We start from the raw sequence: 115,343 nt of genomic DNA, 5'->3' as shown, positions 1-115,343 counted from the left end.
TGCCGCCGTCACAGCGGCGACGATTGCAGGAATAACGGTCTGTAGTCGTCCAGTCATTGAACCTTGCCGTCGAACTAGCCGGTCCCTTCGCTTACATGATCAAGCAGTGCCAGCAAACCTTTGAGGATATCTGTCGGGGACGGCGGGCAGCCGGAAATATGCAAGTCGACGGGCACGACTTGCGAAACCCCGCCGACCACGGCGTAGCTCCCGGCAAAGCAGGCGCCGTCGCGCGCGCAGTCGCCCAGCGCAACGACCCATTTGGGATCTGGCATGGCATTATATGTCCGTTCGAGGGCTTCCGCCATGTTCTTCGTCACGGGGCCGGTGACCATGAGCACGTCGGCGTGACGAGGCGAGGCCACGAAACGCATGCCAAATCGTTCGATATCGTAAAAGGCGTTGTTCAGAGCGTGCATTTCAAGTTCGCACCCATTGCAGGATCCGGCATCGACAGCGCGGATCGCCAGACTGCGGCCGAGCCTGCGGCGCGCTTTGCTGTCCACTGCAGCCGCGAGCTCCTCGGCTGCCGCATCGGCACTGATGGGCGCAGGTTCCGTCAAAGGCGGTCGGATCAGGCTTTCGAACAGGAGCTTGCGCATAGCTTATTGCCCTTACAGATCGTGCCCCGAATACGAGCAGTTGAATGATTTGTTGCAGAGCGGAAAGTCGGCGACGATATTGTCTTTGATGACAGCCTCCAGCAGTGGCCACTGAAACCAGGATGGATCGCGCAGATGGCAGCGTTCGATTTCGCCCGCGGGCGTCAGCCGTAGCCACGCCAGGACGTCACCGCGGAATCCTTCGACAAGAGCCATACCTTCCCGAAATTCGTCGACGGGCGAAACGTCCGAAAGAATTAGCCCCCCCGGCAGGCGGTCGAGAATTTGTTCGATGAGCGACAGGCTCTGCTCGACTTCGCGAATGCGAATCCAGATCCGGGCGTTTACGTCGCCGTCGCTGAGCAGCGGCACGTCGAACGTCAGTTCGTCATAGGGCGGATAGGCAAGGTCATGCCGGGCATCGAAACCACGCCCGGCTGCTCGCCCGATATAACCGCCTGCACCATATTGACCTGCAAGCCCATTACCCAGCGTGCCAGTGCCGACCGTTCGGTCTTGAAGCGAGGCCGTATCGTCGTAGAGGTCCACGAGAGCGGGGAATTTCCGGCAAAGCTCGGCATGCAGAGCCCGCAAACCAGTCTTTCCGTTGTCGTCGAGATCGACGGCAACGCCGCCAGGCACGATACGGTCGCGCATCAGCCGATGCCCGAAAGCAGCGTCAGCGGCACGCAGCACCTGCTCTCGAAGCACGCCGCAATGGGCGAGCATCAGTGCAAAGGCCGCGTCGTTGCAGATGGCGCCTATGTCCCCGAGATGATTGGCGAGCCGCTCCAGTTCGGCCATCAGCGCGCGTAGCCAAATGGCGCGCGGCGGCACCTCGACCCCAAGGGCCGCTTCCGCGGCCCGCGAAAAGGCATAGGCATAGGCAACGCAGCTGTCGCCCGATGTCCGCCCGGCAAGCCGCATTCCATGTGCCAGATCGGCCCCCATCATCAAGGCTTCGATCCCCTTGTGGACATAGCCGAGCCGCTCCTCGAGGCGAACGACCGTCTCGCCATTGGCTGTGAAGCGAAAATGCCCGGGCTCAATAATGCCGGCATGCACCGGCCCGACTGGAATCTGGTGCAGGTTCTCTCCGTCGGCAGGCAAAAAGGCGTAGGGGAGTTCTGCGACAGGCGCATCGCGCTTTCCCAGCGGGAACCGAATATCCCAACGGCCATGGTCGATCCAGGGCCTGTTATCCGGGAGGCCCTCCGGCTCCAATCCCGTGAGGTCGCGTATCGTTCGTTCCAGGCGTAGTGCTGGCGGATGGTATCGCGCGACGGAGGGATAACCGCTCCGCAGTTCCTCCAGGCTGAGGACCGCGGTCGTACCAGCTTGTTCGTCGAGCAGCGCCAGGTGCACGGCGTTTCGTTCGCCCCAGAGGCCGAGCATCGTCAATTGTCCTTCCGACAATCTCGACGCAGCCGAGACCCAGGTGGAAGAATCGACGACGGCACGCGGCCAGGGCCCGTGATGCGAAACGAGGCGGCTATTTCCTATGAGATCATCCAACATCGACATAGTCCGGCCTCGCATCATCGAAGAAGATTGGCGATATGCTGAAACCAAGCAACCATCGGGGGTGGCAGGTAGATTCCGGCGCCGAGCACGAGCGCCAGATGCAGGAACATCGGCAAGTAAGACGCCTCGGCCGGGGCAAGGCTGCCGCGTGGTTGACCAAAGATGGCCCCCGTCAATCGCAGCAATAGAGCTCCGAACGCGACCAGCAGCCCAAATACCAGCGGGATGGCGAGCAACGGCTGCTTTGCGAAGGTCGAACTGACGATGAGGAACTCACTCATGAAGATGCCGGCCGGCGGCAGGCCGGCAATGGCGATTACGCCGGCCAGCAAGCCCCAGCCGAGTCCCGGATGGGTCTCGGTGAGGCCGCGAATGGCGGAAAGCCTCTGCGTCCCCTTGATCTGGGCGATATGACCGACGGCGAAGAAGATCGCCGATTTGGTCAGCGAATGCATGACCATATGCAGCAGGCCGGCAAAATTGGCGAGCGAGCCGCCGAGCCCGAAGGCAAAGACGATGATGCCCATATGTTCTATGGAGGAGTAGGCGAACAGACGTTTGATATCGCGCCGGCGGTAGAGCATGAAGGCGGCGAAGATCAGCGAGATGAGCCCCATCGTCATCATAAGCGGCCCGGGGCTGATCGCCTCCGGAGTGGCGGCAAGCAATATCTTGAAACGCAGCACGGCATAGAGCGCAACATTGAGCAGCAGGCCTGAAAGTACCGCCGAGATCGGTGTCGGCCCCTCGGCATGAGCGTCAGGCAGCCAGGCATGGAGCGGCGCCAGTCCGACCTTGGTGCCGTAGCCGAGCAGCAGGAAGATGAAAGCGAGGTTGAGAAGAGCCGGATCGAAGCCGGTGGCGTGCTCTACCAGTGTCGTCCAGACCATGGCGTCGTAGCCGGTGCCGACAACGGTCTGCGCGGCGAGGTATACGAGGATGGTGCCGAACAGCGCAAAGGCGATACCGACGCTTCCAAGGATGAAATATTTCCAGGCGGCTTCCAATGCCTCATGAGTGCGATAGATGCCGACCATCAGCACGGTGGTCAGCGTCGCAAGTTCCACCGCCACCCACATCAGGCCGATATTGTTCGAGACGAATGCGAGATTCATACCAAACATCATGATCTGGTACATCGCATGGTAGAATCGCAAGTTGGCGGGCGTCAGGCGGCCGATCTCGAGTTCGTGGGCGATGTAACCGGCACTGAAGACGCTGGTGGTGAAACCGACGAAAGCATTTAGGACGATAAAAATGATATTAAGATCGTCCACGAGCAGATATCGGCCCGGCGGCAGCCGAGCGCTGAAAAAGAGCAAAAACGCCGCAAGCAGCGTCAAAAGGCTCGCGACTATGTTCAGCCGTGCCGTCATGCGGTAACCGGGCAGGAGCGCCAGAAGGGCCGCGGCCGCGATCGGAACGACCAGGACGGCGGTGACCGCGTCGAAGCCGAGGACGGAGGAGAAGAAAGCGTTCATTTCCGCCGTCTCCCCTTGAAGTCGTCGAGCGCCCGCACGTCTACCGTGTCGAAACGCTCGCGGATGCGGAACAGGAAGACGCCGATGACGATGAAGGCGATCAGGATCGAGAAGGCGACGCTGATCTCCACCACCAGCGGCATGCCCTTGGCGCCCGTCGCCGCCAATACCAACCCGTTTTCCAGCGACATGAAGCCGACGACCTGGCTGACGGCATTGCGGCGCGTGACCATGATCAGCAATCCCAGCAGCAGGACCGACAGGGCGAAGGCAAGATCTTCCCGAGCGATCGGATCAGCCGACGGTGTCACGCGCAGCATGACCACCGTGGCCAGAGCCACCAATCCCAGGCCGGCGAGCATGGTGGGACCGATGCCGACAACGGTCTCGATCTCGCGATGGATGCCAAGCTGGCGGATCATGCGATGCAGCACGACAGGAATGATGATCGCCTTGAAAATAAGAGCGATCGCCGCCGTCACGAAGAGATGCGGCGCGTCTTGGATGAAGGCTTGCCAGGCAACCGACAACGTCAGCACCAGCGAATGCAGCGCAAAGACGTTCAGCAGCGCATAGAGACGGTCCTGATAGAGCATCATCATGCTGACGAGGACCAGACCGCCGGCAAGCATGTGAGCGATATCGAAGACGGAACCGGTCATCAGAGCCCCCTCGACACGAAACGCAGCAATGCAGCAAGCAGACCGAGCATCAGCGCTGCACCGAGGAATTCCGGCACACGGAAGACGCGCATCTTGGCAGTCGCGGTTTCGAAGAGTGCAAGCAGGGCGCCGCCCGCCGCAAGCTTGACGAGATAGGCGAGCAATCCCGTCAGATAGGCAAGCGGCCCGGCCCCGAAGGCCACAAGCTTCCAGGGAATGAAAAGGCAGGCGATCAACGAAATGTAGAGCAGCAGCTTGAGCGATGCCGCGAGCTCGATCATGGCAAGGTGCCGCCCGGAATATTCGAGCACCATGGCTTCGTGCACCATAGTCAATTCCAGATGGGTCGCGGGGTTGTCGACCGGGATGCGGGCGTTTTCAGCGATTGCAACCATGATAAGTGCAAAGAGAGCTATCGCCAGCGAGACGCGCAGCCCCACCTGCGGCGAAGTCATGAAGGCAGCGATGGTGGAAAGCTGGGTTGAGCCGGCGACCAGGGCAAGCGTGAAGATGATGAGCAGCATCGACGGCTCGGCGAGCGTCGCAATCATCATCTCGCGGCTCGAGCCGATGCCGCCGAAGCTTGTGCCCACATCCATGCCGGCGAGCGACAGGAAGAAGCGCGCGCTGCCAAGCAGCGCGATGATGGCAATCAGATCCGCGGTCCAGCTGAAGACGAGGCCAGTGGCGAAGGTCGGGATGAGGGCGGCAGCTACCCATGTGGCGGCAAAGATCAGGTAAGGTGCTGTTCTGAACAGCCAGGATGCGTTTTCCGCAATCACCGCCTCCTTGCGTAGAAGCCGGATAAGATCGCGATAGGGTTGGACCAAGGATGGACCCCGACGGCGCAGCATCCGCGCCTTGAACATGCGCACGAGGCCTGTCAGCAGTGGTGCCAGCAGCACCACAAGCGCCATCTGAAGGGCTTGGATGAAAAGGGCGGATATCATGACCATAGCGCCAGTACCAGAAGCAGAAGGACAAGCGTGAGGAAGACCAGGCTCAGGTATCGCCGGATCGTCAGGAACTGCAGATAATTGAGTTTTTCGGCGGCAAAGCCGATGGCGCCGACGATCGGCAGATAGACGCCTTCCCAGATATGATCATGCATTTCCAGCGTGAACCGCGCCGGCCTGATATCACCGGGTGGTGGTATGGTGACCCGATCGCGTGCGCGAAAGATCAGCGTGCCGAAGACGCGCCGGATAGGCTGAGCGAAACTGCTGGCGGTATATTGCGTTGCCGGGTTGTTTATCGGAAAGCCGCAATCCCAGGCCGGCGCCCGGCGGATGCGTCGCGAGCCAAAGCGGTGAACCAGATAGGCCGTGAACGACGCTGAAAACAGGATGAAGAGGAAAACGAGCAAGCCGTTATAGGAACTGTGGGCTTCGGCGATCGGCACGATCGACAGCCATGGAATGTCTGTCTGTACCGACATCCGCTGGCCGATCAGCGAGAGCGTCAGCGGAGCGAGTGCGTCAATGACGATCCCGGGCAGGACACCGGCCGCGAGGCAGAGGAAAGCCAGCACCGACATGGCCGAAAGCGAGAAAGCATCGACCTCCGTTGCCCGTTCCGCCAACCCGGTACGGGGTCGACCGAGAAATGTCACGCCAAAGACCTTGACGAAACAGGCCGCTGCAAGGGCTGCGGTAAGGGCGAGCAGACCGCCCACAGCCGGTACAAGAAGCTTCAATCCCCACTGGGGCAGGGCAGGGCTCTGCAGGACGGCCTGGAATGTCAGCCACTCGGAAACGAAACCATTGAAGGGAGGAAGAGCCGAGATTGCGATGCAGCCTGCGAGAAACACCACGGCCGTTGCCGGCATGCGATGGATGAGCCCACCGAGTTTTTCCATGTCCCGTTCTCCCGTTGCCGTCAGCACAGCACCGGCGCCAAAGAAAAGCAGGCTCTTGAAGAATGAGTGATTGAGGACATGGAACAGCGCGGCCGTCAGCGCCAAGGCTGCCGGCAGCCCCATGCCGTTCGCCTTGAATGCAAGCGCCAGACCGAGGCTGATGAAGATGACGCCAATATTTTCAATGGTGCTGTAGGCGAGCAGGCGCTTGAGATCGCCTTCCATCAATGCGTGAAGGATGCCGAGAACTGCAGTGATGCCGCCGATGGCCAGAACGGCGACGCCGAACCACCAGGCCGGCGTGCCGAGCAGATCGAAGATCACGCGGATGAAGCCGTAAACCGCGACTTTGGTCATGACGCCGCTCATGAGCGCAGAAACATGGCTCGGGGCGGCCGGATGCGCTCGCGGCAGCCAGACATGCAGGGGCGCCAGTCCAGCCTTTGATCCGGCGCCGACCAGCAGCAAGACGAGAACCAGACCTGAGGTCAGTGACGTGTGTTCGGCGGCACGCATGGAGGCAAAGCTGTAGTTGCCATCCGGTCCCGCAAGCAGGCCGAAGGCGAGCAAAAGGGTAAGCGTGCCGAAGCTGGCCATCACGATGTAGAGATAGCCCGCTTTTCGGTTGTCGGTATCGCGATGATGGGCGATCACAAGCGCCCAGGAGGCGAGCGACATAAACTCCCAGGACATCAGGAAAGTGAAGGCGTCGTCCGCGAGGGTCACGAGGTTCATGCCGGCGACAAAGGCCGGAAAGAACGGTAGCACTCGGTGCGGCGCATGTTCATGACGGCCGTAGCCGAGGGCATACAGGCTCGAAAGCATGCCACCGAAATTGATGACCGTCAGAAAGAAGGAAGATAGCGGGTCCAGACGGAAATGACTGCCAATCCACGGCAGGCCGATGGGAAGCACGAGCGTGGATGCGGCGTCGGGCGAAGCCGCCGTGGCGAGTGCGTCGACCGCAATGGCAAAGGCGATTGCCGACAGACCGAAGCTCAAACCATAGATGAGCGTCGTTGCTTGTTTCGAACGAGCGATGAAGACGGCAAAGGTTGCGGTTGCAAGCAGGAACACCGAGCATAACAGGAGCGCGGATAGGGCGATCATGAGCGAGGTCCCGTTCCTCGCCCGGACATACCAGGCACCCCACTCTCCGACCGCTTGGGCTTCAGCCTGACGCCTCGCCCTCCGTCCTGGCTGACGGCGCCCTCGCTGATCACCTCTATACCGGCCTCGCTTAAAGCCGCTAGCAGTCGCATCAGGGAATCGACGTTGCCACGCACGACATCGGCGCTTGCCTCCATGCGTTGGATTGTCGGAACGGATATACCCGCCAATTCGGCGAGCTGGCGCTGATCTATACCAAGAAGGGCTCTGGCGGCCCGCATCTGAGCGGCTGTGATCATGGCGGAACCATCACTTATGCTTCATAAGCTCTGATGTTAGAAATTTAGCGCATGCTTACTGATGTTTCAAATCACAATTGTGATGCGGCATCTTCACACAAAGCCGAAAGCTCAGTTATGAGAGCGCCACATCGAGTGGTGAGACGAACCGTCATCATTTCGGACATGTTGGCCTCCGTAGAAACCGTTACGACCCAATCCAGCAACAACGAGAGAAGGAAGGGCCAACTCTTCCTTCAACCCGTGCAGTGACAGATGCGGCGTCTGGTTGATCCGCTCCGCGATAAACGCCCGGTACGGCTCCAGAACACGCTTGCGCTGACCACCCATCTTCCCGGGCGCGACAGATCCGCTCGATCGATAACGCTGAGACCACTTCAACGCTGCAGACACCGTAATACCTAACCGTGCCGCCACCGACCGGCAGCTCTCGCCGGCCTCGATTGCATCAACAACACGCTTGCGGAGATCGTTTGAAAGAGGTCGAGTCATCCGATACTGGCCTCCACTTCAGCCGGCATCTTGGATCACAAAACAACCAAGAATAGAATCCTTTCCGATTCAGCTAAAAGCGGAAACGTTTTAGTCAGTCGTGTGTGCAATGCGTCAAAATAAAAATCGATTTAAGCAGTCTCTTGAGCGACAAAAACCAGCATATCTGCGCCCCGCTGCACTAGACAAGTCTATTCCGGTTTGATCGTTTTCGTCTGCCAATCAGTAACTCCGTGGACCATCGACGGGGAATTTAGGTCAGAGGAGCCGGTTACGCCGGAAGTTCAGCGATGATGAAATTTGGATCTCCCAGGGAAACTACCCCTGGTGAGCTGAGGGTAGCTTTGACGCCCGAGAGCGCTCGAGAGCTTCAGAAGCTCGGATATGCGTGCTTCGTTGAAGCGGGTGCGGGCTTGGCGGCTGGCTTCACCGATGATCGCTATCGTGCGGCTGGCGTCGCGGTTTTCGACAAAGTGGAGGATCTTTACGCTGAGGTCGACGTGATCGCCAAGGTGCGGCCGCCGGAAGCCTTCGAGGTGGAGCGCCTGCGCGATGGTCAAACATTGATCTCCTTCTTTTATCCTGCGCAGAACAAGGAACTTCTGGACCAGGTGAAGAATTCTGGAGCAAATGTCATTGCCATGGACATGGTGCCCCGGATCTCACGGGCGCAGAAGATGGACGCGTTGTCGTCCATGGCCAACATCGCCGGCTATCGCGCGGTCATCGAAGCCGGCAACAATTTCGGACGTTTCTTCACCGGCCAGGTGACGGCTGCTGGCAAAGTGCCGCCGGCCAAGGTTCTCATCATCGGTGCAGGTGTCGCCGGTCTTGCGGCCGTCGGCACGGCGACATCGCTTGGCGCCATTACCTATGCCTTTGACGTGCGTCCGGAAGTGGCCGAGCAGATCGAGTCTATGGGCGCCAAGTTCGTGTATCTCGACTTCAAAGATAACAGTCAGGATGGGGCTGCGACCGGTGGATATGCAGCACCGTCTTCTCCCGAATTCCGTGAAAAGCAATTGGAGAAGTTTCGGGAACTTGCCCCCGAAATCGATGTCGTCATAACGACGGCGCTCATTCCTGGGCGTGATGCGCCCAAACTCTGGTTGGCCGACATGGTAGCGATGATGAAGCCCGGCTCGGTCATCGTCGATCTGGCCGCAGAGCGCGGTGGCAATTGCGATCTCACGGTCGCAGGCCAGCGTGTCGTGTCCGACAACGGCGTTGTCGTCATCGGTTACACTGACTTTCCCAGCCGGATGGCGACGCAGGCCTCGGCGCTCTACTCGACCAATATCCGTCACATGATGGCGGATCTGACGCCAGGCAAGGACGGCCGAATCGTCCACAACATGGAAGACGACGTCATCCGCGGCGCGACCGTGATCTATCAGGGTGAGATCACATATCCGCCGCCACCGCCCAAGGTGCAGGCGATTGCAGCCCAGAAACCCAAAGAGAAGATGAAAGAGCAGACACCGGAGGAAAAGCGAGCAGCCGAGGCTGTCGCATTCAAGGCGCAGACCCGAAACCAGGGCTTGCTGCTAGCTGGTGGCACGGCGCTAATGCTGCTGATCGGCGCCTTTGCCCCGCCGAGCTTCATGAACCACTTCGTCGTCTTCGCTCTCGCCTGCTTCATCGGCTTCCAGGTGATCTGGAACGTCTCTCATTCACTACACACGCCGCTCATGGCGGTGACGAATGCTGTTTCCGGGATCGTCATTCTTGGCGCTCTTCTGCAGATCGGCTCCGGCAACTGGCTCGTCGTGATCCTGGCGGCGCTCTCCGTCCTGGTCGCGACGATCAACATCGTCGGTGGGTTCCTGGTGACAAGGCGCATGCTTGCCATGTTCCAGAAGTCTTGAGCGGGTAGGGGAGATCAATATGACGATCGGTATCGTTTCGGCCGCTTATATCGCTGCGGCAGTACTATTCATTCTGTCCCTTGGCGGACTTTCCGGCCAGGAGCGCGCCAAACGCGCCGTCTGGTACGGCATTGCCGGCATGGCGCTTGCCGTCATCGCCACGGTCTTTGGTCCAGGCGTTGGCAACTGGTTCATCATTACCTTCATGATCGCCGGCGGCGCCGTGCTCGGTTATTACGTGGCAAGCCGCGTGCAGATGACGGAAATGCCACAGCTCGTCGCAGCGCTGCATTCCTTCGTCGGCCTTGCGGCCGTCTTTATCGGGCTCAATGCCCACATCGAAGCCTGGCGGGTGTCAGGCATGGACGAGGCGGCTCGTGCGGGGCTCACGGGCTTTGCAGGCATTCTCGCCCATAAGACGTCGGTTGAGCTCGCGATCATGAAGGTTGAGGTCTTCCTCGGCGTATTCATCGGCGCGGTTACCTTCACTGGTTCGGTCGTGGCCTTCGGCAAGCTCGCTGGCAAGGTGGACGGCAAGGCCAGAAAGCTCCCGGGCGGGCACGCCCTCAACGCGGCAGCTGCGATCCTGTCGCTCATCCTCCTGTTCATGTACGCCAATGGTGCCGGCGTTTGGACACTGATCCTGATGACGCTTGCCGCCTTCTTCATCGGCTATCATCTGATCATGGGCATTGGTGGCGCCGACATGCCGGTCGTCGTGTCGATGCTCAACTCCTATTCCGGCTGGGCGGCGGCGGCGATCGGCTTTACCCTCGGCAACGACCTGCTGATCGTCACGGGCGCGCTTGTGGGATCCTCGGGCGCGATCCTGTCCTACATCATGTGCAAGGCGATGAACCGGTCGTTCATCTCGGTCATCCTCGGCGGCTTCGGCACGACGACCGGTCCGCAGATGGAAATCATCGGTGAGCAGATCGCCATCGACGCGGAGGGCGTTGCCGCGGCCTTGAACGATGCCGACAGCGTCGTCATCGTACCGGGTTACGGCATGGCGGTGGCCCAAGCCCAGCAGCCCGTCGCCGAACTCACCCGCAAGCTGCGCGCCGCGGGCAAGGACGTGCGGTTCGCCATTCATCCGGTCGCCGGCCGCCTGCCGGGCCACATGAACGTGCTGCTCGCCGAGGCCAAGGTGCCCTACGACATCGTGCTCGAAATGGATGAGATCAATGAGGACTTCCACGAGACGGATGTCGTCATCGTCATCGGCTCCAACGACATCGTCAACCCAGCGGCCCAGGAAGATCCGAACTCGCCGATCGCTGGCATGCCTGTCCTTGAGGTATGGAAGGCCAAACGGGTCTTCGTCTCCAAGCGTGGGCAGGGTACGGGATACTCGGGTATCGAAAACCCGCTCTTCTATAAGGACAATACCCGCATGTTCTATGGCGATGCGAAAAAGTCGGTTTCCGATTTGCTGCATAGAGTGATTTGATTGTGACTGTCGAGCGCGGGTGATGCTAAGCCCCGTGCTCGGCAGGCTGACGCACTGGATTTGTTTGTTATTGGCAAAGAGCTGGCCTGCATGGCCGGCAAATCAGGCCAGATCAATTTCGTAGAGCATTACCACCGGGACCAGCCTAAAGATTTCTTCGCGGGCGAGGGTCACGTCACGGTTCACCCCGGCGAGGACTGCCAATCGCCGCGGAAGGTTGCCCCCGTCTTGCGGTCTAGCCCGAGAGGGCACTCCAACGCCGGCTCAGTTCCTAGCGTAAATCAGCAGCCTGGTCCTAGATTGGCCTGCCGGTTCGGGATCTGATGGCGTGGTGTGGCAACCTTGGTGTTGACCACGGATAGAAGTATGACCCTGGTGACGAGATTTTGGTGCTGAGGGACTTGGCGGGCAAAGGCCTATTACAGAAGCACGGTCGAAAGAGCGCAGTTCGCGAGCGGCTTTCGCCACATACGGGCCGGCCTAGTTTTGCGCCGCCAATGACAATAATCTTGTGAAAAAGACAATACTAGCGCACAATTTGTAAATGCACCTGAAGTGCGGAGCTACCTCAAATCCGGCCGTCTCGCGCCGAGAGACAGCTCGCGGGGGAGGGTTGCGTCGATGGATCAGGGGTTCTTTCTTCTGTTCGCTACGGTGTCCGTGATCGCGGCCCTGACGGTGATCCTGGCGCGGAATCCGGTTCACAGCGCATTGGCGCTGATGGCGTGTTTCCTACAGATCTCGGCAATCTTCGTCCTGCTGGAGGCACCGTTGCTCGCGGTCGTCCAGATCTTCGTCTATGTCGGCGCGATCATGGTGCTGTTCCTCTTCGTGATCATGATGATCGATGTGCGCGAAGCGGTGTCGCAGCGCTTCTTGCGGGGCGGCAATCTGCCGGCTCTCGTGCTGCTCGTCCTGCTTGGGGTCGAGATGCTCGCACTGGTGTTCCGGAGCGACCACTTTTCGCTCACCGAGCCCGTAGCGATGCGTGGTGGCGATGAGATTAGGCAGCTCAGCACGACACTTTTTGCCGACTATCTTCTGCCGTTTGAGGCTGCCTCCGTGATCCTGCTGGCCGCTCTGGTCGGCGCCATCGTGCTGGCGCGGAAGGAGCCCGGGTGATGGTCCCGCTCTGGTGGTATATTTTGCTCGGAGTGGCCCTGTTCGTAATCGGAGCGGCGGGCGTGCTGCTCAGGCGCAATATCCTGGTCGTGCTGATGTCGTTGGAGCTGCTGCTCAACTCGGTCAACATTAATTTCATCGCTTTCGGGCGTTACCACGATGATTTCCGCGGGCAGATCTTCGCGATCTTCGTCATCGCAATCACCGCAGCGGAAGTTGCCGTCGCCCTCGGCATTTTGGTCGCCCTTGTGAGGAACAAATCCACCCTCAAGGTCGACGACGTGACAATGATGAAAGGATAGCGGCTTGGACCCGGTGACATCGATCCGGCCACTGCTTGCCGTCGCCGTCCCAGGCCTGGCGGCCTTAGCAATTCTGCTTCTGAACAACCGTGAGAAACTCCGCGATGCCGTCTCGCCACTGGCCGCAGTCGCCCTGTTCGCGATCGTCGCCTCGATGGCACCCACGGTGCTTTCGGGCGAGACCGTCGACTTGCGCCTGTTCGAGATCCTGCCGGGGGTCGACTTCGCTTTCCGGGCCGATGCGCTCGGCATGGTATTCGCCACCGTCTCGTCGATGCTGTGGATCGTGGCTGCGATCTATTCCATCGGCTACATGCGGCACCTGAACGAACATGCGCAGACCCGGTTCTTTGCCTGCTTCGCCACCAGCCTGGCGGCCGCCGTCGGGGGTGCCTTCGCCGCCAATCTTTTCACGCTGGTCATATTCTACGAAGCGCTCAGTCTCGTTACCTATCCGCTCGTCTACCACCACGAGGACGAAGTGGGATGGACGGGCGCTCGCAAGTACCTCGTCTATTTGATGGGAGCGTCGAAAAGCCTGCTGCTCGCTGCGCTGGCGCTGACCTACCAGATCGCGGGATCGCTCGATTTTAGACAGGGGGGGCTTTTGGCGGGCGTCGGTGCTTCGGCGGGGCTGCTGACGGTCGTCTATTTCTGCTATCTCTTCGGCTTCGCCAAGGCGGCGGTGATGCCGATACACGCCTGGCTGCCCGCCGCGATGGTGGCGCCGACGCCGGTCAGCGCGCTCTTGCATGCCGTGGCCGTGGTCAAGATGGGCGTGTTTTGCTTGCTGCGGGTCGTCTTCCATGTCTTCGGCATCAAGCTGGTCGGGGAGCTAGGCCTTGGCATCGCCACGGCCTATCTGGTGTCGTTCACGATCCTGATGGCATCGGTCTATGCGCTGACGCGGGACGACCTCAAGGCAAGGCTCGCCTATTCGACGGTCAGCCAGCTCTCCTACATCGTGCTTGGCGCGGTTCTGCTGTCGCCGGTCGCGATGGTCGGTGGCATTATTCACATCGCTGCGCACGCATTCTCCAAAATCACACTCTTTTTCTGCGCCGGGTCGATCTATTGCGCGTCTGGCAAGCGAAACATCAGCGACATGGCCGGTATCGGCCGCAGGCTGCCCTGGACGATGGGGGCATTTTTCGTCGCTTCGCTGAGCATGATCGGGGTGCCGCCCACCGCGGGCTTCATCAGCAAGTGGTATCTGACGTTGGGCTCCGTGGAGGCGGGGCAGATCGCTTTTCTTGTCGTGCTCCTGGCGAGCTCGATCCTGAACGCCGCCTATTTCCTGCCGGTCAGCTATGCCGCCTTTTTCGGGACGGAGGCGCAGGAAAGCCCGGCGACGGTCCGTGAAATTCCGATGGTCACGATCCCGCTCGTCGCGACCGCCATCCTGTCGGTGCTGATGGGCATCTTCCCCGGCTATTTCCTCACCCTGGCGAACGGAGTGATCAGATGATCAAGCGTGTCATCCACTTCTTTGGTGACGAAGACTATGCGAGGCGCCGACGCCGACTGTTCTATCTGGTGCTCGTTCTGATCGTCGCGGCTGACTTTCTGGTCTTTCGCGAACACGCCGAATACCTCTGGGACCGCCTGCCTGGCTGGTCCGCCGTCTACGGCCTCGGTTCCTGCATGCTGCTCATCTTCGTTTCCAAGTTTCTCGGCCATCGGGTCGGGCTGATGCGGCGCGAGGATTATTATGACTGACTTCATCCATCCGGCCCTGCTCTTCATTCTCGGCGCTCTGCCGATCCCTTTCCTCAGCGGGTCGATCCGCAAGGCCTATCTGCTGCTGATTCCAACCCTGGCGATCCTTGCCGTGCTCACGATGGAGCCGGGCAGCTATGGCGCGGCGCGGTTCATCGGGCAGGAAATCCTGATCGCGAAGGTCGACAAGCTGAGCATCGTCTTTGCCACCGTTTTCACCATCATGGCGCTGATCGGCATGGTCTATGCGCTGCACTTGACGGACGCTGGCCAGCACATGGCGGCCTTCATCTACGTCGGAGGCGCACTCGGCGTGGTGTTCGCCGGTGACTACCTGACCCTCTACATGTTCTGGGAAGCCATGGCATTCGCGTCTGCCTACCTGGTCTTCGCGCAGCGCGGCGGACCGGCGATCCGGGCAGGGTTCCGCTATCTCATGGTCCACATCACCGGCGGCGTCGTTCTGCTCGGCGGCATCATTCTCCACGGGCTCGCCACCGGTTCGCTGCTCTTTGGTCCGATGGAGCGGGGCTCGATCGATGGCGGAATGGGTGTAGGCGCCTATCTGATCCTCGCCGGATTCATCCTCAACGCGGCGGTGCCGCCGCTCAACGCCTGGCTGACCGATGCCTATCCGGAGGCGACCGTCACCGGGGCGGTATTCATGAGCGCCTTTACCACCAAGACCGCCGTCTACGTCCTGGCGCGGGCGTTTCCAGGCACCGAGCTTCTGGTTTGGCTCGGCACCGCGATGGCGCTTTACGGTGTCATCTACGCGGTGCTGGAGAATGACTGCCGACGGCTCCTGGCCTATCATATCGTCAGCCAGGTGGGCTATATGGTGGCGGGCATCGGCATCGGCACCGAGATGGCGGTCAACGGAGCCGCGAGCCATGCCTTCGCGCATATTCTCTATAAAGCCCTGCTCTTCATGGGGGCGGGCGCGGTGATCCATGTCACCGGGCGGCGCAAGCTCACCGAGCTTGGCGGGCTCTACAAGACCATGCCGCTGACCGTGGCGCTCTACATGGTCGGCGCTTTCGCGATCTCGGCATTTCCGTTCTTCTCGGGCTTTGTCACCAAATCGATGGTGATATCAGCTGCTGGAGAGGATCATCGGGCGCTGGTGGTGCTGGCGCTGACGATGGCGTCGTCCGGGACATTCCTGCACACCGGACTCAAGCTCCCGTATTACATGTTTTTCGGCACGGATCGGAAACTCGAGGCGCGGGAGCCACCGCGCAACATGCTGGTTGCGATGGCCATGGCGGCGGTGCTCTGCATTGCGATCGGAGTGTTCCCCCAGCCGCTCTATGCGCTTCTGCCCTATCCGGTCGATTTCGAACCCTATACAGGCCTCCATGTCACGGAGAGCCTCGGTCTGCTGATGTTCACCGCCCTGGGATTCGTGCTGTTCCTCAAGGCGCTCGACCCCGAGAACACAATCAGCCTCGATACCGACTGGTTCTATCGCAAGGGCGCGCGATACTTTATGTGGCTCGCCGAAAAACCGCTGGCGCGCTACGAGAAGGCGGTGAGCGACGTGTCCGAGACCGTGGCGCTGCCCTTCCTGCATGGCGCGGCGCGGGCGGGACTGCGGATCGATCTCACCGGCGTCGACGCCGTCGTGAACGGCGTTGCCCGCTCGATCTTGCGTGGCGGTTCGAGGCTACGGCGGCTCCAGACCGGCATCGTCACCCATTACGCGCTCGCCATGATCGTCGGTGTGACCGCAGCCATCGTCGTCTTCGCCGTGGCATGGCGGTAGGGGGAGGCCATGGGGTTTCCGCTCCTTAGCTTCATCATATTCACGCCTGCCGCAGGGGCCGCGGCTCTGATGTTTCTGCGCGGCGACTACGCGGTACGGTGGACGGCGCTCTGCGTCACCGTCCTCGACCTCGCTCTTTGCATCGCCATGCTGGCCAGCTTTGACACCACCAGCCACGCGATGCAGTTCACCGAGACGCGCCCATGGGTTCCCGCTCTCGGGATCACTTACGCGCTTGGCATCGATGGAATAAGCGTGCTCTTCGTATTCCTGACCGCGCTGTTGGGCTGGATCTGCGTGCTCGCCTCCTGGGTCGCGATCGACCGCAAGATAAAGGAGTTCATGGTCAGTCTGCTGGTCATGCAAGCGCTGATGCTGGGGGTGTTCTGCGCGCTCGACCTGTTCTTATTCTACGTCTTCTGGGAGGCGATGCTGATCCCGATGTACCTGATCATCGGCGTCTGGGGTGGCGACGGACGGGTCTATGCCGCGCTCAAGTTCTTCCTTTACACGCTGGCAGGCAGCCTCCTGTTCCTGATCGGCGTCATCGTGCTTTATTTCCACGGCGGCAAGACCTTCGACATCCTCGCGCTCACAGCACAGGATTTGCCATTCCGGGTCCAGTCCTGGCTGTTCTTCGCCTTCCTGATCGCCTTCGCGGTCAAGGTGCCGATGGTCCCGGTCCACACTTGGCTGCCGGACGCCCATGTGCAGGCGCCGACGGCAGGCAGCATCATCCTCGCGGGAGTGCTCCTGAAGATGGGCGCCTACGGATTCTTGCGGTTTTCCCTATCGATGCTGCCGGCGGCGTCGCTGTATTATTCCCCCCTGATGTTGGCGCTTTCGGCGCTTGCGATCGTCTATGGCGGCTTGCTTGCGCTGGCGCAGGACGATCTGAAGAAGCTGGTGGCCTATTCCAGCATCAGCCACATGGGCTTCGTGACGCTCGGAATTTTTGCGCTGAACCTCCGCGGGCTCGAGGGCGGCATCCTGCAAATGTTCAATCATGGCGTAACGACGGGCGCGTTGTTCCTCTTCGTCGGCCTGATCTACGAGCGGACCCATACTCGCAGCATCGCGGATTATGGCGGGCTGATGAAGCTGGCGCCGGTCTATACTGCGTTTCTCGCGCTGTTCACCCTGTCCTCGATGGCGCTGCCGGGAACGAATTCATTCGTGGGCGAATTGCTGGTGCTGTCTGGTGGGTTTGCGGCCAATCTGGCCGCCGGCACAGCCGCCGTTCTGGGCGCATTGCTGGGGGCCGCATATTTGCTTGGCATGTATGGGAAAGTTGCGCTCGGTCCGCCTAGCGTCGGCGTCCGATTCAAGGGGCGCGACGTGAATGCCCGCGAGATGGCCGCAATTTTGCCGCTGGCCGTCTTCGTACTTTGGATCGGGCTCTATCCGAAACCCTTCCTCAACATCATCGATGTTTCGGTGCAGCATCTGCTGGCGCAGGTGCATGGCAGGGGGAGCGGCCAATGACCGCCGCCGCGCTTGTTCAGTCGATCCTAGCGAGTGTGCCCGAGATCGTGGTGGTCACTGGGGCCTGCATTCTGCTGATTCTGGGACAGTTTGTGCGCAGGGAGCAGGAATATTTGCTTGTCTGGGCCTCCGTCGCGGTTGTGCTGATTGCCGCTCTCGGTACACTCATGCTGGCAAGCGAGGTGCGGCCTGCCTATGCCGGTATGTTCATCGCCGACCGCTTTGCGGTCTTCTTCAAGTTCGTGTTCTACCTAGCTACCATTCTGACATTCTTCCTTTCACGAAAATATGCCGATGTCGAAGGGATCGGCAGCAGCGAATACTATGTTCTGCTGCTCTTTGCGCTTTCGGGAATGATGATCATGGCGTCGGCGACCGATCTCCTGTCGATCTATGTGGGACTCGAACTGATGGTGCTTTGCACCTATGTGCTGACCGGTTTCCTGCGCCAGCAGCGTCGGTCGAACGAGGCAGCGCTGAAATACGTGATCCTCGGCTCGGTTTCGACGGGGATTTTCCTTTACGGCGTTTCTCTGGTCTATGGGCTCACCGGTACGACGCAACTGGACGGGATGGCTGCGGCGGTGACCGGCGATCCACTCGATCCCGGATTGCTGCTGGCGGTGGTTTTCATCGTCGCGGGGCTGGTTTTCAAAGTCGGTGCGGTGCCGTTCCATATGTGGGTGCCGGACGTTTATGAGGGCGCGCCGACGACGATCACCGCTTTCATGTCGGTAGGTCCCAAGGCGGCGGGGTTCGCGGTAATCCTGCGGGTGTTCCTCAACCCTCTGGTCGCAGCCTCGGACGTTTGGATCGTCGTTGCAGTCATTGCCGTGGCGACGATGGCGCTCGGCAGTTTCGTGGCGCTGGTACAAGATAACTTCAAACGCCTCCTGGCCTATTCCAGCATAGCCCATGCCGGGTTCGCCATTTTCGGCGTGGTGGCCGGTGGCCCGGACGGCATCGCCAGCGTGATGCTCTACCTGCTGATCTACTCCTTCATGAATCTCGGCATTTTCGGCACAATCATCATGATGCGGAATGCCGATTTTTCGGGCGAGGCCATAGAAGACTATGCGGGTTTGGCCAAGTCGCATCCCGGGCTGGCGCTTCTGATGCTGCTCTATCTGTTCTCGCTGGCTGGTATTCCGCCGACTGCCGGGTTCTTCGCCAAGTTCTACGTGCTGGTCGCGCTCGTCGAGCGAGGTTTCGTCGTGCTGGCGGTGATCGCAGTGCTGCTGAGCGTCGTTGCTGCCTACTTTTACATCCGCATCGTCATGGTGATCTATATGCGCGAGCCAGGGAGGACCTTTGCCCCGGCGCTGACGCCCTTGGTGCGCGCCACGCTCGCCTTTACCGCCGCCGGCACCATCGGTATCGGCCTATTTCCGTCGTGGTTTCTGAGGCTTGCCCAACATTCGGTATTTGGCGGCTGATCGATTGGATTTGCAATGATCCGCCCGACGGAATAAACTGACGCTTCAAGAAAGGATTGCCCAAGCGCTTGCCGGGGCGACCGCGCTACCGGTCCCAAACGAGGTCGGTGCCGTCCGAGGAAAGCCCCCAGTTGGGTGACCGGTGCAGTGCGATATGGCTGCGATGGAATTCTTGCCGGTTCTTTTCATGATCGCCGGAGTTGTTCTGGTGGCGGGGGCGACGCTTTTCGTCTCCTCGTTGCTGCGCCCGTCCAATCCTTATGCCGCCAAGAACATGCCGTATGAATGCGGCATGGACGCGGCCGGCGAGGCCGCCGGGGGCCGCTTGAGGGTGCAGTTCTTTATGCTTGCGATCCTGCTGGTCGTCTTCGATGTCGAGACGATGTTCCTCTTTCCCTGGGCCGTCGTCCTGAAAGAAATCGGGCTGGTCGGCTATGTCGAGATGTTCGTCTTCATGTTGCTGCTTCTCGTGGGCTTCGCCTACGCATGGCTGAAGGGAGCGCTGGAATGGGAGGCGTAAACAACGCGATCCGCGATAGCGTGCTGTTCACCACGGCCGATAGCATTATCGGCTGGAGCCGGAGATCGGCGCTGTGGCCCGAGACCTTCGGAATTGCCTGCTGCGCCATCGAGATGATCTCTGCGGGGTGCGCCCGCTATGATCTCGACCGGTTTGGCGTGGTGTTCCGACCATCGCCCCGCCAGTCCGACGTGATGATCATCGCCGGCACCGTGACCCGGAAATTCGCGCCCGTCGTGCGTCGGCTTTATGACCAGATGCCGGAACCGCGCTGGGTGATCGCCATGGGCACCTGTGCTATTTCGGGCGGGGTCTACAACACCTATGCCGTGGTGCAGGGGGCGGAAACCTTCGTGCCGGTAGACGTGCATGTGCCCGGCTGCCCGCCGCGGCCCGAGGCGCTGATGCATGGCTTCCTCCTGCTTCAAGAGAAGATCAAGAGATCGCGCGCGCTGGCCGGGACGCCTCTTGATCGGGTTGTAGCGTCATGAGTGTGGAGCCGCTTCTCAATCGCGCTCTGATCATAGAGCGTTTCGGGGGAGCAATTGAGGACCTCGGCGTCGCGCACGGTATTCATGCCTTTGCTGTTCCACCTGCGGCGATCGTCGAATTCTGTCGGTTTCTGAAAGAACATCCGGAACTGCGGTTCAATTTTCTTTCGGACATCTGCGGGGTTGATCATTACCCCGAAACGCCGCGGTTCGAGGCGGTTTACCATCTCTATTCGCTACCTAACAGGTGGCGAGTACGCATCAAATGCCGGCTCGGCGATCCGCCGCAGGTTCCCTCGGTCACGGGCGTATGGCGCACCGCCAACTGGCATGAGCGCGAGGCCTGGGACATGTATGGCATCAGGTTCGAGGGGCATCCCGATCTGCGCCGCATCTACATGTGGGAGGGTTTCGCGGGCTTTCCCCAGCGCAAGGATTTCCCCCTGCGTGGCTACAAGGATCAGCTGAATCCCTTCGGTGCCGAAGGTCCGCCGCCAACCCAACCCGATCTCGCCACCAGGGATATTCCGTAAGGGAGGCCGCTCTACGCCGGAAAGTTGAGATGACCGAAGTCACCGAGCTCAGCAGGCCAGAAGGCGAAGCGCTCAACACCAGGGAAGTGCTTCTCAACCTCGGCCCGCAGCACCCCAGTACGCACGGGGTTCTTCGGCTCGTCCTCGAACTGGATGGCGAGTACGTCAAGCGCGTCGACCCGCATATCGGCTACCTCCACCGCGGCACCGAAAAACTGGCGGAGAGCTTCACCTATACGCAGATTTTCCCGCTGACCGACCGGCTCGACTATCTCTGCCCGCCTTCGAACAACCTGGCCTTCGCGCTGGCGGTGGAGAAGCTCCTCGGCATAGAAGCACCGCTGCGGGCGCAATATATTCGTGTGATGATGGCCGAGCTGGCACGGATCTCCGGTCATCTCCTGATCACCGGCGCGCTGCCGATGGACCTTGGCGCCATGACCGCGTTGCTCTATGTCATGCGCGAGCGCGAAATGATCATGGATCTGTTGGAGATGATCAGCGGTGCGCGCATGCACACCTCATTCTGCAGGGTTGGCGGGGTGCGCGAAGACCTGCCTGATGGTTTCCTTCCCAAGATCAGGGAGTTCTGCGACATCCTCCCGAACCGGATTCGCGACTATGAGCGATTGCTCGACGATAATCGCGTATTTCTCAAGCGCACAAAGGGAGTCGGCCTGATCTCCGCCGAGGACGCTATCGATCTCGGCCTGAGCGGTCCGAACTTGCGTGCTTGCGGCGTCGACTGGGACATCCGTCGCGACGAACCCTATGAAATTTATGATCGGCTCGATTTCAACGTCATCACCCGCACAGAGGGCGATTGCTACGCACGCTGGCAGTGCCGGGTCGACGAGATGCGCGAAAGCATCCGGATTATCGAACAATGCATCGACCAGATGCCCGAGGGGCCGTTCCAGATCGACATGCCGACAATCGCCTTCCCCTTGGACAAGGATCGGGTGCACTGCTCGATGGAGGCGCTGATCCAGCATTTCGACTTGTCGGCTTACGGCTTCAAAGTGCCGAAGGGCGAGGTCTATTCGGCGATCGAGGCGCCAAAAGGCGAACTTGGCTTCTACATCATCAGCGACGGGTCGCCAAAGCCGTTCCGCATGAAGGTGCGGGCACCGTCGTTCGTCAACCTTCAGGCGCTCTTCGGGGTCACCAAAGCCCGCTACCTGGCGGACATGATCGCCGTGCTCGGCAGCCTCGACCCGGTGATGGCGGAGGTGGACAAGTAGCAGGGGATTTGAACGCGATGACCATGCGCGAAAAGATCGAAGAGGCGGCAGTGCGCTATCCCGACCGGCGCTCGGCGATCATGCCCGCGCTTCTGATCGCGCAGAGGGAACATGGTCATCTGCCCGGCCCGGTGCTGGAAGAGGTTGCCGACATTCTTGGAGTGGCGCGGATCTGGGTCTACGAACTGGCGACCTTCTACACCCATTTTCATACCGAGCCGGTAGGGATGTTCCACCTGCAGCTTTGCGACAACGTCTCCTGCATGCTGCGCCGATCCGAGGATTTGCTGCGGCATATGGAAGACGTCCTCGGGATCAAGAAGGGCGGCACGACGCCGGATGGGCTGTTCACGCTTTCGACTGTCGAGTGCCTCGGCGCCTGCGAGATGGCTCCGGTGATGCAAGTCGGCGACGATTACTATGGCGACCTCGATGTCGCGCGGATAAACGCACTCTTGGACGGCCTGCGAGCGAAGGCGGGACGAGTAGCGAGCGTTGATCACGACGCTACGCGACCGCCGGGAGAGTAACGCGATGTTCGAGCCAGTTCTTCTCAAAAATGTCGGCATGTCGGACAGTCATTTGCTGTCAAGCTATGAGACCGGCGGCGGCTACCAGGCGCTGGCGAAGGTGCTGCGCGAGTACGCGCCCGACGAGGTCGTCGACCTTGTCAAACGATCCAACCTGCGCGGTCGCGGCGGTGCCGGATTCCCTACGGGCATGAAATGGAGCTTCGTGCCGAAGCGCGGCGACAAGCCGAAATATCTGTGCTGCAACGCCGATGAGGGCGAGCCGGGCACCTTCAAGGACCGGATCATCATGGAGCGCGATCCGCACCAGCTCATCGACGGGCTGGCGATCAGTGCCTACGCGATCGGGGCCGAGACCGCCTATGTCTACATCCGCGGAGAATATGTGACAGCGATCCGTCATCTGGAGCAGGCGATCGCAGAGGCTCACGAAAAGGGTTATCTGGGAACGAGCATTCTGGGCTCGGATTTCAATTTCACCATCCATATCCACTGCGGCGCTGGCGCCTATATCTGCGGCGAGGAGACTGCGATGCTCGAATCGCTCGAAGGCAAGCGGGCGCAGCCGCGGTTGAAGCCACCCTTTCCGGCGGTGGCCGGGCTCTACGCCAGCCCTACCGTGATCAACAATGTCGAGACGCTCGCTTGCGTGCCGCATATCGTCATGCGGGGGCCGGATTGGTTTCGCGGCATCGGCCCGGATAAGAGCCCCGGCCCGAAGCTCTACTGCGTCAGCGGGCAGGTCCGCAAACCCGGCCTCTACGAGTTGCCGATGGGAATACCGCTGCGCGAACTGGTCGAGACCCACGCAGGGGGCGCGCTGCCGGGACGCAGGATCAAGGCGGTGATCCCGGGCGGCGTCTCAGCGCCGGTAATTCCGGAACATGGGCTGGGGGTGGGAATGGATTTCGACTCGCTGGCTGCCGCCGGCTCGATGCTCGGTTCGGCTGGCGTGGTCGTGATCGACGACTCAACCTGCATGGTCAAGGTCGCCACCCGGATCATCGAGTTCTTCCACCATGAATCCTGTGGCAAGTGCACGCCATGCCGGGAAGGATTGAACTGGGTCGTGAAGGTCCTGCGCCGGATTGAGGCCGGCGACGGCGCGCCCGGCGATCTGGAGCAGTTGGAGATGCTCTGCAGAGGCATTTTCGGCAATACGTTTTGTGCCTTGGGGGACGGTGCCGCGATGGGATTGCGGGCCGCGCTGGCGCATTTCCGCGAGGAGTTCGTCGCTCATATCGAGGAGCGGAGGTGCCCGTTTCACTAAGGGGGTGTGCGGGAGAAGACTGCGAGGACGTATGGTTAGCATTACGATCGATGGACAGACGTTGGAAGTTGAGGCTGGCTCGACAGTACTGCAGGCCGCTCAGCGTTTGGGCATTGATATCCCCACCTTCTGCTATCTGAAGCGCCTGCCGGCGCTGGCATCCTGCCGTATGTGTCTGGTGGAGATCGAAGGGCAGCGGCGGCTGCAGCCGTCCTGCGCCACTGCGGTCATCGACGGTATGGTGGTGCGGACCAACACGCCGCTGATCGAGGAAACGCGCTCTTCCATGCTCGACATGCTGCTCGCCAACCATCCGCTCGATTGCCCGATCTGCGACAAAGGCGGCGAATGCGAGCTTCAGGACATGGTGATGGCCTACGGGCCCCGCAAAAGCCGGTTTCGCGATGACAAACGTGTGTTCCACTCCGAGGATATCCGCCTCAGCCCGGTCATCATCATGAACGTCAACCGCTGCATCCAGTGCCAGCGCTGCGTCCGGATGTGCGAGGAGGTCGTCGGCGCGGTCGCCCTGGGTACTGTCGAAAAGGGCATGGATACCGCCGTCACCGGCTTCGAAGGCAGTCTCGCGAGTTGCGACCAATGCGGCAATTGCGTTGAGGTCTGCCCGGTCGGTGCGCTGATGAGCTTCCCCTATCGCTACAAGGCGCGGCCCTGGGACCTGGTCGAGACCGACACGGTCTGCCCGCATTGTGGCACCGGTTGCCAGCTGACGGTGGGCACGCGCAAGGGTGAGTTCATGCGGGTACGCTCGAAATGGGACGAAGGGGTCAACCGCGAAACGCTTTGCGTACGGGGGCGCTTTGGCCTCGATTTCATCTCGAGCCGGGACCGGATCAGGCGGCCGATGATCCGTCGCGACGGCGCCCTGGTTCCGGTTTCCTGGGACGAAGCGGGGGACTATCTGTGCCGGCGGCTGTCGGCTGTCGAAAGCAAGGCTGCCGGCGGGCTGGCCTCGCCGCGCCTGCCCAACGAGGTGCTTTATCAGTTCCAGAAGCTGATGCGGACCGTGTTCCGGACCAACAACATCGACTGCTCGACACGCTGGTCCACGCCCTTTGATATACTCGGTCCGTTGGTGGCAAGCTTCTACAACCGCGCGCCGCTCGACGAAGTGATCGGCAACGACTGCGTCCTCATCGTTGGCGGCAACGTCACGGAGGAGAACCCGGTCACCGAATACCTATTGCGGGACGGCGCACGACGGCGGCAGACCGCATTGCTCATGCTCTCGGCACGGCCCTCCCGTCTGGACGCAGATGCCCGGACGGTCGTTCGCGTTCCCCCGGGCGGAGAAGCGGCTTGCCTTGCGGCGGTGGTGGGCGGGCTTGTGGCGGCCGCCGGCCAGACCTTGCCGGGCGACGCTTTAGCGCACTTCGGCACGACAATCGCCAGGCCGGCGGCGAGCAACGGCAGTGATGGGCCGGATCGTCTGGCCGCCGCACTCGGGGAAGGTCGCAGCGTCACGGTGCTTGTCAGCGTCGACCTCCTGAGATCACCGGAAGCGCGCGCCACGCTGCAGCAGCTCAACAACCTGCTGCTGGTTCTCCGCCTGCTCGGCAAGGACCCTGCAATGCAGTTCCTCTTCGACCGCGCCAACCAGATGGGCGCGTGGGACATGGGGGTTCTGCCGGCGGCTCTGCCTGGGTTGCGGGCGATCCATGATGACGCGGTGCGCACGGCTCTTGCACGGAATTGGGGCGCCGAAATCCCTTCGGAACCCGGCGCGGGTCTCGACGCCATGCTGGAGCTCTGCGTCAGTGGGCGGATGGGCGCACTCTACATCGCCGGAGCCGACCCCCTGATCGCCTATCCCGACAGGGATTTCGTGACGCGGGCACTTGACGCCACCGATCTCCTGATTGTTCAGGACGCCTTCCTCACGGATACGGCGGGCATGGCAGAGGTCGTCCTGCCGGCGGCAGGCTACGGCGAGGAATCCGGCACCTTCACCAACAACGAAGGCCGGACCCAGAGGGTTCGCAAATTCCGCGAACCTGCGTTCGAGGCGAAAGGCAATTTGGCGATCTTCGACTTCGTCGCGGCGCTCCGCAACCAGGCGCTGCGGCCGTCCACGCAAGGCGAAATTTTCGACGAGATTGCCCGGCTGGTTCCCGCCTACCATGCGTTGACGCCGGAAGCGCTTGCCGTCGACGGCGCATTCACCAAAGCGGCCCCGACACCGCCGGGCGGCGAGCTCTTCGCGCCACCGCCTGCCCCGAAAGCAGTTGACCGGCTCGTATTGGTCACCGGCAACTGCCTGTTCCACAACGGATATCTTTCCGAACGCTCGGAGATTCTGAACACGGTCGCGGATGACCCCTATGTCGAGATGAGCGCAGAGGATGCCGCGAAACTTGGCCTTGCGGATCGCGATCAGGTGGTCGTGCGATCCGCTCAGGGCGAATTGACTGCGAAGCTTAAAGTCAACAAACGTTTTCCCGGGGGCCTTGTTTTTGTTCCTGAAAACTACAGAGCCCTGCGTCTCAACAGACTGATGCGGCGGGGCGAATACCCGTGTCCGGTAGAGGTTCATCAAGCCACGGCCGCCGCCCGCCTCACCGGCTCTGCGCCAAGCCCTGATGATCACGGCGAAGGCATGGCCGGTCGCTTGCCCTGACCCATCCTATTGGACTAGATCGTTTCCGCCTTCCTTTGAATAGCGGAAACGATCTATCCTCTTGTTTTCTTACGCATTCCGGACGGAAAACCGCTGCGCACTTTCCCTGGAAATGCTCTAGTGATACCTGGTCCCGCAGATGTAATCCTGCAGATCCTGCTCCGTGCGCTGCGCTTCGTCGAGCCTGTGTTTTACCACATCGCCGATGCTGACCACGCCGATGACGTCGTTCCCATCCATGACCAGCACATGCCGCGTACGCCGCTGGGTCATGATCCCCATCGCTACGGGGAGCAAATCCCGGGCCGAACAGGTCGCCACGTTGCGGTTCATGATATCCGCGGCTCGCATCATCGTCGCCTCGGCCCCGTATTCCGCCACTGCATTGCAGCAATCCCGTTCCGACAGCGTACCCACATATTTGCCACTCGGTCGGCTGACGACGACGAAGCCGATATTGTTATCGCGAAACAACTTCAAGACTTCCACCATCGTTTGATCGGGAGCGACTGCGATGACACCGACGCCCTTGTTCTTCATGATTTCGCCGACAAGCATCTGAGTCTCCTGTCTGCGCGCTTCGGCTTGACGGATTGCGCGCCTTCACGTTCGCCGAATATTCCGCCACCAATTGTACCCCTGCGGCTCGCTCGTCTCGACCAGAACGGCCTTTTCAGTGTTCAGGCGAGCAGCGACTACGCCGCCGCCCGTTGCCGCCTTGCCTGGCTTGGCGAGCAGGTCGTCGCGCCCGATCACCAAGTCACGCGAAGAAAAACTCGAGAATTCATATTGTTGCCCAAGCGCTATTGCGTCCGCGGGGCAAGCGTCCTCGCACAATCCGCAGAACAGGCACCGGGCCGTGTCGATCTCGAATTTGGCCGGGTGCCGGTTACCCTTCTCATCCTCGTAGGGGACGACTTCGATGCAGTCGCAGGGACAGATTCGCGCGCAGAGTTCGCAGGCCACGCATTTGATCTCGCCTTCGTCGTCGCGCTTCAGGAAGTGGTGCCCACGGTAACGGGAGTAGGGCAGCCATTTCTCCTTGTCGGGATATTGCATGGTCACAGATCTGGAGAACAGGTAGCCGGAGGTCAGAGCCAAGGCTCTCGCCAGATCGGCGAAGAACGCCCAGCCAATCCACGTTCCAACTCTGTCCTGCGCGCGCGACATAGCCGCCTCGCTAGGGAGCCGCTGCGGCCCCCAAAAATACACCGGTTATAATTATGTTCGCGATCGATAGAGGAAGCAAGACTTTCCATCCGATCGCCATCAGTTGGTCGTAGCGATAGCGGGGGAAAGTGAAGCGGAACCACATGAACAAATAAACGAAGAACGCGACCTTGAGCAGGAACCAGAGGAGAGGCGGCAGCGGGATCAGTATGCCGTTCCAGCCGCCGAAGAACAGGATCACCACCAGCACCGATACCAGCAACACGATGGCATATTCGCTGACCATGAAAAACGCAAAGCGGATACCGCTGTATTCGGTATGAAACCCGGCCCCCAGATCGCCTTCCGCTTCAGCCAGGTCGAAGGGAATGCGCTGCGCTTCGGCCAGTCCGGCGACGAAGAACACGAAGAAGCCGACCGGTTGGTAGACGACGTTCCAGAGATCGGCTTGGGCCTTCACGATGTCGAGCAGGCTCATGGATTGCGCCAACACGACCACGCCGATGACCGCGAACCCCATCGGGATTTCGTAGCTGATCATCTGCGCACAGGTCCTGAGGCTACCCAGGACGGCGTATTTGCTGTTGGCGGCCCAGCCACCGAAGATGACGCCATAGACCTCGATCCCGATCACCGCGAAGACGAAAAGGAGCGCCACGTTCATGTTGGAGACGTAAAGCGTGATCTCCGCGCCGAGAACCGAGACAGTTTCGCCAAAGGGGATCGCGACGAACACCACAAAGGGCGGGACGAGCGCCAGAATTGGCGCCAGTTTGAACAGGAAGCGGTCGGCCTCGGCCGGGATGTGGTCCTCTTTGGTTAAGAGCTTGATTCCGTCTGCCATCGGCTGCAGCAGCCCGTGCCATCCCACGCGCATAGGTCCCAACCGCTGCTGCATGTGCCCGGCGATCTTTCGTTCCAGCCAGGTCAGCGGCAAGGGCAGCAGCAGGAGGATCGCAATCAGAAACGCGACCTTGAAGACGATCAGGCCAAGCGCGACGATGAGTTCCATGATCCGCGGCTACTTGTTCACGGGTTGAAACGCGACCGGACTTCGGCTCCGGCTACGCATTGTAGCACTTTGCGCACCCGTCAGGCTACAGGGTACAACGGCGGCGGCCCTCGGACAGTGCCATTACAATTATGCCGACGCGGGCTATTGTACGGTTTGCCAGTCAACCGGGCTTCTCCTCAATTTGTGTGGTTCATCCACCGTTAGCAGCTCTCGCCATGGGCGGGCATGCAAACGAAATGGTCGCCCGGCCCAGGGGGAAGAGCCTGGGCGTCAGGCTAACCGATGATGACGATTGGGTTGTTTCCGCTATCGGACCGGCAACCGGTATTTTCCCCGGTTGCGGACAACAAAGCCGAAGTCGACACGGCGCGTACGGCCGCAGCCTTCTGGAATTGCCGGCTCAAGGTAAGGCGCGACGATCAAGGGGGCAATCCATGGAAGGGCCGGTCCCGATCTGCTGAGAGCTCGGATGCTGACGCCGCGCCACATAAATTCAGGAAGAACCAGAATTCCAGCCACATGCCGCATGTCGAGGAGAAGGAACTCTGCTTGAAGACGGTGTCCAAATTCCTGAAATGGCACGATTGATCGGGCCATTGGCGTCAAGCGGTCTGGCCCGAGGAATGTCCGGATAAACTCTGTTCGTTGGCTGAATGCTTAACGCTTGCCGATCGACGGGCTGAACACCATGAGGCTCAGAATCTCGAAGAGCACCTGGGCCCCGGCATGTGCGGTGTTGGTCGTTGCGTCATATTGCGGCGCAACCTCGACGACATCGCCGCCCACCAGATTTATGCCCTTCAGCCCGCGTATCAGTTCAAGGACTTCGCGTGTCGTCAATCCGCCGACCTCCGGCGTCCCCGTGCCGGGCGCAAAGCTCGGATCAAGGCTGTCGATGTCGAAGGAGAGATAGGTCGGGCCGTCGCCGACGATGGATTTGGCCTTGGCGATGACGGCTTCTATCCCCATTCCACCGAGGTCCTCGGCGTGGATCACCGTCATTCCCGACTTATAGGAGAATTCCCATAAGTATTCCGCCGAACCGCGGATGCCGATCTGGATTGTCCTTGTCGGATCGAGCACGCCGTCGAGGACGGCATTACGGAACGGTCCGCCGTGGTGAAACTTCGTCTGATCGAAGGCACCGCTGGTGTCGCAGTGAGCATCGATATGGATGAGACTGACCGGCTGGTTCCGGCCGACAGCCTTCAAAATCGGGTGGCTGATGGAGTGGTCACCCCCGACCGAGAGCGGTGCAACGCCGGCATCGACGATCTGGCCGATACGCTTCTCGATGTCGTCGTGACTGAGCTCCAGCCGGTAACGGCTCTGGAACGGCACGTCGCCAATGTCGGCGACCCGAAGATCGAAGACCGGCGCCGTTCCCAGAACGTGGTTGTAAGGGCCGATTCTTTCGATGGCGCGAAGGGCGCGTGGTCCGAAACGGGAGCCTGGGCGATTGGTAACGCCGAGATCCATCGGAATTCCCGTTATCGCGACCTGGAGATTGCCGAAGTCCGGCTCGTCGGCTGCGACCTGCATGTAGGGCGCGCTGAGGAAAGTCGGCACGCCGGCATAGGGCGCCAGCCTCGTGCCGCTCTTGGAGATGATCTTCTCCGCGACTTTGCGAAACTTCTCGTCGAATATCTCGCCGCCATTGGCGTCTGAAAATTCTGCGCGCAGCTGTTCGAGCCGCATCTTGTCCCACACCATGCGCATGCGTCTCCACTTGAGGTTCGTCTCCCCCAACAAAGAGATTGAGAAAGCCATTGGTATCGTTGTAGCAATCGGTATCAAAGAGAAATCGATATGACCGCTGCAAAATCCAATTCGCTCGTTGCCCGCCTCTCCCCTCCGCCCATCCCTTCCGTCGTTGCCTGGGGCCGCGAATACAAAGGGCAGAAGGGGCCGCTCATCGATCTGTCGCAGGCCGTGCCCGGCTACCCCGCGCATCCGGAGATGCTGCGTCTTCTTGGCGAGACGGCCGCACAACAGGCGATGACGGGATACGGGCCGATCGAGGGCGAGCCCTTGCTGCGACAGGCCTATGCCGCCCATGTTGCCGAGCTTTATGGCGCCGACATATCCGCCGGCAATATCCATATTACGGCGGGCTGCAATCAGGCGTTCATGTGCACGGCGATCGCGCTTGCCGGCGCGGGCGATACTGTAGCGCTCACCAATCCCTTCTATTTCAATCATGACACGACGCTGTCGATGCTGGGGATCGGCCGGCGACTGGTCGATTGCGATCCCGCTGCCGGCTTTCTCCCCGATCTCAGTTCGGCCGCGGCCGCACTTGCAGCCGGCGCGAAGATGCTCGCCGTCGTTACGCCCAACAATCCCACCGGAGCAGTCTATCCGCCTGGCCTGCTTCACGAGCTTTTCATGCTGTGCCGAAAATACGGCGCCTGGTTGGTCGTTGACGAAACCTATCGCGATTTCCTGGCCGAAGGTTACGGCCGGCCGCACGCTCTCCTTTCGGAGCCGGGCTGGGAGGATACGCTCGTTCTTCTCTACAGCTTTTCGAAATCCTTCTGCATCCCCGGTCATCGACTGGGTGCAATCACGGCAGGTCCCAGGCTCATCGCCGAGATTGCGAAGGTCATGGACAATATGCAGATCTGTGCACCACGTTCGGCTCAGATCGCGGTTGCATCGGCGCTGCCGGTGCTGGCTGATTGGCGGGCCGGTAACCGACTGGAGATCGCTCGCCGCGCCGATGCTTTGAGACGGGCTTTTTCCGGGCTGGCGGGCTGGGAGATCGCAGCGATCGGCGCTTATTTTGCCTTTGTCCGCCATCCTCTGGCGGGTCGATCGTCGTCCGAGGTTGCCGAAGAGCTTGCCAGGGAGCGCGGAGTGGTCTGCATACCCGGGGCATATTTCGGGGAAGGGCAGGAGCGCTACCTTAGATTTGCCTTTGCCAATGTCGATGTTGCTTCGATCGGGCTATTGCCGGAGCGGCTCCGCTAGGCGGCGGTCATCAACAGCCGCCGGAAGGTCATGATAGCCGCCTCGCCAGTATAGAAGCGGCCCGATGTTCTGCCGGATTTCCATTGCACAGATATGCCCGATCAGAATGGCATGGGAGTGATGGTGGAATGCGGTTTCGAGCTTGCAGTCGAGGACCGTAAGGGCATTTTCAAGCGCAGCTGCGCCTGTCTTAAGGCGGTTCCATCGCGCACCATCGTAGCGATCAGCGCCCTTGCGTCCGCCAATACCGGCGAAGGATTGCGCCACATGCTGCTGGTCGGCCGCGAGCACGTTGACGCAGAAACAGCCATACCGCTGCAGCGCCGGCCAGGAGGAAGAGGCCCTGTTGACACTGACGATGACGGAAGGCCGCTCCGCCGAAAATGAGGAAACCGACGTTGCGGTGAAGCCGGTGCGGTCTTGTCCGTCACCGACCGTAATCACGCTGACCGCACCGGCCAGATGACGCATCGATAGCCTGAACTCCGTGTCGCTGATCAGAGCCTCGTCACCCATCGGACTGGTCCTCACGTCTTGGCAAAGCGGTTTGCAGGCGTTGAAATGCCGAGGTTTTCGCGCAGGGTTTTGCCCTCGTATTCCTCGCGGAACAGTCCGCGGCGGCGAAGTTCCGGCAGGACGAGCCGCACGAAGTCGTCGAGGCTGGACGGGAGGGTCGGAAACATCAGGATAAAACCGTCGGCCGCGCGCGTCTCAAACCACTCCTCCATGTAGTCGGCGATCTGCGCCGGCGTGCCTGTTATGCCATTCCCGGTGTGCTTCTCTGCATAGTGCCGGATAAGCTCACCGACGGTATGGCCACTCTTGACGAAATCGACCAGCTCATCGAACAGCGCGCGCGATCCCTTTGGCGCCGCCGGCAGCCGATCCATCGGAAAGGGCTCGTCGAGCGCCACGCCGCGCAGGTCCGCCTCCAGGAATTCGGAGAGCATCAGCCGCCCGACATCCGGATGCATCTTGTCGATCAGATAGTCGACTTTTGCCCTTGCCTCGGCCTCGGTTTCACCGACGTTGACAACGATGCCCGGCATGATTTTCAGATCATCCCTATCGCGGCCATAGGCCGCCATCCGGCTTTTGACATTGTCGTAGAAGGATCGGTTTCGCTCGATGTTCGACGCGAGGCTGAAGACGATCTCGGCCGTGCGAGCCGCCATGTCCATTCCGGGTTCGGAACCGCCCGCCTGGGCGATGACGGGACGGCCCTGCGGCGTTCGGGCGATGTTCAGCGGACCGCGAACCTGAAAGTGCTTGCCTTTGTGATTGAGCGTGTGATGCCTGTCCTTGTCATAGTAGACGCCGGTTTCACGGTCGAGAAGGAGCGCGCCTTCCTCGAAGCTGTCCCAAAGGCCGAACACGACGTCGACGAACTCGTTGCCGCGCTCGTAGCGCAGCGCATGCGGATCAAGCCCCTCGCGATTGAAATTATAGCCGGTCTCGTCATGGTCGGAGGTGACGACATTCCAGCAGGCGCGGCCCTTGCTCAGATGGTCGATCGACGAAAACAGACGCGCGACATTGTATGGCTCATAATAGCTTGTCGAGACCGTTGCCACGAGACCGAGATCGTTGGTCGTGACCGCCAGTGCCGAAAGCAATGAGAGGGGCTCGAAGCGGTTCATCTTGGTCGGAATGCGGGCAAGCGCATTCGGATCGCCGACGGCGGCGGCTGGAGAATCGGCCATGAACATGAAATCGAATTTCGCGGCTTCGGATCGTTTGGCGACATCGAGCAGATGAGCGAAGTCGTTGGCGCCGTTGACATCGCTTGCCGGATGCAGCCAGGAGGCCGGATGAAAGCCGAACGTATAGACGAAAGTTCCGAGTTTCATCTTGTCGATCCGTGCCATCGAACTCTCCCATTATGTCGGTTACGCCGTCCCTTTGGAGGCGAATGGGCAAATTATCGCCAGGCGCAAAATTTCATCAATATCGTGCAGCTGGGTTCCATTTTAGTTTTTCTAAAATGTTGATCTGGGTGCTGACATCAGAGCCTGCTGGCGGGAAATAGCGAGGAGCCAATCGCGGAACTGGCGCCCATGAGGTTTTTCCAACGCGGCCCGGTCCCAGGCGAGAAAGTAGCTTTCGCGCAAGGCAATGCGTATGTCGACGGGAATGACCAGCGTTTGTGCCTCGAGCTCGTCAGCAATCATCGACATCTGTGCGAGAACGACGCCGCGTTTGTTGACGGCCGCGTCAATCGCGCTGCTCGACAGGGTGAAGGAGAGGCCGGCGGCGGTCTCCACGAGCGTGGCCCCGGTCTTCGCGGCGAATTCAAGCCAGCTCGGATAGGGCGTGAAATGCCGCTCCCATTCGACATGCAGGAGTGGATATTCAAGAAGCTGCGCGGCAGAGGGTGCCTTGCCCTTGATCAATGCCGGCGAGCAGGCGGGAACCACCCAGTCGCGGAACAGCTCAGCATAATGTTCATGCTGCAGCACATCCGACCCGTAGCTGATGCGGAAATCGATGTCATCGAAGCCCATGCGCGGCTCCTTGTCGCGACCGACGATCCTCACATGCGCGTTTGGATGAAGGGCCTGCCAGTCGAAGATCCGACGGCCGATCCATTTGTTGACAACGGAAGACAGAGCACTGAGGACCAGGGCATTCTCGTTGCGTGCCCGCTCCAGGATCTGTTCCGCAGCCGCGAATTGCTCGAATCCTTTTGATATTTCCTGATGATAGAGCCGCCCCCATTGGGTGAGCTCCACCGAGCGACCATTGCGCTCGAGCAAGGTGACACCGAGAAAGCTCTCGATCTTGCGGATCTGCTGGCTGATCGCGCCGGGCGAAACCTTCAGTTCCAGGGCCGCAGCGCTCACGCTGCCACAACGGCCGACGGCTTCGAAGGCCTGCAGGCCCTTGAGCGGAGCTGCCCTGTTAGTCCGTTTCTCGTTCAAGAAGCACTCCCCCGCGACGGTTGATCGATGACGCCTCTCTCATTCGGGTGGAAGTCGCCGGCGAACTGGAAACGATCGCCGGGATGGATGAATTCGACATAGGTGACCGTGCGTCGGTCCTGCCATGTCTGGCGAATGAGTGTCAGACAGGCCTCGCCGCGCTCGGTTTCGAGCAGGCGCGCCGTGGTGGCATCGGCCGAGACGGCGCGAATGACATGCCGGGCCTTCGACCAGGGCACCATGTCCAGCAGCCATTTGCCGGGCGGAACCGAAGCGAAACTCTCAGCCCTTGCGGACGGCACTACGTCGAGCATGATGATACGCCGCTCCAGCGCGTTCGCCTTGCCGTCGACCGCATGCAGGCAATGAAGCCGCAGGATTTCCGCTCCCACGGCTTCGCCGAGCCGCGTCGCGGTGGTAGAGTCCAGCATCTCGATTTTCCGCATCAGGATTTTGTGACTGTGCTCATGTCCTGCCAACTCGGCTTCCGTGGAAATGTCCTGAATATCCATTACCTTACGGTCGATCTGTCGCGAGGCGACGAAGGAACCAAGCTTGCGACGACGTATGATCATGCCACGTTCAGCCAGGACGGAAAGCGCCTTGTTCACGGTCATCCGAGAGCATTGATATTCTTTCAGCAGCTCGTGTTCGACGGGTATCCGATGACCGGGCGGCCAGATGCCGCTGATGATCCTGCTTTCGATATCCTTGAGAATTCTCTGATGAATTGGGACCAACGCTCACCTTGCTCCGGCAATGGATTCAGTGTCCGTGAAAGCCTGTTCTGTCGGATCTATCGACATCACGCGGCATAAAACTTGCCTCTGTTGAGTTTTGTATTTGACAGTGTAGGCCAGCCTGTATCTATTTGTATAGACAAAAGCTGATCATAGAAATCTGCTTGACGGGGCAATGCTTGGGGAACCTGGACCTTCCAACGGAAGGACACAAAACTGGAGAGAAAAACATGAGGAAGAATTCGCTTCTGAAGGGGCTGGTTGGCGCGGCACTTTTGTTTGGCGCAACAATTTCTGCCCATGCGGCTGATACGCTTGCGGCCGTGAAGGCTGCGGGCACCCTGAAGGTCGGCACCGAGACGGCGTTTGCCCCGTTCGATTTTATCGATGCCGGGAAACATGTCGGCTTGAACGTCGATCTCTTCGATGAGATCGGCAAGGAGCTGGGCGTGAAGATCGAATGGGTCACCTTGCCGTGGGACGGCGTTTTCCCGGCACTTGAAGCCGGGAAATTCGACGTCGTTGCCGGGCCGGCGACGATCACCAAGAAGCGCATGGAGCGCTATCGCTTCACACCGCCCTTGGCCGAAGCAACCATCGCGATCCTGAAGAAGGCTGGTGACAAGACGATCAGCAAGCCGGAGGACATCGCCGGCAAGAAGATCGGCGTTGGCAAGGCGACCGCCCAGCTCGATCAGCTCAAGGAGTTTTCTGAAACCCTGCCCGCCAAGGCCGATATCCGCGAATATCCGGCCTTTACGGAATCCTATGCGGATCTCGCGGCCGGCCGTATCGCCGGCGTCGCCAACTCGCTGCCGAATATTGCTTTTGTCGCCAAGCAGCGTGAAGGCACGTTTGAAGTCGTGCTGCCGCCCTTCGGCAAGAAATCCTACTTCGGCTTTATCGGCCTGAAGGATGCCGATCACGCGCCACTGATGGACGCTATCGACGCCGCGATGCTGAAGATCAAAGCCGACGGCCGCATGGCGACGCTGCAGAAGAAATGGTTTGGCGCGAGCTTCGATACGCCGGACGCCGTCAAGGATCCGGCATTCTGAGCAGTGCTCGGAAATCGCCCATGCCCGCGCTGTTGTCGGGCATGGGCGAAGAACGAGATCGCAGCTTCCTGGTCACCAAGCGGGCGAAAACTCAACAATGTCCATCGAGCTCTTTGGGTTGCTTCTGCAGGCATCCATCTACACAGTGACGATCAGCGTTGTGTCGATCCTCATCGGCTTTGCGATTGCGATCCTTGTTTCGGGAATGTTGCTGTCGGGGCGTAGCATTTTCGTGCGACCTGCCCAGATTTTCATCAGCTTTTTTCGTGGCGTGCCGCTTTTGGTGCAATTGCTGCTGATCTACAACCTGCTTCCAGCCGTCGGCATCAATGTGCCGAGCATCGTGGCGGCGATCATTGGTCTGTCACTCTGTACGGCTGCCTATCAGGCCGAGAACCTGCGTGGCGGCTTTGCCAGCGTGCCGCACGGTCTGGTGGAGTCGGCGGAGATGGTTGGCCTGACGCCGCGTCAGATTTTCCGCCGCATCAAGGTTCCGATCGCCCTACGCCTCACCTTTCCAGCACTGGTCAACGAGGCGATCCTCATTTTGAAGGCATCGTCGCTGGTCTCCGTCGTCGGCATCGTCGAACTGACCCGCATGGCGCAGGATCTTGCCGGCAGCACCTTTCTGCCGCTGCAGATCTTCGCATCCGCCGGCCTCATCTATCTCGTGATCAACTGGTTGGTGGCGCTTGCCGGCGGCCTGATCGAAAACAGATTGCCCGGGGTGCCGCGATGACCTTCGACATCAATGTCCTAATCGGGCAGTGGCCCGCCATCGTCAGCGGCGCCGGGGTGACGATCATGATCTGGATCCTCGGCACCATCGCTGCGGCCGTCATAGGCTTCCTGATGGCGGTTGCCCGGCAATATGGCGGCATGGTGGTCGACAAGATGCTGGGTGCCATCGTGGCCGTACTGCGCGGCACGCCGTTTCTCATCCAGATCTTTCTCGTCTACTATGGTGGCCCTTTCGTCGGCCTCGAGCTCGATCCCCTGCCTGCCGGTCTGATCGGCATTTCGATCTATGGCGCGGCCTATTTCAGCGAAATCTTCCGTTCCGGATTTCAGGCCGTGCCGAAGGGCCATATCGAGGCTGGCGAATGCGTCGGCTTGACGCGGGGGCAGATCATCAGGCGCATTCTCTTGCCTGAGATGACGATGCTGGTGTTGCCACCCTCCGTGAACATGGTGGTCATCCTGATGAAGGAGACCGCGGTTCTCTCCATCATCACCGTTCCGGAGCTGACGGCGACGCTGAGTGCGATCGGATCGCAGCAATATGCCTTCGTCGAAGCGCTTTCGGCGCTAGCGCTCTTCTACTGGGGGCTCGTCGAAGTCACCGGCTGGCTTGGCAACCTTGCCGAAACGAAACTTTCCAGATTCAGGTTTTTCAACGCATGAGCGTCCCCGCAATAGCAGTCAGGAATCTCGTCAAGACGTTCGGAGAGACCACGGTTCTTCATGGCATCGATCTTGCCATCGAGCCGGGGCAGGTCTCGTGTCTCATCGGTCCATCCGGCTCCGGCAAGAGCACGCTTTTGCGATGCATGGCTTTTCTCGAAGAGGCAACGCGCGGGACGATCTCAATTAACGGCGAGGTACTTGGTTTTGCCGAGGACTCTGAAGGACGTCGCGAACGCATTTCGGCGGCTACCAATCGCTCGATCCGCGCCCAGATCGGCATGGTGTTCCAGCAGTTCAATCTCTGGCCGCATATGACTGCGCTCGGCAATGTCAGCGAGGCGTTGAAGATGGTTCATAAGATGAGCCGAAAGCAGGCCGAAGATGCGGCTATGGTGCAACTCGTCAAGGTGGGGCTCGAGGCGAGAGCAGGGCATTATCCTTCGCAGCTTTCCGGCGGACAGCAGCAACGCGTGGCGATCGCCCGCGCCCTGGCGTTGAAGCCGAAGATCATGCTGTTCGACGAGCCGACCTCATCGCTTGATCCGGAACTGACGGGCGAAGTCCTGAACGTCATGCGCGATCTGGCGGCCGAGGGTATGACAATGGTTGTTGTCTCGCATGAGATAGGCTTCGCTGCGACCGTCGGCCAGCAGATTATCTTTCTCGATCACGGCAAAGTGCTGTTCAGCGGACCACCGCAAGAGGTCTTCAAGAAGCCGAGAAATCCACGTCTGGAGCAGTTCCTCGATACCTATCTCGATCGTGGCGCCTCTATGCTGTTTTGACGTCTGGAGTATCCCGCGGCACGCTTGAGATGGAATTTTGCGCTCGATTACGGAGCTACAGCTCTGCGGAAAATAAATTTCGCTGATTGTACTTGCAGAAATTCCATACCTGCGGCCCTCCGTCCAATTCATTCGGGAAGCGGGTCCTGGGAGTTTTTCAACAATATCGGCCTGTTGCAGACAAGTTGGATGCGCAACGCGGCGACACCCGGAAGTCCCTCGACCAACCGTTCTTCATTCCCGGCAAACCCACGCTCCACTTCGCGAGCCGTCCTCCTCCTCTGTCCCGATTTTCTATCGGCTCTGACCTGACACCATCTGCATGATGAGGGTGATGCGGCGAGACCGGAAAGCGGGTCTTATTCTGCCGTGGCGTTCAAGCTCGGCCAAGCCGTGAAGTGCCGCCCAGAAAGTCTCGGTAGCGGTATCTCCATCCTGGAAGAACGGCGCGATCACCGTCGCCATGGCTGCGAAGCCCTCGCGGAGCTGTGCTGGCGTGTCGGACCTGGCGAAGCGGAGAGCGGTGGGAAGGATGAACATCGCCTCGTACATTGCCGGCCGGGCGAAAGCGAAATCGAGATAGGCAGTTGCGACGCCCTCCACTAACTCCCCTGGCGTGGACGATGGCCGGATCGCGGCGCGGAGTATGCCGGCCAATTCGCCGAAGCCTTCTAGCGCGACCGCTCCGACGATTTCATCGCGATTTTGGAAATGCGAATAGAGAACCGGCTGACTGTATTCTATCTCGTCGGCGAGACGCCGGATCGTCACCGAAGCCCAGCCGTCACGTTCTGCAATCGTCCTCGCAGCGACAACGATCCTGCGGCGACGTTCGTCCTTTTCCCGGATCTTGCGTTCGCTGATACCCACGCTGTTCCTTTATCTTCATTCGCACGATTTTTCCGGTGCCGATGCTATCAAGAAGAACGTCAGTTGACAAACTAGCAGTGCTAGAATAAATGATATCGCTATAAAACTTGTCGCGATCTAGCTCCCAGAGAAGAGGATATCCATGAATCTTCCAGTTCAAATTTTTACGGGCGCAACGGTGCTCGATACCGTCCTCGTCTGGCCGTCCGCAGCGGCGTTTCTCATTGGCGCTATCGTCAACGCGAGTGGCCATCAAAAAATCCGGGCGGGCTTCGTGCGGCTCGGATTTCCCTTCTGGTGGTGCTGGGTCACGGCCGCTCTTGAACTCCTAACCGCAGTGCTGTTGGTCACAGCCGGTATCCGATACATCGGGGTTGCGTTGGGCACCTGCATCATGCTCACCGCGATCGCGGCTATTGTCCGTATCCGGAATTATCGGGAGCTCCCATCGCCTGTGGTGTTTCTGCTGCTGCTGGCACTGGCCAGTGTCAGCGGCCACGCCTGAGCACCTCGCCGCAAAAATAGTTCATCACTCTGAGAACCCGCGCGGAACTGGCCGGACAAAGCTCTCCATTGCCAAAGCCTTGGGTGCCACCCGAACCCCAGCCATCAACCCATTCTTAAAGAGGACGCCAAACGGAGCGAACTCGCCCTCGGACAGCGCAAAGCAACGGCCCGAAGGAGGCCAAAATCACCATGTCAAATCGCAAAGCAATTACAGTCGTCGTCTATCATTCCGGCTACGGTCACACCCAGCGAATGGCGGAAGCCGTTGCTGAAGGTGCGGGCGGTCCGCTCTATGCCATTGACGCTAACGGCAATCTTTCAGATGACGGATGGGCCGCGTTGGACGCTGCTGACGCCATCATATTCGGATCGCCAACCTATATGGGCGGTCCGAGCTGGCAGTTTAAGAAGTTCGCGGATACTTCCTCGAAAGCCTGGTTCACCAACAAATGGCAGGACAAGGTTTTCGGAGGATTCACCAACAGCGCCAGTTTTAACGGCGACAAGCTCAACACCCTCGAAGACTTCGTTCTTCTGGCGGGACAGCACGGCGGTTTGTGGGTCAGCCTGGGGATGAAGCCAGCGAATGTGAAGGCGTCGAAGCGGGACGATGCAAACAGGATGGGATCGTACATCGCGCCAATGGCGCAGTCCGATGCCGACGCGGCCCCGAGCGAAATGTCGGTCGGTGACCTTGAAACCGCCCGCGTTTACGGCGAGCGCGTAGCAAGGGTCGCACAGCGGCTCGCATCGGCCCAGGCAGCCTGATGCAATGCTCTAGGCGAGCATAGGAGCGACCTGCAGCGTCTTTCTATCGTCGTCCATGTCCCTAGATCGCGGCTGTCGTGCAGCAAGTCTCGGCGATCGCCTTATCGACCAGGCAACGCAACAGCCATATTATCGTGCACTCATGACGATGACAGACGATCTTCCAGCATCGCTTCCCGAAGCGCAACTGCATCCGGGGCATGCCGGTGGAGACGTTCATCAGTACGGAAGACGGGGTATTTTTCAGTTACTTGATGCAGCCTATCCTGGATTCGATGCGTCATGCGTTCGTCGAAGATTAGTACGGCTGGATATCCTCTTGCTTGCCACCCTGATCCGCCGAGCGGCGCAGCATAAGGGGCTGTGCGGTTCCTGTATGGTCGCTCTTGGGACGGCCGTCCCTGAACGGAATAACCGCCTGGCGCCTGAAAGGTCGGCCCACCGCTCGTTTGAAGTGAGAAATAATAGCGGAGCAGCCGGCATAACTACATGTTGGTGGTTCTGATCTATTCAAGAGCTGCCCTATGTTGCATTTACCGGCGACGCTTGTCGGTTCAGCGAGTTGGTGAGCTTGCTTTGCCACGCCGCGGTTAACTGCCATTCGGCAGCTCCTTCTTCGCTCAGCGGCCGTGAATAGACGTAGCCTTGCACCAGCGTAGCTCCCAACTCCTTAAGGGCCGCAAGCTCTTCGGGTGTTTCAACCCCTTCAACCACGCATTCCAGTTCCATGTCCCGGCTGAGAGTGAGAAGAGATTTCACTATTTTGTAGCTGGCGGGCTTTTTGTGCAAGTCTGTGACGAAGCTGCGGTCGATCTTGATTTTGGTCAGAGGAAGAGCATGGAGCCGCGTCAAGCTGGAATAGCCGGTGCCAAAATCGTCGAGCGAAATGCCGCAACCGAGAAGTCGTAGCATCTCGACGGACCGTTTGATCTGCTCGGAATCATGCGTAAAGGCCGTTTCGGTGATTTCAAGATCAAGACGCCTCGCGTCAAAGCGGCTGCCTTCGATGATGCCGATTAACGACAGCACCCCTTCGCAGGAGTTGAGATCGTGGGCTGACAGGTTGAACGACAGGCGCAAGGGTTCTTCCCACTCCGATGCGAAAGCAAGCGCTTTTTTCAGCAGAGGACGCGTGAGCGAACTGACGATGCCGGCCCGTTCAGCAATGGAGAAGAATTGCGCGGGCGAGACACGCCCGAGAACCGGGCTGTGCCAGCGGGCTAAGGCCTCGAAGCCAACCGTTTGCTCATTGCCTATGTTCACAATCGGCTGAAACATGACCGAAAGTTCGTCTTCCAAATTGGCCTGCTTGAGCAGATGCTCAATGCGCGCCTCGATGTTGATCTGCTTTTCGTGTTCAGCGTCAAATAGAACCGCGCCCCCGCGACGTGTTTTCTTGGCGTGGTAGAGGGCGTAATCCGCCCTGTCGAAAAGCTGCTCCAGGGTGGAGGCGAGGTTCGGAAAGACTGCTATTCCCATCGATGCCGATACCTGCACCGTTCCTTCCGGCAAATGATAGGGCGCCCCCAGCCGTTCGGAAATTGCATTCGCGTTTGCGACGAGCTGAGCATCTTCCGGCGCGAGCGGAGCGACAATTGCAAACTCGTCACCACCCAATCGAAACGCCCGGCTGGCTTTCAAGCTGGTCGTGAGGCGCTCGCTGACGTCGATCAGCAGCCTGTCCCCTACTGAATGTCCATAAAGGTCGTTGACCGGCTTAAAGCCATCGAGATCAATGACGCCCAAGGCCAGCCGCGTATTCTCGGCTTTGGCCCTTTTGAATTCGGTTTCCAGATGCGTAAAAAACGCGCGACGGTTGGGTAGTTCCGTCAGGCTGTCGACATTTGCAAGCAAGAGGTTCTCATTGCTGAGAGCTTCCGTGCGCTGTTGTGAAATAACCATGCGCTCGAAATTGCGGTAGTTTGTCAGGAGAATCGACATCATGCCGGCGCAGACCAGCGCCACATTGACGGCGATAGCAACAAAGGTCGGTTGCCTTGATGCCATGAAAAATACGACGAATGCTCCATTGACGATCACAGTGACTATGAATGCCGCCGAGCGAACATACATCAGGCAGAAGATGCAGGAGATGACCGTAATCGCCATATAAAAGGCAACGTGAGATTGGGCATATGCATCGCCATAAGGCACCAGCAAAAATGACCAGACTGTGAATGCAATGGGAATGCCGATTGCCAAACGATTGGTGCGGACGAGTGCGGCGTGTGCCACCTCCGGCATCGGATCGACATTGCGTGTTCTCCACCAGAATGTGATCCTAAGCATGCAGCCGAGCGTGAAAAAAGCGGGAACACCGACAGTGAGCCAAATCGGTGCCGATTGCATATGGGTAATAGAAAGCGCCCATGTACTCGAAATCAGGATTAAATACATCATCGGCATCTGCCGCGTGAAAGCGCGGTACTGAGCCTTCAGCAGATCCGGATTATCGGACCGAATGGACATGAAATGCTGCAATTTTTGTTTAGCGTCCAGTATTTTCATTGCGCGGCTCATAGAGTAACGGCGCTATTCATAGCATAGACGTTATTACACTATTTGAAATACACACGGTTAACCAACAAACAATTGCTTCAACCATCAGGTGCATGTCTTGCTATTCTCAGTCGGAACAAGGGCAGATGTTCGATTGGGTCAAGCGAGGCAATGGAATTCGTTCGATGAGGAACGCCCGGGCGTGAAGCTCGGTCCGCTCGTTCCGCTCGCCGACGGCAGTGATGCAGGCCGGTAAAAGCTCGGAGCATCGGCCGCAAACGATCCGCTGTGTGCGCTGCCGAAAGGCTGGCTCTGAAGATTGAGCACCTCCAGTCCATGTGCGGCGGCGCCGAAGCTTCATCCCCGGCGCCGGGCATTTCGTGGGCGATGTCAGGCCGATTGTTCGATCACCAGCACGCCATAGCCGCTAAGTTCGGTCGTGCCTGAAACCGCCTTGTCGGTCAGCAGATCGATACCTGCAGGCAGAGAGACAGTCTTCGGCTCATGCTCTGTATTGAGAACGAACAGCAGCTTCCTGCCTTCCCCCTCGCGTAGCGAGACTTCGACACCTGCCGGTAAGTCCTGCACCAGGGGCGCGACCGCCTTGTCGCCAATCAGCATGTTGCGGATGACTTCTGCAAGCGGCTCGGTCAGATAGGTGCCTAGATAATAGACTTGGCCGTTGCCATGCCGGCGCCGCGTCAGCATGGGAGAGCCGTCCAGAAAGCGGTCGGACCACTGGCCAATCGTCTCAGTGTCCGCGGTCGTTTCCAGCTTCTCGTAAAGGTGTCCGGCTTCCAGCTGACGGTTTCCGATCGTATAGGCGTATTTGCGTGAGGCCGACGTTGCTGCCGGACGTGGCGACGGTTGGTGGTTGCCGATGCCACCCTCGCGGAAGCCGGCGAACAGGCCGTCCGCGCCAGAGGCAGAGACGGGGCCGAATTCGTAGACGCGCACGCCGGAAAGTGTCGAAAGTGCGGTGCCCGGCGCCTGAGTGCGGATGATGTGATTGTTGTCGTCGCGGGTTCCTGTCATGGCCGAGAGGATAAGCGTGCCGCCATCGGCGACGAATTTCTCGACCGCTGCCGACCACTCCTCCTTCCACATGACCCAGTGGGGAACATAGAGGGCCTTGACGCGTGAAAGATCGTCTTCCGGATGGATGAAGCCGCAGGCGATGCCGGCCCGGTAGCAGGCGCGGTGCAGATGGGCGGCATCCTGCATCGGGCTCGGCAGGCCGATCGCGTAGGTCTTGTAAGCTTCCTGATTGTCGAAATCCGCTCCGGCGATGGCAATATCCATACGAACCGTCGTGCCGAGCAGCTTGTCCTCGATCTTGCGGATGTCTAAGGCGAATTGCCTGGCTTCATCGTAGCGCCGGCGTGGAACGTCATCGTGGTCGATAATGCCGTTCCAGTAGATCTCAGCGCCGAAATGCGCCGGCCGCCAGCGGAAGAACATCAAGCCGTCAGCGCCGCGCGAGACCGAGGTCATCGCCATGCGGCGCATCTCGCCAGGTTCGGGAACGGATGAGGAAAAGCCCGGCTGGCTGCCGAGGCCCGACGCCTGTTCAGGAACGATGAAATTGCCGGAATAGGCGCGGCACTGATCGAGATGGAAGGCTTGGGTGATCGCATGACCGCCACCGCGGCGCATCTCGTCATAGAGGAAGGGATAGATGTCGAAGCCGATGAAATCGAGGTCCTGGCCGAACTGGCCGCGGAAATCGATATCAGCAAGGTTGCCGAGATTATGGAAGATGAACCATGCCGGATTGGTTGCTCGCAGGATCTCCACTTGGTCGTGCTGGAAGAGAGCTGTCGCGAAGGCGAGGAAGCGATGATAGTCCTGCACGTGACCGGGGCTCGAGAAGGACGGATTCATCGGCTGCGGGAAGACGATCTGCTCGAAGGTCTGGTACGCCGTTGCCCAGAAGTCGCCGCCCCAGGCAAAATTCAGCGCGTCGATCGTGCCGTATTTTGCACGGCAGAACTTCTGGAACTCGATGAGTGCCGAGGGCGAGTAGCTTTCGGAGGTGGTCGTGTTCAGCTCGTTGTCCGTCTGCCAGCCGATCACGTGCGGATTGTCCCGGTAATGCTCGGCCATGGCGCGGGTGATGCGCTGGCTGTGCCGGCGCAATACCGGGCTCGTCGTGTCGCAATGCTGGCGCGATCCATGGCTCGCCTGCCTGCCATTGGCATCGACGCGCAGGACTTCGGGGTATTTTGCCGTCAGCCAGCGCGGCGGCGTTGCCGTCGGCGTGCAAAGGATGGTCTTGATGCCGCGCCCGGCAAGGCCGGCGATCGCCTTGTCGAAGAGCGAGAAATCGAAATGATCCTCATGCGGCTCGATGATGTGCCACGCGAATTCCGCCATGCGAACGGCGTTGAAACCCGCGGCTGCCATGCGTTCGGCATCGCGTTCCCAATAGTTCTCATCGACATGTTCGGGATAATGCGGCACGCCGACCATGAAGCCGTCGAGATTGAGCGTCCGCCAGACCGACAGCGGCTTTCTTTCCAAAACTTTCATGAGGTCACAAGCTTTCTTTACAGGGAGGCAATGATGGGCTTCGGCCGGCTGATGGTTCTGCCATCCGGGCCGAAGAGATAGAGGGAGGATGTGGAGGCGGACAGCTTGATCTGCTCGCCGGCCGAAAACCCGGTTGCATTGCCGAGCTGAACGGTGAAGTTGCGCGTGCCGCTTTCCGAACCGATCGTGGCGAGCGGGCCTGCGTCGACGTAGAGAATGGTCTCGCGACCAAGCTGCTCGACCAGTCGAACCTTGCCATCCAAGGAGATAGCGACGTCCTCGGCAGAGGAGTCTAATTTCAGCGATTCCGGCCGGATTCCGAGGGTGAGGCTCGCTTCGGCCTTTAGATCACCGACATCGGCCACGGGAACGCGGACCGTCGTGCCGCCACCTTCGAGCGCGACTTCAGCGATACCATCGCGAAGGGAAACGAGCTTTGCATTGACGAAATTGATCCGCGGCGCACCGAGAAAGCCGGCGACGAATTGGTTTGCCGGATTGTGATAGAGATGAAGCGGTGCGCCTTCCTGCTCGATGATCCCCTTGTTGAACACGACGATGCGGCTTGCCATGGTCATCGCCTCGACCTGATCGTGCGTCACATAGATCATCGTCGATCCGAGCTGCTGGTGCAGGGTCGAAAGTTCCACGCGCATCTGCGTGCGCAGCGCGGCATCGAGATTGGAGAGCGGCTCGTCAAAGAGAAAGACTTCCGGCGAGCGGGTAATCGCACGGCCGATGGCGACGCGCTGACGCTGGCCGCCCGAAAGCTGCTTCGGGCGCTTGTCGAGTTGGTCGGATATTCTGAGGATGTCTGCCGCGCGCCTGACGGCAGCCTCGATCTCGGCCTGCGGGCGCTTGGCCATCTTCAGGCCGAAGCCCATATTCTCGGCAACGGTCATGTGCGGATAAAGCGCATAGGACTGGAAGACCATGGCGATGCCGCGATCGCCCGGCTCCTCGCGCGTCACGTTGCGGCCGTTGATCCAGATCTCGCCGGAGCTGATGGTCTCAAGCCCGGCAATCGTCTTCAGCGTGGTGGACTTGCCGCAGCCGGACGGGCCGACCATGACGATGAACTCGCCCTTGTCGACGGAGAGGTTCACCGAGCGCAGGGCATGGTAGCCGCCATAATGTTTGTCGATATCAATCAGCTGTACATGGCTCATGAATGGTACTCCAAATCGTCTCAATCGGTGGGAACGCGTCAGCCCTTGACGGCGCCCATGGTCAGGCCCGCGATGAAATGCTTCTGCATCAGGAAGAACATCAGGACCGGAGGGATGGCGACGAACAAGGTTGCTGCCGCCACGATGTTCCAGGCCGACGTCCATTCGCCTCGAAGATTGTTCAGGCCCGCCGTTACCGGTTTCACGACGTCGCTCTGGGTGAGCACGATCGCCCAGAAATAATCGTTCCAGACGAAGGTGAAGATCAGGATCGCGAGTGCTGCGAGCGCCGGCCGCATCAGCGGTATGACGACATGGCGCATCGTCTGAAAGGGCGATGCCCCTTCGGCGCGCGCCGCCTGGAACAATTCGTCGGGCAGAGCCGCGATGAAATTGCGCATGAACAGGGTCGCGAAACCGGTCTGGAAGGCGACATGGAAGATGATCAAGGCGAAATAGGTGTCGTAAAGGCCGACTGACACCATGAGGTCGCGAACCGGGATCATCATGATCTGCGCAGGCAGGAAGTTGCCGCCGACGAAGAGCGAGAAGAGCAGGGCATTGCCGCGGAAATTATAACGCGCGAGCACGTAGCCGGTCAGCGTCGAGAAAACGAGAACCAGCAATACAGAAGGCAAGGTGATGATGAGGCTGTTGATGAAATAGCCCCACATGTTCGTCTGCTGGAAGACGGACTGGAAGTTCTCGACGAGATTGAAGTGCCCGGGCCAGGTCCAGTATTTGCCGGCCATGATTTCATCGGCCGTCTTGGACGCGGTCAGCATGACCGCAAAAAGCGGCAGCAGCCACAATAGGAGGATCAGGCCGACGAAGCCGGCATAGAGGACGCGAAGCGCGGGCTTCTCTTCGGGAATGGGGCGAGGATACATCAGCGTGTCTCCCGTTCCATGCGCACCATGACGCGCAGATACCAGGTGATGAAAACGATCATGATTGCAAAGAGGACGGTGGCGATGGCCGCGCCATAGCCAAAGCGATAAGAGAAGATCGACTGTTCGTACATCTGATAGGCCAGCACCTCCGAGGAGCCGAACGGGCCGCCCGATGTCATCACCGCGATCATGTCGAAGGATCGCAAGGCGCCGACGACGGTTACGGCAAGGGCAATGAAACCCACCTGGCGCAATTGCGGCAGGACGACATGCCAGAGCATGTTCCAGCCGCGCGCGCCATCGACACGTCCGGCGCCGATGATGTCGGAGCTCAGATTGTTGAGGCCGGCGAGAAAGAGCACCATGCAGAATGCGATCTGCGGCCAGAGCGCAGCAGCGACCACGGCGAAGGTGACGAAATGCTCGTCGGCAAGCAGAGCCGGTGCCGTTGCCCCGAAAAGACCGAAGATGAGAGCAAGGAGCCCGTAATTCGGGTCATAGACCCAGCCGAACACGACGCCGACCGTGACTGTGGCGAGCACCAGCGGGATGAAGAAGAGCGACTTCAAGATCCGCATGCCGGCAAGCTGCTGGTTGACGAGCAGCGCCAGTGCCAGTCCGAGCGGCGGTGCCGCCATAAACATGACAAGCCAAATGATGTTGTTCTTCAGCGAGACGTAGAATTGCGGATCGGCGAAAAGCTCAAAGTAGTTCGCCAGCCCGACCCAGCTCTTCTGGCCGACCCCATCCCAATCGAAAAACGATATCCAGACCGATTCCACCGAGGAAGCGATGATGATCGTTCCGAACAGGATACATCCCGGCACAATGAAGAGGACAGGCGTCAGCCAGTTCCTGTGCTTTTTCCACATGGCTCAGACTTCTTGGTTCGATAACTCGATGCGCCTTGAGAGGCGCATTTTGAAGGTGGGCGCGGCGGAGCTGCGGGCCGCAAGACCCGCGACCCGCCGCGGCCTGGTCCGGGAGGACTATTTGAAAATGCGAGCGCGGGTCTTTTCGAGCCGCGCCAGGATCTGGTCGCGCCGCTCGGGCTTGATCGTGAATTCCTGGAAGCCCTTCATGCCGTCCTGCGCCATGTCCGGATCGGTGTCGCGGTCATAATATTGCGACGTTCCCTTCACAGTCTTGAGCGATTCCACCGCGACATTGACCATCGGGTCCTTGCTCGGCGGGCAATCATTGCGTGGCGGAATGGCGCCTTCGGCTTCGAGGAATGCGCCGAGATTGTCCGGCTGGTAGAAATAGGCGAGAAAGTCGCGCGCGCCTTGCCGGTTTTTCGCCTTGGCCGGGATATGCACCGAGTTGACGGAGAAATCCTCATAGCGTTCGATGCCGGGGACGATTTCCGGGAAGGGGGCGTAGGCGAGCTGCTCATGGTCGCTCGCCGGGAAGGCGGACTTGATGAAGCCTCCAAGGTCCATCATCGCCGCCTTCTTCTGCGCCAGAGCGGCGCCGGCCTGCTCCCAGCCGAAGGACGGCCCGCTTGCGGAGAAGAAATTGGCCTTGATGAGCTCTTCCCATTTGTCGAAGACCGGCTTCAGCATCGGGTCGGTATAGGGGATCTTGCCTTCCATCAGGGCAAGGTGCTTATCCAAGCCGTTGATGCGCAGGTTCATGTGGTCGAACCAGCCGCCGGTCGGCCATAGTTCCTTCGTGCCCATGCTGATCGGGGTCATGCCGGCAGACTTCGCCGCCTCCCCGAACTTCAGGAAATCGTCCCAGTTCTTCGGTGCCGTCCAGCCCTTCGCGGCGAAAACATCCTTGCGATAGAAAAGACCCCAGAGAATGCCGCCAAGCGGCAGGCCGTATTGCTTGCCGTTGACGGTGACGGCCGTCATGGTGGCGCCCAGCTTGTCGCTATAGCCTTCCTTCGCGAACAGGTCGGAAATGTCGTCGAACAGTCCGCGATCGACGAAAGCCTTCATTCGGTTGCCGGAGAACCAGAAGCAGATATCGGGGGCGCCGACGACGAGGTAGCTGCGGATGGCTGTCTTATGGGCCTCGTGGTCCATGTTGTTGATGGTGACTTTCGTCCCCGTCTTCTTGGTGAAGTCGGCGGCAATGCGCTCGAGGACGGCCCGCTGGTCGGCGTTGCCGATATCCGAAATGATCGTCACTTCGCCGCCATTGGCGATTGCCGGGCGGTAAAGAGCCGTAGCAGCCAGGGCAGCACCCGTGCCGACTATGAACTGACGCCGCGACGCCCTGATTGCATTGATAAGTGAATGTTCGTTCTTCGATGCCATCTACTTCCTCCCGAGGCACATCAAAACCCTGGCCCGTCCACAGATGCGAACAGCCGCTAATCTTCAGAAATTTCGCAATAAATCGGCATTTCCGCTTATGCGAACACAAGCGGATGTTCCTCCATTGCCATGTTCTATTGCATACCGTATCTTGCGAGAGGCAACAATAGTTAATTTACAAAATAAATTTAAAGGATCACCGTGCGCGGCAACCCCAGTACCTCTAGAGCTCTCAACCGGCGGCTCATTCTTAACCTGCTGCGAAACCGCGGCCCGATGCCGCGCGCCGAAATCGCAACGGTGACTGGCCTGAGCCCGGCGGCCGTGACCTTCGTGGTCACGGAACTGATCGAGGAGGGGCTCGTCGTCGAAGGAAAGGCGCAGCCGGGCGCAACGGGGCGCCGGCCGGTGCCGGTCGACATCAACTATGGCGGCCATCTCGCTGTCGGGTTCAAGCTTCGTCATGACAGCATTGACTGTGTTTTGACCGATCTGGCGACGACGCCGATCGCATCTTTCGATATGCCGGTTCCGGACACGCGGCCGGAAACCATGGTCGAGGCCATTGCAACAGCGATCCCGAAGCTTCTGGCCGATGCGGGTCGCACCGGCTCGCCCGTGATGGGCGTCGGCGTTTCCATCCCCGGCGAGGTGGATGCGGTCAAAGGCATCTGCATCCAGAGCCCGCGTTTTGGCTGGCGTAATCTGGCCTTCCCCGAATTGTTGCGCGAGCAGGTCCATATCCCGGTCTGGATCGACGACGACATCAGCGCCTTCACCGTCGCGCAGCGGCTTTTCGGAGCTGGCCGCAACTACAGCAATTTCGCGACGATCGCAGTCGGAACCGGGGTCGGATCATCGCTGGTCATGGATGGCGAAATCTATCACGGAAGCCATGGCCTTGCGGGGAAGCTTGGTCACATCATCACGGTTCCCGGCGGACGGCTTTGCGAATGCGGACGAAGGGGTTGCCTTCAGGCGCATACGGCAGAGGCCGCGATGATCGATGAGTGGGGCCTGCGCCGAGGCGCAAAGGCAACGCGTGACGAATATGCCGCCGCGGTCGAGACTGGCGATGCGGATGCCCTTGAAATCATGGCGCAAGCCGGAGAATTGATTGGGCGTCACCTGGCGGATCTCGTAAATTTGTTTGATCCCGAGGTCCTGATCGCGGGTGGCGAAGCCATGCAGTTTGGCGACGCGATTCTCGAGCCGATCCGTCGCTCGATGGCGAAATATGTCTTCTTGAACACGCCCGAATTGCTTCCCGATTGGGTGCCGGGTTCCTGGGCGCGGGGTGCAGCCGCTTTGGCGACCCAGCATTTCTTTGATCTTGACGTCGAATAACGGCTCCAGTTTGCCTCCTATCGAGGGCTGCGTTTGAGGCCATCGATAATCTGGTCGCTTCAACGGTGCCGTTGGTCGAAAGTCTAAATCCACGTCCCCTCCGGGATGCGCTCTCACAGATTGTGGTCGCGCCCCTCGATGCGCGCCAACACCCGATCCAACGCCGAGACCAATGCGGCGCGTCCACCCTTCGTCTCGAAATCCGACAGGACCTGCTCGTTCAGCCCACCTTTTGTCGCGAATTCCTCGCTGAGCGAATGAAACGAATGGACAGTCTTCCCATTGGCCCGCTGAGCGAGGCTTTCAAAAAGCGGTGCGATATAGGCTTGCCCCTTCGGTCGACCGAGGCCGTTCTTTTCCAGCCAGTCGGTCGTGAACTCCATGACGCCAAAGAAGGTCGACATCATGGCGCTGGCAGCGGCAAGAAGATCATACTCCTTTCGGGATTCGCATTGAACGGCCGTGCCGAGGGCATCGAAGAGGGCGGCAATTTGGGGATTAGGCGGGTAGATGGCGGTCACGCCCCGGCGATCTGCGACGAAAGGCAAGGGGATCGCCTGTACCAAATCTATCTCGGCCCGGATCCAATCGAGCAGGTTTTGCCGCTCCATCGTGGCGATGACGCTGACGATGCGTTGTTCATTCCTGAAACGGAGCGCGCGTATCACCTCTTCGGCGATCTGCGGACGTATGGCGAGGACCACAATGTCGCTGTGATCAACCACCGTCTGGTTGTCTGCTGCCACGGTGACGTCGTCGAATTTGGCGGCAAGCCTTGCTGCGATGTCCGCGTTGCGAGGCGAGACATAGACCTTAGAGACATGTGCCGGCTCGGCCAATAGGCCCTGTATCATGGCCTCTGTGATCGCACCGGTTCCGACAAAGCCGATCGTCTTCATATCTGCCATCTACTCCGCAGCTCGCGCGGGTCCGAGCGGGACGTCGGTCGTATAGTTCTCGCGCATGAAATTGATGAAGTTATCCTGGAATTGGCGGGTGTGAGCATGGGCGAGCTCATCTGCCAGGTCGACGTTCTTATCCCGGATCGCCTCCAGCATCAGGCTATGCTCGTCCGTGAGGAGATACCCCTCGTGGGTGCGTTCCAGATATTCGAAATGCAGGTGCAGCATGCGCTGACCCTGCGACAGGAGCTTCTCATAGAAAGATGCCAGATAGTGGTTCTTTCCCGCATAGGCGATCGCCATGTGGAATTCTTTGTTCGCCTCCGACATCGCCAGATGATTTCCGACTTTCACGGCGGTCGCAAATGCCTTTTCCCGTTTGGCAATCAGCTTCAGGTCGGTATCGGTTCGAAGCGCCGCCGCCAGGCGCGTGTTCATCCGCTGGGCGATGTCGAGTGCCTCCACATACTTTGGAAAGCTTCCCACTTCGATGGGTGCGACGATCGTGCTGCGGTTGGACAATGTCACGACGAGTTCGTCCGCGCCCAGGCGGATCAAGGCTTCGCGCACCGGCGATCGCGACATGTCGAAGCGCTCGGCCAGGGTTGTTTCATCGAGAAGCTGACCCGGCGGCAGGGTGAGGGCGAGGATCTCGTTGCGCAGCGTTTCATAGACGCTTTTCCAGCCGGTTCCCCGGACCCGTTTCACTTCAGTCTCGTCAGACACTTAAGTCCCTTTCATTCGCACATATGACATTGGGCCAGAAAAACAGCGTGTCGGCAATGTAATTTTTTCGCTTGACTTTGTCGACACGGTGTTGACATAAATTTGTCAGTCGACACGCAGCCGACAGAAAATTGAAAAGAAACGGCCAAAGCCGACGAGTGGAACCGCGCTTCGCGCACAGCAAAAGAGGAATGCCGATGCTTTCGAAGTTGATCACGTCCGCCTTGCGGGCGTTGCCCGCGCTCGCCCTTATGGCAGGCGTTTCCGCAACCAGCGCCTATGCTCAGACCGCCGATGGCTATTGGCAGGGCGTGCAGAAGGCCGGTGTCCTGAGATGCGGTGCGGCGGTTGCTCCGCCCTACGTCATGCGCGACCCGGCAACGGGCGAATATTCGGGCTTCTTTGCCGATCTCTGCAAGGAATTCGCCGATGTTCTCAAGGTGAAGCCGCAGTTTGTCGATACGACCTGGGACAATATCGTTGCCGGTCTTCAGGCCGGAAAATGGGACGTCTCGCTGGCGCTGAACCGCACGGCGACCCGCGCCATGGCGGTCCAGTTCTCGATCCCGGCGATGGAATATCAGATCTCGCTCGCCTACAATAAGAACAATTCGAAGATCCCGGCGACCGCAGTTTCGGTCGCCGACATCGACAAGGCTGGCGTCACGATCGCAGTCATGTCCGGCACGGCCCAGGACAAGGCGATCTCTGCAGCCGTGAAAAGCGCAACCATCATGCGCCTTCCGGGCAATGACGAGACGCGGCTGGCCCTTACCTCGAAGCGAGCCGACATTCTGGTCGACGCATCCGATACCAACCAGCTTCTCACCCAGGCAAATCCCGATTGGGCCGTGGCCCTCAACCCGAAGCCTGCGCTTGCCAAGCAAGGCGTCTCCTTCGGCCTGCCGCACAACATGTCGGCCTCGGATGTCGAAGTCGCAAACATCTTTCTCGAGGAGAAGGTTGCCACCGGTCATGTCGACGAACTGATCCGCAAGGCCGTCGGCGAAGTTCTCAAGGGCGCAAAATAAGTCCCGCCCGGCGTCGGCGCTTTGTCGCCGGCGCACCCTCTCGCTGTTCAGATAAACCGAGATCGGCCATGACCACGTCTTTCAGTCTCCCCCTCGTTAAAATGCAGGCGCTCCACAAGAGCTACGGCAACGGAGCCGTCCAGGTGCTGAAAGGCATCGACATCGAAATGAAGCCCGGTGAGCGCGTCGTGGTCATCGGCCCGAGCGGCGGCGGCAAGAGCACGCTGCTCCGGGTGATGATGGGCCTCGAGCAGATAGATAGCGGGTCGATCAGCTTCGATGGGAAAGCCTATATTTCGTCCGAAGGCCTGGGCAAAAAGACCCTCATCGATACGGAGGTCCGCCGGTCGATCGGCATGGTCTTTCAGCACTACACGCTCTTTCCGCATCTGAACGTGATGCAAAACCTCGTTCTTGCGCCATGCAAGGTGCGCGGGGAAGCCAAGGCGCATGCGGCGAACCGCGCCCAGGCTCTCCTCGAGCGGTTCGGTTTGGGAGCAAAGGCCCGGGCCTATCCGGCCCAGCTCTCCGGTGGCCAGAAGCAGCGCGTCGCCATCGCACGCGCCCTGATGCTGGATCCGAAGCTGATGCTCTTCGACGAGGTCACATCGGCGCTCGACCCGGAGCTTGTGAGCGAGGTCGAACAGGTGATCCTTCAGCTGGCATCGCAGAACATGCCGATGATGATCGTGACCCATGACATGTGGTTTGCGAGGAACATCGCCTCGCGCGTGATCTTCTGTGCCGGCGGCGTGGTCGTCGAGGACGGCCCTCCCGAACAGGTGCTCGGCTCTCCCCGGGAGGAACGAACCAAGGAATTTATCGACCGCGTCTTTCACATCAAGCAGCAGGGGGCGGTTGCGTGAGTTACACCTTCGACTTCAACGCAGTCTCGATCGCGCCGCTCCTGCAGGGCCTTTGGGTTTCTCTGGAACTGACCGCGGCGGCCAATGTCATCGGTATCGGTCTGGGCTTTGTGCTCGCCCTTCTGATCATGAGCCCTTATCGGCCTGTCCGCCTGCCGTTCATGCTGTTCGTCGAGTTTTTCCGCTGCACGCCAGCCATCGTTCAGATCGTCTGGATCTTCTACTGCGTCCCGATGATCTTCGACGTCTTCCTCGATCCGATCACCATGGGTGTGCTGGCGCTCGGGCTGAACCTCATGGCCTTCAATGCCGAGGCCTATCGGGCGGCGATCCAGGCGGTTCCGCGCGAACAGCTCGATGCGGGTATCGCGCTCGGCCTGTCGCCGCTGCAGCGCGTTCTCTACATCGTCTTCCCAACTGCATTCCGTGCCTCGATCCCCGTCCTGCTGACGAACGGCATCGTCATCTTCCAGCAGAGCGCGCTGGTCGCGATCGTCGCAATCCAGGATCTCATGTACCAGGGAAAGACGCTTGCGACCGAAACGTACCGACCGATCGAGACATTCACGGTCGTCGCGCTCATCTATTTCGCCGTGTCCTTCCCGATCACGCAGATCGTCGGCTTCCTTGAACGCCGCCGGCAACTTCTCGTCAGCTAGGAGGCCAGGATGACACTCGATTTCTCGATCCTTCTCCGCTTCGAGCATGCGCTTTTGCTCGGCCTTTGGATGACGATCAAATTGACGCTCATCTGCATTGTGCTCGGATGCTCCCTCGGCTTTCTGGTGGGTCTCGCCAGAACCTCCGGCAACGTCGCGATGCGGGCTGTTTCCAGCATCTATGTCGAGTTCTTTCGCGGGACGCCGGTGCTCATCCAGCTCTTCTGGATCTTCTTCTGCCTGCCTCTGTTGCTCGGTGTCGAGCTGTCGAACCTCGCATCGGGTGTGATTGCGCTGACCCTCTATATGGGTGCGATCACCAGCGAGACCTTTCGCGCAAGTCTGAAGTCGATTGGATCGGAGCAGCTGGACGCCTGTGTTGCGCTCGGGCTCCCGCGGAATATCCAGATCGTCAACGTCGTGCTTCCACAGGCCGTCCTGCGCGCGATCCCGACGCTGCTTTCGAACTGCGTCAGCCTGTTCAAGGAAAGCGCCCTGGTTTCGGCCGTCGGCATGGCCGATCTGATGTTCGTCGGCCAGAACATCTCGAACAATACAGCGCGACCCGTCGAGGTGCTGACCGTGGTCGCGCTGATCTATTTCGTCATCGCATTTCCGCTGACGCGAGCCGTCTCGCTCATCGAGGCGCGCATACTGAAGAAACTCGCCCTCTAAACGCAATTGCCTCACATACAGGAGACTTCCATGAAACTGTCCGGCGTCATGCCCGCGCTCATCACCCCCTTCGACGCGAACGGCAGGGTCGATTTCAAGGCCTTCGAAAAGCATCTGACTGCGCTGCGCGCCGCCGGTGTGACCGGATGGGTGCCCATGGGGTCGACGGGAGAATATTCGGCAATGTCGAACCCGGAACGTGACGATGTGCTGCGCTTCGTCAAGGACTTCGCCAGAGAAGGCGAGGCCCTGATTGCCGGCACAAATGCGCCGGCCACCCGCGAAGTCATCGAGAATACGCTTCGGGCCAAGGAGATCGGCTACGACACCGTCTTGCTGGCGACGCCTTTCTACACGCGCCCGACACAGGACGAACTGCTCGCGCATTTTCGCCGGGTGCTCCAGGCGACCGATATCAACCTCGTTCTCTACAGCTATCCCTATAAGGATGGCATCGAGATAGGATTCGACATCCTCGATGCGCTCGCCGACGACCCTCGCGTTCTCGGTATCAAGGAAAGCTCGGGTTCCCTGCAGCGCGCGGTCGATATCCACTCCCGCTACAATGGGCGTATCGACCTGATCTCCGGCTCTGACGACATTGCTCTCGACTTCATGTTCTGGGGCGCCGATGCCTGGATCTGCGGGCCTGCCAACTGCATGGCAAAGGCCTGCGTCGATCTCGATCGAACCTTCCGCTCGGGCGATCTCGCAAGTGCGCGCGAGAAGATGATCGTGCTCTATCGCGCGATGAATATCCTCGAGAGCGGCAAGTTCGTGCAGAAGGTCAAGTATGGCTGCGAGCTTCAGGGCCTGCCGGTCGGCAACAGCCGTGCGCCGCTCGGCGAACTGACGGCCGATGAGAAGGCCGAGTTCAAGGCTGCCATGCAGCCGATCTTGAACTGGTAAAGGATGAGGGCGGCAAGACCGCTCCGCCCCTTAAGCAAGCATGAGGTCGTCATGACATCTACCGTGGTCGTGGGAGCCGGAATCATCGGCGCCGCCATCGCATACGAGCTTCAGCGTCGCGGCAGGGTCGTCACGCTTCTGGACAGGAATGAGCCGGGCACCGGTGCTTCCTTTGGCAACATGGCAAGCATCGCCGTCACCGAATTCATGCCGGCCTCGCGGCCGGGCATCTGGGCGCAGATGCCGAAGTGGATGCTCGATCCGGAAGGGCCGGTGCGCATCCGGCCATCCTATATGCCGAGGCTGATGCCGTGGTTCGTTCGCTTTCTGGCGGCAAGCCGGCCATCGAAGCTCCGCGCCCTGGAAGCCGCAGGGGCAGCGCTCTGCAGGCGCGTCCACGAGGATCTGGACGCTCTGCTTGCGGAGACCGGGCTAAGGCACATGCTGAGCCAGGAAGGCTGCCTCAGTCTTTACGCTGACGATGCGGAATTCCGCGCCGATCGGGAGCATATCGAGATCCTGGATCGCTTCGGTTTCCGCTATGAGGTAATTGGCGCCAACGCGATACGCGATCTGGAACCCGCCCTGACGACGAAAATCGGAAAGGCCGTCCTCTTTCCCGACAACCGCTCGATAGCCGACCCTCACAAACTCGTGGTCGCCATCGCGGATAAGTTTCAGGCGCTCGGCGGCTCCGTGGACCAGGGTGAGGCGGTTGGATTCGAGCATGGCGAAAGCGATATATCCGCCGTGGTGCTTCGAGATGGACGAAAGATCGTCGCGGACGAGGTCGTTCTGGCTGCGGGCGCTTTCACGGGATGTCTTTCCAGGGTGGTCGGTGAGCCCATACCGCTTGAAACAGAGCGCGGTTATCACACCCAGCTCACGGAGCCGGGGATCTCCATGCGCCACTCTATCATCTGGCCGGCGAGAGCCTTCATGGTGACACCTACGGCCGGCGGGATCCGGGTCGGCGGGACCGTGGAGATGGCGGGCCTTGATGCACCGCCGGACTATCGTCGCGCCAAGGTGCTGGTGAAACGGGCGAGGGAGGCGTTGCCGGAACTGCAGGCCCACCGAGCGTCGGAATGGATGGGCCACCGCCCCGCCTTGCCGGATACCGTGCCCATCATCGGGCCGTCCGCGAGGCGAAAAAACCTTTGGTATGCTACCGGCCACGGCCATCTCGGGCTGACTTACGCGGCGACAACAGGCCGGCTGATGGCCGATCTCGTCACGGGCGTCCAGCCGCCCGTGGACATGAAACCCTATCGTGTCGACCGCTTTTGAGCCGGCCGCCATTCCGAAAGCAAGGAATTTGACATGCGCACAGAATTGTACATCGACGGCAAATGGGTGAAGCCGGTCGGGGGCGGGACCTGCCTCGTGACCAATCCTGCCACGGAGGAGACGATCCAGACGATCGCGGCTGCGACGGCCGAAGACGTCGACGCGGCGGTGAAGGCGGCTCGTCGTGCCTTCGACCGGGACGGTTGGCCGAAGCTGACCGGTGCCGAGCGCGCGAAATATCTTCGCGCCATCGCAGAGGGCATTCGTGCCCGGCAATCCGAAATTGCCCGCCTGGAAGTCCTGGACAACGGCAAACCTTTCCCCGAAGCGGACTGGGATGTCGCCGACGCGGCGGGCTGCTTCGATTTTTATGCCGGACTTGCCGAACAACTCGACAACAATCCTGAAGAACCGATCGCCTTGGCCGACGATCGCTTCACGTCGAAAGCGGTCAGGGAGGCTATTGGCGTTGCAGGCGCCATCATTCCCTGGAACTATCCGCTGCTGATGGCGGCCTGGAAGGTCGCTCCGGCGCTGGCCGCCGGATGCACCGTCGTCCTCAAGCCTGCCGAGCTGACATCCCTTACCGCTCTGGAACTCGCCGCCATTGCCGACGAGGCCGGATTGCCGCCGGGCGTCCTCAATATCGTCACCGGCGCCGGATCGGTGGCTGGTCAGGCGATCATCGATCACAAGGGGGTCGACAAGCTGGCCTTTACCGGGTCCGGCCCCGTCGGTTCGAAGATCATGGCCGCCGCCGCCCGCGACATCAAACGCGTCAGCCTTGAGCTTGGCGGCAAGTCGCCCTTCGTCGTCTTCGAGGATGCCGACATAGATCAGGCCGTCGAATGGATCATGTTCGGCATCTTCTGGAACCAGGGGCAGGTCTGCTCTGCGACCTCGCGCGTTCTCGTTCACGAGGCAATCTATCAGCGCCTGCTCGCCCGCCTGATAGAGGAAACGGGCACGATCACGATCGGCAATGGCCTCGATGAAGGCGTGCTGCTCGGCCCGCTGGTCTCAAAGCGCCAATACGAGCAGGTCATTGCCGCAATCGAAGCCGCCCGCAAGGCAGGTGCGACCGTCGCCTGCGGAGGCATCCGTCCGGAAGGGTTCGACAAGGGCTACTATCTCCGGCCGACCATCCTGACCGATGTTCCGCTCGACAGCGATGCATGGGTCGAGGAGATTTTCGGCCCCGTCGTCTGCATACGGTCCTTCAAGACGGAGGAGGAGGCGATCGAACTTGCCAACGACTCCCGTTTCGGTCTCGCCGCCGCCGTCATGTCCAAGGATGACGTCCGCGCCGAGCGGGTGGCCGCAGCTTTCCGGGCCGGCATCGTCTGGATCAACTGCTCGCAGCCTACATTCACCGAGGCACCCTGGGGAGGCTACAAGGAATCCGGCATCGGTCGCGAGCTCGGTCGCTGGGGCCTGGATAACTACCTGGAGACCAAGCAGATCACCAAATACATCACCGACAAGCCCTGGGGCTGGTACATCAAGTAGGGGATTGCGTCGATGCGTTTCGAGAAATCGCTCGAGCTGCTGCTCGTCCATTGCCAAGGCGAACTCGGCCATGTGCTTGTCGGCGGCGCGCCGGAGATCCCCGGCGCAACCATGCTGGACAAGATGAACCATATCAACACGGTCGATGACAGCCTCCGGCGCTTCGTCACTTTCGAACCGCGTGCCAACGTCGCGATGTCGGTCAATCTCCTGCTGCCGCCGATCCGATCTGACGCCGATGCTGGCTTCATCGTGCTCCAGGCGGACCGGGCACATCCCATGTCGGGGAGCAACTGCATCTGTGTCGTTACGGCGTTGCTTGAAAGCGGCAGGGTGCAGATGCAGGAGCCGGAAACCACCGTTCGCCTCGACACGCCCGCCGGGCTGGTCGTCGCTCACGCGAGGTGTAAGGGTGGCCGGTGCCTGAGCGTCAGTCTCGACAATGTGCCAAGCTTCGCAGAACTGCTCGATCATGAGATCGATACGCCGGCATGGGGGCGGATCAAGCTCGATATCGCTTTCGGCGGCGTCTATTATGCGCTCGTTGACGTCCATCAGATCGGGCTCGCCATCGAACCCGGCAATGCCCGTGCTCTTGCCGAGGCCGGTATCAAGCTCAAGCAGCTTCTTGCGGAGCAAGTCGAGGTCAGGCATCCGACGCTGCCGGGGATCGACGAAATTGCCTATGTCATGTTTCGCGACAGCGAAGCGGACGGCGCCATCCGTACTTGCACGACGCTGCAGCCGGGCAGGGTGGACCGCTCGCCCTGCGGAACGGGCAGCTCCGCCAATCTGGCGAGCTTGCATGCACGCGGGACCGTATCCGTGGGCGACAGCCGCACGTCGCGCTCCATCATCGGTGGCGAGTTCCAGGCGCAAGCGATCGGCGAGACCGAAATCGGCGGGCGGCGAGCAGTGCTGCCGCGTATTACCGGCCGTGGGTATGTCTATGGCCGTACCGAACTTCGCATCGCGGACGACGAGCCGTTTGCCACGGGGTTCGCCCTATCCGACACCTGGGGACCGCAGGTCGATCTGCTGAAATGAGGAGGAGCACATGAGCAAGCCGCTTGAGGGTCAATCGATCCTTGTCACCGGTGCATCAGGTGGGATCGGCGCCGCCATTGTCGAGCGCCTCGCCGCCGAAGGCGCCCGGGTGGCCATTCACTACGGACGGGACAGGGAAAAGGCACGCCACCTTCTCGATCGCATCGGTGGACGGGGCTGGATCATCCAGGCGGATTTGTCGAGGCCTGAAGGCCCGTTCGAACTGTGGGCGAGGGCGATAGATGCGGCGGGGCGCGTGCATGCGCTGGTAAACAACGCCGGCATCCGCACGGAGATATCGATCGACGCCACGGCCGATGACTGGCAGGCTGCATGGCAGAAAGAGTTCCAGGTCAACTTTTTCGCGGCGGCAGATCTTTCCAAGGAGGCCATCCGGCATTTCAAGGCAAATGGCGGAGGCCGCATCGTCAACATGGCAAGCCGTGCCGGGCAGCGCGGCTATGCCGCCGATGCCATGCCCTATGGCGCGACGAAGGCCGCTCTTGTCAATCTGACGAAATCGATCGCCAGAAGTTTTGGCGCCGACGGCGTGACGGCCGTGGCGATCGCGCCCGGCTGGGTGAGAACCGACATGGCCGAAGACTTCGTCGCAAAGCACGGGAAGAGCGCTGCGGTGGGCGACATACCGATCGGCGAAATGGCGGAGCCGTCGGAGGTCGCCGAACTTGTCGCCTTCGTTCTGCGTCCCACGCAGGCCTCGCTCAACGGAACGACACTCGACGTTAACGGCGGCAGCTATATCAGGTAAACAAGGGGAGCCTCTCATGAAGCGTTTTGAAGAAAAGGTCGCTGTCGTCACCGGTGCGGGCGGCGGTATCGGATCGGCAATCGCCCGTCGCCTGTCCGCAGAAGGAGCGCTCGTCGTCGTCACCGACGTGAACGCCGAGGCTGCCGCCCAAGTCGTCAGGGATATCGCGGCCGAAGGCGGTGCCGCAACCATGATTGCCGCCGACATTTCGAAGAAAGGCCCGTGCTATGCGCTTATCGAGCAGGCATTCGCCCTTCGCGGCCGCCTCGACATTCTCGTCAACAATGCCGGCATCAATCGGCGCGGAAACCTTCTGTCTCTTTCCGACGAGGACTGGGAAGACAGCTTCACCGTCAACCTCGATTCCATGTTCCATCTCTGCCGCGCGGCCCTGCCGCATATGATTGCAGCCGGCGGCGGGGCGATCGTCAACACGGCGTCCCAATGGGGACTTTATCCGGCTCCCAACCACATCGCCTATAACACCACGAAGGCGGCGGTTGCGGCTTTCACGCAAAACCTGGCTCGAGACTACGCGCCAGACAAGGTAAGGGTAAATGCCGTCTGCCCAGGGGAAATTCATACGCCGATGCTGGAGGCGGGCGTCAGGCGATCGGGCCGCACCATCGCCGATCTCGATAGGTTGGTGCCCTATGGCCGTATCGGCAAGCCGGACGAGGTTGCCGCGCTGGTCGCATTTCTGGCGTCAGACGAAGCCGCGTTCATGTGTGGATCGCTGGTCGAGATTACCGGAGCCCAGGCGGTCGCCTGATCCATATTGACTGACCAGCGTCACTTTGACCGAAGAAATGTCAGCGCAATCGGTTTCCCTTCGCGTCGAAATAGCGCCGACGCAAGGGAGGGCAATGAAGATAGATCGTGTCGCCGCGCTGGATATCCGGTCCTTCTCGGTACTCGGTGATCAAGCTTTGGCCGTCTTCCGTCTGGCAATAGAGGTAGCGTGTCCCGCCGAGATATTCGTCGAAATCGACCTTGACCCGAATGGCGTCGTCGCTGACGGAGACGACGGTCAGATGTTCCGGACGCATGCCGACCATCAGCGTTTCGCCAAGTGGCGGGCTTGCATGCCGAATGTCGGCCTTGATGGAGCCGCCGGCGGTTTTTGCAAGGCCACTGCCGGCCCACTGCGCCTCGATCATGTTCATGCGCGGCGAACCGATGAAGCCTGCGACAAAGCTGTTGGCGGGATCTTCATAGACTTCGCGGGGGCTGCCCGCCTGTTCTATCCTGCCGTCCTTGAGCACGACGATCTTGTCGGCAAGCGTCATCGCCTCCGTCTGGTCGTGCGTGACATAGATCATCGTGTTGCCGAGCTCGCGATGCAGCCGGGCGATTTCGATGCGCATGGAGACCCGAAGTTCCGCATCGAGATTGGAGAGCGGCTCGTCGAACAGGAAGACGTCCGGCTCGCGCACGATCGCCCTGCCGATTGCAACGCGCTGCCGCTGGCCGCCGGAAAGCTGGCCCGGGCGGCGATCCAACAGGTGGTCGATCTTGAGGATCGCCGAAGCGGCTCTGACCCGCGCCTCGATTTCGGCCGCTCCGGTGCGCGCCATCTTCAGACCAAAGCCGAGATTGTCGCGCACGCTCATATGGGGATAGAGCGCATAGGACTGGAAAACCATGGCGATGCCGCGTTCGGATGGGTCGAGATCGGTGACGTCGCGGCCCTTGATGGCGATCTCGCCGTCGGTGACTTCCTCCAGCCCGGCGATCATGCGCAGCAGCGTGGACTTGCCGCAGCCGGACGGCCCGACGAAGACGACGAAAGCGCCCTCTGGTATGTCGAGGTCGATGCCATGGATGACTTCGAGCCCGCCAAAACTCTTGCGGACGCCGGTCAGGCGCATGCCGTTCTTCGTCATATCAGGCTCCGTGACGCATCTGATCGGCGCGGATCCAGACCAGCATTTCGCCGGGCTCGCGATTGTCCCAGAGGTGATAGGGGACGAAACGTGCCGTGGAGCGAACGCCTTTTGGTGGCGCCGTCCGGTAGAGGTCGGAGCCCCAGTCAGCCGTCTCGCGCGTCACTAAAACATCGAGCGCGACGGCCCCTTCCAGCGCGGCAATTTCCGTCGTCTTGGCGGATGCCGGATCGCTCGCAAGCGAAATGCCGTTGAGATCGTGGCCATTGTCGGTCGTCTCGACGCAATAGACGAGCGGGCCGCGCATCAGGGCAGCACGTCCAGCATCCTGGCGGACTTTGGGATTTGCAAACAGCGCGCGCGGGATGAGCGGGAGGATAAGATCGACGCTGTCGCCTGCTTTCCATTCCCTTTCAATGCGGGCATAGCCATCGACCGTGATTGTCGCCAGATCGACCGGTGCGCCGTTGACTGCAAGCGTCGCGCCATCGGCCCATTCGGGAATGCGCAGCGATAGCGCAAATGTCGCGCTGCGATCGGGATTGACCTCGAAGCGGATTGCGCCGTCCCAGGGGTAGCGCGTTGCCTGCGAAAGCTGCACCGCCACGCCGCCGGCCAACGGAATACGCGCTTTGCTCTCGCCGTAGAGATGGACGGCGATCTCGTTGTCGGCGGCGGCATACATATAGGAGCCGACGGAGGCGAGCAGGCGCGCGATATTCGGCGGGCAGCAGGGGCAATGATGCCAGGTCCAGCGGTGATGCTTGCCGGCGCTCTCCAGCGGATTTTCATAGAAGAAGGTCTTGCCGTCCTGCGACAGTCCCGCCATTGCGCCGTTATAGAGCGCCACTTCCATGATGTCGGCATAGCGGCGGTTCGGCCCGCGGCCGAGCATGCGATTGGCCCAGAACACGAGGCCGACGGAGGCGCAGGTCTCGGCATAGGCGCTTTCGTTCGGCAGGTCGTAGTAGTCGGTAAAGCCCTCGTTGGAGGCGGCCGGCCCGATGCCGCCGGTCACATACATCTGCTTGGTCGTCAGATCGTCCCAGAGCGTTTCGAGTGCCGCGGTCAGCGTATCGTCGTTATATTCCGTGGCGATATCGGCCATGCCCGAATAGAGATACATGGCACGCACCGCATGGCCCACGACCTTCGTCTGATCGCGCACCGGCAGATGCGACTGGCTGTATTCATAGGTCTTCTGCACGAAATTCTTGGGATCGCGGCCGTCGCGAAGCGCTTCATCGGTGAAGAAATGCGGTTGCTGGCCGCGCTCGTCGATGAAGTATTTCGCAAGATCGAGATACTTCTTCTCTCCGGTGACGCGGCCGAGCTTGACGAGTGCAAGCTCCACCTCTTCGTGGCCGCAATAGCCGCGAAGCTGGCCTTCGCCATGCCCGAAGACGGTGATCATGTAATCGGCAAAGCGGCTCATGATGTCGAGCAGCTTGCGCTTGCCGGTCGCCTGATAATAGGCGACCGCCGCCTCGATCAGATGGCCGGCGCAATAAAGTTCGTGATGATCGCGGAGATTCGTCCATCTGCGGCCGGGCTGGACGCGTTGGAACCAGGCATTCAGATAGCCATCCTCCTGCTGCAGCTTTTCGTACATGTCGATGATGGCGTCGGCGCGTGCTTCCAGCTCTCGATTGGGACGTCGATAGAGCGAATAGGCGATGGTCTCGATCGACTTACCGAGATCGCTGTCCCAGAACATCTGCGTGGAGCCCGACCAGGCCTGCAAGGGAATGATGATGCCTGGGCTCGGCTGGCCGACATCGATGGCCCGGATCATGCCGGCCTCGACGCAGCGATCGAGCAGCGTCGCAGCGGTAGAATTGCAGATTGCATCCTGGCGGGCGCCGAACAGGCCAGCGAGCTCGACATTCGGAACGGGCACGGGGCGAAACTGGCGGTTTTCTCTGTCAGACATGGTTTGATCCGTTGTTTAAAGGGTTATTTCACCGCGCCGGCCATCAGCCCGCGCATGTAGTAGCGTTGCAGAAGCAGAAAGACGATGACGCAGGGGATGGTCATGACGGCGATGCCGGCCTGGACCGCACCCCAATTGACGGCGCCGAGGCGGCCGGTCCTGACGGCGATCATCAGCACCGGCAGGGTGAATTTCTCGTTGCTAGATAAAAGCACCAGGGCCGCCAGGAACTCGTTCCAGGCATTGAGGAAGGCGAAGATCGCAACGGTCGCGACACCCGGCAGCACCAAGGGGAAGAGAACGCGGAAAAGAAGTTTCAGGTCGCGGGCACCGTCGATGCGTGCGGCCTCCTCGATTTCCTTCGGCACGGCATCGAAGGCGTTGCGCATCATGAAGACCGAAAAGGGAAGCTGCAGCGTCACGTAGACGAGCGTTAGCCCGATCAGTGAGTTGTTGAGGCCGAGCCTTGCCAGGATGATGAACAGCGGCGTCAGGATCGACTGGAAGGGGATCATCAGCGTCGCGATGATCAGGATGAAGAGCGCGCCCTTGAAGGGGAAGCGATAGCGCGAGAAGCCGTATCCGGCAAGCAGGCTGACGATGACGGTCAAAAGCACCGTCGCGACCGAAACGAAGAGCGAATTCAGCGTATGTTGCAAGACGCCGGCGCCGAAGCCATTGAGCGAGCGGTAAGCGTCGAAGCTGAAGCCGGTCGTCGGCCATGGTGGCAGCGGCGGAAGGCTCGCCTCGGTTCCATGCCGGAACGACGACAGCAATGCGATCGCGAAAGGCGCGAAAAAGAAGATGACGATGACGACGCCGATGCCGTGATAGCCGATGCCACCCCAGAGTTTGCGCCTTGCGCGGCGCTCTTTTGCTGTGGTCATGGCCGCTCCTCCCCGACGCGCAGCAGCCGTAGCTGGACGACGCTGATCAGCACCAGAATGACCAGGAGCGCGATCGAGAGCGCGGCACCATAGCCGAGATTGAAGGACACGAAGGACTGGTTGAAGATATAGTAGACCACCGAGATCATGCGGTTCTGCGGGCCACCGCTGGTCATGATATAGAACTGGTCGAAGGCGAGCACCGAGCCGGTGATGGAAATGATCAGCGCGAGCGCGATCGTGCGGCGCATCAGCGGCAGAGTGAGGTGCCGGAAGCGCTGCCAGCGCCTTGCGCCATCGATCCGGGCCGCCTCGGTCAGTTCGGAGGGGATCGCCTGTAGGCCGGTCAACAGAATGATCATGGTGAAACCGGCAATCTTCCAAACCACCATGACGATGATCGTTGCGAAGGCCATGTCGAAATCTGCAAGGAGGTTTGGCCTCTTGTCGACGAGACCGAGCGCCAGCGCAATCGGCGCGAAGAAGCCGCTGTCGACATTGGCAAGCCAGACCCAGAGCAGCGAGGCGGTTGCAAGCCCGATGACGACGGGAAGAAAGATGACCGTTCGATAGAGGCCGACGAACGGCTTGTGTTTTTCGACGAAGAAGGCGAGCGGGAAGGCGACGGCGAAGATCGCAATGGTCACGACGACCGTATAATAGGCGGTGAAGCGCAATGCCGCCATGAAGCGCATGTCGGAAAACATGCGGATATAGTTGCCGAAGCCGATCCAGCGGGGATTGCCGAGCAGCGGCCAATTGTGAAAGCTCATCCAGACAGTAAAGACGACGGGCAAAACGAAGAAGACGATGACGAGCGCCATGGCGGGCGCGATATAAAGAAACCCGTGCCAGCCTGCATGTCTTCGCCGCTTTCTAGGGCGCGCGGTTGCGATGGCTCCAGGACCAGCCATGGAATGCTCCCGATATTGCGATGGAGGAACCGGAGAGCCCTGAAGCTCCCCGGGGTGATGGATTGATTGCTATTGCGCGTTGTCGATGATCGACTGCATTTCCGACTGGGCATTCGAGAAAGCGCCGTCGACATCGCTTCCGAAGATCGCGGCATTGGTAAAGCCTGCCCAAGGGCCGTTGGCGCTGTTGATCAGGTCGTTGAATTGCAGCGTGTAAGGGGTCTTGGCGACGGAGATCGCCTTTAGTCCAACCTGCATGCGCGGATCGAGGCCCTGCAGTACCTGATCGGCAATATCGCCGCGCGTCGGCAGGCTGCCGTACTTCGCCATGATCTTCTGTCCCTCGAGCGAATAGGTGTATTCGAGGAATTTCTTCACGGCATCGAGCTTCTTCGTACCTTTGGAAATAACGAAGTTGTCGCCACCTGCAAAGGAGGATGGCTTGTTGTCGACGCCTGGGATCAGCGTCACGCCGAAATGAATATCGGGATATTGCGTGACGAGCGTGCCGATCGAGAATGCGCCGATGCTCTGCTGGCCGATCTTGCCGTTGCTGATGCTGAGGAAATTGGCGCCGGTGTCGCTGGCTGCGCCAGCCGGCACCAGATCTTTTTTCACCATGCCGCGATAGATATCGACCGCCTTGCGCATCTGCGGCGTATCGAGTGTGGCCTTCTTTCCGTCTGCCGAAAGAATATCCGCACCGGCACCCCAGACGAGCGGCGTGAAGGTGAAGATCATGCAGCCGCCACAGCCGCCGCCCGAGAAATAGAAGCCATAAGTGTCGCCGCCAAGAGCACGGATCTTCTCGGCATTCCGTTCGATTTCCTCCCAGGTCGCCGGCGCCTTCTCGGGATCGAGCCCGGCCTTCTTGTACAGGTCCTTGTTCCAGGCGAAGACCGAGGTTTCCACAGACAAGGGCAAGCCGTAGATATGTCCGTCATAGGTGCCGAGCTTCACATGCGAGGGCGATAGAGAATTGAAGTACGGGAGGCTCTTTGCCCAGTCCGTCAGGTCTTCGAGCTGGCCCGCGGCGGCAAAAGCTGGCGTATAGATAAGGTCCATCGACAGGGCGTCGGGCGCCTGTCCGCCGGCGATGGAGGTTGCATACTTCTGCACGAGCTCCGAGAAAGGCACTTCCGTCAGGGTGACCTTGTCGTCATGCCCGGTATTATAGGCCTCGACGACCTTCTTGAAGGAATCGCCGATGCCGCTTCGAACCCACATGGAGATGTTTTCGGCGGATGCGACGGATGCAAGGCATAGAGATATGAGGCCGGTTGCGGCCAGAAATCGCTTCATCATGTTTCTCCTCCCTTGAGGCAACTCCCATTGCCTCGTTTCTTCCACTAAAGCTTGGAATCTCTTCCGCACGACTGCCGAACAATCAGTTCGCACGGTAACGTCCTGATGCCCGGTTCGACGGCATGTCCCTCGGCAAGCGCCAGGACCGTCAGCCCTGCCTCGCGCCCGAGCGCTTTCAGATTCATGTCGACCGTCGTCAGCGGCGGACGCGTCTGGGCAGCGACAATCTCCCAGTTGTCGAAGCCGATCACCGAAACATCCTCCGGCACACGCACGCCTCGCTCGCGCAGCCCATCGACGACCGCCCGCGCGATCTGGTCGTTACCGCAGAAAATGCCATCGGGTTTCGGACCCGGCGTCATCCATAGCTTTGCGATCGCCTCATGCCCCCAGGCTTCCGACCATTCTCCATAGAGCACCGGCAAGGTGTCCCCGACGAGGCGACGATAGGCGCGGCTCCGTTCGCGCACGGATACGAAACTCTCCGGACCGGTAATATGAGCGATCCGGCGGCGGCCGAGGCCGATCAGCCGCTTGACGGCAAGGGTCGCGCCCTGAAAATCGTCGGCGCAGAACGTCACGCTGTCGGGCGCGCCTTCGGTGAAGGCATAGACGACCGGCACGGGCAGGTTGGAAAGATCCACCGGCAGCCGACGATCGATCCTTTTTCCCGAAGCGATGATGCCGTCGACGTGCTTGTCGAGCATAGCGTCCACATGAACCTTTCCAAGCGCCGGATCGTCTTCGATGGTGCAGAGAAATACCGAGACCCCATGATCGGCGAGCGCCTCCGTAATCCCGGCCATCACCGGAAGCGTGAAGCGGCCGTATGTGTCGTTGGTCAAAAGACCGATGGTGAAACTGCGGTTGCTAAGCAGGCTTTTGGCAAGGGCATTTGGACGAAAGCCGATTTCAGCGGCAATCCGCTTGACCCGCTCGCGGGTCTCTCCCGCCATCCGTCCGGTATTGTTCAACGCCTTCGATGCCGTCGAAATGCTCACGCCCGCAGCGGCCGCAACATCGTGAATCGTCGTTCGGCCGCTTCTGGTACGCTGATTTTGCAGATGATCTCTCCCGATTAATTCGACATGAGAAAAGCTTTTCTCAATACGAGAGTCAAGATGAGAAAAGCTTTTCTCAAAATTTTTGAGCATATGGTGGGCATCTGGCTGCAAAGCGCCGACAATCTCGTTCATGCCTATGGTGTGCGTCGGCTTTTCGCTCGATTTATCGGAATCGGCGGAGGCAATTCAGCGCCACAGAATACTCCACAATCCGGGCGGCGATCCAAAGGCGGCGGCTAGAGTTCATTTCCCTAAAAGGCGGGCCGGCGGCGTGATCCAATTGATTAAATCAGTTATGCTGATATAGAGCGTGGATACGCATTCATATCTCGCCGATCGGAACCCCATGAGCCGCAATTTTCTTGTCGTCCACCCCGAAGAGGGTATGTCCGTCCTGAAGGGGCTCGCATCACCGGCAAGGGTCTCGGTGCTGAAATTGCTGCACGAGAGAGGGGCACTCAACGTCAACGAAATCGCTGAAATCCTTGATTTGCCGCAGTCGAGTGTCTCGACAAATGTGCAGATGCTCGAAGAGGCGGGGCTGATCCGCACCGAGACGCAGAAGGCGCGCAAAGGCAACCAGAAGGTCTGCCACAGCGTTTATGACGAGATTCTTGTCGTCTTCAAGAATGAAATCAAAGAAGCTGAACCGGATGCCATTGAGGTGGCAATGCCGCTTGGCCTCTATACAAGCTTCGATGTGACGGCGCCCTGCGGTCTTTGTTCGGTGGACGGCATCATCGGGCTGCTCGATGTCCCCAACACGTTTCTTGATCCGGACCGGATGAAGACGGCGCTTATCTGGTTCACGCGCGGCCATGTCGAGTATCAGTTCCCCAACAATGCGCGGCTGACCAATGCCCATATTCGTGAGATCGAGTTCGTCATGGAGCTGAGTTCGGAAGTGCCCGGCACGAGTGCCGACTGGCCCTCCGACATTACGCTGACGGTCAACGGCGTCGATATCGGAACCTGGACGTCTCCTGGCGATTTTGGCGACAAACGCGGGGTTTTCACGCCCGACTGGTGGAAGCTGAAGGGGTCGCAATACGGGAAGCTGAAGAGCTTCCGTATCAATGACGACGGTGCATTCGTTGATGGCTTGCGCATATCGGACGTGACGCTGGCCGATCTCAAGCTCAACGAACACCATTCGATTCGCCTGCGCATCGGTGTGCGTGATGACGCCAAGCATCCCGGCGGCATCAACATATTCGGCCGCGGCTTCGGCAATTACGATCAGGATATCCTGCTGCGTATCAAGACCCGCTAAGCCTATTCGATTTTCTGAGATTTGCCCTTGACCGCGGCCAAGGCTTCCGCTTTATTCATCTTAAATTGTGATATATATCACAAAATGAGATATTGTGGAGGATATCATGAAGGCTGCGGTGACCGCGCACAGCAAGTACACGATCTCGGACATCGACCCGCGCCTCTACGGCTCGTTCATCGAGCACCTTGGCCGTGCAGTCTATACCGGCATCTACGAACCTGAGCATGCGACCGCCGATGAGAACGGTATGCGCAAGGACGTGATCGATCTCGTCAAGGAGCTCAACGTTCCGATCGTGCGTTATCCCGGCGGCAATTTCGTCTCGGCCTATAACTGGGAGGATGGGATCGGCCCGAAGGAGAATCGTCCGACGCGGCTCGACCTTGCCTGGCACACCTCCGAAAGCAATCAGGTCGGCATCCACGAATTTGCCGACTGGTGCGCTTCCGCCAATACCGAGATGATGCTTGCGGTCAATCTGGGCTCCCGCGGCTTGGACGAGGCACGCAATTTCCTCGAATATGTCAATCATCCCGGCGGCAGCGAATGGAGCGACAAGCGCATCGCCAACGGCCGGGCCGAGCCTTGGAACGTCAAGCTCTGGTGTCTCGGCAACGAGATGGACGGTCCCTGGCAGATCGGCCACAAGACGGCCGACGAATATGGCCGCCTGGCACATGAAACCGCCAAGGCCATGCGCGCCTTCGACGATGGATTGGAACTCGTCGTCTGCGGATCGTCCAATGCCCACATGCCGACCTATCCGGAATGGGAAGCGACGGTGCTCGACCATACCTACAACGAAGTCGACTATATTTCGCTGCACATGTATTTCGAGAACCGCGCGAAAAACACCGCAAACTACCTAGCACGCAGCATAGAGCTCGATACCTACATCGGGACGGTTGCCGGGGTGATCGATTACATCAAGGCCAAGAAGCGTTCGGCCAAGGATGTCTATATCTCGTTTGACGAGTGGAATGTCTGGTATCATTCGAAGGAGCGCGACAAGGCAACGCTTGCCGGCGCCAATGGCTGGCCACACGCCCCGGCTCTTCTCGAAGATGATTATAACTTCGAGGACGTGCTGCAGGTCGGCTGCATTCTCAACACCTTCATCAATCGTGCTGATGTCGTGAAGATCGCCTGCCTCGCGCAGCTGGTGAATGTCATCGCGCCGATCATGACGACGCCGGGCGGTGCCGCGTGGCGCCAGACGATCTTCTATCCTTATTACTTCGCTTCGCTCTACGGTCGTGGCACGGCGCTGCGGCTGATGGTCGATAGTCCGACCTACAAGGCCGACGACCTCGGCGAGGTGCCGTATCTCGACGTCTCCGCCGTTCACGATGCGGATACGGGAAGATTGACATTCTTCATCGTCAACCGTCACGGAACTGAAGCGCTTGATCTCGACGCCAGCCTGCTCGGGTTTGGGGCGTTGAAGGTCGTCGACGATCAGGTCATCGCGCATTCCGATCTCACCATCACCAATACCGCTGAAGCGCCCTTCAATGTCGCGCCGGTAAAGGCGACAGGCTCGCTGGTTGCCGATGGCAAGCTCAGCGTGAAGATCGCGCCATTGTCGTATCGAATGATCCGCCTGCAGTCCTGATATTTAAATCAGCATTTACGATATATATCGGAAATATGTTGACATTGAAATAGTATGATTTAATGTCGGCGCACCGGTCTTGACGTGCCACTGGGAGGAAGAGATGGAAGCAGAAGCTTCTGTTTTGGCGCTATTGCCGATTAATGCGTGTCCGTTCTTCGCGGCGGATACCCGCATGGTCGGCATATGTCAGCCACATGTTCGTATCGGCTTTTCGGGTTCCGATTCCATTGTCGAGGTGGTCGGATGACGGCCAATATCGAAATCCAGAATGTCAGCAAGCGCTATGGCGCAGTGACCGTTCTCGACGGTCTGTCCCTGTCGATCAAGGCCAATGAATTCATGGTGTTTCTCGGTCCTTCCGGCTGCGGAAAGTCGACGCTGCTGCGGATGATTGCCGGCCTCGAGAGTGTCGACGAGGGTGCTATTTCGATCAACGGCCAGCGCATCGACACGCTGCCACCCGGCCAGCGCGATATCGCGATGGTGTTCCAGAGCTATGCTCTTTATCCGCATATGACAATCGCCGACAACATGGCGTTCGGCCTGCGCAATATCAATGTTGCGCGAGACGTGATTGCAGCCCGTGTTGCCGAAGCTGCCCGTATGCTGGAGATCGGCCATCTGCTGGAGCGCAAGCCTGGCCAGCTTTCGGGCGGCCAGCGTCAGCGCGTCGCGATCGGCCGGGCCATCGTCAAGGAGCCGAAAGCCTTCCTTTTCGACGAGCCCTTGTCGAACCTGGACGCGGCGTTGCGGGTGCGCACCCGCGTCGAGCTTGCTCAGCTGCGCAATCGCGTTCAGTCGACGATGATCTTCGTGACGCACGACCAGATCGAAGCAATGACGCTTGCCGATCGCATCGTCGTCATGAACAACCGCAAGATCGAGCAGATCGGCTCTCCAATGGAGATCTACTCCCGTCCGGCCAGCCGCTTCGTCGCCACCTTCGTGGGGTCGCCGACGATGAACTTCCTTGACGTGAGCCTGTCGGAGCGCAACGGCTTCATCAGCGCCACGCTGCCCGATGGCACGAAGTTGCAGACGGCAATCCGTGCCTCTGGCGTCAAAAGCGGTCCGCATTCGCTGGGCATCCGAGCCGAGGCGGTGAAGCCTGCAAACGGCGCCATCCCGATCACGACCGGTAAGGTGGACGTGCTCGAGCGGCTCGGCGACCGCACGCTTCTTTATACGCGCCTCAAGGACGGCAGCACGGTGGTGGCCGAAGACATCGGCAACAGTCGTGTGGCGATCGGTGAGGAGGTCGGGCTGATATTGGACGGCAGCCGAACCCATCTCTTCGACGCCGAGGGCCGCGCCTGGCACAATGAGGAGCCGGGGCATGGTTGACGTGACGCTGTCGGGAGCTCGGTCGGCGGCCAGAGCCGTCGCACGGCAAAAGGTGCAGAACATCAACGCTCCGCTCTGGCGCAACGCGCTTTTTGTCGCTCCCTATCTGTTTTTCTTCGTCTCACTGCTCGTCATACCCCTGTTCTGGGGCATTTGGCTAAGCCTGCACAAGGCTGATGCCTTCGGCACGGGGCGCTTCGTCGGCATCGACAACTATCTGCGCTTGTTCCGTGACAAGATCTTCATTCAGGCGATTGGGAATACGTTCTACTTCGCGTTCCTGACGGTGCCGGCACTGGCGATTCTGGGGCTGATGCTGGCTCTCGCATTGAACCGGAAGACGAAGGCGGCGGCCGTCCTGCGTGCGGTCTACTTCTCGTCATCGGTCCTGTCGGTAACGATCGTGACGCTGATCTGGCGCATCGTCTTCATCGGCAATTTCGGTCTGCTTGCCACCATCTACGGCTGGTTCGGCGCGACTTCGCCCGCATTCCTGTCCGATCCGAAGCTTGCGATGATCGGTATCGCGATTGCGACGATATGGTGGTGTATCGGCTTGCCCATGATGCTTTTCCTCTCGGCGCTGCAACAGGTGCCGGCGGAGATCTACGAGGCGGCCGCGCTCGACAATGCCAGCCGCTGGCGCACGCTGCGATACATTACCCTGCCGTCGATCCGGCGCACCTTCGTCCTCGTTCTCATCATTCAGGTCGTGTTGCAGTTCCAGCTGTTCGGCCAGTCGAAACTGATGACGCTCGGGGGGCCGAACAATGTGTCCAAACCGATCGTGTTCTACATCTATGAGGCGGCCTTTACCAAATGGGACCTTGGACTGGGCGCCGCGGCCTCCGAAGTTCTGTTCGTCCTGATCCTGATTGCTGCCATGGCGCAATATTTCATCTCGCGCCGCAGAGGAGAGGAAGGATGAGTGCTGTTTCCGGGGGCAATATGGTCGGCCGTTCGACCGGTGATCGGGTGATCCTGTTCCTTGCCATCCTCTGTGCGCTTGTCATGATGGCGCCGGTGCTGTGGGTGATCGGGCTGTCGCTCAAGGACAACAAGGAATTGATGGCGGATATGAACGCTGTCTTCCGCGCACCTTACACGATCAACAACTACATCAATATCCTTGCGACCTCGTCGGTGTTTCGCTGGATCCTCAATAGTGTGATCGTAGCCGGCGGCTTGACGATCATGACGCTGGTCTTGTCTTCACTCGCCGGCTACGGCTTCGCACGGCTGAATTTTCCGTTCCGCAATGCGCTGTTCATCATCGTTCTGCTTGGTCTCGCGGTTCCCGAACAGGCCGTGCTGATCGCCCGCCACCAGTTGTTCAGCTGGCTGAAGTTCCACAACACTTACCATGGTCTGATCCTGCCCGGTCTGTCGGCGCCTTTCGGTGTGTTCCTGATGACGCAGTATTTTCGGGCCATCCCGAAGGAGCTCGACGAAGCGGCGCTGCTCGACAATGCCAGCCGTTTCAAGATCTTCTGGGCTGTCCTACTGCCTCTGACGATCCCGGCCCAGGCAACGCTCGGCATCTTTACCTTCCTTGGCGCCTGGAACGATTACTTCTGGCCGCTGATTTCGGGGACGAAGAAGGAAATGTATACGCTGACGATCGGCATTGCCTCGACACAGACCAACTTTGCACAATCCGAGGGCCTCGGCTTTTTGATGTCTCAAGCGGTCTTTGCCGGTGCGCCGATCCTCGTTCTCTACCTGTTTTTCCAGAAATACATCGTGACGGCAGTCTCCGGCGCCGCCGTGCGCTGACGACCCGGCACGCCGACGACGGCGCAACCCGCTCCGGGAGAGCGGCCTGACTGAAGCCAGGAGTCGAAGAACTCAAGAGGAGGAGTTGGAATGACGCATGCTTTGAGGAAATACATGCTGGCGGCGGCATCGGTCATCGCCCTCGTCGGCGTTTCGCCGGCCTTTGCCGCAACCGAACTCACCGTCCAGCGCTTCTTCGGCGCCTGTGACGCGGATTTCGGCACCAACACCGACGTCAGCAAGGCTGTCGGAGAGTGCGGGATCATCACCTCGCTGATTAATAAGTTCAATGCCGACAATCCTGATATCCACGTCGCCGTGACCACGGTCGAGTGGCCGGGTTACGACCAGCTGACGGCACAGTTCGCAGCCGGCGATCCGCCCGATATCGTCACCATCCATCAATCCGTGCTTGCAGACTATCAGTCCAAGGGCCTGATCATGCCGCTGGATGACGTCCTGAAATCGGTTGGCGTCGCGCCTTCGGACTTCACCAACGCCAGCCTTGGCGGGGTGACGAAGGACGGCAAGATCTATGGCCTGCCGATCGACAACTGGACCATGCTCTACCACATCAACATGGATCTCTTCAAACAGGCCGGTCTCGTCAACACCGACGGCACGCCGAAGCTTCCAACCAGTCCGGATGAGCTTCTGGCGCAAGCAAAGCAATTCAAGGAAAAGACAGGCAAACCCTATTTCGTGCAGAATCTCGCCAACGAGGCCGCCCTCTATACCCGCAATCTCTACACCTACCTGTTCCAGCAGGACGCAGACTTCTTCGCCAATCCGAAGAAGGTCAGGCTGAATACGCCCGAAGCCAGGAAGGTTCTTGAGATGTACAAGGCGATCTATGACGAGGGAGATACCACCAAAGACCTCGATTATGCCGCCAGCATCAACGCCTTCTTGAGTGGCGAGGGTGGTGTGCATCTGAACGGAACCTGGGTTATCGGCGACTATACTGCGTCGTCGCAAAAAGCAGGCACGGCGCTCAACAAGGGCGGCTATGCCGTTTATCCCTATCCTCAGCTTTTTGCCGGCAAGAAGGCGCAATATGCCGACGGTCACAGCTGGGCCGTTTCCCAGAAGGATCGCTCGCCGGAGGAGACTGCCGCCATCGGCAAGTTCCTGAAGTTCTTCCACGATAACGACTTCGACTGGTCGCGCACCGGCCATTTGCCGGCGGTCAAGGTCGTCCTCGGCTCGGCCGAGTTCAAGACCCTGCCACATCGCGACACGATCTCGGCGATCGCTCTTCTCGGCACGCCGCTGCCATCGACCGTCCAGCGCCAGTTCGCGATTCAGGACATTATCGGTCAGGAAATGAGTGCCGCGATCACCGGTCAAAAGGGCGTCGACGCAGCGCTTGCGGACATGGAGTCCCGCATCAACGAATTGCTTGCCAATATCTAAGGCTCAAACTCTCTCCGAGCCGAAGAGCAGATGCCCGCCGCCGGTCTCGCGGCGGGCATTTTTGTAATGGGAATCATGCCGCCAGCGCTAATTGGCCAACGGCGGTTCGGATCGCATCAGCCGGATCGCGATGGCTGCGCGAGTTCGGGTTTTTTGCGGCCGTATCCGGCTAATGCGGGCGGTCGGCGCGCAATCCCGCCTCGTCGTCGTCAGGCACGCCGTGATTGGGATCGTCGGCACGTTCGACCGGACCCCAAAGATGGGGACGACGTCCTCTTCGGCCGACAGCCCTGCCAGCCGATCACGATCGGCAAACGGCGGATGACGTCGAATGCGTCCAACGCCCCGCCGCAACACAGCACTGGATCGGCGGCGGAGGGTAGGGCTCTAGGCTCTAGGATGATTGCCTTCTCTTCGTTGACGAGAATCGCCCACACTGCTTTTCATCGGTGTCAGTAAAGCAGTCGAGTTCGTATCGTTCCCGGAATCTGGCGAAGCGCATCAAGTATGTCATCCGCCGTCTGGCCGACGCCCTCGGCTTCTATGACCACGTAACCCATTTCACCATAGGTCTGCAGGAACTCGCCGACGATATTCAATCCACGGGAGGAGAAGATCGCATTCAGATTGTTTAGGATGCCGGGGCGATTTTCGTGAACATGAATGAAACGCGTGCCGTTCGGACGTGGCGGCAGTTGAACCTGGGGAAAGTTGACCGCGCCCAGCGTCGATCCGACGTCGGAATATTCGACAAGCTTCCTGGAGACTTCCCTTCCAATGCGTTCCTGGGCTTCTTCGGTCGATCCGCCGATATGCGGAGTGAGAATGACATTATCCAGGCCTTGCAGCGGCGTTTCGAAACGCTCCTTGTTGGACGCCGGCTCCTTCGGGAACACATCCACGGCCGCGCCCGCGAGATGTCCTTCTTTCAAAACCTTCGCAAGCGCTTCAAGATCCACCACAGTGCCGCGGGAATTGTTGATGAAAAAGGCTCCCTTTTTCATCCTGCGCAGCTCTGCCTCGGTTATCATGTTTTGCGTTGAACTGGTTTCCGGAACATGCATCGTCACGAAATCGGAGATTTCGAGAAGCTCGCCGAGCGTTGCCATCGATTCTGAATTTCCGTGGCGAAGCTTGTCCGAAGGATCAAAATAGCGAACGTTCATACCCATGCTTTCCGCAAGAACGCTGAGCTGCGAACCGATATTGCCGTAGCCGACGATGCCCAACGTCTTCCCGCGCATCTCGCGGCTACCTTCGGCGGATTTGTCCCATCCACCTGTGTGGGCGGAAGCCGAACGCGGTAAAATCCGCCTGGTCAGCATTATGATCTCACCGATCACAAGCTCTGCGACCGAGCGCGTATTCGAATAAGGAGCGTTGAATACGGGGATCCCGCGGCGGCGGGCCGCATCCAGATCGACCTGATTTGTCCCGACGGAAAAACAGCCGACGGCGATGAGCTTCTTGGCGGATCTGAAGATTTCCTCCGTCAGATGCGTGCGTGAACGAATTCCGACAATATGCGCCTCGGCTATATGATTTTTGAGGTCCTTGTCATCCAGCGCCTTCGGCAAATGAATGAGATTGACGTAGCCGGATGACGAAAAGTAGTCCACAGCGCTCTGGCTGATGCCTTCCAGGAGAAGCACGGAAATCCGATCGCGCGGGAGAGAAAGAAGTCGGGTCATTGAATTGCTTTCGATTTTGAAATTCGATTGGCTCGAGGTCGCTGTTCGGCTGCCAAAACTCACTGATATAGCAACATGGTTTAGTGGCCATTCAATGGACAACGCAAGAGCAAACCCCACTCCGGCGGAAGACGTAAGGCTAATCGCTCCTTCCACAACCGGCCCCAATCTTGCCGTTCGCCAACGTCTGGGGGAACTTCGGATCCTGTGCATTCTTCAAACTGGCACAGATCAAGCGGACAGGACGAGTTGCCGATCCTTGCCGACTTGCTTCCTCGTCATGGAAGACACGACTTGTTTCGATTTCTTTTTCGATGGTTTAGCACCTGCCTGGCATTACCGTCAGGAGGGATGAGGGTCCTCGCAAAGGTGATGCAGAGGTCATTTCGCATAGAGCGCGCGCGATCTCTCCAAATGCTTGAGTATGGCTTGCTCGGCTCCGTCTGCATCGTTCTCCGCCAGGCGTGCGAGGATTTCCTCGTGTTCGACCAGCGTGAATTTTTCCTTGCCGGTCCAGATCAGCATATCCGTGTGATAGGCTTTCAGCCACGCAAGCATGGCTTCGCTGACAGCGACGAAGATCGGATTGCCGGAAATCTGGGCAATGCGCGTGTGAAACTGCATATCCGCCGAAATGAATTCCTCGGCTTGCCCAAGCGAGGCACGCTGGCGCTCGATGATTTCGTGAAGATCGGCAACATCTTTTTGTGTTGCGCGTGCCGCCGCTTCGCGCGCCATGCCGCGCTCGAAGAAAATGCGCGCGCTCTTTAGCTGTTCGAGCGAGTCTGACGATTGCGACAACATGATCTTGGCGGTCAGATCGACCTGCCGGAAAATCGATTTCGCCGTGAGCTGAAGCACCTTTGCCCGCTCGCCATGAGAAATGTTCACCAATCCCATATTGGCAAGTGCCTGCATGGCTTCGCGGATCGCCGGTCGTCCGACACCGAACCGTTCCATCAAAACGCGTTCCGATGGCATTTCGTCGCCAGGTTTGAGCTCTCCCGATGTAATCAACCGCTCGAGCCGATCGAATACCTCGTCAGATAGCTTTCGACGTACAATTTGTTCGACCGGCTGACCCATGGAACCCCGCTTTCTCAAAGCTTTTCCTTCCTTATGCATTTTTGGCCACCGCGGCGGAAGCCCATATGGAACAGCTTGCCGGCTGCCGGGACAAAAAAATCATTGCAGAAGTTGGAATACTCATTATACCAGATTACCAGTTTGCGCCACGCGAAAAATCGTCGGCGGAAGGAGCATTCAGTCGCTTATGTCTGTCACCATCACTTACCGTATCGAAACACCCGGCAGCATCGAGGCGATGGCCCGCAAGATCGCCAGCGATCAGTCGACCGGCACCTTCGTCGCGGTGCCTGGCGAAACGGAAGAGCTTAAGGCGCGCGTGGCGGCGCGCGTCATCGCGATCCGCCCCCTTGCAGACGCCGAGCGTCCGACATGGCCGGAAGTCACTGAGGGGAACGGCCCGCTCCATCGCGCCGATGTCGACATCGCCTTTCCGCTCGATGCAATCGGCACGGATCTGTCGGCACTCATGACGATCGCGATCGGCGGAGTCTATTCGATCAAGGGCATGACCGGCATCCGCATCGTCGACATGAAACTGCCTGAGGCCTTTCGCAATGCGCATCCCGGACCGCAGTTCGGTATTGCCGGCAGCATGCGTTTGACCGGCGTCAGCGACCGTCCGATCATCGGCACTATCGTCAAGCCGGCGCTCGGTCTGCGGCCAAAGGAAACGGCGGCCCTGGCCGGCGAGTTGATCAGCTCGGGCGTCGATTTCATCAAGGACGACGAGAAGCTGATGAGCCCGGCCTATTCGCCACTCAAAGAGCGCGTCGCAGCCATCATGCCGTTGATCCTCGATCACGAGCAGAAGACCGGCAAGAAGGTGATGTATGCCTTCGGCATTTCCCACGCCGACCCCGACGAGATGATGCGCAACCACGATCTGGTGCTGAAGGCTGGCGGCAATTGCGCCGTCGTCAATATCAATTCCATCGGCTTTGGCGGCATGAGCTTCCTGCGCAAACGATCTGGCTTGGTGTTGCATGCCCATCGCAATGGCTGGGATATCCTGACCCGCCATCCCGGTGCCGGCATGGATTTCAAAGTTTACCAGCAGTTCTGGCGTCTGCTCGGCGTCGATCAGTTCCAGATCAACGGCATCAGGGTCAAATACTGGGAACCCGACGACAGCTTTGTCGAATCCTTCAAGGCTATCAGCACGCCGCTTTTCGAGCCATCCGACTGTCCGCTTCCCGTTGCCGGTTCCGGCCAATGGGGCGGCCAGGCGCCGGAAACCTACCAGCGCACCGGCCGGACCACGGATCTCCTCTATCTCTGCGGCGGCGGCATCGTCAGCCATCCCTTCGGACCGGCCGCCGGCGTTCGCGCGATCCAGCAGGCCTGGCAGGCGGCGGTGTCGGACAGACCGCTTGAGGACTACGCCAGGGACCATCCGGAGCTTGCCGCCTCGATCGCAAAATTCAGTGTCGGCAAGGATGCCTGACAGCAATGTCCGATCTTCTTCTCAGCTATTACGGCGATGACTTTACCGGCTCGACCGACGTCATGGAGGCTCTCGCCTCCAATGGCGTGCCGACGGCTCTTTTCCTGGGCATTCCGAGCGAGGCCATGCTGGAACGCTTCAAGCATTGCCGCGCCATCGGCATTGCCGGCACCAGCCGCAGCGAAACGCCGCAGTGGATGGATGAGCATCTGACGCCTGTCTTCATGTGGCTGAAAAGCCTCAATGCGGCTTTGTGCCACTACAAGGTCTGCTCGACTTTCGATTCCAGCCCCAAGATCGGCAGCATCGGCAAGGCGATCGAGATCGGCAAGGCGCTCTTTGGACAACCCATCGTGCCGGTCGTCGTCGGAGCGCCGCAGCTCAAGCGTTACACCGCCTTCGGCCATCTTTTCGCAGCCTATCGGGGTGAAGTTTTCCGGATCGACAGGCATCCGGTCATGAGCCGGCATCCCGTCACGCCGATGGATGAGTCCGATCTGACCCTGCATCTGAGTAAGCAGACGTCTCTTCCTGTCGGCTGCGCGGATCTCGTCGCGATCCGAGCAGCCGATGCGGACCGGCGGATCGACGCGCTGGCGGCTGAAAAGACAAGCATCCTCCTGCTCGATGTCGACAGCCAGGAAACACAAGCTGCGGCAGGGCGGCAGCTGTGGCGGCTTGGAAGGGAGGGCAACGCCTTCGTCGCGGGCTCATCCGGCATCGAATATGCCCTTCTGAATGCCTGGTGCAGCGAAGGTTTGATCGGAGAGAAGGCGGAGTTCGCACCTCCGGGCAAGGTCGATCGCCTGGCGGTCGTTTCCGGCAGCGTATCACCGACGACGGAGCGGCAAATCCGCCGAGCCACGGCTGAAGGTTTTGACGGCATCGATCTCGACCTCTTGGCGCTTGTCGGCGAGCATGCCGAGCAGGCGCTTGACGCTGCGGTTGCCGCGGGCGTGGCCAGTCTGAAGGCCGGTCGCAGCGTCATTCTTCATACGGCACTCGGCCCATCCGCTGATCGCGGCGGTGATATCGACCGCATTCCCGGCGCACGGCATCGCCTAGGACAAGCCCTAGGCACGATCCTGCGACGGTTGATCGAGCAGGAACATTTAGGCCGCGCCGTCATTGCCGGCGGCGACACATCGAGCCACGCGCTGAAGGAACTGCGCGTCGAGGCGCTGACGACGCTGCTGCCGCTGCCGCAGACGCCGGGCTCGCCGCTTTGCACCGCCCATGGCAGCTATGCGCCCACCAACGGCCTGCAGATCGCTTTGAAGGGCGGGCAGGTCGGAACCGACGATTACTTCGCGCAGATCCGCGACGGCAGGGGATCCTAATCACATCGATCCCCACGAATGATTGGCATGCTCATTGACTCATCATACCAGTTGCGATACCACACTCCGAAAGTGAACGAGGTACTGACATGACTGCAATTGCTCTTTTCGGCGCCGGCGGCAAAATGGGCTACCGGCTCGCCAAGAACCTGAAAGGCGCGCGCTTCGACGTGCGCCATGTCGAGGTCAGCGATGCCGGCAAGGCCCGCCTGAAGAACGACCTTTCCATCGATTGCGTGCCGGCCGACGCGGCGCTCGACGGCGCGGAAGTGGTGATCCTTGCAGTGCCGGATACGGCGATCGGCAAGGTTGCGGCCGGCATCGTCGACAAGCTCAAGCCAGGCACCATGGTCGTCGCTCTCGACGCTGCCGCTCCTTTCGCCGGCCATCTGCCGCGGCGCGAAGACCTCACCTATTTCGTCACGCATCCGTGCCATCCGCCGATCTTCAACGACGAAACCGACATGCTGGCGAAGAAGGACCATTTCGGCGGTCTGTTTGCCAAGCAGCATATCGTTTCGGCGCTGATGCAGGGACCGGAAAGCGCCTATGCTCTCGGCGAGGAAATCGCCAAGGTCATCTGGGCGCCCGTGATGCGCTCGCACCGCGTCACCGTCGAGCAGATGGCGATGCTGGAACCTGGCCTTTCCGAAACGGTTTGCGCCTCTCTGCTGGTCATCATGCGCCAGGCCATGGACGAATGCATTGCCCGCGGCGTTCCGGCCGAAGCCGCCCGCGATTTCCTGCTGGGCCACATGAACGTGCTTGGTGCCGTCATCTTCAAGGAAGTCGACGGCGTATTCTCCGATGCCTGCAACAAGGCAATCGAATTCGGTATTCCTGCCCTGATGCGCGACGACTGGAAGAAGGTCTTCGAGCCGCAGGAAATCGCAGAAAGCATCCGTCGCATCACCTGATCGATGTTAGGGGAGGGCTTTGTCCCTCCGTCCAATGCCCTGCGGAGCGTCGGGTTTTGACCCGGAGGAGAAGATGACATCGACCTTCAAGCTGGTATCGCTGCCTTTGGTGTGCCTGCCGCGGTATGGCGTTGGCATTCGAGGCAAATATGGTGGTCGCTACCGGCGTTTCGCGCAAATGACAAAGGCAGGCTGAAATGGCAGAACTCAAAGGTGCGTTGATCGGCTGCGGCTTCTTCGCGATCAATCAGATGCACGCGTGGCAAGACGTCAATGGGGCCCGTATCGTCGCGATCTGCGACCGTGACCCGGAGCGGTTGAGGCTTGTCGGCGACCGGTTCGGCATCGAACGCCGCTATGCAGATGCAGCCACGATGTTTGCGGACGGCGGTTTCGACTTCGTTGACATCGCAACGACGGTGGCAAGCCACCGCGCCCTGGTGGATATGGCTGCCTCTCATAGGATCCCGGCGATCTGCCAGAAGCCGTTCGCGAAGACGTTAAGCGACGCCAAGGCTATGGTCTCCGGCTGCGCGCAAGCCGGCGTGCCGCTGATGGTGCATGAAAACTTTCGCTGGCAGACGCCCATCCAGGCCGTCAAGACCGTCCTGCAGTCGGGCGCGATCGGCGAGCCCTTCTGGGGACGCTTTTCCTTCCGCTCGGGTTTCGACGTCTTTTCGGGGCAGCCCTACCTGGCTGAGGGAGAGCGCTTCATCATCGAGGATCTCGGCATTCACACGCTCGACATCGCGCGCTTCATTCTCGGCGACGTCGCCTCGCTGACGGCCCGCACCAAGCGGATCAATCCGAAGATCAAGGGCGAAGATGTCGCCACCATCCTGCTCGATCACGAGAATGGCGCAACCTCGATCGTCGACGTCAGCTATGCCTCGAAGCTTTCCAAGGAACCCTTTCCGGAGACACTGATCGAGCTCGACGGCACGAAGGGCTCGATCCGGCTGTCGCAGGGCTATCGTCTCGAGGTCAATGGGCCTGATGGCGTTGCGGTTTCGGACGCCTCACCGCAGCTTCTGCCCTGGGCGTCGCGTCCCTGGCATAATATTCAGGAAAGCGTTCTGTCGATCCAACAGCATTGGGCCGACCGTCTGGCCGGTGGCGGCGAAACCTCGACGTCGGGCGCTGACAACCTCAAAACTCTGGCGCTTGTCGAGGCAGCCTATCAAAGTGCGGCGAGCGGTCGTCCGATCGACATCGGAGCGATGTTGCGATGACCGCCGAGATCGATCCGTTTCAGCTCTATGGCACACGCGAGACGGAAACGCCGCCGGTGCGGCTGACATCAGGCGCACTCACCGCCGATTTCAAGGACGGCAACCTGCGGACCATTTGTTATGACGGGGTCGAAGTTCTGCGGGCCGTTTCCTATCTGGTTCGCGATCGGGACTGGGGCACATATGCGCCAGAGATCGAGCATCTACTGATCGATCAGCGCGAGAATGCGTTTTCTGTCAGCTACATTGCGCGCTGTGCCGCGCCGGACAGCACGGAACTTGCGATCAACGTGCGAATTGCCGTCGAGGAGGGCCACGCATTGACCTTCGAAGCCGAAGCGATCACTGCAACCGGCTTTGAAACCAACCGCTGCGGCTTCTGTATCCTGCATCCGATCACTGGCGTCGCCGGCATGCCGGTGTCGGTCGAGCACGTCGATGGCAGCCGCAGAAGCGCGCATTTCCCCGATATCATCGAACCCTGGCAGCCCTTCAAGGACATGCGTGCGATTACGCATAGCGTGACACCAAATGTCACGGCCGAGTGCCGCATGGAGGGCGACACGTTCGAAATGGAAGATCAGCGCAACTGGTCCGATGCATCCTTCAAGACCTATGTTCGTCCGCTTGCCCTGCCGTGGCCCTATCGCATCGAGGCCGGCGAGCCCAATCGACAACGGATCGTGCTCACCATAGGCGACATGCGTCGCGCCGCCGTCGCGTCGGCGGCCCCCGCGGTTACGCCCCGGATCAGGCTGAGCCCTGGGCCAAAGTCCGGCACCATGCCCGCGATCGGGCTTATCGTTACGCCGGAAGAAGCCGAGGCGACGCTCGCCTCTTGTAGCCGGCTAAGCGAAATTTCGCCGCAGGAACTGCTGTTTCATTTCGACCCCGGTGCAGGTCATGGCGCTCACGCCTTCAAATCATTTGCGGCCATCGCAGCGCTTCACCACGGGCGGTCGACCTTGGAAATCGCATTGCCGTGCCGGACGGCTCCACTCGCCGAAACACAGCAAATCGCGCGCTGGATGCTTGATGCCGGCTTCAAACCCGATGCGATCGTCATATCGCCTTCCGTCGACCGGCAATCGACGCCGCCGGGCAGCAAATGGCCCGAATGCCCGCCTCTCGAGGAGGTCTACGCAGCCGCGCACGCCGCCTTCCCATACGCGCGTCTTGGCGGCGGCATGCTAAGCTATTTCACCGAGCTCAATCGCAAACGCGTTCCCGCAGACACGCTCGACTTCATCACCCATTGCACCAATCCGATCGTACATGCGGCCGACGATCTCAGCGTCATGCAGACCCTGGAGGCATTGCCGTTCATCACACGCTCCGTGCGCGCCATCTATGGCGACAAGCCGTATCGCATCGGTCCTTCGACCATACCGATGCGGCAGAACCCTTACGGCAGCCGGACGATGGACAATCCGCACCATGGGCGCATCGCCATGGCCAATACCGATCCCCGGCATAATGCCCGTTTCGGCGAAGCTTTTGCGCTTGGCTATGTTGCTCGCATCCTCGATGCCGGATTGGAATGCCTGACGCTTTCGGCCCTGACGGGCTCCTTCGGGCTGATCGCCGCGGAGAATGAACCTTCGGCCGCCGGAATCCCACGGCCGCTCTTTGGTGCCGTCTCCACCTTGTCTCGTCTTGCCGGTAGCCATTGGCAGGAGTGCCGGTCGTCCGATCCAACCGCTGCCCTCGCCTTCATCACCGCAGCGCCCGGAATGCCGCGGCAACTCCATCTGGTCAACATCACCGCCAACTCGCGACAGGTCGAGCTGGGAGAGTTTCGCCTTGTGGGGCAGCCTGAAAAGACCGGCATCGCGCTTGAAGCCTATGCAACGGCTTCCGTGCCTTTGATGAGCTGACTTTCGGGCCGAGAGGTCCATCGCCGATCCCACGGTCGCCGGGGATTTGGGAAACTGCGCGAGGACCAAGGAACCGAACAGCCGAGGTGATCCCACCCATGGATGCCGCGAGAGACGTCGGGCGCGACGATCATATCCGCCGCTTGCGTTAGTGTCATAGTGCTGATTATCTCATCATACCAGTTGACATGATGATAACTATTTGTCAAAACCCCCGTCAGCTTTGCTCAGAGGAGGACGGAGATGGCTATCAACTCCCAATATGCCCGTTGGTTCGGTGCCGCAGCGATCGCTGCGGCCGCATTTTCGGCGACCGGTGTTGCCGCGGAAGATCTGACGCTGTGGACGCTGAACTTCGATAATGGCGGCGCCAACACCGCCCTCAAGAAGGTGGCGAAGGACTTCGAAACCGCCAATCCCGGCACCCATATCGAAATCGTCCAGCGCGGCGTCGATGAGCATAAGACCGCACTCCGCGTGGCGGCGGGTTCGAGCAAGGGGCCGGATATCTATTTCAGCTGGGCGGGGTTGGGCCTCGGCGGCGAATATGTGAAGGCGGGTCTCTCGCTGCCGCTCGACAAATACTACACCCAGTACAAGTGGAATGACGAACTGCTTCCCTCCGCCGCTGCCTTTGCCGATCTCTATCCGGGCGGCAAGCATGGCGTTCCCTTCACCTTCAAGGGCGAAGCGATCTATTACAACAAGAAGCTCTTTCAGAAGGCCGGCATCACTGGGGAGCCGAAGACCTATGAGGAGCTGCTGGCCGCGGCCGACAAGCTCAAGGCTGCTGGTATTCCGGCCTTTACTTTCGGCGGCTCGGTCAACTGGCACGTCATGCGCCTGATGGACGTGCTGCTCGAAACCAAATGCGGTGCCGACAAGCATGACGCGCTGATGGCCATGAAGTCCGACTGGACCAAGGAGCCCTGCGCCACCGAAGCCTTCACCGAATTCGCCAAGTGGACCAAGGACTACACGCTGAAGCCCTTCATGGGCATCAGCAACCAGCAGTCCTACACGCTGTTCGTCGCCGGCCGCGCCGCGATGATGCTCGAAGGTGACTGGCTCGTCAGCCAGCTGAGCGGCAGCAAGGTCAACCTCGACGACTACGGCGTCGTGCCGTTCCCGACGAACACCAACCGACTCTATGGTTTTGCCGAATACAATTACGTCAGCACCAAGAGCAAGAATCCGGATCTTGCGGCAAAATTCGTCGACTACTTCCTGTCGACCAAGGTGCAGCAGGATCTCGTCGGGCAGATCAGCTCGATCTCGGTCGACAAGAATGTCCAATATACCGACCAGAAGCCGCTAGAGGCGAAATGGCTTGAGATCTTCAAGACCTACGGCAAGGTCTACATGAACGGCGACCAGGCATTCCCGCTCGACGTCACCACGGAATACTTCCGGGTGATCAACGATGTCGCCTCCGGCAACATCCAGCCCGCCGACGCGGCCATGCAGCTGCAGACCTTCATTTCGGGTCGCAGCTGATCAAACGAGGGAGGCCGCCGCTCCGATTGCCAGTCGCGGCGGACGGCTTCCTTCACCTTCATGCCCACGCGCCAGCCGTCGCCGGGAGCAATCAGAATGTCATTCCGCAATCGAACACATGATCCTCGCGTTCAGGCAGCGATCCTGCTTGCTCCGGCCATGCTGATCTACGCGATTTTCGCGCTTTATCCGATGCTGAACGTCGTGGTGCTGAGCTTCCAGAAATGGAACGGCCTCGATCCCCAGCGCCCGTTCGTCGGCCTGGCGAACTATCAATATATCTTCACGCAGGATCCCGTCTTCTGGGTCGCCTTCCGCAACACGGTGATCTGGACGATCATGTGCGTGATCTTTCCGCCCATGGTCGGGCTGCTGCTGGCGCTCAGCCTCAACCAGAAGCTTTTTGCTCGCAACACCTTCCGCGCCATCTTCTATCTGCCTGTTATCATCGCTCCGATCGCGGTCGCGACCATGTGGAAGTGGATGTACGATCCCTTCTTCGGTCTCTTCACCGAGATCCTGACCTCGATGGGGTTCCAAGGCTGGATCCAGGATTGGCTCGGCGACAAGGACATCGCGCTCTATTCGGTCTTCGTCGCCTATCTCTGGCAATCCGTCGGCTTCTCCATGGTCCTGTTTCTGGCGGGCTTGCAGAACGTCTCGCAAACGCTGGTCGAGGCCGCCCGCATCGATGGCGCCGGGCGCTGGAACATCTTCCGCTACGTGACCCTGCCGGCGCTGCGCACCACGCTCACCATCGTTCTGGTGCTGTCGGTCATCTCCTCGCTGAAGGCCTTCGATATCGTCTACGGCCTGACCGGCGGCGGGCCGGCGCAATCCACACAGATGCTGGCGCTCTGGGCTTTCACGCAGGCTATGCAGATCTTCGATTTCGGCCGTGGCGCAGCAATCTCCGTCGTTCTGCTCTTCATCACCATCATCGTCGTCATTCCCTACCTGCGCTGGACGCAGAAGCATGAGGAGGCCGAACAATGACGGCAGTATCGGCTACATCCATGCCGGACGATTTCGAGACCATCGCCCCTGCAAAGCACAGGCGGGATCCCGTCCTGATCGGCCTGTGGATCGCGCTGCTTCTTGTCGCCGCGATCTGGCTTGCTCCCTTCGTCTTCATCGTCTTCACCTCGTTAAAGACGCAGGCCGACGTGACGTCGACGGGTGCCTTCATGCCTCCGTTCGATCCGGCCTTCGAGAATTATTCAAACGCCTGGGGTCGCGGAAATTTCGCAAGCGCCTTCCTGAACAGCGCCATCATCACGGTGATCAAGGTGCCGCTCGGGCTCATCCTGTCGGCGATGGCGGCCTATGCGCTTGCCAAGATCCGCATGAGGTTCAGCAAGATAATGCTGCTCGCCATCGTCTTCGGCACCATGATCCCGTTCCAGGTCATGCTGGCGCCGCTGTTTACGCTGGTCAATTCGCTCGGACTGATCGACACCTATCCTGGCGTGATCTTGCCATACATCGCCTTCGGCGTGCCTTACCAGGTCTTTATTCTGCACGGCTTCTTCAAAGGCATTCCGAAGGAACTCTCGGAAGCCGCCCTGATCGATGGTGCGAGCCATTTCACCATCTTCCGCCGGATATTCCTACCCGTCTGTCTGCCGGTGCTAGCTGCACTACTGATCCTGGATTTCGTTTCCACATGGAATGAATTCGCCATGGCGCTGGTGCTGCTGCAGGACCAGCATATGTGGACGCTGCCGCTCGGCCTCATGTCCTTCCAGGGCCAGTTTTCCAACGATTACGGCCAGTTGAATGCCGCGATCGTCATGACCGTGCTGCCGGCCACCATCGTTTATCTGATCTTCCAGCGCTACTTCGTCTCCGGGCTCACCTCCGGCGCGGTCAAGGGCTGAACGGTCGAACCATCCATAGATCTTCCGAGGAGAACATCATGTCCAACGCGTCCGTCGAAAAATGGGGCGTCTTCGAAGCGGCCTTCAACGGTCCTTCCGCCGGAAATCCCTATCTCGATGTGGCATTCGATGCCGTTTTCAGCCAGAACAGCCGCGAGGTCCGCGTGCCCGGCTTTTACGATGGCGACGGCGTCTATCGCGTTCGCTTCATGCCCGACAATGAAGGGGAGTGGTCGTTCCGCACGCGCTCGAAGGCATCTGAGCTGAACGGCAAGACCGGTTCGTTCGTCGCAACCAAGCCGTCTGCGGGCAACCATGGCCCGGTGCACGTCCACAACAAGTTCCATTTCGCCTACGCCGATGGCAAGCCGTTCCTGTCGTTCGGCACCACCTGCTATGCCTGGACGCATCAGCCGCTCGACATGCAGGCGCAGACGCTCGATACGCTGAAGAAGTCGCGCTTCAACAAGATCCGCATGGGCGTGTTTCCGAAAGACTATCCTTATAACGTCAACGAGCCGCTCTACCCGTGCTTCGAAAAAGGCGCCGACGGCAAGGAAGACTTCGATCGCCCGAACCCCGTTCTCTTTCGCCATTTCGAAAAGCAGGTCGCAGCCCTCTGCGACCTCGGCATCGAAGCCGATATCATCATGTTCCACCCCTACGACCGCTGGGGCTATGCCGACATGTCGGCGGAGCAGGATTTCCGCTACGTCGCCTATCTCGCCGCGCGCCTTTCCGCCTATCGCAACGTCTGGTGGGCTCTTGCCAACGAATACGACTTCCTGCTCGACACCAAGCCGCTGCAGCAATGGGACCGCTACTTCCACATTCTCGAAGAGAACGATCCTTACGGCCATCTGAAGTCGATCCACAACGGCGAGCCGACGATGAACTTCGATCATCGCAAGCCCTGGGTCACCCATACCTGCATTCAGAACTGGGATGTGAAGCGCACACAGGAATGGCGCGAGGCCTACGGCAAGCCAGTCGTCAACGACGAGCCGGAATACGAAGGCAATATCATCCAGTCCTGGGGCAATCTGACGGCGCAGGAACTGGTACATCGTTTCTGGATCACGGCAACGCGCGGCGGCTATGCCGGCCACGGAGAAACCTATTCGCATCCGGAGGATCTGATCTGGTGGGCAAAGGGCGGCGAACTGCGCGGCGAGGCCTGGAAGCGCATCGGCTTCCTGCGCGATCTCCTGGAGCAGGATGTCGTCAATGGTCTTGAGCCGATGGCCTCCTTCGGCGAATGGCCATGGACCCGCGTCTCCGGCGCACGCGACGGCGATGTCTGCTACATCTATCTCGGCGAGCACCAGCCCGTCATCTGGTCCACGGGCCTGCCGAAGGACGGAGCCGACTATGAGGTCGACATCATTGACACATGGGAAATGACCGTCACGCCGGCCAAGAAGGTGGAGGCGCCGATCCCACATCCGACCCGGCACGGCGCGGTCGTGCGCGGCGGCAAGGCGGATGCGGCCTTCGGCGTGGAGCTGCCGGGCAGGCCATACCAGGCGCTGCGCATCCGCAAGAACCACTGATCGACCCTGGGGAGAGAAGCTATGTCCGGATTGACCATCAAGAACGTCAGAAAATCCTACGGCGCGGTAAACATCATCCATGGCGTCGATGTCGAAATCTCGGACGGCGAATTTGTCATTCTCGTCGGCCCTTCGGGCTGCGGCAAGTCAACGCTGCTGCGCATGATCGCCGGGCTGGAGGATATCACCGGCGGTGAAATTTCGATCGGCGGGCGGGTCGTCAACGACCTGCCGCCGAAGGATCGCGACATCGCCATGGTGTTCCAGAACTATGCGCTCTATCCGCAGATGACGGTGGCGCAGAACATGGGCTTTGCGCTGCAGCTTGCTGGCGCAAAGCGAGCCGAGATAGACCTGAAAGTTGGTGATGCCGCGAAGATACTGGGGTTGCAGCCGTTGCTCGATCGCAAGCCCGCCCAGCTTTCCGGCGGCCAGCGCCAGCGTGTCGCCATGGGTCGTGCCATCGTGCGAGATCCAAAGGTCTTCCTGTTCGACGAACCGCTTTCCAACCTTGACGCCAAACTGCGCGTCAAGATGCGCGCCGAAATCAAGGCTCTGCATCAGCGCCTGAAAACGACGATCGTCTATGTGACCCACGACCAGATCGAGGCCATGACCATGGCCGACAAGATCGTCGTGCTGCAGGGTGGAAAGGTGGAACAGGTCGGCTCGCCGCTCGAGCTTTACGATCGTCCGAAAAACGTCTTCGTCGCCGGCTTCCTTGGCTCGCCGGCCATGAATTTTCTCGAAGGCAAGATCGTTGGCGGCGCCTCTCCAGCATTGATGCTGCCGAGCGGCACCTGCATCGAACTCTCCGGCGCTCCGGCTCAGTCGGAAGGCCGGGAGGTCGTACTCGGCATACGCCCGGAAGACATTTCCTTCGCGTCGGAGGGCGGCGTTACCGCAACCGTCATGGTTGTCGAGCCCACCGGTTCGGAAACACACGTCGAACTCGAGCTGGAGGGCAGGGAAGCAACCTGGGTGATGCGGGAACGCGCCGAACTTGTACCGGGTCAGAAGATTAAGGTCTCGTTTAAGACTTCAAACCTCCATTTCTTTGCCCAGGATACGCGACAAAGGCTCTGATCCGCTCTCGATCTCCTTGAATTCAATAGTTCAAATTTCGTGGAGCTGTCACCTTATCATCGAAAGGCCAAAGGCCTGCTCAACGGCCGCGCGATAAGCTCGGCGTCGCCTTGACTTTGAGCATCGTTCTGATGGCCCCCGGCATATCCGCACCAAAGGGGATGCCGAAGGGTCGGCACGTAAACCAGGGCTTCCCGAAGATAGATGTCCAGATCGTGGACACGGTCGATTCCTCCCCAGACCATTCCCAGGATTCGGATGTGCCACCAAACTTACGCCACTTACTCTATCCGCCCTTCGATGGCATATTGGGCGGCAGCGCCAATCTTGCGTTCGATGACCCGATGATGCGGCCCTGCATCAATTAGGGCAGTGTCGGATAGTGACGGTTTCAGAGGCCGAGAATAGCCCCGTCAATGCTCAGCATCGTTCGCGAAGCTGAGGATTACCTTGCCGACCACCTTTTATCTGGAAGCCAGGCCACCGTGATCCTTGGGGGGATGCTTGCGGCCCGTTCGATCCTGTCGACCGCGATGGCTCGCGCTCCGCGGACTGCCTTCATGCGCCGAGAAGCGGTCGCAGCGCATCCAGCAGTCCGGTCCGGCCTCGACGAATCTGGCCTACATCGCTCTCCGCATCTATCTTGCCGGCATTATGGGCGGTGTAGAGCTCGACGAGCAACTCGGCATAGCTCTCGGACAGGCCCGCGCGCATCAGCGCGGTCCGCCATTCGGCTTCGGGCAGCGGCCGGGCGATGACATTGCGGCCGGCGAGCAGGCCAATGGCCGCCGCCACGTCATTCGGCGTGTAGCGACGCGGGCCTTCGGCATGGACGATGCGCAGTTTTGCGCCCCATTTTTCCTGGAGCAGTTCGGCGGCGATGAAGCCCACATCGAAGGCGGAGACGGTCGGAAGCAGTTTGGTGAGGGGATGGTAGAAACTCGGCAATACGCCGCTTGCGGCAGCGGCTTTTGCCAGACGCGCCCAGTTTTCCATGTGTTCGGCCGAACGCAGGAAGATGAGCTTGGATTGCAGTTTCCTCAGCCGTGCCTCCAGCGAGTAGAAAATCATGGTGACGCCCGTGCCGGAGCTGTGTTGTGCGCCATAGTCGGAGATGGCGAGGACGAGCGGGGGATTGGCTTCCGACAGGGCTTCGCCCAAGGCCTCTATCGTTGTAGCCATTTTCGAATAGGCGTGCTCGACGCGGACATCGACCGGGCAGATCACCTGAACGGCGCTTGCGCCGTTCATTGCCGCAACCAGGGCCTGATGATCGTGCAGGTCGGCAATGGCGGTCTCGCAGCCGAGATCCGAAAATGCCTGTGCTTTTGCCGGGTCGCGAAGGACAGCGCGAACCGGTGCGCCTGCGTCGCGCAAAGAGGCAACGGTGGTGCGGCCAACTTTTCCGGTGGCGCCTAGAATGACGTGCATCGTGACTTCTCCTGTTCGTCCGCTCGCAGCTTTATCCGCCCGCGAGCGCAGGTTCGCGCAGGTTCGGACGATCTATCGCAGGTTTGGACGACAATCGATGTCAGGAATGCATGCGAGCTAGCATGCTGGGAGTGAGGCCCAGAAGCCGCCGCATCCAGTGGGCCATGTGGCTTTGATGGGCGAAGCCGGTTTCCAGTGCGATCTGGGCAAGCGGCATATCCGTCGTCATGAGCAGCGATCGGGCGCGTTCGACACGGCGCGCCAGCACATATTTGTGGACCGGCATGCCGAAGCTGCCGTGAAACAGCGGTTTCAGATGCGATACGCTGAGCCCGGCGACGATCGCCAGATCGGCAAGAGACAGTGATTGATCGATATGGTCTTCGATGAATTCCGCCAGGCGTCGTTGTTGCCGGCTGGTCAGCGTGCCGCGGGTCGTCGCTGTCCCTGTCTGTTTTTGCCCGTTGCTTTCCAGCAGGCGGATCGCCAGAGCCATGCCCAAGGTGTCCGCATAGGTTCTGTCGGAGGGTATGGTCGCCTCGATCTCGGCCTTGATGGCCCAGGCGATCGATTCGAGCCGGGCATCCCGAAGCTGGAACTGCGGCGTAAGTGGAACGGCTTCGGGATCCTGGCCGAGTTCGCGGGCGGCTGTTTCAAGGAGCTCGGGCCGGATGGTCAGTCGCAGAATGGTGCAATCGCGATCGTCTTCCCACCAGCCATCCAGCCCTGCGGGCACGATGTCGATGTCGCCATGTTTCTGCTGGCGACGCTGTTCGCGGCCATCGCATTGGCAATGGGCGTTTACCGCAGGTCCGAAATGAATGCCGAGCCGATGGGTCTGCAATCCCGGCACATGCGTACGACCGGCGCGAATGTGAAGGAACTCGGCATCCAAACCCTTCCAGCCGCGGTCCCTGCTGGAAAGAAGAGTGGTAGTGGCATTGCCAAGCTGATCCATGATTTCGCATCCCTGCCAGGTTCGCCTCTCGTGTGCTGAAGAGACCCGGATGCCAAAATCATAGAGAAACTCGCCCGGCCGGTCGAGATGCCGGCGTGTCGTTTACAAACGGCAGCGGCCCGCAACGTTATCTGTCACGCCGCGAGCCGTTGAACACGAAGTCTTGCCTCAGGATAAGATGCTGCCGCGGTGCTGCAGCATCGCTTCCGCCAGCCAGCAATCCGATGGCGCTTTTCCGGCTGCCATGATTGCGGCCATCGGGATCAAGGTTATTTTCCGTCTTTACTTCCCGATCGCTGTGCGGTCGCCTTCAACCCGCCCGACTGCAGATCCGCCGCGTCGGCTACGATGGCAGCTGTCTCCTTCAACAGGACATCCTTTGCATTCTTGCGGGCTTTTTCGATGGCGATATCCGCACTTAGGCTACGCTCGTTTGCCTGCAGGCCATCGTCTTCGCCATTGTCCACGCCGTCGTTTATCTGCTCGCGCGATTTCAGGCGTTTTGCCTGGGCGGCCATCTCATTGCGGCGCTGGGTTTCGTTGAGGGAGATAGTCCGCTTCTCGCGCTGCACCTTGAGCTCAGCGACGTCTTCCACGAAGCGTTGGAAGTCCTGATCGCTCTGCGCGCGCGCGTCGTGACGGCTCTGCAGTTGGGGCAGCAAGGGCGCGATATTGCCGGCAGGCACATATTTAGCCGGCTTGACTTCGGTCCATGGCAGGGCGTTGTCATAGCTCGACTCGCCAAAGCTCTTGGGGTCCGAAAGGCCCGGCAAGTTGATGTCGGGCGTCACGCCGCGCAGCTGTGTCGTGCCGCCGTTGACACGGAAAAACTGGGCAACGGTCAATTTGAGCTCACCGAATTTTGGCTTGCTGTTATGGGCCACCTGGTCGAGATTGACCACGGTCTGCACGCTGCCCTTGCCGAAGCTCGGCTCGCCGACAATCACGCCCCGGCCGTAATCCTGTATGGCTGCTGCAAAAATCTCGGAAGCGGATGCCGAGCCGCGATTGATCAGCACGCCAACCGGGCCGGTCCAGGCAGGCGCGGAAAGGTCATCGCTTTCCACCTCCACCTTGCCGCCGGCATCGCGTTGCTGAACCACCGGACCCTTGCCGACAAACAGACCCGTCAGGTCGATCGCCTCGGAGAGCGAACCGCCGCCATTGTTGCGCAAATCCACCACAACGCCGTCGACCTTGTCCTGCTTCAGTTCGGTAAGAAGCTTGGCGACGTCGCGGCTTGCGCTTCTATAGTCCTTGTCGCCCCTGCGGCGTGCCTCGAAGTCTTCATAGAAGGCCGGCAGGGTTATCACGCCGATCTTGCGCGCGGCGCCATCGGCCTTGACGGAGAGAACCGTCTTCTTGGCGGCCTGTTTGTCGAGGCTGATCTTGTCGCGCACCAGGCTGATGATGTTGTGTTTGGCGTCCGGTCCGGCATCCGCCGGCAAAATGTCCAGACGCACGACGGAACCCTTGGCGCCCCGGATCATTTGCACGATTTCATCGAGGCGCGTGCCGACTACTTCCTTGATCGGACCGCTCTCACCCTGGCCGACGCCGGTGATGCGATCGCCGACCGCAAGCTTGCCGGACGATTGCGCCGGGCCGCCGGGCACGAGTTCGCGGATCGTCGTATAATCGTCCCGCTCCTGCAGGACCGCACCAATGCCCACCAGCGAGAGCTTCATGGAAATATCGAATTCGGCGGAAGCAGCCGCGCCGAAATAGTCGGTATGAGGGTCGATAGACTTCGTGTAGGCGTCCATGAAGGTCTGGAACACATCGTCGCTCTTGTACTTGTAGGCGCGCTCCAGGGAATTTTGATAGCGCTTGTCGAGTGTCGTGCGAATGGCGTCGTCGGCCTTGCCCGCCAGCTTCAGGCGCAGCCAGTCGCTCTTGACGCGCTTGCGCCACAGCTCGTTGCTTTCCGCGTCGGATTGCGGCCAGGGCTCCTTGTCGCGCTGCAGGGAATAATCTTCCTGCGCGCTGAAATCGAAGTCCTGCTTGAGCAGGCTGCGCGCATAGGTCATGCGGTCGACAACGCGCTGCTCATAGGTGTTGAAGATCGAAAACGGGATCCGCAGGTCCTCATGATTGATGGCGTCGTCGATCTTTGTGCTGTCGGCCATGAACTTGTCGATGTCCGCCTGGGTGAAGAGGGCACGATCCGGATCCAGGGACTTGATAAACCGGTTCATGATCTTGGCGGACAAAGCATCGTCAAGCGGAATGGGCTTGTAATGGAACCGAGCGAGAAACTGCGAGCTCAAAATCGCCGCTTGCGCCTGCTGCTGCAGCGGCGCCAAAATTGGTGGTGATGTGGCTTCCAGAGCATATGCCGATGGGGCAATTGCCAGGAACATGCAGAGGAAACCATATTTTACGCGCATTAAGCTCTGATCCGATTCTCGACGTTGAGTGGGTATTGCGTATTTAATGTGTGATGTTCGTGGAGCAATTATGGATTTTTGGCAACTGTATCGTTTCCAGAGAGGCTGTGAAGCGGTTTTCTGTTGGGGCAGATGGTCTTATCAAGACGGGCGCTTGCCATATCCGGATTTTGCGGAGGCATCTAAGCGGTTGTTGTCAATGAAAGAATGCAGCCTCTAAGGAGCCAGCGCCCCTGATCGCCTGAGCGATTGCTTGGTTCGCGATAAGTCGCCAAACCGCCTTCTTTTTGTCGAAGGCTGCCGCCGAGAACCATGGCTAAGGTTCAAAAAATATGCTCCTTGCCGTAGCTCGAACGCTGTGGCGATAAGGATAATTGTTCGAAAAATGGCCCGTGCCGTCCTTTTAGGGGGCTCAATTCATTCCGCCGGTCGGTCGCGGAATGAATGGTCGTCGGACGCGTGGCAATTTGCCAAAGCGCCGTTTGCTGTGGGCTCTGTCGGTCTGATGGCGCCGGCTGGAGGTGCCGAGTCTCCTAGCCCGACACTGGCGCGCTGCTTTTTTGATTTGCCAACGCGTCCCCGCTCATCACCGGCATCGATCTCTCGTAAGTGTGCGGAGCGAGACGCTGCACGAAAGCTATCACGACGACCACGCAACTCAGATGGAGCAGCCATCCCGCCTGGAAGCCGTCCGTGAGGTCGTGCAGAACCGCGACGACCCAGGGCGGTATTGCGGCAATCAGAAATCCGCCGCCTTGCATCAAGGCCGATAGGGCACCCGCATGTGTGGGATCGGAGAGATGGTCGAGTGCCACCACCAGCGACAGGGCAAAGCAACCACCCAATCCGGCGCCAACCAGCGTGGCCCAGACGAAGGGCGCCAGTTGCGGCCAGAAGGCGAGACCGGCGAACCCTGTCGCCTGAAAGATCAGCGTCGACCACAGCCAGGGCCGGCGATCGCCTTTGCGGCCGATGAACATAGGAAGGACGAGAGCCGATGTCGCCTGACTGACAGCCATGGCCGCCAGCAGGTTGCCGGTCGCTGCGCCGCTCCATCCCTGTGCCTGATAGTATGGCGACAGCCAGGCGACCGCAGAGGAATAGCCGCCATTGACGAGCCCGAAACACGCCATCAAGAGCCAGGCGCGGGGCCGCTTCAACAAATGGGTCGTCACATTGCTGCCGGACGTCCGGCGGTGGTCGGCTGGCAGATAAATGAAGGCAAGCAGAAGCGCGATGACGGCCGGTAGGGCAAGCCAGGCAAGGCCTGCATGCCAGGTCCCGGCCGCCTCGGCGACGACCGGTGCAGCCTTGGCTCCGAGTGCGCCGCCGCCCATCAGCATGGAGGAGTAGAGCCCCATCACGACCGCGACGCGCGTGGGAAATATCCGTTTGATGGTGCCTGGAAATGCCGCCTGAATGATCGCCACCCCAAAGCCGATGACAGCAGCCGTTCCCACCAGTTGCCGGTCCGTGACGGAATAGAAACGCAGAAGCGATCCGAGGCCCAGCACCGCCAGAGCCGCCAGGATCAACCGGCGTGCGCCCATCGCATTTTGAAGGGACGGTCCGATGAAGGCGATTATCCCCATCAAGATCATCGGCACCGTGGTCAGTAGCGACATGCCCTGAAGGCCAAGGCCGGTCTCCGTCCGGATATCTCCGGCAAGCGGCCCGACCGCGGTGATGAACGGCCGCAGATTGAGCCCGACGATGGCAACGACGAACAGAAGGGGGCGCGTGGAGGCGGGTACGGTATTCTTCATGATTCAGAACCGCTCGTCCTGTTGCCGCTTCCAGTCGGCATAGAGGTCGGGCTGGTTTTTAAGGCGGGTGCGAACGTAAAGGATCTTCATCGCTTGCTCGGCAAAGGGCTTTGCCAGATCTTCATAGATCGCCGCGGTCGACAACCCGAACGGAGCACCGTCATCGTTGGAGTAAGCATAGGCAACTGCGTTTACGCCGGCCAGCCGCAGCCGCCATGCACATGGGGCAGGGGTGGCCGCTGGCATAGACCGTGCATCCCTGAAGGTTCGCTGACTTCAGTTTCTGGCTGGCGAGACGGATTGCCGTCATTTCCGCATGCGCGGTCGGATCGTTCGTGTTGAGGATCTCGTTCACGCCGCTTGCGACCACTTCGCCGTCCTTGACGACGAGCGCGCCGAACGGGCGGCCGCCATTTTGGGAATTCGTGTGCGCAAGCACGATCGCTTCGCAGAGGAAACGAGATTCATTGTCCATAATGCTCTCTCTTGTTTTAACCTCCGTCACGCGAGCTTCGGCGTCAGCATTTCGAACCTGTCCCGGATCGTGGAGCAGGTGTCGCCGCCGAGCCGTGCGATTGAATCGATAATGTTCGGATCGACATGCAGGCTCTCATCGACGGCGCCCGCGTGATAGTGGGCAAAGATGATCTCGCCCATGATGATCTGACGCGATTTGCCAAGCTCCAGCGTCAGATGCCGGCGGCATTCGAATGCCGCCGGAGCCTCCTTTATCCAGGGTGAGGCAACCTTTTCGCCGGGCATGGCGGTCAGGCCCGCCTCCTTCATTTCGTCGACGCCGCGCGGATATTTCGTGCCGCAGACATGCATCGCTTCGGCAATGGCATAGGAAACGATGTTGACGGTAAAGACTTCCGTCATCCGGATGTTGTGGCCGGTATCCTTGAAGGAGACGTCGGGATTGTTCTCGACGCCGATCGCCACGATGGGCGGATCGGCCGAAAGGCAGTTGAAGAAGCTGAACGGAGCCGCATTGAAGCGGCCATGCTCATCGACGGTCGTCACCAGCGCGATCGGGCGCGGAATGATCGTGCCGATCATCAGCTTGTAGCGCTCGCGTGCGTTAAGCTTCGTGAAATCAAAAGCGGTCCTGCTGTCTGAGACGTCACTGTTTGCGCCTATATCCATGGTGCCCTCTTTCACTTGATGCCAAAAATCGCTTCGTCGCCGCTCAGGGATTCAAATCCGTTGGCGGTCGATACCGCCAGAGGGAAGCCGAGAACGGAGACGAACATCAGCGTCCGATCCAGCCAGCTTCCGGCGGTGGCGCCGGCGATCACGACCGCGGGGTCGCGGGGGGCTCAGCCGCGGCAGCTGGAAGACGGCGATCGAGACGACCAGGATCACTGGCATAAGACCGAGCATTCGTTTGACGACGAAGGCGAGCATATGATTGTTCCCAATTTTTGAATTCCATTATTGTATGCAATATAATATCATTAATGCATGCATTTTTGGTTCCGTAAAGCACCTTTTGCTGATATGACGTAAATAGTGATCGCGCATATCCCCGGCGCTGACATGTGCGTCAGTGTCGTCAGGCAACAAATGGCTGGACACATACGATCTTCGTATGCAATTCGATGGGGTAAATCGGTTGAACATTGGGAGTCTGGAATGGCGAAGAAAGTGAGCGATGCAGGCGGTGGCCGCTCTCAGGCCGTTCATCGTGCCCTGAAGCGGGCGATCATCGACCAGGCACTTCCGCCTGGGGCAAAGCTGCCGGAAGATTCGATCGGCGAGCGGCTGGGTGTCAGCCGCACTCTGGTCCGGGAAGCGCTGGTTCGCTTGAGCCAGGAGGGCTTGGTGGAGTTACGCCCCAACAAGGGAGCTGCGGTTGCGCGTCCGAGCCTGGAGGAAGGCCGGGACCTCTTTCTCACGCGGATGGCGTTGGAACGCCTTGTCGTGGAAACCCTTTCGGGAAACCTGACGCGAGAGCAGATCGACACGCTCTCCGCTCATATTGCCGGCGAGGAAGCCGCGAGGACCGAGCATGCCGCCTCGATCCGCCTGGCCGGTGAATTCCATACGCTTCTTGCGCAGATGACCAACAATGCGAGCCTTATCCGCTATGTGAACGAGCTGGTTGCCAGAAGTTCGCTGATCCTTGCCCTTTACGGCAGGCCTCATTCCTCGGAATGCGCCGTGTCGGAGCATCGCGATCTGCTGGACAAGCTGATAGCGGGCAAGACCGAGGAAGCGGCTGCGCTCATGGCGCATCATCTCGATTCCATTACAGCGCGCGCCTTGCTCCCCACGGAGAACAGCATCAAGGACGTGCTCGCCACCTATGCCCTCGCGGAAGGCCTGGCGTAGGAACCTGACGCTTTCTGGAGGCAGCGGCCGTCCGCCCCGCCGGGCTCCCACCGAAAACTCACGCCGCCTTGAAGGCGATGCAGCGCCCGATGCACCTTTTCAGCCACGACCTTGGCGTTATCCGCCATATCTGCGATGATGTTGCCGTTACCTATCGCGGCAAATTAGGGGAGGCAGGACCGGTCGCCGATATTTTCGAACGGCCGCAAAGTGATTATACGCCTATGCTTCATGAAGCCTTGCCTGATCCGAGTCCGGATCGTTCGCCGTTCCGTCAGACACCTTAAGAGCAATTCCTTATGACCATCGATTCCACTCTTGCAGCCCTTGCCGAAGAGGCAAAAAGCTGGCGCCGGACCATCCATCAGCATCCGGAACTTCTTTTCGACCTGCCGAAGACCTCGGCGTTGGTCATCGAGAAGCTGATGACCTTCGGCTGTGATGAAGTGGTCACCGGCCTTGCCAAATCTGGCGTTGTTGCCGTGATCAACGGCAAGCTCGGCGGCGGAAAGACGATCGCCCTTCGCTGCGACATGGACGCGCTGCCGATGTCGGAACAGACCAATCTGCCCCACGCATCCAAGGTGCCGAATATGATGCATGCCTGCGGGCATGACGGCCATACCGCCATGCTGCTTGCGACTGCCAAGCAACTAGCTGCCAATCGTGACTTTGCCGGCAAGGTGGTGCTGATATTTCAGCCGGCCGAAGAGGGTGGCGGCGGTGGCCGGGTGATGATCGAGGAAGGCGTGCTCGAGCGCTTCGGCATCGAAGAAGTCTATGGCATGCACAACGAGCCCGGTCTTGCCGTCGGCTCCTTTGCGATCCGCAGCGGCCCGATCATGGCCGGCGGCGATCGTTTCGTCATCACGATCAATGGCAAGGGCGGACATGCCGCATCGCCGCATCTGAGCCACGATCCCGTCGTCGTCATGGCTCATATGATCACCGCGCTCCAGTCGATCGCCTCGCGTTTCACCGATCCTTTCGATCCGGTTGTGGTTTCGATTACCTATGTCAACGGCGGCAACGACAAGGCGCTGAACGTCATCCCGGCCGCGGTGCAGATTGGCGGCACGATCCGCACCATGCAGCCGAGGACGCGCAAGGCGGTGGAAGCGCGCTTCCGCGAGGTGGTCACTATGACGGCCAAGGCGTTTTCGGCCGAGGCCGAAATCGACTGGCGTTCCGGTTATCCGGTGACCGTCAACGATGCGGCGAAGACGAAGGTCGCGGTTGCCGCTGCCCGACGTGTCGCGGGCGATGCGCGCGTCGACGACAACTACCCGCCGACCATGGGGTCGGAAGACTTCTCCTATATGTTGGAAAAGCGGCCAGGCGCCTTCATCTGGCTCGGCAATGGCGACAGCGCCGATCTGCATAATCCGGCCTACGACTTCAACGACGATGCCATCATTCATGGAGTTAATTACTGGCTGGCGCTGGTCGATCAGGAACTCGGTGCGGCCAAAAAATAAATCGGCTGAAGGCCGAACGGCAGCGCCATGAGGTGATGGCGTTCAGCCAATGCGTTCGGACCGGCCTCCGCGAACTGCGCCTATTGGGGGCGGTGATCGATGAAGCAATCCGGCATCGTTATCGCCCGTAGGGCTCGATGGACGACACTGCAGTTCGCCCTCATGCTCGCCCCAGCATTGCTGTCTTGCGCCTAAGCCAGCGTCCCTCGGCCGTGCTCGGCTCAAGTGCGATGGCCTTGCTATAAGCGACGCGCGCCGCGTCAAGTTGCCCGGTGCGGGCGAGGAGATCGGCCCGCACCGCGTGATAGGGAAGAAAGTTCTCAAGTGAAGGTGACGCCAGCGCTTCGACTTCGCGCAGCGCAATAGCAGCCCCTTCCACCTCGGTGAGCGCGACCGCGCGGTTCAGTCTAACGACCGGATCGTCGCGCAGTTCCAGGAGCCGGTCGTAAAGCGATAGAACGACCGGCCAGGGTGGAGGCTCGCTCAGACTCCGCCGCGTACACCAGGCACACTGCAATTGCGCCTGTAATGTGCGCGAAGTTGCCGGTGCAAGTGCCCTTGCTTCGAGCAGCAAGGTGTCGGCCTCGGCGATCAAGTCGCGGCGCCAAAGTCCTGGATCCTGCTGCGCCAATGGAATGATGACGCCTTCGCCGTCCACCCGAGCTGGCCGGCGCGCTTCGGCGTAGCGGATTAGAGCCGCTAGGGCAAAAGCCTCGCCCGCGTGAGGAACGAGGTCGATGAGAAGCTTCGTGAGACGCAGTATTTCGGATGCAAATCCCGTATGTGAACCAGTGCCGCCGGCATCGTCATGCGCTTTGGAATAGGCAATTTCGAGTGTAGAGAGAATCGCCTCCATCCGCTCGGGCCAGGAATCCCGCGGCGGAAGCGCGAAGGGCACTTTAGCTTTTGCGATCTTGTGCTTGGCACGTACGAGTCGCTGTGCAAGGGTGGCCTCCTGGATGAGGAAAGCACGGGCAATCTCGGTAACCGTGAGCCCGCAGACGAGGCGCAGGGTCAGCGCCGCCCGCGCCTCGGGCGCCACCGCCGGATGACAGCAGATGAAGATTAGGCGCAAGCGCTCGTCTGGGATGACAAAAGCATCGCCCATCATCGTGTCTTCAGCGTTCTTCTCGGCTGCCGGCGGATCCGGGATATTTTGCGCGCGCACGCGCCTTCGACGCGCCGTGTCAAGCGCGACACGTTCACCAACACGATAGAGCCAAGCGGCCGGATCGCCTGGCACGCCATGCACGGGCCAGGCCCGAACCGCTCTTAGACAACTTTCCGAGAATGCGTCTTCGGCAAGGGCAAGGTCGCGGAACCGAGCAGCAAGGGCCGCGATGATGCGACCGCTTGCCTCCCGAAATACGCGATCGAGCGCCGCTCCGTTCACTCGCCGACCAACGGGCGAATCTCGATCGCGCCGTCCTGCAGTATTGGGACCTTCTTGGCGATCTCGATCGCCTCGTCGATGTCAGCAGCTTCGATCAAATAGAAGCCGCCAAGCTGCTCTCTGGCTTCTGCAAATGGGCCGTCGTGCACTGTCTTCTTACCGCCTGACTTGCGAACCGTAGTCGCGGTAGCAGTACTCATGAGGCCGGCGCCGCCTGTGCAGGCTTCGCCCAGCTCCTGACTGAATGCCATATGCTTGCCGACGATCTCCTGGATTTTGGGCCCGGCCTCATCAAGTCCATACAAGGATTCGTCTTCGTAAATGAAAAGCCCATACTTCATATCTGTCTCCCATCGGATAGAAGCGCTGCCCGATGCCGCACCTCACAGGACAGACGCGCCGCTTGCCTCAGATTCGACAGCAGGTTTAAAAAAATCTCTGTCTGGCCAGAGAGGATAGCACAACTCTCACCCCGACAACTATCGCTGGCATCATGCCGCCCGCTTTGCACAGCACAATCCCCCTTTAATTCATCAACTACCGCCTACTCCCACTCCATCGTTTGGGACCACCTGCGTCACTGATCCAGCTGGGTTTCGTCACCCGCGCCCGCGGAAGCCGCGCGCGGGTCGTTAAAATCTTAGCGTGCTGATGTTAAAGGGTAATTCCCGCAAAAATCTCATGGTTTCGGCGGCTAACGACCTCGCTCGACCATCATCTCTTCCAAATCCCGCCGGCTGAGATCGTAAGCCAGGTCCCAACCGACGCACGACGGGATCACCGAGCGTTCAAAATGACGGCCGTTTAGCATGGAAGACCTTTCCCGAAAGAGAAGAGCCTGCATGCCTCAATGGTGGTTGATGATGATTTTGCGGCATAACCCACAATTGTGCCGCTTTCCCGGGACGAACCACATCCGGTCAGTTTTACCGACAGGTAAAGAGCTGATCCCTACATTGCCAGGCACTATTTAGTTTTTTGGAATATATCCAGAGATACTCGGTGGTTAACCTTCCGGACATCGTGGATCAGATGGTTATCGGAGGCGTTTTGCAATTGTGCAACACCCTCTCCGAAGCTGTGAAAAGCCCAAAAATAGTCAACGGATTATTATCCGCAAGGCTTGCAGCTTGCGATATTAACTGCTTCACCAAAATAATCGGAATCTACTTTGCAAGCTGACCTGAGTTCGTCTAGCCTAATAGATGAATAAGCTTTAGAAAGCGTGTCAGATAAGTATTGTTGTTGGGGAAGGGGTGCCATTTTGGTTTATGGAAAGCGATTGATTGTGGCAATCGGAGTTTCGGTAGCCATCAGTTCTTTGTTTAGTGGCGCTGCTTACGCGATGACATTGCAGCAGGCAATTGACAAGACAATGAAAACTAACCCGCAGATCATGCAGGCTGCGCAGAACCGCGAGGCAACCGAGTTCCAGCTGCGCCAGGCAAGGGGGCTTTACTTGCCTTCCGTCGATCTGGAGTCGGGATATGGTCGCCGTAGACTTTCGGACGCCACGTCGGGAGCTTTGACCCGCAACCGGGATTACCTGAGCCCAGCCGATGTGAGCTTGACTATTACGCAGACGTTGTTTGACGGTGGCGACCGCAAGGCACAGAAGGACAAGCAGGCAGCCCGTGTCGATGGTGCATCCTTTCGCGTCCAGCAGCGCTCGGAAGCCTTGGCGCTTGAAGTAACCCAGGATTATCTCGAATACTTGCTGCAGACGGAAATCGTCGCGGCAGCGGAAAAGAACGTTGCCTTCCACAAGCAGATGGTCGGCAACATCGAGGATAGCATCAAGGGCGGCGCCCTTACCGATGCCGACCGTTATCAGGGCCGTGAGCGCCTGCAGGCGGCCAATGCCCGCCTTCAGGAAGCCAAGCGGGAACTCGATGCGACGAAGATCCGCTTCCTTCAGGTCGTCGGCGAGCCGATCAGCAAAGCAAATCGTCCAGCCTCCGTGGCGCGTTACCTGCCGAAGACGCTGGATGACGCTGTCTTCATTGCCCAAAAGAACAATCCGCAGATTTCCTCGGCCAAGGCTGATGTCAACGCTGCTGATGCCGATGTTCGCGGCTCCAAGTCTGCCTTCCTGCCCAGGCTGGACCTCGTCGGCAGCGCCCGCATTGGTGATGATGTGGACGGTAACAAGGGTAACACCAGTGACGTCCAGGTCGGCGTCGTCGCCAAGTGGAACCTCTATCATGGCGGCATCGATACCGCTCATCAGCAGGAACTGGTCCGGCGCTCAGCCGAACAGCGTTTTGCGCTGAGCCAGACCTATCGCGAGGTCGATGAATCTGTCCGTTCCGCCTGGAGCGAGCGTACCAACCAGGCCCAGCTCGCGGGTATCCTCGGCGGGCAGGAAAAGACAAACGCCCAGCTCGTGTCGTCCTACCGCGAGCAATTCAAGGTCGGCCAGCGCTCGCTGCTCGATCTGCTGGATGCCCAGAACACCCGCTTCAACACCGAGATTTTGGCTAAGACGGCGGAAGTTGCTTCGCTCTTTGCCGAATACAAGATCCTCGCAGCGTCGGGCAGCCTGTTGTCGACGATGAAACTGAAGCCGGTCGATCAGGCGACGCCTTATGCCCGCGATCAGTTCGCCGTTTCGTCGAACACGGCTGATCCCGGTTACACCAAATACGACTCGCACCAGAAGCCCGGCTTGCCGATCGATCTGCTCGAGCCGATTCGTTAATCGTTGCGATCCGAATTGGGTAGACCTTGATGTTGAACGTAGCACCTGACGTGTCTGCGAGCGTACCGCTGCAGACTTTCAAGTCGGCATTCAAAGTGGTTGCTGCATTTTACGGTCGCCCGAACTCGGATACTGTGCTGTTTTCGGGCGTTCCGGACGAAATTCTCGAAGCCATGGAGCTGGACGACGTCGAGCGGCTGTCGGAGCGCGTCGGTCTGCAAGTCCTGAAACACAAGGAACGGGATTGCCGGCTGGGCAATTTCGACTGCCCCGCCATCGTTACCTTTGCCGATGGTAGCGTGCTGCCACTGCTCGAAGTGGCTGAAAACGGATCTTACGTCACCGATATCGCACCGGTCGCCGGGATGTCGGCCCGTTTGACGCGGGATGAGCTTGCCGCGCTCAATCCCCAATCCGCTTTCGCTTTCACGCTCTTTTATCAAAACGCTTCGGAAGAAGCGCGGGTCGGCCACGCGATGGAGATCGAAAAGCGTCACTGGCTCGCTACGACCCTGGTGCCCTATTGGCGCACCTATGCCCGCGTCATGCTGGCGGCGCTGTTTATCAACATCATCGCGCTCGCCTCGCCGCTCTTCACCATGAACGTTTACGACCGGGTGCTGCCGAACAAGGCGTTTCCAACGCTTTGGGTGCTGACCACCGGTATCTCGCTGGCCTATCTTTTCGATTTCCTGCTGAAGACGGCCCGGGCGTCGCTGATCGACTATGCCGGTCGCAAGGCGGACTTGCGCTTGTCGCAGCTGATCTTCGACAAGATCCTGAATTCGACGCTGGCATCCCGCCCGATGTCGACGGGCGAATATGCCAATCGCGTAACGCAATATGAATTCGTGCGCGAATTCTTCACGTCGAACACCATCGGCATTTTGATCGACAGCCTCTTCGTCGTCATCTTCCTGGTCGTCATCTATATGATCGCCGACTGGCTGGTGATTATTCCGGCTGTCGCTTTCGTTCTGTCCGTCGTGATCGGCCTCGTGGCCCAGGCGCAGATCGGCAAGCGCATGGCGACTGCGGCGAATGAAGCGTCGCGCCGCCAGTCGCTGCTCGTCGAGACTATTTCGACGATCGAGACATTGAAGAGCCTGCGAGCCGAGGCGACCATGTTGCGCCGCTGGCAGGAGCTGACGAAATATTCGAGCCGCACCAGCGAGGACATCAAGCACATCTCGTCGAATGCCATCAACATGACGATGCTGCTGCAGCAGATGGTCAGCGTGCTCATCGTCGTGGCGGGCACCTATGAATTCGCCGATGGAAAAATTGCCATGGGCGCGATCGTTGCCACCGTCATGCTGGCGAGCCGCGCCGGCGCGCCTCTTGGCCAGATCGCCATGACACTGGCGCGTTTCCGCCAGGCCACCATGTCGCTGCGCATTCTCGACAAGATCATGGAACAGCCCGATGACCGGCCGTCGACCGTCGGCTTCGTCAACCGGCAGATCCGCAGCGGCGGATTCAGCTTTCAGAACGTTTCTTTCCAATATCCTGGTTCCGACCAGGCGGTCATCAATCAGCTGTCCTTCACGGTCGCCCCCGGCGAGAAGGTCGGGATTATCGGCCGGATCGGTTCGGGCAAGACGACGCTTGGCCGGCTGCTCGACGGGCTTTTCCAGCCGACCAATGGCCGCGTTCTGATCGATGGCGTCGATATCCGACAGTATCATATGGCCGAGGTGCGCGCCGCCGTGGCTGTCGCCGGCCAGTCGTCGGACCTTTTCTCCGGCACAGTGAAGGAAAATCTGCTGCTCGGCCGGGCCGATGCCAGCGACGAGGAGCTGCTGGCCGTCTCGCGCATGACCGGCGTCGAGGAGTTCGTCTCCGTTCACCCGCGCGGTTTCGACATGCCGGTCGGCGAGCGCGGCGCAAACCTGTCGAACGGCCAGAAGCAGGCATTGACCATCGCCCGCCTTCTTCTGACGCGGCCGAAGATCGTCTTCCTCGATGAGCCCTCGGGGGCGATGGACCTGGCGAGCGAACGCCACATGATCAACAAGCTGACGGATGCCTTCGGTCCAGAAACGACGCTTCTGGTGGCGACCCATCGCTATAGCATGCTGGAGCTGGTCGACCGGCTGATCGTCATCGACAGGGGCAAGATCGTTGCCGATGGGCCGAAAAACGCCGTCATCGAAGCGATGCAGCGCAAGGCGGTGTAATGATGAATATGCATCGCCATAACATCCAAGACAATCCGCCGCTCTTCGCCCGCCTGATTCTTGGCGTGTGCGCCTTGATGATTGCCGCCTTCATTGCCTGGGCGGCTTTGGCCGACATCGACGAGATCGCACGCGGTGAAGGCAAGGTGATCCCGGTATCGAAGACGCAGATCGTCCAATCGTCCGAACCGGGCATCGTTCAGCAGATTAATGTCATGCTTGGCCAGGTCGTCCACAAGGGCGATCTTCTGGTTCAGCTCGACAATACCATGACGCAATCCACACTTGGTGAATCGGTGGCCAAGGCTCGGTTCCTCGGTGCCAAGGTTGCGCGTCTTGCCTTGGAAGAGGTGGGCAACTACGACGCACAATTCGTCTGTCCCGCCGAGATTTTGGCCGCCGCCAAGGATGTCTGCAACAACGAGGAAAAGCTCTTCGAGGCGGATCGCGCCAGCTATCAAAACAAGCTCGATGTTCTCAATCAGCGTCTGAAACAGCACCAGAACGAGCTGGATGAGGCCCATGCCAACATGGACCGCCTGACGCAGAATATCGCCGGCGCTCAGAAGCACTATGATCTGCTGAAGCCGCTGGGCGAGAAGAGACTCGTCGCCGAAACGGAAGTGCTAAAGGTCCATCGGGACCTGGTCGATCTGCAAGGTCAGCTCAAAGTCTATGTTGAAAGCCTGGATCGGCTGCAAGCTGCGGTCAAGGAGGCGACGCTGCAGGTCGGCGACCTCGGGCTGCAGCTGCGCCAGCAGGCATTGACCGACAAGGGGCAGGCGCTGGCCGAGCTCTCCGTCGTCGACGAGACGATCCGCGGGGTATCGGACCGAGTAAAGCACACCGATATCCGCTCCCCGGTCGACGGCATCGTCAACACGCTCGAGGTCAATACGATCGGCGCCTATGTCGAGGCAGGCAAGGTCATCGCCGGCGTCGTGCCGACGGCCGACAGCCTGCTGATCGAAGCGAAGATTTCGCCCCGCGACGTTGCCTTCGTGCGCGCCGATCAGCCGGCGGTCATCAAGATCTCGGCCTATGATTTCTCGATTTTCGGGGCGCTGGACGGCAAGGTCGTCAACGTCTCCGCCGACAGTCTGGTCGATAAGGACAAGAACGAGACCTATTACCTCGTTCGCATCAAGACCGACAAGTCGGAGCTGGAGCGTGACGGCAAGCGCTATCCGATCATCCCCGGCATGGTGGCTTCGGCCGAGATCATAACGGGGCGCAAGGCGATCCTGACCTACCTGATGAAGCCGATCAACAAGGCGCGCTCCGAAGCGCTGACGGAACGGTGAGGGTGGCCATGCGCAAAGGAGCCGGGAAGGACGAAGCCGCGATGGTAGCCCGTGAAGAAGCCTTGCCATCGGTCGATGGAGATGAGATGGAGCCGCGTTTCCGCGCCGTGACCGGCGGCGGCGAGCGTCGCGGCATTCGTCTGGAGCGGATCTATTGGGATGGTCTCGGGCGGATGTCGGAGGCTGGCGGCATCAGCATCGGTGACTTGGTCTACCACGCGGCGGCCGAAATGCCTGAGACCGGCAATCTCACTTCATTGTTGCGTGTGTTGAGCTTCAAATGGGCGCTGAGCCGGCTCGACGCCGTCGAGGACGTGGCGTCGCTGACCAATCTCAATGCGGTCCTTCAGGCGTCGCCGACGCCGGCGGTGGTGCTGACGCAGGAGCGCGGCATCAAGCTCTTCAACGATGCCTTCCTGAAGATGCTGCGTCATCGCCTGCCGCTGATCGACGATGTCCAGCAGACGGCGCGCACGCTGCGCCTGTCGATCGACACGCAGATCGAGGAAGTGCTCTCCGTCCTGTCGGCCAATCGCGGCAAGACGTTGAACACCGGCTTCAAGATCGGCCTCGGTTCGCAATCGCTGGCGGGCCAGATCAATCTGGCGCTGGCGCCGACGCACGAAGCGCCGATGCTGATAGGCTATATTTCCGTTTATTGAGAATGTCGTCGATCTCGCTGTGTCTGGCGTTTGTCCAGGAACGCCGAAAAGGCGAACCCGATCAGTGGATCTCGCCTTCGCCTGGAGCCACCTTGCCGAGCGGCATTGCGGCGGCAATCTTTTGCGCATGAGGATCGCGTGAGCCGTGCAGGTAGCCGCGGCCGGCGACGATCGAATAGAGCGGCAGATATTCCGCGATGCGCTTGTCGGACAAGACCTCGTCGCGCATGTTGTCGAGGATGAGGTTGTTGCCGTTGACCGAAACCGACAGGACGGCGTGGTAGAAATGCCGCTGCTGGTCGAAGAGAACGACCAGAGCCATATGGTCGAGATCGACGCCCGCATCGTAGAGGGCGGCCATCTTCAAGATGGCGTAGTCCTCACAGTCGCCCTGCTGGTGCGACAGGGCCTCGCTCGGCTTCGCCCAGTAGTCCGTCACATGATAGGTTTCCATGTCGCTGGCATAGCGGATGGCATGGTTGACGGTGAAGTTGATCGTGTTGATCTTGTCGCGGATCGAAGCGCCGGCAATCTTTGTCTCGGCTGCTGCGACGGCGGCCGTGGCTGCATTGCATCCACCGGCGCCGCAATCGAGCGCCTTGCCGGACCGGATCTCCGCGAGCGGGCCTGCCATGTTGTCGAGAGCCGCAAGATGCTTGAAGGGAATGGCAACGGTTCCGAACACCGAGTCGCCCATCGGGGCGTTGGTCGGCTTGGCGGGACGTGCCGGCTGGAGTGCGGCCGTATCGTTATGCGAAAGACCCGCCGGCTCGACGGCGAGGCTCCGGTTCAGCGCAGCAAGGTTGACGCCGCCAATCGCCTTCGCCGCGTTTCCGACGGTTGGCGCTAGGAGATCGATGGCCGTATCGACCAGCGGATTCTGAAGCAGTTCGATAACCGGGCGGATGGTGTCGCCGGTTGCCGCCTGACAGATGGTCGGCGACGCCAGACCAAAGGCAAAGGAAGCTGCAGCAATTGCTGCAAGTATATTTTTTTTGTTCTTGCGTTCCATTGGCGCTTAATTCTCCCACGTTGAGAGAATAATGCGCGATATGTCTGAATACGGCGTTCGGAAACCTGGGTAATCTAAGTATAAATCGAGCGCTAAAATAAGTATAAAATTCTACACGCTTGAGTGGGAAAGTGTTAAGGATGATGTCACCGTGCGTGCCGGAATGATCCGGCCTGGGCTGGAATCGCCAAGGCTGCGCAACGGCAGCGGCGACAGCGCGCTCCGAAGGGCGTACTACGCCCGATGTGCGTGGCCTGCTTCAGAACGATTGCGAGGGCTGCACGGAAACCTTCAGCTTGCCGCCGTCGATCGCATTGATCACCATTTTGCGCTCCACCATGCCGGCGGAATTGAAGCGGAAGAGCCCGGTCGTGCCGCGGAAGCCGACTTTGTTCCTCAGATTGGCTGCGGTGATGGCTTGCGGACCCTGGGAACGGATGAGGCCGGAGGCGATCGCCATGGCGTCGTAACCATAGGCGCTGTAGGTCGTCAGCGGGTGGTTGAAGTGACGCTGGTAGCGTTCGGCAATGAGCCCGCTGCTTTGCATGTCGTCCGTGGCGATAAATGCGCCCGCCGCAGCCGGCGTCGCATAGGCCGATTGCGGCCACTTGTTGGTGCCAACCAGCGCCTGGGCGGGAATGGCAGCGCTGCGCACCGCACTCGTCACCACGCCGACTTCCGGCGTGTTACCGAGAATGACCACGATCTCGGCCGACTGAATGAGCGGCCTGTTTTTGGCAAGAACATCGGCGGCCTGATCGCTTGCGCCATAACGGCCAAGGCCCATGAAAGTGTTGCCGCTATTCCAGAGGGCGTTGCCCAACTTCGTGCTGTCGGATTGAGAAAAGTCCGCAGGCACCAGCGCCGACACCTTCTTGTGACCTCCGGGACCGGCCGCCTTGACGCCTTCGGTCGCGCTGTCGATTTCATCCGAGGCGAGGTTAAAGACATCGCTGCCGGTCGAGGTCATGGTGCTCGCAAGGTTGAGCAATGGCGGGCGCTGTTCGGGGGGAATGGCGGCGATCGCCGCTGTCTCGGCCGGCGGCAGATAGCTGACGATCAGCGCGGCATTCCGGCCTTTCGCTGCCGTGACCAGCGCTGCGATGCCGGTAAGACCTGGGCCGACATCCTTGACGCGCAGCCGCACCTGATTGTTGCCGAGCTCGCCGACGCCAAGAACAGCGCCGTCGCGCGCGTCGCGGGCCGCACCTTCGTAGAGGCCTGCTGCGCCCTTGCGCAGCAGCAGCGTGATTTCCGTGCCGCTGTCACCGCCATAGGTTTCCTCGATGGCGGTAGACGGCATTTTCACATTGTCCGTCTTGATGTTGCTGGCCAGGCCGTTGCCATCCATCTGGCAGCCCGCAAGGCCGGCGCAGAGGATCAGAGCGGCACTTCCTGCTCTTTGCTGATGCTGTCTGCGCGGTAGCCATTCAGTAAAAAGGCCCAACGAAAGGCTGATCGCAAACGACACTACTCACTCCCGATTCTCAAAAGCAGGCTGCGACAGCCTATAGTGGCACATTTGCACACGGCGACTGGCGGAAAGTCAAGCGGTATACTTAAGGAGTTGTTTGTCGGTTGAGTTAACCATGGGTAAATATTTCTGCGATCTTGCATAACCGGCTATATCTGTGAGGTTAACGAAGTATTGCAATCACCCCGCTCCCGTAATTGATTGGCGCCACGTTACGAGACACCGGGAGCCATACCTATGGAAGATTCACGCATTTCGACCGTAGACCACGAAGCGGTTGCGCACGATTTCGCATCGAGCGACCGGAGCGAGGGTCTAGCAGCCGAGATCAATGCGTATCGGCCGCTGCCGTTGTCGCAGAATGCTGATGTCGCCGCGTTCGAGATGGCACAGGCCGCCGAGCAGCAGGCAAATGGCAAGACGGCGCGCCCCAATGCCAACGAGCCGCAAAACGCCGGCGCCCGTCAGCCGATCCAGATCGTGCCGGACAATGGCAATGTCGTCCATCTGCCGCCGAATACCTCGATCGACGACATCCACGTCGAAGGGCGCAACCTTGTCCTCATTCAGGCCGACGGCACGCGCATCGTCATCATCAACGGCGCGCTGAATGTTCCGACCTTCCTGATCGGCGAAGTCACGCTGCCGCAGCAGGCTGTCGTCGCAGCCCTACAGCAACAGGGCGTCAACGTCGCCGAAGGACCTAATGGTTCTGTTCACGCCGGCAATAGTACGAGTTCCGGCCACCAGTTCACGGACAGTCAGGCCGGAAATCCCCGCACACCGCTGAACCTGCTTGGACTCCTTGGCCCGGGCGGCGGGGCCGGCAACGGTAACGGCGGAAACGAAACCCAGGGCACGAACAATCGGGGCAATGGCCAGGCCAATCAAACCCAGCAGACCGTCGCGCCCCTGGATGCCACGGCAGATACCGGTTCGGTGAAGTCCGGCGCGACGATCTCATCGGATGCGGCGCATGGTGTGCTTTCCAATGATGTGACGACGGTCGGCGGTCTTCAGGTGGTCGGCGTTGCCGCAGGCAGTACGACTGCAGCGCAGTCCGGCCATGTCGGCAGCGCGATCGCTACCTCGTTCGGAACGCTGACGCTGAGCGCGGATGGCTCCTACAGCTATCATGCCAATCCGAACGAGAGCGGCACGGATACCTTCACCTATACGGTCAGGGATGCCAATGGCACCTTGTCGACGACGACGCTGACCTTCACGGTGACGGACGGCCGCACGACGCAGCCGGCCACGGCCGACGGGACCGCACTGTCCGAGGCCAATCTTCCCGGCGGCACAGCGTCGTCGGAATCGGCTGTAACGGCCCATGGCAGCATTACGCTCGCCGATCCGGATACTCCGCATATCACCAGCGTTCTAGATGCCAAGGGGGCCTCGGTTACGGTCGGTGCCAGCGGCACGACGACGATCCAGGGTTCCTACGGCACGCTGACGATCGATGCGGATGGCAAATACAGCTACACGCTGACGACGGCGGGCGTTCATGCCGGTGGCGAG

The 115,343-nt window shown here is 59.9% G+C and carries 105 protein-coding genes and 2 pseudogenes; 61 read left to right on the top strand and 46 right to left on the bottom strand.

Going from position 1 to position 115,343, the window contains the following annotated elements; translation table 11 throughout:
• Positions 1-74 precede the first annotated feature (74 nt).
• From RHSP_RS16525 to RHSP_RS33645, 8 genes and pseudogenes are all read right to left on the bottom strand, one after another.
• Complete coding sequence (locus RHSP_RS16525) at positions 75-602, bottom strand: NADH-quinone oxidoreductase subunit B family protein (RefSeq protein WP_004119448.1); 528 nt, start codon at positions 600-602, stop codon at positions 75-77.
• Positions 603-614: 12 nt separating this feature from the next.
• Positions 615-2,126 carry a hydrogenase large subunit gene (locus RHSP_RS16520; protein ID WP_037152456.1) on the bottom strand — a complete coding sequence of 504 codons (1,512 nt, stop codon included), beginning with the start codon at positions 2,124-2,126 and terminating at the stop codon, positions 615-617.
• Between the two features lie 14 nt (positions 2,127-2,140).
• Positions 2,141-3,607, bottom strand: a complete 1,467-nt coding sequence (locus RHSP_RS16515; RefSeq protein WP_004119444.1) for a hydrogenase 4 subunit F — start codon at positions 3,605-3,607, stop codon at positions 2,141-2,143.
• Entirely contained in the window at positions 3,604-4,269 is a 666-nt protein-coding gene (locus RHSP_RS16510; RefSeq protein ID WP_004119442.1) for a hypothetical protein, read from the bottom strand. The genes RHSP_RS16515 and RHSP_RS16510 overlap by 4 nt, the downstream gene beginning before the upstream one ends.
• Positions 4,269-5,225, bottom strand: a complete 957-nt coding sequence (locus tag RHSP_RS16505; protein ID WP_004119440.1) for a respiratory chain complex I subunit 1 family protein — start codon at positions 5,223-5,225, stop codon at positions 4,269-4,271. Before RHSP_RS16505 ends, RHSP_RS16510 begins: the two co-directional genes overlap by 1 nt.
• Complete coding sequence (gene hyfB, locus RHSP_RS16500; protein WP_004119439.1) at positions 5,216-7,237, bottom strand: hydrogenase 4 subunit B; 2,022 nt, start codon at positions 7,235-7,237, stop codon at positions 5,216-5,218. Before hyfB ends, RHSP_RS16505 begins: the two co-directional genes overlap by 10 nt.
• On the bottom strand, positions 7,234-7,536 hold the full coding sequence (locus tag RHSP_RS16495) for a helix-turn-helix domain-containing protein (RefSeq protein WP_037152453.1): 303 nt from the start codon (positions 7,534-7,536) through the stop codon (positions 7,234-7,236). The genes hyfB and RHSP_RS16495 overlap by 4 nt, the downstream gene beginning before the upstream one ends.
• A 201-nt stretch (positions 7,537-7,737) precedes the next feature.
• Positions 7,738-8,031, bottom strand: a pseudogene (locus RHSP_RS33645) (helix-turn-helix domain-containing protein); the annotation flags it as partial.
• A gap of 290 nt (positions 8,032-8,321) precedes the next feature.
• Here RHSP_RS33645 and RHSP_RS16490 point away from each other — a divergent pair.
• The 16 genes from RHSP_RS16490 to nuoG all read left to right on the top strand — a co-directional run bounded on the left by RHSP_RS16490 (position 8,322) and on the right by nuoG (position 26,407).
• Entirely contained in the window at positions 8,322-9,896 is a 1,575-nt protein-coding gene (locus tag RHSP_RS16490; protein WP_037152513.1) for a Re/Si-specific NAD(P)(+) transhydrogenase subunit alpha, read from the top strand.
• A 19-nt stretch (positions 9,897-9,915) separates the two neighbouring features.
• The gene (locus RHSP_RS16485) at positions 9,916-11,349 is read left to right on the top strand and encodes an NAD(P)(+) transhydrogenase (Re/Si-specific) subunit beta (RefSeq protein ID WP_004119434.1); all 1,434 of its coding nucleotides are present in this window, start codon (positions 9,916-9,918) and stop codon (positions 11,347-11,349) included.
• Between the two features lie 621 nt (positions 11,350-11,970).
• Positions 11,971-12,471, top strand: a complete 501-nt coding sequence (locus RHSP_RS16480; RefSeq protein ID WP_004119431.1) for an NADH-quinone oxidoreductase subunit J — start codon at positions 11,971-11,973, stop codon at positions 12,469-12,471.
• Entirely contained in the window at positions 12,471-12,773 is a 303-nt protein-coding gene (gene nuoK / locus RHSP_RS16475) for an NADH-quinone oxidoreductase subunit NuoK (protein ID WP_004119429.1), read from the top strand. Before RHSP_RS16480 ends, nuoK begins: the two co-directional genes overlap by 1 nt.
• 4 nt (positions 12,774-12,777) lie before the next feature.
• Positions 12,778-14,241, top strand: a complete 1,464-nt coding sequence (locus RHSP_RS16470) for a monovalent cation/H+ antiporter subunit D family protein (protein WP_037152450.1) — start codon at positions 12,778-12,780, stop codon at positions 14,239-14,241.
• Entirely contained in the window at positions 14,238-14,492 is a 255-nt protein-coding gene (locus tag RHSP_RS16465) for a hypothetical protein (RefSeq protein ID WP_004119425.1), read from the top strand. The genes RHSP_RS16470 and RHSP_RS16465 overlap by 4 nt, the downstream gene beginning before the upstream one ends.
• The gene (locus tag RHSP_RS16460; RefSeq protein ID WP_004119422.1) at positions 14,485-16,260 is read left to right on the top strand and encodes a Na(+)/H(+) antiporter subunit D; all 1,776 of its coding nucleotides are present in this window, start codon (positions 14,485-14,487) and stop codon (positions 16,258-16,260) included. Before RHSP_RS16465 ends, RHSP_RS16460 begins: the two co-directional genes overlap by 8 nt.
• Positions 16,261-16,269: 9 nt before the next feature.
• Positions 16,270-17,745 (top strand): NADH-quinone oxidoreductase subunit M, encoded by a 1,476-nt coding sequence (locus RHSP_RS16455; RefSeq protein WP_004119419.1) that lies wholly within the window; start codon positions 16,270-16,272, stop codon positions 17,743-17,745.
• Positions 17,742-19,181: an NADH-quinone oxidoreductase subunit N gene (locus tag RHSP_RS16450; protein ID WP_004119416.1), complete on the top strand. Its 1,440-nt coding sequence runs from the start codon at positions 17,742-17,744 to the stop codon at positions 19,179-19,181. The genes RHSP_RS16455 and RHSP_RS16450 overlap by 4 nt, the downstream gene beginning before the upstream one ends.
• Before the next feature lie 154 nt (positions 19,182-19,335).
• Positions 19,336-19,701, top strand: coding sequence for an NADH-quinone oxidoreductase subunit A (locus RHSP_RS16445; RefSeq protein ID WP_004119414.1), 366 nt, complete (start codon positions 19,336-19,338; stop codon positions 19,699-19,701).
• Positions 19,689-20,192 (top strand): NuoB/complex I 20 kDa subunit family protein, encoded by a 504-nt coding sequence (locus tag RHSP_RS16440; protein WP_004119404.1) that lies wholly within the window; start codon positions 19,689-19,691, stop codon positions 20,190-20,192. The genes RHSP_RS16445 and RHSP_RS16440 overlap by 13 nt, the downstream gene beginning before the upstream one ends.
• A complete protein-coding gene (locus RHSP_RS16435; RefSeq protein WP_037152446.1) occupies positions 20,189-20,725 on the top strand; it encodes an NADH-quinone oxidoreductase subunit C in 537 nt (178 codons plus the stop codon). The genes RHSP_RS16440 and RHSP_RS16435 overlap by 4 nt, the downstream gene beginning before the upstream one ends.
• Before the next feature lie 29 nt (positions 20,726-20,754).
• Positions 20,755-21,969 carry an NADH dehydrogenase (quinone) subunit D gene (nuoD, locus tag RHSP_RS16430; RefSeq protein WP_037152443.1) on the top strand — a complete coding sequence of 405 codons (1,215 nt, stop codon included), beginning with the start codon at positions 20,755-20,757 and terminating at the stop codon, positions 21,967-21,969.
• Between the two features lie 17 nt (positions 21,970-21,986).
• Positions 21,987-22,499 carry an NADH-quinone oxidoreductase subunit NuoE gene (locus tag RHSP_RS16425; protein ID WP_004119399.1) on the top strand — a complete coding sequence of 171 codons (513 nt, stop codon included), beginning with the start codon at positions 21,987-21,989 and terminating at the stop codon, positions 22,497-22,499.
• Positions 22,500-22,503: 4 nt separating this feature from the next.
• The gene (gene nuoF / locus RHSP_RS16420; protein WP_004119396.1) at positions 22,504-23,769 is read left to right on the top strand and encodes an NADH-quinone oxidoreductase subunit NuoF; all 1,266 of its coding nucleotides are present in this window, start codon (positions 22,504-22,506) and stop codon (positions 23,767-23,769) included.
• Between the two features lie 31 nt (positions 23,770-23,800).
• Entirely contained in the window at positions 23,801-26,407 is a 2,607-nt protein-coding gene (gene nuoG / locus RHSP_RS16415) for an NADH-quinone oxidoreductase subunit NuoG (protein WP_004119393.1), read from the top strand.
• A gap of 117 nt (positions 26,408-26,524) precedes the next feature.
• Here nuoG and RHSP_RS16410 read toward each other — a convergent pair whose 3' ends face one another.
• From RHSP_RS16410 to nuoH, 3 genes are read right to left on the bottom strand one after another with little or no spacing between them, the layout of a single operon-like run.
• Positions 26,525-26,965: a CBS domain-containing protein gene (locus tag RHSP_RS16410; protein ID WP_004119390.1), complete on the bottom strand. Its 441-nt coding sequence runs from the start codon at positions 26,963-26,965 to the stop codon at positions 26,525-26,527.
• A gap of 45 nt (positions 26,966-27,010) precedes the next feature.
• Positions 27,011-27,577, bottom strand: coding sequence for an NADH-quinone oxidoreductase subunit I (locus RHSP_RS16405; protein WP_004119388.1), 567 nt, complete (start codon positions 27,575-27,577; stop codon positions 27,011-27,013).
• 10 nt (positions 27,578-27,587) lie between these two features.
• A complete protein-coding gene (gene nuoH, locus RHSP_RS16400; RefSeq protein ID WP_004119386.1) occupies positions 27,588-28,589 on the bottom strand; it encodes an NADH-quinone oxidoreductase subunit NuoH in 1,002 nt (333 codons plus the stop codon).
• A 288-nt stretch (positions 28,590-28,877) separates the two neighbouring features.
• Between nuoH and RHSP_RS16395 the strand changes: the two genes are divergently transcribed.
• Positions 28,878-29,180, top strand: a complete 303-nt coding sequence (locus tag RHSP_RS16395; protein WP_157385358.1) for a hypothetical protein — start codon at positions 28,878-28,880, stop codon at positions 29,178-29,180.
• A 69-nt stretch (positions 29,181-29,249) separates the two neighbouring features.
• On the opposite strand, the gene speB is transcribed toward RHSP_RS16395, so the two are convergent.
• Positions 29,250-30,305 (bottom strand): agmatinase, encoded by a 1,056-nt coding sequence (gene speB, locus RHSP_RS16390; RefSeq protein ID WP_037152510.1) that lies wholly within the window; start codon positions 30,303-30,305, stop codon positions 29,250-29,252.
• Between the two features lie 96 nt (positions 30,306-30,401).
• Between speB and RHSP_RS16385 the strand changes: the two genes are divergently transcribed.
• On the top strand, positions 30,402-31,565 hold the full coding sequence (locus tag RHSP_RS16385; protein ID WP_037152439.1) for an aminotransferase: 1,164 nt from the start codon (positions 30,402-30,404) through the stop codon (positions 31,563-31,565).
• Here the strand turns inward: RHSP_RS16385 and RHSP_RS16380 are convergent.
• From RHSP_RS16380 to RHSP_RS16365, 4 genes are all read right to left on the bottom strand, one after another.
• Complete coding sequence (locus RHSP_RS16380; protein WP_004119377.1) at positions 31,542-32,081, bottom strand: flavin reductase family protein; 540 nt, start codon at positions 32,079-32,081, stop codon at positions 31,542-31,544. The genes RHSP_RS16385 and RHSP_RS16380 overlap by 24 nt on opposite strands.
• An 11-nt stretch (positions 32,082-32,092) precedes the next feature.
• On the bottom strand, positions 32,093-33,433 hold the full coding sequence (locus tag RHSP_RS16375) for an LLM class flavin-dependent oxidoreductase (RefSeq protein ID WP_004119374.1): 1,341 nt from the start codon (positions 33,431-33,433) through the stop codon (positions 32,093-32,095).
• Between the two features lie 111 nt (positions 33,434-33,544).
• A complete protein-coding gene (locus RHSP_RS16370) occupies positions 33,545-34,486 on the bottom strand; it encodes a LysR family transcriptional regulator (RefSeq protein WP_004119371.1) in 942 nt (313 codons plus the stop codon).
• Positions 34,483-35,226 (bottom strand): UTRA domain-containing protein, encoded by a 744-nt coding sequence (locus tag RHSP_RS16365; RefSeq protein ID WP_037152436.1) that lies wholly within the window; start codon positions 35,224-35,226, stop codon positions 34,483-34,485. The genes RHSP_RS16370 and RHSP_RS16365 overlap by 4 nt, the downstream gene beginning before the upstream one ends.
• A gap of 230 nt (positions 35,227-35,456) precedes the next feature.
• On the opposite strand from RHSP_RS16365, the gene RHSP_RS16360 reads away from it, so the two are divergent.
• The 4 genes from RHSP_RS16360 to RHSP_RS16345 all read left to right on the top strand — a co-directional run bounded on the left by RHSP_RS16360 (position 35,457) and on the right by RHSP_RS16345 (position 38,476).
• On the top strand, positions 35,457-36,284 hold the full coding sequence (locus tag RHSP_RS16360) for a transporter substrate-binding domain-containing protein (protein ID WP_037152432.1): 828 nt from the start codon (positions 35,457-35,459) through the stop codon (positions 36,282-36,284).
• 97 nt (positions 36,285-36,381) lie between these two features.
• Positions 36,382-37,023 carry an amino acid ABC transporter permease gene (locus RHSP_RS16355; protein WP_004119365.1) on the top strand — a complete coding sequence of 214 codons (642 nt, stop codon included), beginning with the start codon at positions 36,382-36,384 and terminating at the stop codon, positions 37,021-37,023.
• Positions 37,020-37,688 (top strand): amino acid ABC transporter permease, encoded by a 669-nt coding sequence (locus tag RHSP_RS16350; RefSeq protein ID WP_004119351.1) that lies wholly within the window; start codon positions 37,020-37,022, stop codon positions 37,686-37,688. The genes RHSP_RS16355 and RHSP_RS16350 overlap by 4 nt, the downstream gene beginning before the upstream one ends.
• Positions 37,685-38,476, top strand: a complete 792-nt coding sequence (locus RHSP_RS16345; protein ID WP_004119348.1) for an amino acid ABC transporter ATP-binding protein — start codon at positions 37,685-37,687, stop codon at positions 38,474-38,476. Before RHSP_RS16350 ends, RHSP_RS16345 begins: the two co-directional genes overlap by 4 nt.
• 294 nt (positions 38,477-38,770) lie before the next feature.
• Here the strand turns inward: RHSP_RS16345 and RHSP_RS16340 are convergent, their stop codons facing one another.
• Entirely contained in the window at positions 38,771-39,346 is a 576-nt protein-coding gene (locus RHSP_RS16340; RefSeq protein ID WP_004119340.1) for a TetR/AcrR family transcriptional regulator, read from the bottom strand.
• A gap of 142 nt (positions 39,347-39,488) precedes the next feature.
• Between RHSP_RS16340 and RHSP_RS16335 the strand changes: the two genes are divergently transcribed.
• Together RHSP_RS16335 and RHSP_RS16330 are read left to right on the top strand one after the other, a co-directional pair.
• Entirely contained in the window at positions 39,489-39,851 is a 363-nt protein-coding gene (locus RHSP_RS16335) for a DoxX family protein (protein ID WP_004119338.1), read from the top strand.
• Positions 39,852-40,042: 191 nt separating this feature from the next.
• Positions 40,043-40,621 (top strand): flavodoxin family protein, encoded by a 579-nt coding sequence (locus tag RHSP_RS16330; protein WP_004119334.1) that lies wholly within the window; start codon positions 40,043-40,045, stop codon positions 40,619-40,621.
• 522 nt (positions 40,622-41,143) lie between these two features.
• Here RHSP_RS16330 and RHSP_RS16325 read toward each other — a convergent pair.
• The 6 genes from RHSP_RS16325 to RHSP_RS16300 all read right to left on the bottom strand — a co-directional run bounded on the left by RHSP_RS16325 (position 41,144) and on the right by RHSP_RS16300 (position 49,981).
• On the bottom strand, positions 41,144-43,129 hold the full coding sequence (locus RHSP_RS16325) for a putative bifunctional diguanylate cyclase/phosphodiesterase (RefSeq protein WP_051074090.1): 1,986 nt from the start codon (positions 43,127-43,129) through the stop codon (positions 41,144-41,146).
• 381 nt (positions 43,130-43,510) lie between these two features.
• Positions 43,511-45,652, bottom strand: a complete 2,142-nt coding sequence (locus RHSP_RS16320) for a beta-galactosidase (protein ID WP_004119327.1) — start codon at positions 45,650-45,652, stop codon at positions 43,511-43,513.
• A gap of 17 nt (positions 45,653-45,669) precedes the next feature.
• Entirely contained in the window at positions 45,670-46,821 is a 1,152-nt protein-coding gene (locus RHSP_RS16315; protein WP_004119324.1) for an ABC transporter ATP-binding protein, read from the bottom strand.
• A gap of 38 nt (positions 46,822-46,859) precedes the next feature.
• Positions 46,860-47,711, bottom strand: coding sequence for a carbohydrate ABC transporter permease (locus RHSP_RS16310; RefSeq protein WP_004119321.1), 852 nt, complete (start codon positions 47,709-47,711; stop codon positions 46,860-46,862).
• Complete coding sequence (locus tag RHSP_RS16305; RefSeq protein WP_004119319.1) at positions 47,711-48,586, bottom strand: carbohydrate ABC transporter permease; 876 nt, start codon at positions 48,584-48,586, stop codon at positions 47,711-47,713. The genes RHSP_RS16310 and RHSP_RS16305 overlap by 1 nt, the downstream gene beginning before the upstream one ends.
• A 117-nt stretch (positions 48,587-48,703) precedes the next feature.
• Positions 48,704-49,981, bottom strand: coding sequence for an ABC transporter substrate-binding protein (locus RHSP_RS16300; protein ID WP_004119318.1), 1,278 nt, complete (start codon positions 49,979-49,981; stop codon positions 48,704-48,706).
• Positions 49,982-50,182: 201 nt separating this feature from the next.
• On the opposite strand from RHSP_RS16300, the gene RHSP_RS16295 reads away from it, so the two are divergent.
• On the top strand, positions 50,183-51,328 hold the full coding sequence (locus tag RHSP_RS16295) for an ROK family transcriptional regulator (protein ID WP_004119317.1): 1,146 nt from the start codon (positions 50,183-50,185) through the stop codon (positions 51,326-51,328).
• 113 nt (positions 51,329-51,441) lie between these two features.
• On the opposite strand, the gene RHSP_RS16290 is transcribed toward RHSP_RS16295, so the two are convergent.
• Positions 51,442-52,236: a pyrroline-5-carboxylate reductase gene (locus tag RHSP_RS16290; protein WP_004119316.1), complete on the bottom strand. Its 795-nt coding sequence runs from the start codon at positions 52,234-52,236 to the stop codon at positions 51,442-51,444.
• Complete coding sequence (locus RHSP_RS16285) at positions 52,237-52,956, bottom strand: GntR family transcriptional regulator (protein ID WP_004119315.1); 720 nt, start codon at positions 52,954-52,956, stop codon at positions 52,237-52,239. It abuts the gene before it with no gap.
• Between the two features lie 197 nt (positions 52,957-53,153).
• Between RHSP_RS16285 and RHSP_RS16280 the strand changes: the two genes are divergently transcribed.
• The 10 genes from RHSP_RS16280 to RHSP_RS16235 all read left to right on the top strand — a co-directional run bounded on the left by RHSP_RS16280 (position 53,154) and on the right by RHSP_RS16235 (position 62,483).
• Positions 53,154-53,987: a substrate-binding periplasmic protein gene (locus tag RHSP_RS16280; protein WP_037152497.1), complete on the top strand. Its 834-nt coding sequence runs from the start codon at positions 53,154-53,156 to the stop codon at positions 53,985-53,987.
• A gap of 68 nt (positions 53,988-54,055) precedes the next feature.
• The gene (locus RHSP_RS16275; RefSeq protein WP_004119306.1) at positions 54,056-54,853 is read left to right on the top strand and encodes an amino acid ABC transporter ATP-binding protein; all 798 of its coding nucleotides are present in this window, start codon (positions 54,056-54,058) and stop codon (positions 54,851-54,853) included.
• A complete protein-coding gene (locus RHSP_RS16270; protein WP_004119302.1) occupies positions 54,850-55,512 on the top strand; it encodes an amino acid ABC transporter permease in 663 nt (220 codons plus the stop codon). Before RHSP_RS16275 ends, RHSP_RS16270 begins: the two co-directional genes overlap by 4 nt.
• 9 nt (positions 55,513-55,521) lie before the next feature.
• Positions 55,522-56,187 (top strand): amino acid ABC transporter permease, encoded by a 666-nt coding sequence (locus RHSP_RS16265; RefSeq protein WP_004119298.1) that lies wholly within the window; start codon positions 55,522-55,524, stop codon positions 56,185-56,187.
• 30 nt (positions 56,188-56,217) lie between these two features.
• Entirely contained in the window at positions 56,218-57,096 is an 879-nt protein-coding gene (locus tag RHSP_RS16260; protein WP_004119296.1) for a dihydrodipicolinate synthase family protein, read from the top strand.
• 51 nt (positions 57,097-57,147) lie between these two features.
• Positions 57,148-58,386 carry an NAD(P)/FAD-dependent oxidoreductase gene (locus tag RHSP_RS16255; RefSeq protein ID WP_004119294.1) on the top strand — a complete coding sequence of 413 codons (1,239 nt, stop codon included), beginning with the start codon at positions 57,148-57,150 and terminating at the stop codon, positions 58,384-58,386.
• 33 nt (positions 58,387-58,419) lie between these two features.
• Positions 58,420-59,895 (top strand): aldehyde dehydrogenase family protein, encoded by a 1,476-nt coding sequence (locus tag RHSP_RS16250; protein WP_004119280.1) that lies wholly within the window; start codon positions 58,420-58,422, stop codon positions 59,893-59,895.
• Between the two features lie 12 nt (positions 59,896-59,907).
• Positions 59,908-60,942, top strand: coding sequence for a proline racemase family protein (locus RHSP_RS16245; protein ID WP_004119278.1), 1,035 nt, complete (start codon positions 59,908-59,910; stop codon positions 60,940-60,942).
• A 10-nt stretch (positions 60,943-60,952) separates the two neighbouring features.
• Positions 60,953-61,711 (top strand): SDR family NAD(P)-dependent oxidoreductase, encoded by a 759-nt coding sequence (locus RHSP_RS16240; RefSeq protein ID WP_004119276.1) that lies wholly within the window; start codon positions 60,953-60,955, stop codon positions 61,709-61,711.
• 16 nt (positions 61,712-61,727) lie between these two features.
• Positions 61,728-62,483, top strand: coding sequence for an SDR family NAD(P)-dependent oxidoreductase (locus RHSP_RS16235; protein WP_004119273.1), 756 nt, complete (start codon positions 61,728-61,730; stop codon positions 62,481-62,483).
• A gap of 40 nt (positions 62,484-62,523) precedes the next feature.
• Here RHSP_RS16235 and RHSP_RS16230 read toward each other — a convergent pair whose 3' ends face one another.
• The 6 genes from RHSP_RS16230 to RHSP_RS16205 form a co-directional block, all read right to left on the bottom strand.
• Entirely contained in the window at positions 62,524-63,597 is a 1,074-nt protein-coding gene (locus RHSP_RS16230) for an ABC transporter ATP-binding protein (protein ID WP_004119270.1), read from the bottom strand.
• A gap of 1 nt (position 63,598) precedes the next feature.
• Positions 63,599-65,530: a glycoside hydrolase family 127 protein gene (locus tag RHSP_RS16225; RefSeq protein ID WP_004119267.1), complete on the bottom strand. Its 1,932-nt coding sequence runs from the start codon at positions 65,528-65,530 to the stop codon at positions 63,599-63,601.
• A gap of 23 nt (positions 65,531-65,553) precedes the next feature.
• Entirely contained in the window at positions 65,554-66,417 is an 864-nt protein-coding gene (locus RHSP_RS16220) for a carbohydrate ABC transporter permease (protein WP_037152422.1), read from the bottom strand.
• Positions 66,414-67,331, bottom strand: coding sequence for a carbohydrate ABC transporter permease (locus RHSP_RS16215; protein WP_037152420.1), 918 nt, complete (start codon positions 67,329-67,331; stop codon positions 66,414-66,416). The genes RHSP_RS16220 and RHSP_RS16215 overlap by 4 nt, the downstream gene beginning before the upstream one ends.
• 69 nt (positions 67,332-67,400) lie before the next feature.
• Positions 67,401-68,636, bottom strand: coding sequence for an ABC transporter substrate-binding protein (locus RHSP_RS16210; RefSeq protein ID WP_037152417.1), 1,236 nt, complete (start codon positions 68,634-68,636; stop codon positions 67,401-67,403).
• 44 nt (positions 68,637-68,680) lie between these two features.
• The gene (locus RHSP_RS16205; protein ID WP_004119259.1) at positions 68,681-69,832 is read right to left on the bottom strand and encodes a LacI family DNA-binding transcriptional regulator; all 1,152 of its coding nucleotides are present in this window, start codon (positions 69,830-69,832) and stop codon (positions 68,681-68,683) included.
• Between RHSP_RS16205 and RHSP_RS35140 the strand changes: the two genes are divergently transcribed.
• The 8 genes from RHSP_RS35140 (at position 69,758) to RHSP_RS16175 (ending at position 77,130) form a co-directional block, all read left to right on the top strand.
• Positions 69,758-69,940, top strand: a complete 183-nt coding sequence (locus RHSP_RS35140) for a hypothetical protein (protein WP_167332656.1) — start codon at positions 69,758-69,760, stop codon at positions 69,938-69,940. The genes RHSP_RS16205 and RHSP_RS35140 overlap by 75 nt on opposite strands.
• 106 nt (positions 69,941-70,046) lie before the next feature.
• Positions 70,047-70,973, top strand: coding sequence for an ArsR/SmtB family transcription factor (locus RHSP_RS16200; RefSeq protein WP_037152414.1), 927 nt, complete (start codon positions 70,047-70,049; stop codon positions 70,971-70,973).
• Positions 70,974-71,079: 106 nt separating this feature from the next.
• Positions 71,080-72,591, top strand: a complete 1,512-nt coding sequence (gene arfA / locus RHSP_RS16195; RefSeq protein ID WP_004119252.1) for an arabinosylfuranosidase ArfA — start codon at positions 71,080-71,082, stop codon at positions 72,589-72,591.
• Between the two features lie 103 nt (positions 72,592-72,694).
• Positions 72,695-72,841: a hypothetical protein gene (locus tag RHSP_RS34655; RefSeq protein WP_157385357.1), complete on the top strand. Its 147-nt coding sequence runs from the start codon at positions 72,695-72,697 to the stop codon at positions 72,839-72,841.
• Positions 72,838-73,938 (top strand): ABC transporter ATP-binding protein, encoded by a 1,101-nt coding sequence (locus tag RHSP_RS16190; protein ID WP_004119250.1) that lies wholly within the window; start codon positions 72,838-72,840, stop codon positions 73,936-73,938. Before RHSP_RS34655 ends, RHSP_RS16190 begins: the two co-directional genes overlap by 4 nt.
• On the top strand, positions 73,931-74,866 hold the full coding sequence (locus RHSP_RS16185; RefSeq protein WP_004119247.1) for a carbohydrate ABC transporter permease: 936 nt from the start codon (positions 73,931-73,933) through the stop codon (positions 74,864-74,866). Before RHSP_RS16190 ends, RHSP_RS16185 begins: the two co-directional genes overlap by 8 nt.
• Entirely contained in the window at positions 74,863-75,714 is an 852-nt protein-coding gene (locus tag RHSP_RS16180) for a carbohydrate ABC transporter permease (protein ID WP_004119244.1), read from the top strand. The genes RHSP_RS16185 and RHSP_RS16180 overlap by 4 nt, the downstream gene beginning before the upstream one ends.
• A gap of 90 nt (positions 75,715-75,804) precedes the next feature.
• Entirely contained in the window at positions 75,805-77,130 is a 1,326-nt protein-coding gene (locus RHSP_RS16175; RefSeq protein WP_004119242.1) for an ABC transporter substrate-binding protein, read from the top strand.
• Positions 77,131-77,582: 452 nt separating this feature from the next.
• Here the strand turns inward: RHSP_RS16175 and serA are convergent, their stop codons facing one another.
• Together serA and RHSP_RS16165 are read right to left on the bottom strand one after the other, a co-directional pair.
• Positions 77,583-78,821: a phosphoglycerate dehydrogenase gene (gene serA / locus RHSP_RS16170; protein WP_037152411.1), complete on the bottom strand. Its 1,239-nt coding sequence runs from the start codon at positions 78,819-78,821 to the stop codon at positions 77,583-77,585.
• Between the two features lie 381 nt (positions 78,822-79,202).
• On the bottom strand, positions 79,203-79,907 hold the full coding sequence (locus RHSP_RS16165; RefSeq protein ID WP_004119237.1) for a transcriptional regulator NanR: 705 nt from the start codon (positions 79,905-79,907) through the stop codon (positions 79,203-79,205).
• Between the two features lie 187 nt (positions 79,908-80,094).
• Between RHSP_RS16165 and oiaX the strand changes: the two genes are divergently transcribed.
• The 10 genes from oiaX (at position 80,095) to RHSP_RS16115 (ending at position 92,736) form a co-directional block, all read left to right on the top strand.
• Positions 80,095-81,354, top strand: coding sequence for a 3-oxo-isoapionate-4-phosphate decarboxylase OiaX (gene oiaX / locus RHSP_RS16160; RefSeq protein WP_004119235.1), 1,260 nt, complete (start codon positions 80,095-80,097; stop codon positions 81,352-81,354).
• Positions 81,355-81,359: 5 nt separating this feature from the next.
• Positions 81,360-82,694: a four-carbon acid sugar kinase family protein gene (locus tag RHSP_RS16155; RefSeq protein ID WP_004119232.1), complete on the top strand. Its 1,335-nt coding sequence runs from the start codon at positions 81,360-81,362 to the stop codon at positions 82,692-82,694.
• Between the two features lie 89 nt (positions 82,695-82,783).
• Complete coding sequence (locus RHSP_RS16150; RefSeq protein ID WP_004119229.1) at positions 82,784-83,611, top strand: phosphogluconate dehydrogenase C-terminal domain-containing protein; 828 nt, start codon at positions 82,784-82,786, stop codon at positions 83,609-83,611.
• A gap of 197 nt (positions 83,612-83,808) precedes the next feature.
• The gene (locus RHSP_RS16145) at positions 83,809-84,843 is read left to right on the top strand and encodes a Gfo/Idh/MocA family protein (protein ID WP_004119226.1); all 1,035 of its coding nucleotides are present in this window, start codon (positions 83,809-83,811) and stop codon (positions 84,841-84,843) included.
• Positions 84,840-86,720 carry a D-apionate lactonase gene (gene apnL, locus RHSP_RS16140; RefSeq protein ID WP_004119223.1) on the top strand — a complete coding sequence of 627 codons (1,881 nt, stop codon included), beginning with the start codon at positions 84,840-84,842 and terminating at the stop codon, positions 86,718-86,720. Before RHSP_RS16145 ends, apnL begins: the two co-directional genes overlap by 4 nt.
• A 243-nt stretch (positions 86,721-86,963) precedes the next feature.
• Complete coding sequence (locus RHSP_RS16135) at positions 86,964-88,217, top strand: ABC transporter substrate-binding protein (RefSeq protein ID WP_004119220.1); 1,254 nt, start codon at positions 86,964-86,966, stop codon at positions 88,215-88,217.
• A 96-nt stretch (positions 88,218-88,313) separates the two neighbouring features.
• A complete protein-coding gene (locus RHSP_RS16130) occupies positions 88,314-89,213 on the top strand; it encodes a carbohydrate ABC transporter permease (RefSeq protein WP_004119217.1) in 900 nt (299 codons plus the stop codon).
• Positions 89,210-90,097 (top strand): carbohydrate ABC transporter permease, encoded by an 888-nt coding sequence (locus RHSP_RS16125; protein ID WP_004119214.1) that lies wholly within the window; start codon positions 89,210-89,212, stop codon positions 90,095-90,097. The genes RHSP_RS16130 and RHSP_RS16125 overlap by 4 nt, the downstream gene beginning before the upstream one ends.
• Positions 90,098-90,135: 38 nt before the next feature.
• The gene (locus RHSP_RS16120) at positions 90,136-91,650 is read left to right on the top strand and encodes a DUF5060 domain-containing protein (protein ID WP_037152407.1); all 1,515 of its coding nucleotides are present in this window, start codon (positions 90,136-90,138) and stop codon (positions 91,648-91,650) included.
• Between the two features lie 21 nt (positions 91,651-91,671).
• On the top strand, positions 91,672-92,736 hold the full coding sequence (locus RHSP_RS16115) for an ABC transporter ATP-binding protein (RefSeq protein ID WP_004119202.1): 1,065 nt from the start codon (positions 91,672-91,674) through the stop codon (positions 92,734-92,736).
• 558 nt (positions 92,737-93,294) lie between these two features.
• Here RHSP_RS16115 and RHSP_RS16105 read toward each other — a convergent pair.
• The 8 genes from RHSP_RS16105 to RHSP_RS34650 form a co-directional block, all read right to left on the bottom strand.
• Entirely contained in the window at positions 93,295-94,167 is an 873-nt protein-coding gene (locus RHSP_RS16105) for an NmrA family NAD(P)-binding protein (RefSeq protein WP_004119200.1), read from the bottom strand.
• A gap of 100 nt (positions 94,168-94,267) precedes the next feature.
• A complete protein-coding gene (locus tag RHSP_RS16100; protein WP_004119198.1) occupies positions 94,268-95,125 on the bottom strand; it encodes an AraC family transcriptional regulator in 858 nt (285 codons plus the stop codon).
• A 269-nt stretch (positions 95,126-95,394) separates the two neighbouring features.
• The gene (locus RHSP_RS16095; protein WP_004119196.1) at positions 95,395-97,515 is read right to left on the bottom strand and encodes a carboxy terminal-processing peptidase; all 2,121 of its coding nucleotides are present in this window, start codon (positions 97,513-97,515) and stop codon (positions 95,395-95,397) included.
• Between the two features lie 533 nt (positions 97,516-98,048).
• Positions 98,049-99,281, bottom strand: a complete 1,233-nt coding sequence (locus tag RHSP_RS16090; RefSeq protein ID WP_004119194.1) for a cyanate transporter — start codon at positions 99,279-99,281, stop codon at positions 98,049-98,051.
• A 3-nt stretch (positions 99,282-99,284) separates the two neighbouring features.
• Positions 99,285-99,425, bottom strand: a complete 141-nt coding sequence (locus RHSP_RS35960) for a hypothetical protein (RefSeq protein WP_338059912.1) — start codon at positions 99,423-99,425, stop codon at positions 99,285-99,287.
• Between the two features lie 16 nt (positions 99,426-99,441).
• On the bottom strand, positions 99,442-99,756 hold the full coding sequence (locus RHSP_RS16085) for a nucleoside deaminase (protein WP_004119192.1): 315 nt from the start codon (positions 99,754-99,756) through the stop codon (positions 99,442-99,444).
• Between the two features lie 26 nt (positions 99,757-99,782).
• Positions 99,783-100,427 carry a flavin reductase family protein gene (locus RHSP_RS16080; protein ID WP_004119190.1) on the bottom strand — a complete coding sequence of 215 codons (645 nt, stop codon included), beginning with the start codon at positions 100,425-100,427 and terminating at the stop codon, positions 99,783-99,785.
• Between the two features lie 11 nt (positions 100,428-100,438).
• Entirely contained in the window at positions 100,439-100,579 is a 141-nt protein-coding gene (locus tag RHSP_RS34650) for a hypothetical protein (RefSeq protein ID WP_157385356.1), read from the bottom strand.
• Positions 100,580-100,916: 337 nt separating this feature from the next.
• Between RHSP_RS34650 and RHSP_RS16075 the strand changes: the two genes are divergently transcribed.
• The 3 genes from RHSP_RS16075 (at position 100,917) to RHSP_RS16065 (ending at position 103,093) form a co-directional block, all read left to right on the top strand.
• Entirely contained in the window at positions 100,917-101,615 is a 699-nt protein-coding gene (locus tag RHSP_RS16075; protein WP_004119180.1) for a GntR family transcriptional regulator, read from the top strand.
• A 68-nt stretch (positions 101,616-101,683) separates the two neighbouring features.
• On the top strand, positions 101,684-101,902 hold the full coding sequence (locus tag RHSP_RS16070; RefSeq protein WP_004119175.1) for a hypothetical protein: 219 nt from the start codon (positions 101,684-101,686) through the stop codon (positions 101,900-101,902).
• Positions 101,903-101,914: 12 nt separating this feature from the next.
• A complete protein-coding gene (locus RHSP_RS16065; RefSeq protein ID WP_004119172.1) occupies positions 101,915-103,093 on the top strand; it encodes a M20 aminoacylase family protein in 1,179 nt (392 codons plus the stop codon).
• 160 nt (positions 103,094-103,253) lie between these two features.
• Here RHSP_RS16065 and RHSP_RS16060 read toward each other — a convergent pair whose 3' ends face one another.
• From RHSP_RS16060 to RHSP_RS35295, 3 genes and pseudogenes are all read right to left on the bottom strand, one after another.
• The gene (locus tag RHSP_RS16060; RefSeq protein ID WP_004119169.1) at positions 103,254-104,486 is read right to left on the bottom strand and encodes an RNA polymerase sigma factor; all 1,233 of its coding nucleotides are present in this window, start codon (positions 104,484-104,486) and stop codon (positions 103,254-103,256) included.
• Entirely contained in the window at positions 104,483-104,827 is a 345-nt protein-coding gene (locus tag RHSP_RS16055) for a YciI family protein (RefSeq protein WP_004119164.1), read from the bottom strand. The genes RHSP_RS16060 and RHSP_RS16055 overlap by 4 nt, the downstream gene beginning before the upstream one ends.
• A 359-nt stretch (positions 104,828-105,186) precedes the next feature.
• Positions 105,187-105,297 (bottom strand): annotated as a pseudogene (locus RHSP_RS35295) (IS6 family transposase); the annotation flags it as partial.
• Between the two features lie 534 nt (positions 105,298-105,831).
• On the opposite strand from RHSP_RS35295, the gene RHSP_RS16050 reads away from it, so the two are divergent.
• Genes RHSP_RS16050 through RHSP_RS16035 form a run of 4 tightly spaced genes read left to right on the top strand, consistent with a single transcriptional unit; the run spans position 105,832 to position 111,333 of the window.
• Positions 105,832-107,187 carry a TolC family outer membrane protein gene (locus tag RHSP_RS16050; protein ID WP_037152400.1) on the top strand — a complete coding sequence of 452 codons (1,356 nt, stop codon included), beginning with the start codon at positions 105,832-105,834 and terminating at the stop codon, positions 107,185-107,187.
• A 29-nt stretch (positions 107,188-107,216) separates the two neighbouring features.
• On the top strand, positions 107,217-109,367 hold the full coding sequence (locus RHSP_RS16045; RefSeq protein ID WP_037152397.1) for a type I secretion system permease/ATPase: 2,151 nt from the start codon (positions 107,217-107,219) through the stop codon (positions 109,365-109,367).
• On the top strand, positions 109,367-110,671 hold the full coding sequence (locus tag RHSP_RS16040) for an HlyD family type I secretion periplasmic adaptor subunit (protein WP_004119154.1): 1,305 nt from the start codon (positions 109,367-109,369) through the stop codon (positions 110,669-110,671). The genes RHSP_RS16045 and RHSP_RS16040 overlap by 1 nt, the downstream gene beginning before the upstream one ends.
• Before the next feature lie 8 nt (positions 110,672-110,679).
• Complete coding sequence (locus RHSP_RS16035; protein WP_051074091.1) at positions 110,680-111,333, top strand: ribbon-helix-helix domain-containing protein; 654 nt, start codon at positions 110,680-110,682, stop codon at positions 111,331-111,333.
• A gap of 61 nt (positions 111,334-111,394) precedes the next feature.
• Here RHSP_RS16035 and RHSP_RS16030 read toward each other — a convergent pair whose 3' ends face one another.
• Together RHSP_RS16030 and RHSP_RS16025 are read right to left on the bottom strand one after the other, a co-directional pair.
• Positions 111,395-112,345 (bottom strand): transglutaminase-like cysteine peptidase, encoded by a 951-nt coding sequence (locus RHSP_RS16030; RefSeq protein WP_004119149.1) that lies wholly within the window; start codon positions 112,343-112,345, stop codon positions 111,395-111,397.
• 259 nt (positions 112,346-112,604) lie between these two features.
• A complete protein-coding gene (locus RHSP_RS16025) occupies positions 112,605-113,696 on the bottom strand; it encodes a type 1 periplasmic-binding domain-containing protein (RefSeq protein WP_157385355.1) in 1,092 nt (363 codons plus the stop codon).
• A gap of 360 nt (positions 113,697-114,056) precedes the next feature.
• Between RHSP_RS16025 and RHSP_RS16020 the strand changes: the two genes are divergently transcribed.
• A partial coding sequence (locus RHSP_RS16020) for an Ig-like domain-containing protein (protein ID WP_037152393.1) occupies positions 114,057-115,343 on the top strand: 1,287 nt, incomplete at its 3' end.

It is taken from the genome of Rhizobium freirei PRF 81, from assembly GCF_000359745.1.
In the GTDB taxonomy this organism is placed as follows: Bacteria; Pseudomonadota; Alphaproteobacteria; order Rhizobiales; family Rhizobiaceae; genus Rhizobium; species Rhizobium freirei.
Note: the sequence above shows the minus strand (reverse complement) of the source record. Positions and strands in the feature narration are given on the sequence as shown.

Bases quoted from the DNA above. Each gene is read 5' to 3' on its own strand.
- RHSP_RS16480 (WP_004119431.1), top strand. From the start codon at position 11,971: ATGGATCAGGGGTTCTTTCTTCTGTTCGCTACGGTGTCCGTGATCGCG.
- RHSP_RS16265 (WP_004119298.1), top strand. From the start codon at position 55,522: ATGACACTCGATTTCTCGATCCTTCTCCGCTTCGAGCATGCGCTTTTG.
- RHSP_RS16115 (WP_004119202.1), top strand. From the start codon at position 91,672: ATGTCCGGATTGACCATCAAGAACGTCAGAAAATCCTACGGCGCGGTA.
- RHSP_RS16410 (WP_004119390.1), bottom strand. From the start codon at position 26,965: ATGCTTGTCGGCGAAATCATGAAGAACAAGGGCGTCGGTGTCATCGCA.
- RHSP_RS16255 (WP_004119294.1), top strand. From the start codon at position 57,148: ATGACATCTACCGTGGTCGTGGGAGCCGGAATCATCGGCGCCGCCATC.
- RHSP_RS16505 (WP_004119440.1), bottom strand. From the start codon at position 5,225: ATGGTCATGATATCCGCCCTTTTCATCCAAGCCCTTCAGATGGCGCTT.
- RHSP_RS16145 (WP_004119226.1), top strand. From the start codon at position 83,809: ATGGCAGAACTCAAAGGTGCGTTGATCGGCTGCGGCTTCTTCGCGATC.
- RHSP_RS16065 (WP_004119172.1), top strand. From the start codon at position 101,915: ATGACCATCGATTCCACTCTTGCAGCCCTTGCCGAAGAGGCAAAAAGC.
- RHSP_RS16230 (WP_004119270.1), bottom strand. From the start codon at position 63,597: ATGACGAAGAACGGCATGCGCCTGACCGGCGTCCGCAAGAGTTTTGGC.
- RHSP_RS16205 (WP_004119259.1), bottom strand. From the start codon at position 69,832: ATGAACGAGATTGTCGGCGCTTTGCAGCCAGATGCCCACCATATGCTC.
- RHSP_RS16025 (WP_157385355.1), bottom strand. From the start codon at position 113,696: ATGGATGGCAACGGCCTGGCCAGCAACATCAAGACGGACAATGTGAAA.
- RHSP_RS16395 (WP_157385358.1), top strand. From the start codon at position 28,878: ATGACGATTGGGTTGTTTCCGCTATCGGACCGGCAACCGGTATTTTCC.
- RHSP_RS16375 (WP_004119374.1), bottom strand. From the start codon at position 33,433: ATGGCACGGATCGACAAGATGAAACTCGGAACTTTCGTCTATACGTTC.
- RHSP_RS16440 (WP_004119404.1), top strand. From the start codon at position 19,689: ATGGGAGGCGTAAACAACGCGATCCGCGATAGCGTGCTGTTCACCACG.
- RHSP_RS16135 (WP_004119220.1), top strand. From the start codon at position 86,964: ATGGCTATCAACTCCCAATATGCCCGTTGGTTCGGTGCCGCAGCGATC.
- RHSP_RS16260 (WP_004119296.1), top strand. From the start codon at position 56,218: ATGAAACTGTCCGGCGTCATGCCCGCGCTCATCACCCCCTTCGACGCG.
- RHSP_RS16130 (WP_004119217.1), top strand. From the start codon at position 88,314: ATGTCATTCCGCAATCGAACACATGATCCTCGCGTTCAGGCAGCGATC.
- RHSP_RS16455 (WP_004119419.1), top strand. From the start codon at position 16,270: ATGGGGTTTCCGCTCCTTAGCTTCATCATATTCACGCCTGCCGCAGGG.
- oiaX (WP_004119235.1), top strand. From the start codon at position 80,095: ATGTCTGTCACCATCACTTACCGTATCGAAACACCCGGCAGCATCGAG.
- RHSP_RS16090 (WP_004119194.1), bottom strand. From the start codon at position 99,281: ATGAAGAATACCGTACCCGCCTCCACGCGCCCCCTTCTGTTCGTCGTT.
- RHSP_RS16315 (WP_004119324.1), bottom strand. From the start codon at position 46,821: ATGAGCCATGTACAGCTGATTGATATCGACAAACATTATGGCGGCTAC.
- RHSP_RS16435 (WP_037152446.1), top strand. From the start codon at position 20,189: ATGAGTGTGGAGCCGCTTCTCAATCGCGCTCTGATCATAGAGCGTTTC.
- RHSP_RS16045 (WP_037152397.1), top strand. From the start codon at position 107,217: ATGTTGAACGTAGCACCTGACGTGTCTGCGAGCGTACCGCTGCAGACT.
- RHSP_RS16200 (WP_037152414.1), top strand. From the start codon at position 70,047: ATGAGCCGCAATTTTCTTGTCGTCCACCCCGAAGAGGGTATGTCCGTC.
- RHSP_RS16350 (WP_004119351.1), top strand. From the start codon at position 37,020: ATGACCTTCGACATCAATGTCCTAATCGGGCAGTGGCCCGCCATCGTC.
- RHSP_RS16490 (WP_037152513.1), top strand. From the start codon at position 8,322: ATGAAATTTGGATCTCCCAGGGAAACTACCCCTGGTGAGCTGAGGGTA.
- RHSP_RS16330 (WP_004119334.1), top strand. From the start codon at position 40,043: ATGTCAAATCGCAAAGCAATTACAGTCGTCGTCTATCATTCCGGCTAC.
- RHSP_RS16030 (WP_004119149.1), bottom strand. From the start codon at position 112,345: ATGGAACGCAAGAACAAAAAAAATATACTTGCAGCAATTGCTGCAGCT.
- RHSP_RS16275 (WP_004119306.1), top strand. From the start codon at position 54,056: ATGACCACGTCTTTCAGTCTCCCCCTCGTTAAAATGCAGGCGCTCCAC.
- RHSP_RS16405 (WP_004119388.1), bottom strand. From the start codon at position 27,577: ATGTCGCGCGCGCAGGACAGAGTTGGAACGTGGATTGGCTGGGCGTTC.
- RHSP_RS16300 (WP_004119318.1), bottom strand. From the start codon at position 49,981: ATGGCATCGAAGAACGAACATTCACTTATCAATGCAATCAGGGCGTCG.
- arfA (WP_004119252.1), top strand. From the start codon at position 71,080: ATGAAGGCTGCGGTGACCGCGCACAGCAAGTACACGATCTCGGACATC.
- RHSP_RS16210 (WP_037152417.1), bottom strand. From the start codon at position 68,636: ATGATGAAGCGATTTCTGGCCGCAACCGGCCTCATATCTCTATGCCTT.
- RHSP_RS16425 (WP_004119399.1), top strand. From the start codon at position 21,987: ATGACCATGCGCGAAAAGATCGAAGAGGCGGCAGTGCGCTATCCCGAC.
- nuoF (WP_004119396.1), top strand. From the start codon at position 22,504: ATGTTCGAGCCAGTTCTTCTCAAAAATGTCGGCATGTCGGACAGTCAT.
- RHSP_RS16125 (WP_004119214.1), top strand. From the start codon at position 89,210: ATGACGGCAGTATCGGCTACATCCATGCCGGACGATTTCGAGACCATC.
- RHSP_RS16100 (WP_004119198.1), bottom strand. From the start codon at position 95,125: ATGGATCAGCTTGGCAATGCCACTACCACTCTTCTTTCCAGCAGGGAC.
- RHSP_RS16220 (WP_037152422.1), bottom strand. From the start codon at position 66,417: ATGACCACAGCAAAAGAGCGCCGCGCAAGGCGCAAACTCTGGGGTGGC.
- RHSP_RS16180 (WP_004119244.1), top strand. From the start codon at position 74,863: ATGAGTGCTGTTTCCGGGGGCAATATGGTCGGCCGTTCGACCGGTGAT.
- RHSP_RS16335 (WP_004119338.1), top strand. From the start codon at position 39,489: ATGAATCTTCCAGTTCAAATTTTTACGGGCGCAACGGTGCTCGATACC.
- RHSP_RS16325 (WP_051074090.1), bottom strand. From the start codon at position 43,129: ATGAAAATACTGGACGCTAAACAAAAATTGCAGCATTTCATGTCCATT.
- RHSP_RS16320 (WP_004119327.1), bottom strand. From the start codon at position 45,652: ATGAAAGTTTTGGAAAGAAAGCCGCTGTCGGTCTGGCGGACGCTCAAT.
- nuoK (WP_004119429.1), top strand. From the start codon at position 12,471: ATGGTCCCGCTCTGGTGGTATATTTTGCTCGGAGTGGCCCTGTTCGTA.
- RHSP_RS16190 (WP_004119250.1), top strand. From the start codon at position 72,838: ATGACGGCCAATATCGAAATCCAGAATGTCAGCAAGCGCTATGGCGCA.
- RHSP_RS16305 (WP_004119319.1), bottom strand. From the start codon at position 48,586: ATGTGGAAAAAGCACAGGAACTGGCTGACGCCTGTCCTCTTCATTGTG.
- RHSP_RS16515 (WP_004119444.1), bottom strand. From the start codon at position 3,607: ATGAACGCTTTCTTCTCCTCCGTCCTCGGCTTCGACGCGGTCACCGCC.
- RHSP_RS16380 (WP_004119377.1), bottom strand. From the start codon at position 32,081: ATGGGTGACGAGGCTCTGATCAGCGACACGGAGTTCAGGCTATCGATG.
- RHSP_RS16310 (WP_004119321.1), bottom strand. From the start codon at position 47,711: ATGTATCCTCGCCCCATTCCCGAAGAGAAGCCCGCGCTTCGCGTCCTC.
- RHSP_RS16050 (WP_037152400.1), top strand. From the start codon at position 105,832: ATGACATTGCAGCAGGCAATTGACAAGACAATGAAAACTAACCCGCAG.
- RHSP_RS16240 (WP_004119276.1), top strand. From the start codon at position 60,953: ATGAGCAAGCCGCTTGAGGGTCAATCGATCCTTGTCACCGGTGCATCA.
- RHSP_RS16150 (WP_004119229.1), top strand. From the start codon at position 82,784: ATGACTGCAATTGCTCTTTTCGGCGCCGGCGGCAAAATGGGCTACCGG.
- RHSP_RS16290 (WP_004119316.1), bottom strand. From the start codon at position 52,236: ATGGCAGATATGAAGACGATCGGCTTTGTCGGAACCGGTGCGATCACA.
- RHSP_RS16035 (WP_051074091.1), top strand. From the start codon at position 110,680: ATGCGCAAAGGAGCCGGGAAGGACGAAGCCGCGATGGTAGCCCGTGAA.
- RHSP_RS16450 (WP_004119416.1), top strand. From the start codon at position 17,742: ATGACCGCCGCCGCGCTTGTTCAGTCGATCCTAGCGAGTGTGCCCGAG.
- RHSP_RS16120 (WP_037152407.1), top strand. From the start codon at position 90,136: ATGTCCAACGCGTCCGTCGAAAAATGGGGCGTCTTCGAAGCGGCCTTC.
- RHSP_RS16345 (WP_004119348.1), top strand. From the start codon at position 37,685: ATGAGCGTCCCCGCAATAGCAGTCAGGAATCTCGTCAAGACGTTCGGA.
- RHSP_RS16225 (WP_004119267.1), bottom strand. From the start codon at position 65,530: ATGTCTGACAGAGAAAACCGCCAGTTTCGCCCCGTGCCCGTTCCGAAT.
- RHSP_RS16465 (WP_004119425.1), top strand. From the start codon at position 14,238: ATGATCAAGCGTGTCATCCACTTCTTTGGTGACGAAGACTATGCGAGG.
- RHSP_RS16080 (WP_004119190.1), bottom strand. From the start codon at position 100,427: ATGGATATAGGCGCAAACAGTGACGTCTCAGACAGCAGGACCGCTTTT.
- RHSP_RS16385 (WP_037152439.1), top strand. From the start codon at position 30,402: ATGACCGCTGCAAAATCCAATTCGCTCGTTGCCCGCCTCTCCCCTCCG.
- RHSP_RS16525 (WP_004119448.1), bottom strand. From the start codon at position 602: ATGCGCAAGCTCCTGTTCGAAAGCCTGATCCGACCGCCTTTGACGGAA.
- RHSP_RS16280 (WP_037152497.1), top strand. From the start codon at position 53,154: ATGCTTTCGAAGTTGATCACGTCCGCCTTGCGGGCGTTGCCCGCGCTC.
- RHSP_RS16485 (WP_004119434.1), top strand. From the start codon at position 9,916: ATGACGATCGGTATCGTTTCGGCCGCTTATATCGCTGCGGCAGTACTA.
- nuoG (WP_004119393.1), top strand. From the start codon at position 23,801: ATGGTTAGCATTACGATCGATGGACAGACGTTGGAAGTTGAGGCTGGC.
- RHSP_RS16075 (WP_004119180.1), top strand. From the start codon at position 100,917: ATGGCGAAGAAAGTGAGCGATGCAGGCGGTGGCCGCTCTCAGGCCGTT.
- RHSP_RS16360 (WP_037152432.1), top strand. From the start codon at position 35,457: ATGAGGAAGAATTCGCTTCTGAAGGGGCTGGTTGGCGCGGCACTTTTG.
- RHSP_RS16245 (WP_004119278.1), top strand. From the start codon at position 59,908: ATGCGTTTCGAGAAATCGCTCGAGCTGCTGCTCGTCCATTGCCAAGGC.
- RHSP_RS16495 (WP_037152453.1), bottom strand. From the start codon at position 7,536: ATGATCACAGCCGCTCAGATGCGGGCCGCCAGAGCCCTTCTTGGTATA.
- RHSP_RS16520 (WP_037152456.1), bottom strand. From the start codon at position 2,126: ATGTCGATGTTGGATGATCTCATAGGAAATAGCCGCCTCGTTTCGCAT.
- RHSP_RS16175 (WP_004119242.1), top strand. From the start codon at position 75,805: ATGACGCATGCTTTGAGGAAATACATGCTGGCGGCGGCATCGGTCATC.
- nuoH (WP_004119386.1), bottom strand. From the start codon at position 28,589: ATGGAACTCATCGTCGCGCTTGGCCTGATCGTCTTCAAGGTCGCGTTT.
- RHSP_RS16355 (WP_004119365.1), top strand. From the start codon at position 36,382: ATGTCCATCGAGCTCTTTGGGTTGCTTCTGCAGGCATCCATCTACACA.
- RHSP_RS16460 (WP_004119422.1), top strand. From the start codon at position 14,485: ATGACTGACTTCATCCATCCGGCCCTGCTCTTCATTCTCGGCGCTCTG.
- RHSP_RS16185 (WP_004119247.1), top strand. From the start codon at position 73,931: ATGGTTGACGTGACGCTGTCGGGAGCTCGGTCGGCGGCCAGAGCCGTC.
- RHSP_RS16095 (WP_004119196.1), bottom strand. From the start codon at position 97,515: ATGCGCGTAAAATATGGTTTCCTCTGCATGTTCCTGGCAATTGCCCCA.
- RHSP_RS16510 (WP_004119442.1), bottom strand. From the start codon at position 4,269: ATGACCGGTTCCGTCTTCGATATCGCTCACATGCTTGCCGGCGGTCTG.
- RHSP_RS34655 (WP_157385357.1), top strand. From the start codon at position 72,695: ATGGAAGCAGAAGCTTCTGTTTTGGCGCTATTGCCGATTAATGCGTGT.
- RHSP_RS16055 (WP_004119164.1), bottom strand. From the start codon at position 104,827: ATGAAGTATGGGCTTTTCATTTACGAAGACGAATCCTTGTATGGACTT.
- RHSP_RS16445 (WP_004119414.1), top strand. From the start codon at position 19,336: ATGGCTGCGATGGAATTCTTGCCGGTTCTTTTCATGATCGCCGGAGTT.
- hyfB (WP_004119439.1), bottom strand. From the start codon at position 7,237: ATGATCGCCCTATCCGCGCTCCTGTTATGCTCGGTGTTCCTGCTTGCA.
- RHSP_RS16235 (WP_004119273.1), top strand. From the start codon at position 61,728: ATGAAGCGTTTTGAAGAAAAGGTCGCTGTCGTCACCGGTGCGGGCGGC.
- RHSP_RS16165 (WP_004119237.1), bottom strand. From the start codon at position 79,907: ATGGGTCAGCCGGTCGAACAAATTGTACGTCGAAAGCTATCTGACGAG.
- speB (WP_037152510.1), bottom strand. From the start codon at position 30,305: ATGGTGTGGGACAAGATGCGGCTCGAACAGCTGCGCGCAGAATTTTCA.
- nuoD (WP_037152443.1), top strand. From the start codon at position 20,755: ATGACCGAAGTCACCGAGCTCAGCAGGCCAGAAGGCGAAGCGCTCAAC.
- RHSP_RS16215 (WP_037152420.1), bottom strand. From the start codon at position 67,331: ATGGCTGGTCCTGGAGCCATCGCAACCGCGCGCCCTAGAAAGCGGCGA.
- RHSP_RS35140 (WP_167332656.1), top strand. From the start codon at position 69,758: ATGAGAAAAGCTTTTCTCAAAATTTTTGAGCATATGGTGGGCATCTGG.
- RHSP_RS16085 (WP_004119192.1), bottom strand. From the start codon at position 99,756: ATGGACAATGAATCTCGTTTCCTCTGCGAAGCGATCGTGCTTGCGCAC.
- RHSP_RS16040 (WP_004119154.1), top strand. From the start codon at position 109,367: ATGATGAATATGCATCGCCATAACATCCAAGACAATCCGCCGCTCTTC.
- RHSP_RS16250 (WP_004119280.1), top strand. From the start codon at position 58,420: ATGCGCACAGAATTGTACATCGACGGCAAATGGGTGAAGCCGGTCGGG.
- serA (WP_037152411.1), bottom strand. From the start codon at position 78,821: ATGACCCGACTTCTTTCTCTCCCGCGCGATCGGATTTCCGTGCTTCTC.
- apnL (WP_004119223.1), top strand. From the start codon at position 84,840: ATGACCGCCGAGATCGATCCGTTTCAGCTCTATGGCACACGCGAGACG.
- RHSP_RS16155 (WP_004119232.1), top strand. From the start codon at position 81,360: ATGTCCGATCTTCTTCTCAGCTATTACGGCGATGACTTTACCGGCTCG.
- RHSP_RS16105 (WP_004119200.1), bottom strand. From the start codon at position 94,167: ATGCACGTCATTCTAGGCGCCACCGGAAAAGTTGGCCGCACCACCGTT.